Origin of the sequence: Corynebacterium sp. Marseille-P3884 (assembly GCF_017942225.1) — a bacterium.
Lineage (GTDB): Bacteria > Actinomycetota > Actinomycetes > Mycobacteriales > Mycobacteriaceae > Corynebacterium.
In genome coordinates this window covers 1-115,343 of sequence record NZ_JAGKSD010000008.1, presented here as the reverse complement: position 1 = coordinate 115,343, position 115,343 = coordinate 1, and the positions used below count along the sequence as shown (strand labels likewise).

Below are 115,343 nucleotides of genomic sequence, written 5' to 3'. Positions count from 1 at the left end.
GGCCAGCACCCGAATTTCGCGGATCTCTTCGTCGCGGTGGGGCGTTTGGGACGTTCGCTGGGCGTGCACTTGCTGTTGGCATCGCAGCGATTGGAGGAAGGCAAGCTGCGCGGGCTCGATTCGCATTTGTCGTACCGGATCGGTTTGCGCACATTTTCCGCGGCGGAATCGCGCCAGGTGCTCGGGGTTTCAGATGCCTACGAGCTGCCCGCGGACCCGGGCGCGGGCTATATTAAGACAGCATCGACGGAGCTCACACGCTTCAAAGCGTCCTATGTCTCCGGCCCGCTCATGCGTCCGGCTGAGCCGACGAGCCCAGGGGCAGCACCGCAGGTCAGGTTGTTTGCGGGATGGGACGAGGTTGATGAGCCAGCGGTCGCGGCGGCTCTTCCTGATCCGACGACGACACTGCTCGCCGAGGTCGTGAGCGCCGCGCAGAAGACAGCGGCAGCGCGCGGACAGAGCGCGCATACCGTGTGGCTTCCGCCGTTGCCGCCGCGCGTGGGACTTCCGGAAGTGTGCGAGGACAGCGGGGAGCTCAAAGCGAGCATTGGGCTTATCGACGACCCGTATCACCAGCGCCAACACCCCCTCACCATCGATCTCGGTGTCTCCGGTGGGCATGTGGCGCTGGCGGGCGGGCCGCAGACCGGCAAGTCGATGGCGGTGCGGACGATCATTGCCTCCTTGGCGGCGACGCACACCACAGAACAACTGGGCTTTTATGTCATCGACGCCGGTGGCGGGGATTCGGACGTGCTTGAATCCCTGCCCCACGTCGCCGGTGTGGCCGGGCGCGGCGACGAGGAGAAGGTGAAAAGGGTGGTGGATGAGGTGCTGGGGATCGTCGATAAGCGACGTGCGTTTCCCGCGCGGACCGTACTGGTCGTCGATGGTTGGCACTCGCTCATCGCCGCCGATTCGAAGCTGGAGGATCTGAAAGATGCGCTGGCCACGATCGCCGCGGAAGGCCCAGCTGCGGGCGTGCACCTTGTGGTGACCACGCAGCGGTGGAATGCGGTGCGGCCGAATGTGCGCGACCTCATCGGCACTCGTCTGGAGCTCAAACTCACTGAGCCGATGGATTCGCTGCTGGACCGGAAATTGCAGGAGAAGCTGCCTGCCGCGCCGGGCCGCGGCATTACCGCTGCGGGAAAGAGCATGCTCATCGCGGCGACCGCGAAGGAAGACATCGCGCACATCGCCGCGCAGGCGGCGGACCAGACCCCGGTGCCGAAGCTGAAGGTCCTGCCGGCGCGCATTGCCATCGACGAGCTCGCGCAGTCCGTGCCGGCAAAGCGCCGCGGGCGGATTCTGCTCGGTATCGGCGGGCGCGGCGTGGGACCTGTCACCCTCGACCGCCCGCACCCGCTCGCCGTCGGTGCTTCCGGCGCCGGGAAGACCACGCTGGTGGCAACGGGGATCGGGCAGCTTGCGACGATGCCGCGTGAGCGTGCCCGCATGGTGGTGATCGATCCGCGTCGCACCCATCTGCGGCACGCGGATCACCCGATGGTCGCGGCCTACGGTGGGTCGACCGATGCTGCGAAGGCCGCGCTCGCGGATACCGCGACGACCCTGACTGGGCGCCTGCCTGGCCCCGATATCACTGCCGAACAGCTCGCCGCGCGCAACTGGTGGACGGGTCCGGATATTTACGTGGTCGTCGACGATCTCGAACTCGTTGGTGAAGAGAATCTCCGCCCATTGCTGCCGCTCATCCCGCATGCGCACGACATTGGCCTGCACATCATCGCCGCCCGCAAATTCGGCGGCACGGGCCGTGCCCTGCTCGCACCGTTCCTTAGCGCCCTCAAGGACCAACTGCTCGACGTCGTGCTCTTCTCCGGCACCAAAGACGAAGGCGCGCTCTTCGGCGTCCGCCCGTTGCCGTTGCGCCCCGGCCGCGGCATTTTCGTCCGCGATAACGAGCAGATCGGCCCGATCCACATCGCAGAAAACACGCTTAGCGACGTCCCATCCGCACCCCAATCCGAGGAGACCCCATGACCACCGCCCACGTCACCGGCGGCCGCTCATCCGCTGCCGCCGACACGTCACCAGAACCGGGCGCTAACGCCCTTCTCACCGTCACCGTCGATGATGAATGCACTGTCTTTTCCGGCCTGGCCAATGTGCACCGCTACGACAAGCCGTCCGCCGGCGAGATCGTCAGTTATGTCCGCAGTGTGCTCGGCGAACACCCGAAGTGGACACCCGTGCATCTCGTCGCGACTGATGCGACACTCAAGCAGCTCATCTGTGCATTCGGCGATTACGAAGTCGAGCTGACCTGCGAGTCGCTGGACGATGCCGATGACACCGACACCCACCCTTCGACTGACGAGTGGGAGGAAATCCGGGAGATCCCCATCCGGCGTCCAGCGCTGGAACCGCGTCGGCAGGAACGCTTCGGCCGATCAGGCTATGCGCTTGTCGGCGCGGTCGGTCTGGTCGCCGCGGTCTGCGCTGTAGCGATCTGGTTCGTCGCCGGACGGGGGAGCGACGAGGAAAGAGATGAGAAAAGACACAGTGATGCAGGCATCGCAGTCTCCGGTGATTCAGCAGGTGTGGCGTTGCCGACGGACAGCGTGGGCGATGATCCCGGTGAGGCGCCCGCGCCTGATCCGGATCGTGCTGAACCGAAAGTAGAAAAGGTCGTCCTCGAACAAGACGGTTTGACCGTGGAATTGCCCGTCGGCTTTCGCCTCGAGCCCGACGGCGACATGTGGCGCGCGACCGGACCTGACCCGGATTTCCGCCTGCAGCTCGCGGTGGACCCGCTCTATGGTGTCCCGCCCGAAGACATCATGCGGCAGGTGAAAAAAGACATCGAGGAGGATCCGGAACTGCGCCACACCGAAAGCGATGAGGTCAGCGTCCGCTACGAGCATGCGCTTCCGGACGGATCCCACGCATTGTGGTCCACCTGGACCGACCGTGACGTGCAGATTTCCATCGGCTGCCACACACGTACTGCGCCCACCACTGTCCAATTAGCCACGTGCACCATGGCCAACGAATCCGCCCGCTTCACCCCGCCCGGCTGAGGCGCGAAAAAAGTTCCGGTTCTCAGGGAACCGAAACAGGGTGAAGAACAGTCCAATAAGGGTGGAAAGGTCACAAACGGCCCCAGCGCCGCAGACCACGTCCACAATCCATTGCACACAACAATATCGGGGGAGGAAATATGAGCACCGCTCAGTTCCGTACAGAAGCCGACGTCATGCGCAACGCGGCGAACAACGTAGACGACACCAACGACTCGGTCAATGCCGAGCTCAACCGCCTGCAGGATGTCGCGCAGTCCACGCGCGATTACTGGTCCGGCAGCGCGCAGGCCAGCTTCGACGATTTGATGGTCCGCTTTGATGACGCGGAGCGCCGTCTTGGCGAAGCGCTCGGCGACATCGCGTCGAATATCCGCGACAACGCCAGCAACTTCGAAGACGTCGACGCAACGAATTCCGATGCCTTCGCAAACATCGCACCAGCCGGCGGCCTTGCGCTGTAGCGCGCGAAACAACGCCACAGGCAGAAACAACGCCACAGGTATCGGACCACACACCGCAACACGCACACACCACGACATAGATCTGAATCAGGGAGAACACACAGTGACAGTGATCAAGTACGGCTTCGGTTCACTCGCCGACGCCGCATCCGACATCGAGACCTCGTCCCGCAATATCGGCAGCCAGCTGGAGGACCTCAAAGACCAGCTCAAGCCGATGGTTTCCTCTTGGGAAGGCGAAGCGGCTGACCGCTACCAGGAGCACCAGAACAAGTGGGACACCGCGGCGCAGGACCTCAACGACATCCTTTCGGCCATCGGTCGCGCCGTCGAGGACGGCAATAACCGCATGCAGTCCGTCAACACAGCAGCCGCTAACAGCTGGGGGTAAAACGACGAACGAACACAAACACAAACCCAAACGCTGAACCGCTCATCTACTAAGCGGGCCATTTTTTGATCTGACCCAGCATCCCTTAGGGGCAGACGCGGCGAACGGCCCGCCCCACTGAAGAGCGTTTCTATTCCAGTGCGTGCGCACCACCATGGGCAGGTGGGGCGCACGCATTTGTCGTGCTGTCCCCACAGCACGCACCAGCGCAGAAGCGAAAGCTGCGTTTTGGAGTCTGAGTAGGGCGTGCTCTAAGGTTTAAGCCCTGTGTGTTTTACCCACCGTGGATGAACCATGCCCGCCGTACTAGCGGTGTGCAATCAGGTGTTCGTCCCCGGGCCGCCCCACCGGGTCTCCACCGGCCGCCGGAACAGGGGAGGGAAAGGTTGAGCGCACCATGGCCGGCAGCCTCTAGATAAAGACTTCAAGGAGTCATACATGTCTACCTACCACCCGAAGAGCGGTGACATTACCCGCAAGTGGTACGTCGTCGACGCTACCGACGTGGTGCTGGGCAAGCTTGCTTCCACCGTCGCAGACCTGCTGCGCGGTAAGCACAAGCCGCAGTACGCGCCGAACGCTGACACCGGCGACCACGTCATTGTCATCAATGCCGATAAGGTCCACATTTCGTCCAACAAGCGCGAGCGCGAGATGCGCTACCGCCACTCCGGTTACCCGGGTGGTCTGAAGTCCATCACCCTGGGCCGCGCTCTCGACGAGCGTCCGGACCGCGTGATCGAAGAGGCTGTGAAGGGCATGATGCCGCACAACCGCCTCTCCCGTCAGTCCATTAAGAAGCTTCACGTTTACACCGGCTCCGAGCACCCGCACGAGTCGCAGAAGCCCGAGAACTTCGAGTTTAAGCAGGTGGCGCAGTAATGACCGAGCCGAACAACATCACCGAAGAGACCACTAACGCCGCTGACCAGACTGAGGGCGTCGAGGCTACCCAGACCGACATCGATGCGGCTACCGCTGCCACCGAGGAGTTCAACTACACCATCGGTGACGCAGTCGCTGGCGAGGACGACTCCCAGGACGAGGTCGTCGAGGCTCCCGTTTATCACGAGGGTCCGATCCAGACCGTCGGTCGTCGTAAGCGCGCCATCGCACGCGTGACCGTCGTCGAGGGCGAGGGCAAGATCACCGTCAACGGCCGCGACCTCGAGGACTACTTCCCGAACAAGTTGCACCAGCAGGACATCCTGTCCCCGCTGACGCTGCTTGAGCGCGAGAACCAGTTCGACATCAAGGCGAACATCGGTGGCGGCGGCCCGACCGGCCAGGCTGGCGCACTGCGTCTGGCTATCGCCCGCGCGCTGAACATCTACAACCCGGCTGAGCGCCCGACCCTTAAGAAGGCCGGTTACCTCACCCGTGACGCTCGTGCCGTGGAGCGCAAGAAGGCTGGTCTGCACAAGGCCCGTCGCGCACCGCAGTACTCCAAGCGTTAATCGCTGCTGTACGCAGGCTTTACGCCGCTGCTCCCGCATGTCGGGGCGGCGGTGTTCTGCTTTTTCAGGGGGGCGAAAGAAAAGCAGCTTATCGACGCCCCGACCCACGCAGTCGGCTCGTGAGAACGGGATGAAAACCCTCACCGAGCGAAACACAGCGTGTACGGCATAATTATCTTTTATGACTCGACTGTTTGGTACTGACGGTGTTCGTGGGCTCGCTAACGAAGCGCTGACGGCGCCGCTCGCCCTGAAATTGGGGCAGGCGGCGGCGACGGTGCTGACGCAGAATAAGCGTTCGGAGCAGCGGCGGCCCACCGCGATCATTGGGCGTGACCCGCGTGTGTCCGGCGAGATGCTCGCCGCGGCAATGGCAGCCGGAATGGCATCGAAGGGGGTGGACGTGCTGCGTGTGGGCGTGATTCCGACGCCGGGTCTGGCGTATCTCACCGACGATTACGGTGCTGAGATCGGGGTGATGATTTCCGCGTCGCACAACCCGATGCCGGATAACGGCATCAAGTTCTTCTCCGCGGGCGGCAAGAAGCTTGCCGACGACGTGGAAGACGAGATCGAGCGCGCCATGGACGAGTTGGACGCGGGCGGCCCGACCGGTACCGGTATCGGACGCATTATCGAGGAGTCCCCGGATGCTCATGACCGCTACCTGGAGCACCTCGCGGAGTCCGTGACGACCTCGCTGGCAGGCATCAAGGTCGTGGTGGATTGCGCGAACGGTGCGGCGTCGAAGATCGCTCCGGAAGCGTACGCCGCGGCGGGCGCTGAGGTCGTGGCGATCTTCAATGATCCGAATGCGTACAACATCAACGACAACTCCGGCTCCACCCACATCGACCAGGTCCAGAAGGCTGTCCTGGAGCACGGCGCGGATCTGGGCTTGGCTCATGACGGTGACGCCGACCGGTGCCTGGCCGTTGATGCAGAGGGCAATGTGGTCGACGGTGACCAGATCATGGCCGTGCTGGCGCTGGGGATGAAGGAGAAGTCGTCGTTACGCGAAAATACGCTGGTGGCGACTGTGATGAGCAACCTTGGCCTGAAGATCGCCATGCAGCGAGAAGGCATCGCCATGCGTGAGACGAAGGTCGGTGACCGCTACGTGCTTGAGGAGCTCAACGCGGGTGATTTCTCGCTCGGCGGCGAACAGTCTGGTCACATCGTGGTGCCCGCGCGTGCGACGACGGGCGACGGAACCCTGTCCGGCCTGCTCATCATGGAGCGTATGGCGGAGACGGGCAAGACCCTGCAGGAGCTTGCGAGCGTGATGACGGTGCTGCCGCAGGTGCTCATCAACGTTCCTGTTTCCGATAAGTCCCGCATTCTGGAAAGCCAGGATGTCAAGGACGCTATCGCTGAAGCAGAAGAGGAGCTGGGCACGGGCGGCCGTGTGCTGCTGCGCCCGTCCGGCACGGAGGATCTGTTCCGCGTCATGGTGGAAGCCTCCGAGGAGGAGCACGCCCGCAAGGTCGCGGGGCGTCTGGCCGCGGTGGTCGCAGCGGTGTAAACAAATTTTCGGTTCGAGGGAACCGAATTGGCCTAGCGGCAGTCTAAGTCTGTGGAAGATGAAGGCTGCCGCTTTTTGCGGCTTCAACCACGCTGGGGGAGTGATGAGTGTGGCCGAGCAGTTGCACCTGGAACCGGACGAGCTCCGGGAAGTATTGGTAACGAGGATAAACAGTTATAACGAGGCGATTGACCGTCTAGAGCGAGCGAAACCGTCGGTGGACAGCGGAGTGTTCGGGGAGGGGTTCTCGGAACGAGGGGACAGGATTTCCTCGGCGGTGGACCGTGTCTATGACCGGACGGTGGACCGCCTGCGCGCACGCGTCAACCAGTTTGAGGAGATGCTGCGGCTGGCCGCGGATGTGGACGGGGTTGACCGCGAGAATGCTGCGAGGTTCAACCAGGATGTCTAATGCGAAGCTCAAAGAAGGGCTGGGGGAGATCGCACGCACCGTAGCCGTACTACCGGGAGTCCCGCCGACGGATGTGGAGTTTGTGGGGCAGAAGGTCTCGTCCATTTCCGCGAAGATCGACAAGACGAATGGGATGGACATCGCGTCCGTTCCGCCGCAGGTGGAATCGTTGAACCCGAAGCCGGCGTGCGCCGCTTCCGCGCCGGGGAGCCCCGTGGGCATCGTCGGTGTTCTCGCTGCCGTGCCCATGCTGACGGAGTTGGCCTCCGGGGCGGAGGAGTGGCTGTGCAGCGTCGGCGTGGCCAGCCATGAGAGTGACCTTGATGGGGAGCAGGGCACGCATTCTGATGTACTGGATGATCTCCACCAGCAGTCGTGCGACTGCGCCGATTCCGTCAAGGACATCGATGAGTCAGCCGATTGCGGCATACAGGCGACGATTGATGTGATCCTCGATCTGCTTGCCGCCCTGAAGGATTGCCCATTGGTGGCGCTTGGTTCCACCGTCCTCGCCCCGATTCTGGAGGGCTTGGTGTGCATTGAGGGCACCGTCGATGATCGCAATGATTCGATTGATCAGTGCTACGACGGGCTGGAGCAGCTTTGCGACGGCGCTGGTGCAACCACCCCGCCCGCCACCAAGCAGTACACGCCTTCTGGCGAATGCCCGCCTGCGCCCGCGCCTGTGCCTGTGCCGGAGGCCTGTCCACCGACACCGCCTGCACACCCCGCCCAGCAACACGTTCCCGCACCCCCGGTTACCGAGTGCCCGCCGGAACAGGCACCACGGCCAGCTGAACTACCTGAACCTGTGCCTGACGCGCCAGCTCTTTCGCAGGTGACCGTTCCTGCGGCCGCGGGGCTCGATGCTGGCGTGAATATCAACGTCAATGTTGACGTCGATGTCACCTTGGGCGCGGACGGTGCTGTCCAGCAGACGCCGGTAGCGCAGACGGTCCCAGCCCAGTGCCCGAGCTCGCTCGTTCCCGCCCCACCGGCAGTCCCGCCTATCGGCCCCGCCGGCGAGTGCGTGGTCCAGCACGTCATCGCCGGACTCGAAGCTTTCGGCCAATCAGCTGCAGAGTGCCTGGCGCAGATCGAGTGCCCAGCTGAGCCAGTCGTCGATTGCCCGGAGCCAGAGCCGGAACCAGAACCGGAACCGGACTGCCCGGAGGAGAAGCCGGAGCCGGAACCAGAACCAGAGTCGGACTGCCCGGAGGAGAAGCCAGAGCCAGTACAAGAGCAACCCGAGTGCCCGGAGGGGACAATTCCGCCGCCGCCTGAGTTGGCTGAGGTGAAAGAACCGCCGCCACCGCCGAAGAAGGCATTGATGGAAGCGGCTGCAGTCAGCGGCGCGGAGGCGGTGCCGGAGCAGCAGGAGATGCAGATGGAGGAGCCGGCGGATGCGCCGGCGGAGAAGGCGCAGCCTGAACAGGCAGGCGAGAGTCACCGGGCACGTAAGACAGGGGGATGGTAATGGATTTTCAGCAGTTCGCGGAACAGTTCAAAGACCGTACGGCGCGGCGCATGCTTGAATTCGAGCGGGTGCTCAAAGAAAGCCAGCGGCAAATGGAGCAATCGGCACGCCAGCAGGCGCTGGCCAGGGAGATGAACGTGCAAAAACCGCCCGTGCAGACACCGCGCGGAACTTACCGCGGGGCCAGGCACGGGCGGGTGCAGGGAGTGCTCCGGAAAGAAGGGCCGACGGAGCAGCGGCGCGCCTAAGGGCAGCGCAGGCGGACGCTAGAAGGTGCTCTTCAGTTAGAAGATGCTCTTCACATCGCCGCGGGCGAAATCCGCGCGGTCCGCGAGCTCTTTGCCGAAGACGGACTCGACACCCTTGCCGGCAGCATCCATCTCCGAATAAGCGGAGTAGGTCTTGTCGCCGTCCAGCTGGTGCAGCAAAAAGCCGGTGACCAGGCCGCGGACGGCCTCCTGGACGCTGGCTTTGGAACGGCCCTGGCCGAGCAGGAACTTCTTGAAGCCGTCTTCGCTGAAGGACTTCTGGTTGCCGTCCTCGACAGTGCGGTAGGCGACCGGGCCGGACCAGTTGAAGGCCAGCTTGGCCGGGTTGCCCGGGTCGAAGATCGCGTCCGCGTCCTCATCCGGGCCGATGATCAGGCCGGGCAGGAACAGGGAACGGGCGGCGTTATTCGCCGACGGGGCGACCGAGGCCGGGTAGATCGGGGCGACGGCCTTGACCTTCTCGTTGTTCATGGACGCGAGGACTGCGCAACCGCCGCCCATGCCGTGGCCGATCACGCCGAGCTTGCCCGGGCTGACGGTGGTGTTGCCGTTGCCCAGCTTCACGCCACCGAGGATCTGCAGCGCCGTCTCCAAGTCGGCGGCGAAACCGGCGTGGTTCGGCTTGAAGCCGCACTCCGTGTCGGGAGCAGCCACGGCAATGCCCCAGCTAGCCAGGTGGCGCAGGGTCTTCTCATAATCTTTGGCGCTCTTCATCCAATCGTGGCCGAAAGCGACGCCGGGGACTGCCTTCCCGTCGGCGGGGACGTACACCTTGCCAGGCAGGCCGGTGTAGCCAAGGTCGCCTTCCATGACCCGGTGAGGGCCACGCTTGGATAATTCGCTGAGCTTCTTCAACTTCGCAGACACGAAGAACAGGATACTGCATCGACGTGCGCGGGTGCGGCAGATCAGCACGTTGCGGGCAGCGAAGCGCTGTTAGTGCGGAGCGTCTTTGCCGCATGCATTATCCTTGTCCGCATGTGTGGAATCGTGGGATACGTAGGTAACCAGCAGGGCTTGCCGATCGCACTGGAGGCGCTTCGCCGGATGGAGTACCGCGGGTACGACTCGGCAGGCATCGCAGTAGCGGGCGGGGGAGAGCTCAACATCGCTAAACGTGCAGGCAAGCTGCAGAACTTGGAAGACAAGATCGCTGAGCTCGGCGAGGGTTCGCTGAGCGGCACGACGGCGATCGGCCACACGCGCTGGGCCACCCACGGCCGTCCGACGGATGAGAATGCGCACCCGCACCTGTCGTTCGATGGCCGTGCGGCGATCGTCCACAACGGCATCATCGAGAATTTCGCGCCGCTGCGTGCTGAGCTCGAGCGCGAGGGCATCGAGCTGGTCTCCGACACGGACTCCGAGGTCGCAGCGCACCTCGTCGCGCGCGCCTACAACGGTGTGGATGACGGCTCCACCAAGGGCGATTTCGAAGCATCGGCGCTCAAGGTCCTGAACCGCCTCGAGGGTGCGTTCACCTTGCTGTTCACCCATGCTGACCACCCGGAGAAGATCATCGCCGCGCGTCGATCCACCCCGCTGATGGTGGGCGTCGGCGAGGGCGAGATGTTCCTCGGTTCCGATGTCGCTGCGTTCATCGAGTACACGAAGGACGCGGTCGAGTTGGAGTCCGACTCGGTCGTGGTGATCACCGCCGACGAGTACAAGGTCCTTAATTTCGACGGCACCCCGGGCGCCGGCAAGCCGTTCACCATTGACTGGGATCTCGAGGCAGCTGAGAAGGGCGGCTACGACTCCTTCATGATGAAGGAGATCTACGAGCAGCCGGCCGCTGTGCGCGACACGCTCGCCGGCCACTGGGACGGCCAGCGCATCGTGCTGGACGAGAACTCGATTTCCGAAGCAGAGCTGAAGGCTTTCGACCAGGTTTTCGTGGTCGCCTGCGGATCCGCGTACCACTCCGGCCTGGCGGCGAAGTACGCGATCGAGCACTGGGTGCGTATCCCGGTGCAGATTGAGGTGGCGTCCGAGTTCCGCTACCGCGACCCGGTGCTGGATGAGCGCACGCTGGTGCTGGCGATCTCCCAGTCGGGCGAGACTGCTGACACCCTCGAGGCAGTCCGCCACGCCAAGACGCAGGGCGCGAAGGTGCTCGCGGTGTGCAACACCAACGGCTCCCAGATTCCGCGTGAATCGGATGCGGTGCTCTACACCCACGCTGGCCCGGAGATCGGCGTGGCTTCCACGAAGGCATTTTTGGCGCAGGTGGCGGCGAACTACATCGTCGGCCTGGCGCTCGCGCAGGCAAAGGGCACGAAGTACCCGGATGAGATCGAAGAGATCTGGGAGGAGCTGGAGGCTATCCCGGAGAAGGTCGAGCAGGCGCTGGCCAACCACGATGAGTGCGGAAATATCGCGGAGACCCTCGGCGCAGTGAAGACAATGCTCTTCCTGGGTCGTGGCGTAGGCTTCCCGATCGCGCTCGAGGGTGCGCTGAAGCTCAAGGAGCTGGCGTACATTCACGCTGAAGGTTTCGCCGCCGGCGAGCTCAAGCACGGCCCGATCGCACTGATCGAGGACGACCTGCCGGTCGTCGTGATCGTGCCGAGCCCGCGTGGCGTGTCCCAGCTGCACTCCAAGATCGTCTCCAATATCCAGGAGATCCGCGCCCGCGGCGCAAAGACGATCGTCATCGCGGAAGAAGGCGACACCGCTGTGGAGCCGTACGCGAACTGGCTGCTGCGCATCCCGCAGTCGCCGACGATCATGCAGCCGCTTCTGGCTACTGTCCCGCTGCAGTTTTTGGCCGCGTTCATCGCGGAGCAGTGCGGCAACGAGGACATCGACAAGCCGCGCAATCTGGCCAAGTCGGTCACCGTCGAATAAACCAGCCCCCACAGCACAACTCCGCACAACCAGAACAGGTAGCCACGTCCCGGAATGCTGCACGCCGTCCAGTTCGCGTTCGTCGATTCGATCAACTTGCTGTTGATCGGCGTGATCGTCGCTGTCGGCGTGATGGTGCCCCGAGGCAGCCGCAGGTACGCGAAGACCACGGCGTTGCTGATTGCGGGCGACTGGTGCGGCGTGGCCGCGCTGGCCTTCCTCATGCTCGTCGTCTTCGACGGGCTAGGGGATGTGGTCCAGCGCTTCGTCGAAGGTCCGATTTTCGGCATTCTGCTCATCGCCACCGGCATTCTCACTGGCCTGCTCGCGCTTCGCGGCGGGGATAATTCAGGCTTGGTCAACCGCATTTTGGAGCCGCTGAAGACACCGTCGGCGAAGACTGTCGTGGTCGGTTTCGTGCTCGGCCTGATTCAGTCGGCGACATCGGTGCCGTTCTACGGTGGACTGGCTGTGCTGTCGGCGGCCGGGGTGGATGTGGCGGTGCGCTATGCGTTCCTCGTGCTCTACGCCACGATCGCGCTCAGCTTGCCCACGCTGTGCGCGCTCGCTGTCGGGTGGGTGCGCCGCGCGCCGCAGAGCCCGGCAGGCCGCGTATTCGCCGCCGCGCGCGAGAACTCGGAGAAGGTCTCGCTCGGTGCCACGTGGGCGGTCGCGCTGCTGCTCGTCGTGTTGGGCACCATCCACATGGTCTAGCCCGCGCAGTGGCACAATATTTCCCATGAGTTCTTCTGTCGTGCGCATTGATCTGGGCGCGATCGCGCACAACACGCGCCTCATCAAAGAGCAGCTGGGCAACGCGCGCTTGATGTGCGTGGTCAAGGCTGATGCCTACAACCACGGTGCGCAGCACGTCGTTCCCACCATGGATCAGGCGGGTGCAGACGCATTCGGGGTGGCTACATTCGATGAAGCGCGGCGCGTGCGCGAGCTCACCGACAAGCCCGTCCTCGCGTGGTTGTGGGAGCCGGGGGAGGAGATCCCTGAGGGGGTCGAGATCGCCGTCCCGGGCATGGAGCACCTCGCGTGGCTTATTGAGCATCCCGTCGATACATCGGTGCACATCATGGTGGACACGGGCATGAACCGATCGGGGCTCGACGAGGAAGACTGGGAGCGCGCGTTCGCGCAGGCGCGTAAAGCGGGGCTCAATATCGTGGGCGTGATGTCGCATCTCGCGTGCGCGGACGAGCCGGACCATCCGTACAACGTGAAGCAGCACGCTGCGTTCGACCGCGCGATCGCTGCAGCCCGCAACGCGGGGTTCGCTGCCACGCGCAACCACCTCGCTAATTCGCCGGGCACGCTCACCAGCGCAGCATCCGCATACGAGCAGGTCCGCGCGGGTGTCGCGTTGTACGGCCTCAACCCCGTCGCGGAAAAGAGCGCAACGCTTATCGACGCCGCCTTGCTCACCCCCGCCATGACCTGGTCCGCCCGCCTGACTGCTGTGAAGCGGATCAAGCAGGGGGAAGGCGCCAGCTACGGGCTGACATGGACTGCTCCGGCTGACGGCTGGACCGCCGTCGTCCCAGTGGGCTACGCAGACGGGCTGCACCGCTCGTGGCAGGATGCGGTCGAGGTGACCGTCGACGGTGTGCGCTACCCGCAGGTGGGCCGCGTGTGCATGGACCAGTTCATCATCTGGCTCGGGGATAACGAGCACAATGTGGCCGTCGGTGACGAGGCCGTCATCTTCGGCGCTGGCGGAATGAGTGCTGCTGAACTGGCGGACCGCGCCGGGACGATTCACTATGAAGTGGTGTGCGCACCGCATGGCAGGGTGCGCAGGGAATATGTGGACGCAGAAGACGTCGAGAAGCGAAAGGGCGAGGGGCAATGAAACCGCCGTTCACGGAAAAAGGGACCGTCGAATGCGACACAGCCGAGGACACGAAAGCGTTCGGTGAACGCCTCGGCGCGGCGCTGGAAGCCGGTGACGTTGTGATCTTGGACGGCCCGTTGGGGGCGGGAAAGACCACGCTCACCCAGGGAATCGCCCGGGGCATGGGGGTCAAAGGCCGGGTGACCAGCCCGACATTCATCATTGCGCGGGAGCATAAAGCGTCGATAAGCGGGCGCCCTGCGCTTGTCCATGTGGACGCGTACCGGCTGCTCGACAGCGTTGGCGGCACGGGCGCGGTGGACCCGCTGGGCGAGCTCGATGCCCTCGACCTGGACACGGAACTGACCGATTCTGTCGTCGTGGCGGAATGGGGCGGCGGGCTCGTCGAGCAGATCGCGTCGCGCTACCTGCTGGTGGAGCTCGACCGCGAGACGCGCGCGAGCGAGGACCCCGAATCGCAGGGTCGCATCATCTCGTGGACACCTTCCGAGTAGGGTTGTGGCCATGCTTAAGCTCACAGGTGCCCAAAAAGGCTGGTTCGCAATCGTCATCGCACTGTGGATCATGGCGCTCGCCGCAATGATCTTCGTTCTGCCGAAGCTGAGCACGGGTTCGGCGACTTCGGCCGCTGCTGCCCCGGACGGGTCTGCCACCGGTTCCCTCGCCGAGACGCTGCAGGCCATGGAGCCTACGAACAGCAACGAAGTCGTCGCAGAGATGATCGATCTGCGCCGCGTGTACGGCGAAGAGATCGCCGCATTCGTCCCGGTGTGCTCCGATGAGCCGCAGGAGCTTATCGACGCCAAGCTCGAGGCCGCCGGCGAGCACGCCGACAAGGTCACCTTTGAAAACGGCGAGAACTACATGATGGTGACGGAGGACCCGCAGGCGGGCGTCTCCATCGTCGATGCTGTTCCGTCCGACGTGCTGGATCTGTGCAACGGGAGCTACTTCGACCAGTTCTTCAGCACTGACCAGGGCTACCCGGTGCACTGGGACCAAGAGAACAACATCTGGCGCTTCGGCTTCCGCGCTGAATAGAAGGGCTTGACGTGTCAGGAATGCTCGTCTTAGCTATCGACACTGCCACTACCGACCTCGTGGCCGGTTTGGTGGAGGTGCGCGACGGGCAGCAGCCGCAATCAGCCACGGCGTTGGCCGAGCGGGTGGTGGCGACGCGCTCGCACAATGAGCTGCTCGTTCCCACCGTGGTGGAGCTGCTCGCCGAGGCTGGCCGTGAATTTTCCGATCTCGACGCCGTCATCGTCGGCTGCGGCCCCGGCCCCTTCACCGGCTTGCGTGTCGGCATGGCCACCGCCTCCGCATTCGGCCAGGCCCTCGGCATTCCCGTCCACGGCGTGTGCACCCACGACGCGGTGGCCCAGCTGATTCACGCTGATCGGGCAGGGGCATCCTGCCTTGTCGTCACCGATGCACGCCGCCGCGAAGTGTATTGGGCGCACTACCGCGACGGTGCACGCATTGCCGGGCCGGATGTCGTGGCACCTGCGGAGCTTCGCATCGACGATGCAGTCGCAGTCGACGTGTTGAGCGTGCCGGAAAACCTCCGCGAACAGGTCCTTACCGCCGATATTCACGCCGATGACATCACCTACGTCGCGCCACGCCCGACAGGCCTAGTCGCCGTGGCCGATCTGTCAGGTGAGCCTGAGCCGCTCGTTCCCCTCTACTTGCGTCGACCTGATGCGAAAGAACCGGCGCCGACACCGAAATCCCCGGCGATTCCCGACGTTGCGGGCCTTAACGGTTCACCGGCGGGCACCGGTGCGGACAGCACGAAGGGGGAGTAGATGGAACTGCGCGAGCTGACCGTTGCCGATGCAGCTGCGACCGCAGCGATCGAAGCAGACGTCTTCGCGGGCGAAACCCCCTGGTCGCGCGATGTATTTGCCGTGCAATTCGCCCACCCGTACACCTTCTATGTCGGCGCGTTCGAGGACGGCGGCGGTGCTGGTGACGGCGGCGGCGAGAAAGGCGAACTGGTCGGCTATGCCGGGCTCGCCAAGCTCGGTCCGCCGGAAGACCCGGAATTCGAGGTGCACACGATCGCCGTGGCGCGAGAACACCAGGGCCGCGGCATCGGCCGGGTGCTCATGGACCAGCTCGTCAACGCCGCGGACATGCACGACGGCCAGATGTTCCTCGAAGTGCGCACCGACAACACCGCCGCGCTCGCGTTGTACGAAAGCTACGGTTTCACTCAGATCGGCGTGCGCAAAGGCTATTACCAGCCCACCGGCGCGGACGCGTACACGATGATGCGGCCCAGCATTAGTGAGCGCGGCGGGAACGAAAACACCGGCGGCAGCAACGGGCCGATTGAAAGGAGCACATCATGATCGTCTTAGGGATCGAATCCTCCTGCGACGAGACGGGCGTGGGCATCATCGAGCTGTCGCCCGACGGCGCCATGGAGATCCGTGCCGACATCGTCGCTTCCTCCATGGAACAGCACGCGCGCTTCGGTGGTGTCGTCCCGGAGATCGCCTCCCGCGCCCACCTCGAGGCTATGCCGCAGGTGATGGAGAAGGCGCTGGCGGAAGCGGGTGTCGATAAGCCTGATGCTGTCGCGGCAACTGTCGGTCCGGGCCTGGCGGGCGCGTTGCTCGTCGGCGCGTCGGCCGCGAAAGCGTACGCCGCGGCGTGGGGCGTGCCGTTCTACGGCGTCAACCACTTAGGAGGCCATGTCGCCGTGGCCAACCTCGACGGGGGAGAGGAACTTCCGCACTCGATCGCGTTGCTCGTCTCCGGTGGCCACACGCAGATCCTCGAGGTCGATGCCGTGGGGCGCCCGATGAAGGAATTGGGCAGCACGCTTGACGACGCTGCCGGCGAGGCCTACGACAAAGTCTCCCGCCTCTTGGGGCTCGGCTACCCCGGTGGCCCGGTGATTGACCGGCTGGCGAAGCAGGGCGACCCGAATGCCATCCGCTTTCCCCGCGGCTTGTCCCGGGCAGAAGACATGCGCGGCGAGCACCGCTACGACTTCTCCTTCTCCGGACTGAAGACCGCGGTGGCCCGCTACGTCGAAGCGGCAGAACGCAACGGCGAGGTGATCAGCGTCGAAGACGTCTGTGCGTCCTTCCAGGAAGCAGTCGTGGACGTCCTCACCACTAAGGCGGTCATGGCCTGCGAGGACACCGGCGCACAAACGCTGCTGCTCGGAGGTGGGGTGGCCGCGAACTCGCGTCTACGCGAACTCGCGGAGCAGCGCTGCGCTGATAAAGGCATTGAGTTGCGCGTCCCGCGCTTCGCTCTGTGCACCGACAACGGAGTCATGATCGCCGCGCTGGCCGCCCAATTGATTCACGAGGGTGCGCAACCATCAGGCCTGGACACCGCCACGGACACCTCGCTGGAGGTGGAGACCCCGCTCGCGGGGGCAGGGGCCAGCTTCGGTGCCGAGCTAACCGGTCAATAACCACGTACGCTTAGGGTCGTTGCCTTTACCGACCACGCACCAAAGGATGAGAGTATGGCGAACAACAGCGACAACGAGAAATTCGGGCTGCTCGTCAATCCCGACCTGACCTTCCACCGCATCGTCTTTGACATCGAAAGCGCGAATCAGTTTCTTGGGCCGGTCGTCCAGGAGAGCGTGAAGGTGGCTTTCGAACAGGACGGTCCGACCTACGACGCGTACTTCTCGCCCGAGGCGAAGGAGAAAAGCGCGGACCCGAATCCGGTCGCATCGATGGCGCGAAACACCGCGGCCACCGATAACCCCGCGTTCCTGCAGGACCCGTCCACTGCCATCTCCGGCCCGGTGATCTTCACCGGCCGCGAGGGCAAGAGCATCGACGATGAAGTCGTCGAGGGTATCAAGAACACCATCCGCGCTGTGCGCACCTACCGCCAGGACAACGAAGAGGAATACCAGCTCTGGCGCAATGCGGTGCTGAACCTGGGCACCCCGCAGGTTTAAAACAGTGCTGTTCATGCAGCAATAACAGCGACGATCACACAAGGCTGGGCGTTAATGCCCGGCCTTGTTGTCGTCTAGCACTCACGTAGGTAGAGTGCTAATCAGGTTTTGGGCACAGTTTGTTCACCCGCGACGACGGCTGCGCATCGCGAAACCTCGGCAAAGAAGAACAACTTTCAAGAAAGGTTTTCACCGTGGCAAACGTCAACATCAAGCCCCTCGAGGACAAGATCCTCGTCCAGATCGTCGAGGCTGAAACCACCACCGCCTCCGGCCTGGTCATCCCGGACTCCGCACAGGAGAAGCCGCAGGAAGCGACCGTCATCGCTGTCGGCCCGGGCCGCTGGGACGATGAGGGCGAGCACCGCATTCCGGTCGACGTCAAGGAAGGCGACACCGTCATCTTCTCCAAGTACGGCGGCACGGAGCTCAAGTACGGCGACCAGGAGTACCTGCTTCTGTCCGCTCGTGACCTGCTGGCCGTCGTCGAGAAATAAAGAAGGGGGAACTGACTCCCAATGGCAAAACTGATTGCATTTGATCAGGAGGCCCGCGAGGGCATCCAGCGCGGTGTCGGCGTGCTCGCCGATTCCGTGCGCGTCACGCTCGGCCCGCGCGGCCGCAACGTGGTGCTGGACAAGGCCTTCGGCGGCCCGACCGTCACCAACGACGGTGTGACCATCGCCCGCGACATCGATCTTGAGGACCCCTTCGAGAACCTCGGTGCGCAGCTGGTCAAGTCCGTCGCGGTCAAGACCAACGACATCGCAGGCGACGGCACCACCACCGCGACGCTGCTCGCGCAGGCGCTTATCGACGAAGGACTGCGCAACGTCGCAGCCGGTGCCAACCCCATCGAGCTGAACAAGGGCATTTCCGCCGCAGCCGAGAAGACCGTTGAGGAGCTCAAAGCTCGCGCCACCGACGTCTCCTCCTCCGAGGAGATCGCCAATGTGGCAACGGTGTCCTCCCGCGACGAGGTCGTCGGCGAGATGGTCTCCGGCGCTATGGACAAGGTGGGCAAGGACGGTGTCCTCACCGTCGAGGAATCCCAGTCCATCGACTCCTACGTGGATGTCACCGAAGGTATCTCCTTTGAGAAGGGCTTCCTGTCGCCCTACTTCATGACTGACCCGGAGGCCGGCCAGGCAGTGCTCGAAGAGCCGCTGATCCTGCTGGTGCGCAACAAGATCTCCTCCCTGCCGGAATTCCTTCCGCTGCTGGAGAAGGCAGTGGGCACCTCCCGTCCGCTGCTGATCATCGCCGAGGATATCGAGGGCGAGCCGCTGCAGACCCTCGTGGTCAACACCATCCGTGGTGCCCTGAAGGTCGCCGCCGTGAAGTCCCCGTACTTCGGCGAGCGCCGCAAGGCCTTCATGGACGACCTCGCAGTGGTGACCAACGCAACGGTCATCGACCCGGAGGTCGGCGTCAACCTCAAGGACGCCGAGCTCGACGTGCTGGGCTCCGCCCGCCGCGTCACGGTGACCAAGGACGACACCGTCATCGTCGACGGCGCCGGCACCGCTGAGGCAGTGGAGAACCGCCGCCAGCAGATCCGCCGCGAGATCGAGAACACCGACTCCACGTGGGACAAGGAGAAGGCCGAGGAGCGTCTGGCCAAGCTCTCCGGCGGTGTGGCCGTGATCCGCGTCGGTGCACCGACCGAGACCGAGGTCAACGAGCGCAAGCTGCGCGTCGAGGACGCCATCAACGCTGCCCGCGCGGCGGCGCAGGAAGGCATCATCGCCGGCGGCGGCTCCGCCCTCGTCCAGATCTCGAAGCAGCTCGAGTCCTACGCCGAGGAATTCGACGGCGAGCAGAAGGTCGGCGTGCTGGCAGTTGCCCGCGCCCTGACCAAGCCCGCCTTCTGGATCGCGGAGAATGCAGGTCTCGACGGCTCCGTCGTCGTCTCCAAGACCGCCGAGCTTCCGAACGGTGAAGGCTTTAACGCCGCCACCCTCGAGTACGGCAACCTCATCGAGCAGGGGATCATTGACCCGGTCAAGGTGACCCACTCCGCAGTGGTCAACGCCGCATCCGTGGCGCGCATGGTGCTCACGACGGAGGCGTCCGTCGTCGATAAGCCCGCTGAAGAAGAGGAAGAGCACGGCCACAGCCACTAACTCTTCAGCTTCACCACGCAAGAGGCGCCCCGCTCCACACCCCCTGGACTCAATCCGGGGGAGTGTGGAGCGGGGCGTTCTCGTTGTGTCTTAGACTGCGGCGACCTTGGTCTTGGCGCGGCGCTTCGTGGTGCCGCGCAGAGCGGCCTGACGCTCGGACTCGCTCATTCCGCCCCAGATGCCGTACGGCTCAGCTACGGCGAGGGCGTGTTCGCGGCACTGCTCCAGGACGGGGCAGCTGTAGCAGATCGCCTTGGCGCGGTTCTCGCGGTTCGTGCGGGCGCGGCCGCGCTCGCCGTCCGGGTGGTAGAAGACATCGGAGGCCTCGCCGCGGCAAGCTCCTTGGAGCTGCCAATCCCAGAAGTCGGCGTTCGGTCCGGGCAGCTGGTGCGGCATGGACATCGTGGGCATTGAGTGAAAATCTCCTCAGGCTAATGAACTACGAACAACCGCTTCCCGCGCGCCAGCGCAGCTGGGTGGGCCGCATGAAATGCCGGTGCGCCGTGAAGCAACGAGATAGGAGTGTGCAGGGTGTTGGTAAACAGCTGGTTTCTGACAGGTGTCGCACAGTTTGAACTAAGGGTTTTGGCGGGGTCGGCATCGCCGTGAACAGTGGGAACCGGCGGAGGTTAAAGGTCGGTGAATTGTTGGTGTCTGCCAGCGCGCCGTCCCACGGGGGTTCATGCGCCACAAAAATCACAGAAGTCTAGACATTCGGGGGTGGGGAAGGGTTCGCGGCGTTGAGTTCCTTCGGTGATCTGGACGGCGGCCGTGGTTTGCGGCGTGCATTTATGCCGTTCACGGTCAAAGACGTACGATGAACACGCCCAAAAACAGGCGGTCTGGCGTAATCTGCATTAGATTCACCCCGGAAGAACGCGCGCTGTCCGCGTTCGCGACTGCATGGACCGCCAAGGAAACCGAGACCAGACCCCGCGAAGGAGAGACGTGGCCGCACACGATGCCGATGACCGCCTCGCCTCACTGGTCCCCTTGGCGCAGGAAGGCGACCAGCGCGCACTGAAAGAGATCATCAAGATCGTGCACCCGACGGTGCTGCGCTACGCGCGCGCCCGCATTAGCGGCGGGCGCACCCCCACGGCTGAAGACGTCGCGCAGGAGATCTGCCTCGCGGTGGCCACCTCGGTGAACAAATACCAGGACAAGGGAAAGCCGTTCATGGCCTTTGTCTACGGCATCGCGTTCAACAAGGTCACTGACGCCCACCGTTCGCTGTCCCGCGACAAATCCAGCCCCACGGACGAGGTCCCTGACCAGGAATTTCGCGGGGGTACCCCCGAAGATGTAGCCATGGTGGAAGTGGGTAGTAACAGAGTGCGGGCATTGCTCGATCTGCTTAGTGAGAAGGCTAGAGAGATCGTCATTCTGCGCATCTTCGTCGGACTATCCGCAGAGGAAACAGCAGAGATCACCGGCAGCACCGCGGGAGCGGTGCGCGTCGCTCAGCACCGTGCACTCGCCACGATGCGAAAAGCCGTCGAAGAAGAACGAGAACTGAACGAAGAACCGTCGCCGGGCCGGTACACGCAGCTGAGCTGACCTGGGGCGGGATGGGAAGAAGCAAGGAGGGTAGCCATGGAACCGAGATTCACCGGCCGTCGCGGACAGCACCGCGCGGAGGACGCCGATTACACGGCGAACATGGATGAATTGCTGGCCAGCGACGCATTTCTGACGGACCTGTCGCGTGGCGTCGATCCGGCCGGCGGTTCCGATGAATTGGCCGCCCTGCTGCTGGATCTGCGCGACGAGGTTGAGGCGCCGATGCCGCCGGCCCCGGAGCTGCCTGGCGAGGCAGTGACGGAGGAGAACCCGGCAGTGGCTTCCCTTGACGCGCGCCGTGCCGAGCGCGGGAAGCGCGGAAAGAAGGCGGGTGTCCGCACTAGCCCGTGGCTCGCGGGCTTGGTCGGTGCGGCCGCCGCGACCGTCATGGTGGCCGGCACCGGGGCCGCGCTCTACCACGCCACCCCGGACTCGGCCCTGTGGGGCCCGTCCGAGGCCGTCTTCGGCGACCGCACCAACTCGGTGGAATTTGCCAGCGCCCTCGACGAGATCGACAGCAAGACCGAATCCGGCGACATCGCCGGTGCCCGGGTGCTCATCGACCAGTTGCGCGAGTCGTTGAACCAGGACCGTTCCGAGCGCGCGGAACAGGACAAGAACGGTGCCGAAGCACCCGTTGTCAACCACAAGGACACGGTCACGGTCACCAACGCCCCGAAGCCGGAGGAGAAGCAGAAGCCGGCCGAGCCGGAGCAGCCCGCGACCATCACGGTCACCCCGGAGCCCGTCACTCAGACTGTCACGGTCACCGAAACGGCGCCGTCGCAGGGCGGGCGGGACACGGAACCGTCGTCAAGCGCGCGCCCCACGTCGACAACCTCGACGATTCCCACGACGACCAAGCAGCTCGGCGCCCCGCAGCAACCGGAAGCCCGCTCCTCCCAGTAGTTTCGGCTAGCGCGCGTCGAGCCCGTCGAGGTAGCCCAATGCGTAATCCCACGGCACGTACGCGCGCGGATTCGGCTCCGCGCTAGGCTCGTGCACGGGCGGCAATTCTCCCTGCAAGCTGGCGATCATGTTCGTGATCATGATGTCCCAGTCGTAATAATGGACTTCCTCGCAGTCCTCGCACAGGAAGTGGATGCCCAAGATCCCGAGGGGCTCGAGCACGAGCTTGAACTCGCGCGTCTGCGCAAGATCGCGCAGGACAGCCTGGCGTTCCTCCGGGCTGAGCGGCTCCACGACTTCATCGTCCTCGATGAAGGATGCGGGATCGTTGGGATCGTCTGCGAACGGGTCGCGCGGCATCATGGAGTCAAAATTCACGTCTCCAACCTTATGGCCCGGCGGCGGCGAAGTTCAATTTTCGTGCGGTTTTATTTGCCCGTTTATCTGCCCGCCCCTGACCCGGCGCCTGATTTGCGCGACGCACTATGCTGACAGGGGTAGAAGGCAGCGGCGTGCGCCAATGCGCCGCAGGCACGTCCCGCGAAGCGGAGAAAGGGAGCGAGTGACCATGTCCAACGAGCGAGTTTTGACCGGTGGAGACGATCCGAACAAGGTCGCTTTCCGTGGCCTGACCTTCGACGACGTCCTGCTCTTGCCGGCCGAGTCGCACATCGTGCCCAGCGAGGTGGACACCTCCACGAACTTCAGCCGCAACATCAAGCTCGGCATCCCGGTCGCCTCGGCCGCGATGGACACCGTCACTGAGTCCCGCATGGCCATCGCGATGGCGCGTCAGGGCGGCATCGGCGTGCTGCACCGCAACCTCTCCGCGCAGGACCAGGCCGAGCAGGTCGACGTGGTCAAGCGCTCGGAGTCGGGCATGGTCACCGATCCCGTCACAGCAACGCCGGACATGACGCTTAACGACGTCGACGCGCTCTGCGCCCGCTTCCGCATTTCCGGCCTGCCCGTTGTGGACGGAAACGGCGTGCTCACCGGCATCATCACCAACCGCGACATGCGCTTCGAGCGGGACTTCAACCGCCCCGTCTCCGAGGTCATGACCCCGATGCCGCTGGTTGTGGCAGGCGACGGCGTGTCCAAGGAGGAAGCGCTCAACCTCCTGTCCTCCAACAAGGTGGAAAAGCTCCCCATCGTCGACGACGCCGGCAAGCTCACCGGCCTGATCACCGTCAAGGACTTCGTGAAGACGGAGCAGTTCCCGAACGCCTCCAAGGACGCCGAGGGCCGCCTGCTCGTCGCCGCCGGTATCGGCACCGGCGAGGACTCCTACGACCGTGCCGGCCTCCTCGTCGAGGCTGGAGTCGATGCCCTGATCGTCGACTCCGCTCACGCCCACAACAACCGCGTGCTCGAGATGGTCAACCGAGTCCAGCGCGACTTCGGCGACCGCATCGACGTCATCGGCGGCAACCTGGCCACCCGCGAGGCAGCACAGGCCATGGTCGACGCCGGCGCCGACGGCATCAAGGTCGGCATCGGCCCAGGCTCCATCTGCACCACCCGCGTCGTCGCCGGTGTCGGCGCCCCGCAGATCACCGCGATCCTCGAAGCCTCCGTTCCCGCCCACAAGGCCGGCATCCCCGTCATCGCCGACGGTGGCATGCAGCACTCCGGCGACGTCGCCAAGGCTCTCGCCGCTGGCGCGTCCTCCGTCATGCTCGGCTCCATGCTCGCCGGTACCGCCGAGGCTCCCGGCGACATCGTTGTTGTCGGTGGCAAGCAGTACAAGCGCTACCGCGGCATGGGCTCCATGGGCGCGATGCAGGGCCGCGGCCTGACAGGGGAGAAGCGCTCCTTCTCCAAGGACCGCTACTTCCAGGCCGACGTCACCAGCGAAGACAAGCTCGTGCCGGAGGGCATCGAAGGCCGCGTGCCGTACCGCGGCGAGATCGACTCCATCACCCACCAGATTGTCGGCGGACTCCGCGCGGCAATGGGCTACACCGGCTCCGGTTCGGTCGAGGAACTGCAGACGAAGCAGTTCGTCCAGATCACCACTGCCGGTCTGCGCGAGTCCCACCCGCACGACATCACCCAGACCGTCGAGGCGCCGAACTACCGCGCTTAGATAGCGCTTTCGCTCACGTTTCCCACGTAGACAAAGAAGGAAGACACCATGCGTGATTACGTCGAGATCGGCATCGGCCGCGAGGCCCGCCGCGCGTACTACCTGCGGGATATCAGCATCGTGCCTGCCCGCCGCACACGTTCTTCGAAGGACGTGGACCTGAGTTGGAATATCGACGCCTACACGTTCGACATTCCCTTCGCTTCCCACCCGACGGACGCTCTGGCGAGCCCCGAGTTCGTCATCGAAATGGGCAAGCAGGGCGGCCTCGGCGTGATCAACGCTGAAGGTCTCTGGGGCCGCCACGCCGACCTCGACGGCGCGATCGCGAAGGTGATCAAGGCGACGCTCGAAGCCGATCATGTCGATCCGAAGTCGACTGCCGCTGAAGACAGCGCGGTGAAGACACTCCAGGAGCTTCATGCAGCCCCGCTCGACCACGACCTGCTTTCCGAGCGCATCGCCCAGGTCCGCGACTCCGGTGTCACCGTCGCGGTCCGTGTGAGCCCGCAGCACGCCCACGAGCTCGCGCCCGTCGTGGTCAAAGCCGGCGCTGAGATCCTGTTCATCCAGGGCGAGATCATCTCCGCCGAGCACGTCCAGGAGGGCGGCGAACCGCTCAACCTCAAGGAGTTCATCGGCTCCCTCGACGTTCCCGTGATCGCTGGCGGTGTGGCTGACTACACGACCGCGCTGCACCTGATGCGCTCCGGTGCTGCCGGCATCATCGTGGGCCAGGGCGCGACGACTTCGGACGCCGCGCTCGGCATCGGCACCCATATGGCGACCCAGATCGCCGATGCCGCTGCCGCCCGCCGCGAGTACCTCGACGAGACCGAGGGCCGGTACGTGCACATCATCGCCGACGGCGGCATCGTGACCAGTGGCGATATTGCCCGTGCAGTCGCCTGTGGCGCTGATGCCGTCATGCTCGGCACGCCTCTCGCCGCTGCGTCCGAGGCGGCCGCAGGCGGCTACTACTGGCAATCGCAGGCAGCGCACCCGCGCTTCCCGCGCGGTGTCATCGCTCGTGTCGACGGCGGTTTCAGCTTCGGCTGGGGCCTCGACGACCCGGGTGCTACCGAGGACGTCCTGAAGCAGCTCCGCACCGGTAGCCCGAGCCTGGAAACGATTCTCCACGGCCCGAGCACCAGCACGTGGGGCGGCCACAACCTCGCCGGCGGCCTGCGTCGCGTGATGGCCAAGTGTGGCTACACCGACATCAAGAGCTTCCAAAAGGTGGACATCACTCTCACCAGCTAGCTGCGCACTTTCGCGGCCGACAACGCCCGGTGGATCTTCAATGATCCCCGGGCGTTTTTCATGTCTACGGGGTGAGGCGGATGTCACGGACAAGTCATCTTGACTCTCCTGCAAGTCCGACTAAAGTATGGCCAGAATAAAAAGTACGTCTAGGCGTAACCTACGGAAAAGCCTTGGCGGAATACATTTACAGGAAAGGAAAACTCAATGATTCGGTCGGAAAAGCAGGAGTCACGATCAGCACTGTTCGTGGCAGCAGCCGCGATGATGGCGATGATTCTCGCGGCGGCGCTCACAGCGTGCGCGCCGGAGGAGGATCGTGCAGACGGCGGAAAGCCGAAAGTGCTGACCACTTTCACTGTGATCCAGGACATCGCCCAGAATGTCGCGGGGGAACACTTGACTGTGGATTCTTTGACGAAGCCGGGGGCGGAGATCCACGGCTACGAGCCCACGCCGGCTGATATCCGCCGCGCGTCGGATGCCGACCTCATTCTGGATAACGGCCTGAACCTGGAGAACTGGTTCGCGCAATTCGTCGAGGACGTCGACGCGCCCCACGTCACCGTCAGCGACGGCGTGGACCCGATCGACATCACCGAGGACGAGGGCGCGGGCAAACCGAACCCGCACGCGTGGATGAGCCCGGTCGAGGTGGAGAAGTACGTGGACAATATGGTCACCGCCTTCAGCGAACTCGATCCGGACCATGCTGAGGACTTCAAGCAGAACGGCGAGCAGTACAAAAAGGAGCTGCAAGAGGTCCAGGACGGCATGGTCACTGAGTTGGCGAACCTGCCTGAGCAGCATCGCGCACTGGTGACGTGCGAGGGCGCATTCTCCTACATGGCACGCGACGCTGGTCTGGAGGAACGGTTCATTTGGGCCGTGAACTCCGAGAATGAGGCAACTCCGCAGCAGATCACCCGTGCCATCGAATTCGTCAAGGAGAACGACGTGCCGGCCGTATTCTGCGAGTCCACGGTCTCGGACGCACCAATGCAGCAGGTAGTTGACGCAACCGATGCCACCTTCGGCGGCACTCTGTACGTCGACTCCCTTTCGGAAAAAGACGGTCCGGTTCCGACCTACCTCGACTTGATCAAGCACGACGCCGACGTAATCACGCAGGCGTTGACGGGTAAGAAGTAGGTGCCACGGTGCAACAGGAAACGTCATCAGCTGCGGCGGCCGTTTCGTCGAATGCGACTCCCGCGATATCCGTGCACGATGTCACCGTTCACTATGGGAGCGTGCTCGCGCTCGACGGTGCATCCCTCGAGATTGCGCCGGGACGCGTGTGCGGACTCGTCGGAATGAATGGATCCGGGAAATCTACGCTATTCAAAACGATCATGGGGCAGACCCGGCCGGATTCCGGGACCGTCGCCGTCAACGGAGATGACCCCGCGGTTGCCCGCCGCACCGGTGTGCTCGGGTACGTGCCTCAGCGCGAGGCAGTGGACTGGGATTTCCCGGTCAGCGTGCGGGAGGTGGTCATGATGGGTCGCTACGGACAACTCGGTTTCACGCGCCGGCCTCGCCGGGCTGATATCGAAGCCGTCGACCATGCACTCGAGCGCGTGGAGCTCACGGACTATGCCTCACGTCAGATCGGTCAGCTTTCCGGCGGCCAGCGGAAACGCGCCTTTGTTGCCCGGTGCATTGCCCAGGGGGCGAGGATCATGTTGCTGGACGAGCCTTTCGCGGGCGTCGATAAGCGCAGCGAAGCGACGATGACCCGGCTGTTCCGTGAGCTTGCAGACGGCGGTGCCACCGTCTTCGTGTCCACGCACGACCTCCCTGCGTTGCCTGAGCTGGCTGATGAAGCGATGCTGCTCAACCGGCATGTGCTCATGCACGGCTCGCCCAAGGATGTCCTGCAACCCGATAATCTCGCCGCTGCCTTTGGGCTGGATGTGATGAAACGATGATCTCTTTTCTTGTCGACCCGTTCGCCTACGACTTCATGGTCCGCGCGTTCGCCACGAGCCTGATTTCCTCCATCGTGTGCGCGGTGCTGTCGTGCTGGCTGGTCCTCGTCGGCTGGTCGCTGATGGGCGATGCCGTGTCCCACGCGGTGTTCCCCGGCGTGGTGCTGGCGTATATCGCCGGCGTTCCCTTCGCTGTCGGGGCAGTGGTCTTCGGCTTCCTCGCCGTGGGATTGATCGGCGTCGTGCGTGATACGAGCCGGGTCAAAGAAGACGCTGCGATCGGAATCGTCTTCACGACGCTCTTCGCGTTCGGGCTCGTGCTCATCTCCGTCACGCCCTCGCACACCGACCTCAATCACATTATCTTCGGTAACCTGCTCGGCGTCTCCAAAGCTGATCTCGTGCAGATCCTCGTTTTGGGCGTGGCCACGCTGGCCGTGCTCGTGCTCAAGCGCCGCGATTTCACGCTTTTCGCTTTCGATCCCGTGCATGCTCACGCGATTGGTCTGTGGCCGAAGCTGATTGGGGCAGTGTTGCTCGCCCTGCTCGCGCTCACCTGCGTGGTGGGGCTGCAAGCCGTCGGGGTGATCCTCGTGGTGGCGATGCTGATCATTCCGGGTGCGACCGCGCACCTTTTGACCGACAGTTTCGGCCGCATGCTGCTGATCGCTCCTGCGGTGGCCACCGTATGCTCCGTCGCGGGGCTGTACGCGAGCTACTACCTCGACGCTTCGCCTGGCGGACTCGTGGTCATGGCGCAGGGGATCGCATTTTTGCTGGTGTACCTGTTCAGCCCGAGCCAGGGGATCGTCACAGCGCGTGCGCGCCGGGGCGGAACGGCGCGGTTAATTGGAGACGAACAGCGCGTCGGTAGCGGTGCGGCCGAGCGGAACTGAGTTCTTTGCCCCGTCCACCGTCACATCGAGCGACTCGGAAAACGGCGCGCCTTCTGTGACCGTGAGAACGGCACCGACAACGATGCCGTTCTCCTCGAAATACTTCAGCAGGGTCGGGTCCGAATCGGAGATCCGCTCGACAGTGACCGTCGTCCCCGCTGCACCGGCGCCCGCCCCAGCATCCGTGAGGCGGCGCGCGTCCAAAGCGGGCACCGTACCGTCGGCGGTCGGGATCGGATCCCCGTGCGGGTCGCGGGTGGGGTGGCCGAGCAGCTTGTCCAGCCTGTCCACCAGGTAGTCAGAGACTGCGTGCTCCAAGTGCTCCGCTTCGTCGTGCACTTCGTCCCACGTGTACCCGAGAGTCTCCACCAAGAACGTTTCGATGAGCCGGTGGCGCCGGATCATGTCTACTGCGTACCCGCGGCCCTTCTCGGTCAATTCCACCGAGCCGTACGGGGCGTGCACGATCAACTCCTGTGCGGCGAGCTTGCGCACAGCATCCGAGACCGACGACATCCGCAGCCCCGTCTGCTTCGAAATCAGGGTCGCCGTCACGGGTTCTGCCGACCATTCCGTGAGACTCCAGATGACCTTCAAATAGTTCTGGGTCGAGGTGGATAATTCGCTCACCGACATGCGTTCAACTCTACTTACCTTCCGGGAGCACGCTTATCGACGCCGCCGTGAGCCCGCAATCCGCCCTGCACAGTTGCGATTATTCAGTCTATTCAGGCCATGAGTTAGACTCTGAAACCGTGACTACCTCCGCGAACGCACCAGAGCAGACCCCGCCCGCAAACGCCCACCCGCGCCCCGTCCTCGTTGTGGACTTCGGCGCGCAATATGCGCAGCTCATCGCACGTCGAGTGCGTGAGGCACGCATCTATTCGGAGGTCGTGCCGCACACGATCACGGCCGCAGAACTCAAGGCTAAAGACCCGGTGGCACTCGTGCTCTCGGGTGGCCCGTCGTCCGTGTACGAGGACGGCGCACCCCAGCTCGATCCGGAGATTTTCGAGCTCGGCCTGCCCACTTTCGGTATCTGCTACGGCTTCCAGGTGATGACGCAGGCGCTGGGCGGCACCGTCGCCAAGACCGGCTCCCGTGAGTACGGCCGCACCGCCATGGATGTCCGCGGCGGCGTCCTCCACGATGGTCTGGATGCCAACCACCCGGTGTGGATGAGCCACGGCGATTCCGTGACCGAGGCTCCGGAGGGCTTCGACGTCACCGCCACCTCTGAGGGCGCCCCCGTCGCCGCTTTCGAGAACACCGACAAGTGCATGGCCGGTGTCCAGTACCACCCGGAGGTCATGCACTCTCCGCACGGCCAGGAGGTGCTCACGCGCTTCCTCACGGAGATCGCGGGCCTCGAGCAGACCTGGACCGCGTCCAATATCGCGGACCAGCTTATCGACGCTGTCTCTCAGCAGATCGGCCCCGATGGCCGCGCCATTTGCGCCCTGTCCGGCGGCGTCGATTCTGCCGTTGCCGCCGCACTGGTGCAGCGCGCCATCGGCGACCGCCTCACCTGTGTTTTCGTCGACCACGGCCTCCTGCGCAAGGGTGAGCGCGAGCAGGTCGAGACCGACTTCGTCGCCGCCACCGGCGCCAAGCTCGTCACCGTCGATGAGCGCGAGGCCTTCCTGGACAAGCTGGCCGGAGTCACTGAGCCGGAGGCGAAGCGCAAGGCCATCGGTGCGGAATTCATCCGCTCCTTTGAGCGCGCCGTTGCCGGTGTCCTCACCGAATCCGGCGACGATGCCCCCGTCGACTTCCTCGTGCAGGGCACCCTCTACCCGGACGTCGTCGAATCCGGCGGCGGTGCCGGCACCGCGAATATCAAGAGCCACCACAATGTCGGCGGCCTGCCCGACGATGTCGAATTCGAACTCGTGGAGCCCCTCCGTCTCCTGTTCAAGGACGAGGTCCGCGCCGTCGGCCGTGAACTCGGTCTGCCCGAGGAAATCGTCAACCGCCAGCCCTTCCCGGGCCCCGGCCTGGGCATCCGCATCATCGGTGAAGTCAACGAGGAGCGCCTGGAAACCCTCCGCGCCGCCGACGCCATCGCCCGTGAGGAGCTGACCAAGGCCGGCCTCGACGACCAGATCTGGCAGTGTCCCGTCGTCCTGCTTGCCGACGTCCGCTCCGTCGGCGTCCAAGGCGACGGCCGCACCTACGGCCACCCGATCGTGCTGCGCCCCGTCGCCTCCGAAGACGCCATGACCGCCGACTGGGTCCGCATCCCTTACGAGGTCCTGGAAACCATCTCCACCCGCATCACCAACGAGGTCGAAGACGTCAACCGCGTCGTCCTAGACATCACGTCCAAGCCGCCGGCCACCATCGAGTGGGAGTAGCGCCCCGGGCCCGGCTGGGCTCACGCATTCCGCCGGTCTGGGCAGCTCCGCTAGCCAGACTGGCCAATTCGGCCTATATTCAGCGCATTGTCACTGTGCGTTCTCCACGACTCGGATATCGCCGATTTTCTGGTTCAGATTCAGCGTGAGAACTTGGCCATCGCCGTCCACTCGTTCGTGGGGGCAGTCGGTCTCGCCGATGCTTGTGTGGCATCTGACATCGACTGGGCTTCCTTCTGTCGGAAGGAGGACTTCAATCGACCCGACCATGCCATTCACATCGAGTGTCGCTGGCTCATCCAACGGCCAAAGCCCCGTGAGGTCTACCGTGATGCTGCCGAACGCATTCTTCACAGGATGGATTGGGATTGATTCTGGGTCCGTGATGAACACTTCCTTCGGCCCGACCCACCCCGCTTCCCGAGCGCGGAACGTGATGGAGGTGCCCATCCCAAGGACAGTGATGATGGCCAAAGCAGTCACCATGTTCTTCCACATTCGCTCTGGATTCTCCGGCGGCTGTTCCCCGGTAGTGACTAGCGGTCGGCGGCGGTTCCGGTTCGGGGCTTGGTAAACCCCAGCCTGGTAAGCACCCTGAGGTGTGTACGGCGAATGCTGCGGGTGCCCAGCCCCAACTCCCGTGGGGTGGCCGGGTCCAGCTGGAGTGTATGGATTGTGCGGTAGTTCAGGCTCAGCCGCCGGGTGATAGCCGTGAGCATCGTGGCTGCCGGGCGCACCGTAAAACCCTTGCGCACCGTGGCCATTTTGAACACCGGGGTGGGAGCCTGCCGCCGGAGGCGGGGGCACGAGTAGCCCGGGTGGCGGTTCGGGATAACGCTCGTGCAAGCGCTTCCAGCCGAAGTAGAAGATCAGTGCGGCCAGGGGGACTGTCAACCCGTAGGCTTCACCGAACTTGAAAATGGTGCTCGAAGAGAAGCAGGCCAGAAGGAGGATCATCGCCCACCCTAAGATGCGATCCTGCTCGTCTTCCGGAGTCAGCGGGTGTTTAGGTTTGACGATTACATCGATGGGGGCGGAGTGCCTACCTTTTTTGGGCATGAGCAGGATGCACAGGGCGTACAGCAAGAGGCCGATGCAACCGATGAAGAACAGGACGAGGAATGCGATTCTGATAAATGACGCATTCACCTGGTAACGCACTGCGATGCCTTGGCAGACACCAGCGAGTTGGCCGTCTTCATTGCGACCGGGAATGCGAGGTGGGCGTGTATCCCACATGTCCTTAAGGGAAGTGCCTGCGGTGCTCATGCGTTAGGTGTGCATTCTGTGCTGGTGCCCGTCTTGCCCCTGGCGCTACCAAAGCGCCGGAGCCTGGAAACCCAGGTTTAGGCATACGGGTTGTTCTGCGGAGAGTACGGGTTGGCGTTGCCGCCCGGCTGGCCGTCATTGGTCTGCGGTTGCTGCTGCGTCTCGGGCTGTGGTTGAGCCTGCGGCTGCGTCTCCGGCTGTGGCTGAGCCTGCTGCTGCGTCTCGGGCTGCTGCTGCACCTCGGGCTGTGGCTGAGCCTGAGCCTGCGCGTGGCCGCCACCTGCCGGCGGCTGCGGCTTCGGGTTGCCGGCGGAGGGCTGGGGTTGCTGTGGTCCTGGGGTGGTCGGTGGGATGCCGAGTCCCTGGGGCGGTACGGGGGTGCGGTTGTGGAGGAGCCACCACGCAACGAGTCCAAGAATGGGGCCGACGAGCGGGAGGACAATGAAGCCGTACCGGAAGCCCATGATGATGGAGGGGAAGGCGGACATGAGGAAGATGAGGAGTGCGATGAGCAGGATCCAGCCGGTGCTCTGCTCCTTCTTCTCTGTTTCGGTCAGGTTGTTCTTGTCGCCGAGGACTGCGCTCAAGGGGGAGGAAGCGGTGTTGATGCGCGGCATGGTCAGCCAGCACAGGATGTAGAGGAGGATGCCACCGCCGCCGCTGAGTACTGCCAGCACGGCGAATGCGATGCGGACGATCATGGGATCGATTTGGTAACGCGCGCCGATTCCTTCGCAGACGCCTGCAAGCATGGCCTTGCCGCCGTTTTCTTTGGGGATGCGCGGAGGTCGAGTTTCCCACATGTTCTGAGGACTGCTTGTGGAGTTGGTCATATATCCAAGTATGCAGTTTCCTGGGTCACTTCGCTGGCACCGTTGACCGTTTTGTAATGCGGGCCTGGTTGTTGGTCGCGCTCAGTCCGCGTAGGCGAGGCGTCGCGAGCCGTCGACGTGCGGGTAGAGCACCCATGCCGCGCCCGCGACGAGCAGGAATGTGAGCGCGACGCCCCACGCGGGCCACTGTGCGAGCGGGGCCAGCATCAGCGCGAGCCACCAGAGCATCAAAGGCACGAGCATGCTTATCGACGGCACCGTGCTCACCTTTTTCCTCGCAGCGAAAGCCCGCATCTCCGCCCGGTAGGGGTGGAGAAGGGTGACCGCCACGGCAAGTATTGCGCAGCCGATGGCAATCAGGACTTTCGGGCCGATGGCCAGCTGCGAGACCATGACGGCGATCGACCCGGCGACACCTGCGGTGCCTGTCGTCTGCACGAGTGCTGGCGTGGGAATCGGGGTGATGCGGCTGCGGACATCGTGGGCGTACATAGGGGTGGACGCTACCACACTGCTGCTGGTAGAAAATGTGTTCGAAAGATTCAATTGACCTTGGTTCACTCGGGGAGCATAATCAACGTCCGTGAGTGGAACAAGTGTTCGTAAGGTGGCCCAGGAAGCGGGTGAGGCGCCGGTGTCGGCGGCCCCCGCTGGCCTTGCGCGCGCCGAACAGATCGCTGAGCTCCGCTCCAAGATGGCGCAGATCGGCGGGGATGTTCCTGGCGGCGGCACCTTAGCCGGATTCGGGGAAGGGGTCGTGGCCGGAGAGGATGTGCTGGCGCTTGGCGAGCAATTCCGCTTTGTTCTTCCTGGTGGAGGTTTGCCACGCCACGCAGTCACACATATGAGCGATACCCCGGCGCTGGTCGCTGAAATGCTGCTGAATGTGGTCGAGGCGGGCGGCCACGCTGGTGTGGTGGGGTGGCCGGAGCTGTCGTATGCCGGGATCGGCAGGAAGCACCTGGACAGAATCATCGCGGTCCCGGATCCGGGCGCGGACCCGCTGGGGATCGCGGCAGTGCTCACGGAGGGGCTGGACCTGGTCGTGTACCGCTCACCGGTTCAGCTCGCCTTGTCGCCGGTGCGGTGTCGCCCGCTGCTGGGCAAACTTCGTAAGGGCCGTGCTGCGCTGATGATGGTCGGTGCGACTGTTCCGTCGCCGGCGCTGACTATCACGGGGGACATCCAGTCTTTCCGCGGTATCGGGCGCGGCACTGGCCGGATCACTGGCGTGGATATCCGGGTGCGCGCGCAATCGAAGAGCGTCCATCCGGCCTCGGCCACTGTCACCGTGGGTCAAGCGGCTGCGGAAACAGTCGCTGAGACAGCAGCCGAGACAGCCAGCCACCCCGTGCTGAAGGTGGTGCGGTAAGTGCGCGTCGCGGCGGTGTGGTTCCCGGATTGGCCGGTGCAGGCCGCGCGGCTGGAAGCGGATGATGGGTTGGAAGAACCACTGGCCATTGGTGCGCAGTACCGCATCAAGGTGGTCTCTCACCACGCTCGCGCGCTGGGCGTGCGCCGCGGAATGAAGGTGCGTCATGCGCAGTCGGTGTGCCCGGAGCTGACGGTCATCGATGACAACCCGGACCGCGATGGGCGCATGTTCACCGCGTTGGCTGCAGGCTTTGATGATGTCGCAGCTTCGGTGGAGGTGCTGCGCCCAGGTCTCGTGGTGGTCGACATCGCGGCTGCGGGCGCATTCCACGGCAGCGAGGAAAAGGCGGTGGAGATGCTGCTTGACGCAGCTGCGCGCCGCGGCATCGACGCTTTTGCCGGAGTGGCCGATGAGATCGCCACGGCAGTTGTGGCCGCACGATCGTCCGCGGTAGTGCCACCGGGCGGGTCGAGTGAATTCCTGGCCCGGCAACCTTTGAAAGTACTGGTGGCGGAGGCCAGCCTGGGTGCGGATGTGGAGACGGTCAAGGCGCTGGGGCAGCTGGGTGTGACCACGCTGGGGGAGCTCGCCCAGTTGCCTTCGACGGCGGTGTCCACCCGCTTCGGCCGCGCGGGCATGGCCTGCCACCGTATTGCCCGTGCTGCGCCGGATCGGCGGGTCGCACCGGAACTCCCGGTGGCGGACCTGAGCGTGGCCATCACACCGGAGGACCCGATTGACCGGGTGGACGCGGCGGCTTTCGCTGCCCGCGCGCTGGCGGCGAGCCTGCACGAACGCTTGGCGGAAGCGGGGCAGAACTGTCTGCGCTTGAAGGTCAAAGCAGAGCTGGCTGACGGCACTGTGGTCGAGCGCATCTGGCGTACTCGTGAGGCGCTTACGGAGGAGGGCACCGCCGACCGCGTGCGCTGGCAGTTGGGCGGGTGGTTGACCAGCGGGGGAGCGGGCACGATCACTGCGCTTGTCCTGGAACCGCTGGAGCTCGCCCAGCCTGATTCAGCAGGCCAGCTCTGGGGCAGAGGCGCGGGTGGCTCTGGTGCTGGTGAGGCGCGCCGCGTGGCGGAACGGGTGCAGTCGGCGCTGGGGATTGATGCGGTGCTTCAACCCCGGTTCGTCGGCGGGCGCGGTGTGGCGGAGCGCATCGCGTTGGTCCCGTTTGGGGAGCGCGCCCCGGAGACGGCGGATGGTCAAGACCCGGCGGAGGCATCGTGGCCGGGAGCTATCCCGCCACCGCTGCCAGCACGAATTGGCGGCGGTGTGGATCACCCGGCGGCGAAGATCACCATGATCGATGATTCCGCGCGTCCTGTCGGCGTCACGGCCGAAGCGTTGCTCAGCACGACGCCGTACGCGTTGAGCTGGGGCGGCAGCCACTACCTGATCACGGGGTGGGCAGGGCCGTGGCCGGTGGACGAAGGCTGGTGGGGTGAGCACCCGCAGAAGGTTGCGCGGCTGCAGGTCGTCGGCGAGCGCGAAGACGGTGGAGCGCCGTTGGCGTGGTTGCTGCTGTGGTCGAAGCAGAACTGGAGGGTGGAAGCGATGTACAGCTAAAGGACCAGAGGCGCTGCGTCGGCGTTATGCCCGCCCCGGTCAATCCCGCGCGATGTCGATGACGAGGCGGGTGGGGTTGTAGAGCGTCTGCACGGAATACGGCGTGGCCTTCTTCAGGCCAATGACGATCTGGCTGCGGCCAGCAGAGGTGCCTGCGTTGAGGACCTCGACGACGGAGCCGGCACCGTCGGCGTGGTTGGCCTCGACATCGCCGCGGCCGATGTCCTGCGGGTAGACGGTGCCGTCGATGTTGACGTTGAGGAATGCGCGGCCCTCCACCTGGAGTGGGGCACCTACGGTCTGTTGGACGGGAGAGGAGACGTAGTCCACGAACCAGCCGGGTTCGCCGTCGCCGTCGAGGTTGATGATGACGCGGTCGTATTTGTCCTGGCGACTGACTTCCATGCCGGTCACGGCGAGTCGGCTCGGTGCGCTGGGGCGGGTGGTTTTCGGCGCGGAATTTGCCTCCGCCAGGTGGCCGTCCTTGGTCGCGACCAGCGCGTCGGAGTTCTGATCGCCGCGAGGGCGTTCGCCGCGACGTTCCTCGCGTTTATTCACGGCGCCGGCTTCGTTGAGGGTTTTGCCTGCCTGCGGTTCCCCTTCATTGTCGGGAAGGATGCCGGCGGTGTCGGCTGTCTCGGCGCCGGGGGCACTCCCGCCGGTGTGAGATGCTGCCCCGCACCCGGAAAGGGTTGCCAAAGCGAGCGCTGCGGCGGTCACGGCCGCGCTTGCGCGCACGAAGCCCGGGGCGCCGAGATTCCGGCGACTCGGGGAGGCATTGAAATTGAACACGGGAACAGGGTATCGAGCACTGACCTAAACGCGAAATTTATTCATGTTCGACGGGGAATTGAGACGCAATAGTGACCGATTCGTTGTGGGGAGGAGCAGGGAGCGTCGATAAGCTACTTTGAGGCTGTTTTGAAAGATAGGCTACCCTTAGAAGCATGTCTGTGGACCGCCGAACATTGTGCTCTGATGTGGAAGTTGAGCCCCTGCCCGGCACTGCGAAGCAAGCGGGCGTGTACGTGCTCTTCGAGTATCCGGGCCCGTGGAGCCACGACATTTTGGACGGTGGCACTTTCGGCGCGGAGTTGACCGCAAGGCTCAAGGCAAAGATGAAGGAAGCGGGCGCGTCGCTGCAGCTCATCCGCCATCCCACGCGCGAGGGGCGCGCGATCGACGACCATCATCTCTACATCGTGTTCTCCGATATCGGGGTCACGGAAGTCCTGCACGTCGACGGCCCGGAGGCGATCCTTGACCTCGATTTATCGGGGCCTGGCAAAAACGGCGGGCAGACGCGCATCGCGCCGCTGCTGCTCGTGTGCACCCACGCGAAGCGCGACCGCTGTTGCGCCGTGAAGGGCCGCCCGCTGGTCAGCGAGCTGGAGCGTCGCTATCCGTTCAAGAAAACGGGCGATGTCGTGTGGGAGACCTCCCACGTCAAGGGGCATCGTTTCGCGCCCGCGCTGCTGCTCATGCCGTGGGGCTACAGCTTCGGCCGCATGAATCTCGAGGCGACGGAGGCGATGCTCGCCGCGGCGATGCGCGCGCAGTATTTCGTGCCCGGTAACCGCGGCCGCGGCACACTCACCCCGCCCGAGCAGGCCGCGGAAATCGCCGTCGCCGCGCACCTCCAGCGCGAAGGGGGCGAGGTCGCCTACGGCCAGCTGTCGGTCGATCACTCGGAGGTCGGCGACAATACAGCGTCCATTTCGCTTATCGACGCCTCCTCCGCCCGCACATTCACCGTCTCCCTGCGTAAAGAAGAAGCCGCAGGAGTGGTGTCCTCCTGCGGCGATGAACCGAAGACTGGTTCGTACTGGGCTGTCAGCTCTGTCAGCTCTGTCAGCGGCGCATGACCTTGCGTGACAGGTAGTTGCCCAGAAGCTGCGCCAGCTGAACGATGACCACGATGGTGATCACGGCCACCCAGGTGACCTGCGGCTGGTAGGCGCGGTAGCCGTAGACGATCGCGAAGTCACCGAGACCGCCGCCGCCGATGTAGCCCGCCATGGCGGACATATCGATCACGGCGATGAAAATGAAGGTGAAGCCCAGGATCAGCGGGCCGAGTGCCTCCGGGATGATCACGGTGCGGATGATGCGCCACGGGCCGGCGCCCATCGCGCGGGCCGCCTCGATCACGCCCGGGTCGATGGCCACCAGGTTCTGCTCCACGATGCGGGCCACGGTGAAGGTGGCGGTCACGCACATCACGAAGGTGGCGGCCTCGCGGCCGATCGTGGTGTCCACCACCGCCAAGGTGACGGCGTAGAGCATGGCGATCATGATGATGAACGGGATCGGCCTGAAGAAGTTCACCAGGATGTTGAGCACCCAGTAGACGACCTTGTTCTGCAGCACTCCGCCCTGTCTGGTGGTGTACAGGAACAGGCCGATGATCAGGCCGAAGAAGCCACTCACGATCATGGTGATGACCACCATGAACAGGGTGTCGCTGATGGCATTGAGATAGGTGGGGCCGAGGCGGTCCCAATCGACCTCGCCGGCGGCGAGAATGAGTTGGTTCGTGGCAGTCATTAGTGAGCCTCCCCAGTTGTCACGGCGGTGAATCCTGTCGTGGATCCTGTAGCAGGAGTGGTGCCAGCTGTGATCTCGTTGATCGTGGTGGTCTGGCTCAGAGTGGAGTAGAACTCCTCGATGGCCTCGTGGTCGCCGGTCAGGCGGACGGTCATCTTGCCGAAGGAGTGGTCCTGCAGCGTGGTCACGGAACCGTGGACCACATCAAGGCTCACGCCGCGCTCCTGCAGCTTCGCGGCTGCGGAGAAGAAACCGGACTCGGCGGTCAGGTCGACCGTGAACAGGCGGCCTTCCTTGCCCATGAGCTCGTGTTCTTCAGCGGCCGACGGGGTATTGCGCAGGCTGGTGGACACAAAGCGGTGCGCCACCTGGGTCTGCGGGTTGGAGAAGACCTCGTACACCGAGCCGTGCTCAACGATCTTGCCGTCCTCCATCACAGCCACCTTGTCGGCGATGGCGCGGATGACATCCATCTCGTGGGTGATCACCACGATGGTGATGCCGGTGCGCTCGTTGACTTCCTTGAGCAGAGCCAGGACTTCCTGGGTGGTCTCGGGGTCGAGGGCGGAGGTGGCTTCGTCGGCAAGCAAAAGCGAGGGACTCGTGGCGAGCGCGCGGGCAATGCCGACGCGCTGCTTCTGGCCGCCGGAGAGTTGCTCCGGGTAGTTCGTGCCGCGCTCGGAAAGGCCGACGAAGTCGAGCAGTTCCGCGACCCGGGCCTTGCGGTCAGCGGCGCTCATGTTCGTCATCTTCAGCGGGTATTCAATATTGCCCGCTGCGTTCAACGACGAGAACAGGTTGAACTGCTGGAAGATCATGCCGATATTTCGGCGTACCTCGCGCAGCTGCTTGGCCGGCATACCGACGATATTGGTTCCGTCCAGCAAGACCTGTCCCGAGGTGGGGGTGTCCAGCCCGTTGATCATGCGCACGAGCGTGGACTTGCCGGCACCCGAGTACCCGATCACGCCCAAGATCTCGCCCGGTTCGACGGTGAGATTGACGTTGTCCAGCGCGTGGACGCTGGGGCCCTTCCTCCGGGGGCGGAACACTTTGTTCACGTCCCGGAATTCGATCCTGGTGCCGACTGTTTCGGCCATTACTTCGCTTCCTCCACGAGGCGGTCGAGGATGGCGTTCAGGTCCTCCTTGGACTTCTGGACCTGGACGGCGGTGCCGTTGGAATCCTCGTTGAGGGCATCGGTGACCTCAGGGGTCTGCCAGATCTCGACGAGCTTCTCGTAGGTCGGGTTGTCGATGTCCTCGGCGCGAACAGCGAAGATGTTGATGTACGGCTCAGCCAGCTCGGAGTTCGGGTCGTCGGAAGCGACAGCGGTGGACGCGTCGATGCCGGCGCGGGAGAGCCAGTTGTTGTTGATGATCGCCGGGTCGCCCTGGTTGTAGGCCGTCGGGGTCTGGGAGGCGTCGACCGGGGTGACCTCGACCTTGGAGCCGTCCTTGTCGATGTCGGCCGGGGTCGGGTTCAGCTTGTCGGCACCGTCCTTGACCTTGAGCAGGCCAGCCTGGACGAGAACGTTGATGGCGCGACCCTGGTTCGACGGGTCGTTCGGGATGGCGATCTTCTCGCCCTCGATGCCGTCGAGGGAGTCGTGGTCCTTCCAGAACAGGCCGAGGGTGTTGATCTCGGCGGAGCCGACGATGCGCAGGTCCTCACCGGAGGATGCCTCGTACTGGGCCAGGTAGAGAATGTGCTGGAACTTGTTGACGTCGATCTGGCCCTCGGCCAGCGCCGGGTTCACCGGGGTGTACTCGGTGAAGGGGACGAGCTCGAGATCGATGCCCTCTTCCTTCGCCTTGTCCACGAACACAGACCATGCCTTCTGGTCGGAGTCGGTGGTGCCGATGCGGATGACCTGTTCATCGCCGCCCTCTGCGGAATCAGAGGAGCATGCAACTAGGCCGGTAGCAGCCAGGATGGAGGCTGCTGCGGTTGCGATTACACGGTTCAGGCGCATGTCGCTTCCTGCTTTCTTGATCGTCGTGAAAAGAATGTGAGAAGAATGTAACACCGTGTGTACCGCTTAGTCTAGTTTGGGTTCACGCCGGGCAATCTCAGATTGGAACACAGTTTCGATCAGCGCTATCCTGATGGCGTGGATTTTCGTGGCGGAGAAGGCTTGACCTGGTCGCGGCTGGAGCGCGTGCTCTCCGGCCGGCCCGGGCCTACACCCGTGCCCGTCGACCACACCCGCGAACCGGCCCGCGAGCGCATCCCGCGCGGACAGCCGACCGTGCCGTTTGCCGAACTTCATGCCGTGTCCACGTACAGCTTTCTGTCGGATACCGGTGGGGCGAGCGAACCTGAAGAGTTGGTCGCCCGCGCCCGTGAGCTCGGCCTTTCCGCACTTGGTGTGCTGGACAGGGATGGTTTCTACGGTGCGGTCAAATTCGCCGAAGCAGCGGCGGAAGCCGATATCCCTACGGTTTTCGGCGCGGAGCTTTCGCTTCTCGACGCCCCGCCTTTGCCCCTCATCGCCCGCGGCCCCGAGGGGTACCGCCGCCTGTCTCGTCTGATGGCCCGCGCGCACATGGCAGGAGGGGAGAAGGGTGTGCTGTACTACCCGCCCTTGCACGATATCGCCGCTGAATTGGATGGCACCTGCATTGCCCTGGCTGGGTGGCGCTGGGCTGACCGTATCGATGATCTGATCGAATGCTTTGGAATAGACCGAGCGGTCAGGGAGTTCGAGATCTCCATGCTTCCGGAAGACGCTGACCGCCACGCCGCACTGCATGCTCACCCCGAGATCCCCACCATTATCACTGCTGCTCCAGGTGCGGCGACTAGGGAGCGGGCGAGGTTGGCGGGGGCGAAGAGGGCATTGGGGCGTCGTCAAGCGATTGCGTCTTCGTACCGCGACGTGCACCCGATGGGCGCGAACTGGCTGCGCTCTGGCGAGCAACTGCTGGCGATGGCCCCCGACTGCGCCGACGCCCTCGCATTCACCGTTGAGCTCGCCGAGCAGTGCGCGTTCACCCTCGACCTTGTCGTACCGCAGCTGCCGCGTTTTCCCACGCCCGATGGTCACGACGAGATGAGCTGGCTGCGGAAACTCGTGGAGGAACGCGGTCGCGAACGGTACGCCGCGCGCCCTGACGACGTGCGCGAACGCGCCCGCGCCCAGATCGAACACGAGCTCCGCGTCATCGAGCAACTCGGTTTTCCCGGCTATTTCCTGATCGTCGATGACCTCGTCTCGTTTTGCCGCGACGCGAATATTTTGTGCCAAGGTCGTGGATCAGCTGCGAACTCCGCGGTGTGCTTCGCGCTGGGCATCACGAATGTCGATCCGATTTCCGCTGGTCTCCTCTTCGAGCGCTTCCTGTCGCCGGACCGCGACGGGCCGCCCGATATCGACATCGATATTGAATCCGGCCGCCGCGAAGAAGTCATCCAGTACACCTACGCAACCTACGGCCGTGAGAATGCCGCGCAGGTGGCCAACGTGATCACCTACCGCACGAAAGGCGCAGTGCGCGACGCCGCCCGCGCGCTCGGCTACCCGGCGGGCGCTGCCGACGCGTGGTCCAAAGGCATCGCCTCGCCTCCCGCCCGCGTTGAGACCTTGGCCGCGCAACTGAAAGGACAACCCCGCCACCTGGGAATCCACTCCGGCGGCATGGTGATCTGCGACCGGCCCATCGCCGATGTCGTGCCGGTGGAATGGGCCCGCATGGAGGGACGGTCCGTCGTGCAGTGGGACAAAGACGACTGCGCTGCCGCTGGCCTGGTCAAATTCGACCTGCTGGGGCTCGGCATGCTCGAAGCGCTGCACCACATGATCGACCTCGTGCGTGAGACCACCGGGCGCGAGGTGCGCCTGTGGGAGCTCGATCTTGCTGATCCGAGTGTGTACGAGATGCTCTGCCGCGCCGATGCCGTCGGTGTCTTCCAGGTCGAGTCCCGCGCGCAGCTGAACACCCTGCCGCGTCTCAAACCACGGCGGTTCTTCGACCTGGTCGTGGAAGTCGCCCTGATCAGGCCCGGCCCGATCCAGGGTGGGTCCGTCCATCCCTACCTGCGCCGACGCGACGGTCTCGAGCCTGTCGACTACGATCACCCCGTCCTCGAGCGATCCCTCGGCAAAACCCTCGGCATCCCCCTGTTCCAGGAACAACTCATGCAGATCGCCGTCGACGCCGCCGGCTTCACCGGCGCTGAGGCTGATTCTTTGCGCCGCGCCATGGGCTCCAAGCGCTCGCCCGCCAAAATGGCTGCGCTGCGCCAGCGGTTCTTCGACGGGTGTTGGTCCACTCACCGGATTGATGACGCCACGGCCGACCGCCTGTGGCAGAAGATCGTCGCGTTCGCCGCCTACGGTTTCCCCGAATCCCACTCCCAGTCTTTTGCCTCGCTGGTGTATTTCTCCGCCTGGTTCAAGCGCTATTACCCGGCCGAGTTCTGCGTCGGTCTTCTGCGCGCCCAGCCGATGGGCTTCTACTCCCCGCAGTCCCTGATTCAGGACGCCCGCCGCCACGGCGTCACCGTCCTGCCTGTCGACGTCAATGCTTCTGGTGTTGAGGCCCGTTGCGTCGATTCCGGCACCATCCGCGTCGGGTTGAACCTGATCAAGGGGTTGGGGGCGAAAGCCGCTGAACGGATTGAGACTGCCCAGGCTTCCAGCGCTTTCACCGGTATTCCGGACCTGTCCCGGCGTGCGGATCTGTCTGTCGAGCACGTCGAAGCGCTGGCTCGTGCGGGGGCTTTAGATTGTTTTGGTGTCGACCGTCGCCAGGCCCTCTGGCAGGCCGGCGTCGCCGCGACCGAACGCGACGGCATGCTGCCCGGCCTCTCAGCTATCGACGCCCCCGCCCTCCCCGGCATGAACTCCTTCGAACTCATGGCCGCCGACATCGCCGCCACCGGCGTCACCCCCGGCCTCATGCCGATGGACATGCTGCGTGATGCTTTGACCAGATGCAACGTTCTAACCGCCGCAGACCTGAAACGCATTCCCGACGGCACCCGTATCCGCGTCGCCGGCGTGGTCACTCACCGCCAAGCCCCGCGCACCGCCGCCGGTGTGACCTTCCTCGGGATGGAAGACGAGACCGGCCTGACCAACATCATCATTCCCAAAGGCCTGTGGAACCGGCAGAAGATCCTTGCCCGTACCGCCAAAGCCCTCATCGTCCGCGGCATCGTCGAGAACGCCTCCGGCGCCGTCAGCGTGCTTGCCGACAAACTCGAGCCGTTGGAAATGGGGGAGTGGCTCAGCCGCGGGTCCCGCGATTTCCGGTAGCGCGTGCTCGGGGCAGGTCATAGAAGGAGGCGAGTCTGGTTGGCCCTTGCAGGCGGGTGGATCTACTTTGCATTCCCAAAGTGTTTCATTTCTTATAAGCCCATGTCAGGGGATTTTCACTATGCAGGGCAGAGGGCCCAAATGTAAAGCAGATCCACCGTGGTTCTCGCACTGGCGGCTCCCACTTCGTTTGCTGCGCCCGCCGCGCCGGTGCTGCCTGGAGCGTTCGCGGTGGTCGGTCTCTACCGACCGGTGAATCTGTTTACATGCCCCATGTGCGACATGTTTTATAAGGAAAGGTCAGCGCGATTCCGGCATTTAGCAAGATCGTGCTGATGTAAACAGATTCACCCGTTGGTGCGTTCCAGATGTTTTCTTCAGCCTCAGGCAGAGGCAAGCTTTTGGCTCACGAGGGCATTGAGCGAGATCCCCTCATTTTCAGCTTCGTCAACGAGCTTCCGGTGGAGCGACGGTGAAATGCGGACATTGAACCGCCCGGAGAACTCACGCATCCCAAGCGGTTGTGGGACTGGATCGCCGCTTTCTAAAAGGTCCGCCAAAACCTCCTCGACGAGGGAAAGGATGCCTTTTTCGGCGGCGTCTCGGGAATCTTCCAGCCAGGAGAGCGACGGGAACTCCCGGACCGTTGCAACGAACTGCTCGTCCTCCTGGGACCAGCCAACCTGATAGGTGTATTTGTCAGCGTTCATGTGAATTCTCAAGATCTCTTCGATACTTGACCCCATGTCTGAGTGGTACCAAATATAGTACCGCACCCCTCACCGCACTAGGTTCGATTCCACCCAACTGACCGGCTTGGATAATCTATGCAGCGATGACTAGCAACAATATTCCGAAGGCAGCATCGCCCAACGACGTTCCGGCAGCCCCCAAGCCGCCCGCCGCGACTCAGGCACCGGGCGCTTCTGCCCCGAACGCACCCGCGGTCCCTGCGCCGCCGGCTGCTACTAAAACCACGGCGGCCCCAGCCGCGCCGGGTGCCGCGGCACCGAAGCCACCGGCCGCTCCCACCACGGATTCGCCCAAGAAGGCCCCGGCTGCACCAGGAAACTCGGTGCCGACACCTCCGGCTGTTCCCGCTGCACCGGCAGCTCCTGGCGGGGCTGCTCCTAAACCGCCCGCTGCACCAGCAGCTCCTGGCGGGGCTGCTCCTAAACCGCCCGCTGCACCGGCAGTTCCGGGCGGGGCCGCTCCTAAACCTCCCACAGCACCTGCCGCGCCGGGAAGTGCGAAACCTGCGTCCACCGCCGCACCGGCGGCTGCGAGTAAGCCAGAAACGAGCAAACCCGCGTCTCGGGCAAAGCCCGCGGCAGCAAAAACTCCGACTGGATCCAAGCCGACCAATGCGAAGCCGACGGGGGCGAAACCGACCGGTTGGCGTCGATTAGTTGTGTTCGGCATGCTGGGCGCAGTGGCGCTGTTGGCGCTGGCTGTCGCGGCGTCGAGGGCGTTTTTGGGAAGCGGTGCGGGGCAGGACTTCGTGGCGCGCTTCCCGGGTGAGAACCCGCTGCCGGAGAACGCGCCGGTGGGGCTGCCGGCGTGGGTCGGCTGGTCGCACTTTTTCAATATGTTCTTTATGGCGTTGATCGTGAAGACGGGCTGGCAGGTGCGCACGCAGCGCAAACCGGACGCGTACTGGCGGCCGAAGCGCGGCGGGAAGAAGATCAGCTTGACGTTGTGGATCCACTTGGCGCTGGATGTTCTGTGGATCGTCAACGGTGTGATCTTTGTGGTGCTTCTCGCAGCGACAGGCCAGTGGATGCGCGTGGTGCCGACGAGCTGGGAGGTGTTCCCGAATGCGCTGTCGGCGGGTCTGCAGTACCTGAGTCTGGATTGGCCGACGGAGAACGCGTGGGTGAATTACAACGCGTTGCAGCAGCTGGCGTACTTCGTGACGGTGTTCATCGCGGCGCCGCTGGCGATCGCGTCGGGTGTGCGCATGAGTTACTGGTGGAAGAACGAGTGGCAGACGGCGAATAAGATCTTCCCGGCGGCTGTGGCGCGCAAGATCCACTTCCCGGTGATGATCTACTTCCTGCTGTTCCTCGTCATTCACGTGGTGTTGGTGCTGGCCACGGGTGTGTTGCGCAACCTGAACAACATGTATGCCGCGCGCGGGGATGTCAACCCCGATGTGTATGCCAATAACTGGCTCGGCTTCATCATTTTCGCGGTCTCGCTCGCGGTCATCGCGGGCGCGTGGGTGGCCACGAAGCCGGCGGTGCTCGCGCCCGTGGCCCGCAAGTTCGGCGAGGTCACCGCGCGGTAGGGTAGCGCTCATGGAGAGGTCTCCGGAGTCTGCAGCAACTCAATCACACACCCGCGCCAAGCACGCGCTTGACGACGACCCCGTGCCCGCCCTTCCCACTTCCGCTTCCGCGATGAACCCGGTGTCGAGCAAGCTCATCGCGGCGCGCTACATCGCCCAGATCATGTGGGCGCTCGTCATCGCGGGTGGGTTCCTCGCGGCGCAGTTCTTTATCGGCGGCCGCTGGTGGATCGGCGCGGCGGTCACGGGCGTGTGGTTCGTGTTCCAGGCGATCATGATTCCGCTGCGCGTGCGCAATCTCGGTTGGCTCGAAACGGACGATGAGCTGCTGATTTCCAAGGGCAAGATGTTCCAGACGTTCACGGTCGTGCCGTACGGCCGCATCCAGTTCGTGGACGTCACCACCGGGCCATTCACGCGCCCGCTCGGCCTCAAAGGCGTCACGCTCCACACCGCGTCGGCCTCGACCGACGCGAAAATCCCCGGCCTCGAAGCGGCAGACGCCGACGCATTGCGCGAGCGCCTCGCCGTCAACGCGCGCGAGCGGATGAGCGGCCTGTGACGTCCCCCAACGCATTCGCTTATCGACGCGTCCACCGCCTCACCCCCTTCCTCCGCGCCTGGGCCTTCGCCGCCGCGCTGGCCACCCTTCTGGTGTTCAACTTCACCACCACACTGCTCAAAGGTATCGAGCGCGGTGCGGGGGAGTCGTGGTCTGCGGGAGAGATCGCGCAGGTCGCAGGTGTGGTCGTGGCCGTCATCGTGCTGGCGTTCGCCCTGTCTCAGCTGTGGTGGTCCCGCATTGGATTCCGTCTCGGCGAGGACGAGGTGGAGATGCGCAGCGGGCTGATCAGCACCAAAGTCCGCGCCACCCGCTACAACCGGATTCAAGCCGTCGACGTCATCGAGCCGTTCGCGCCCCGCCTGTTCGGACTCGCCGCCGTGCGGGTCGAAGCAGCCGGCGGATCCGATTCCGCCATCGAGATCGGTTATGTTCCCCGCGCTGAAGCAGATGAGCTCCGCCGCGAGCTCCTCCACCGCATCGCCGCTGAAGGTCCGGACGCGGAGATGACGCCGGCCGAGGCAGAAAAAGCTGCGGCCGAGCCCGACGGCGCTACCAGCGAGACCGGTCCCACCACGCTTGCCGCGCCCGCGCTCATCCCGCCCATCCCGGTCGCCCGCTCGCTCGCCGGTGCGGCGCTGCGACTGTCCACAGTGTTCACCGTGGCCATGTCGTTGCTGCCGGTGCTCACCGAGGTCACCTTCGCGGTGGTCTTCCCCGTCCTGGTCGGCTTCATCCCACAGATCTGGAACCAGATCGACCAGTCCTGGCGCTACACGGCAACGCTGGACGGGGAGGTAATGAACCTGTCGTACGGGCTGGCCAACCGGCGCAGGCAGGCGGTGCCGCTCGACCGGATCCACGCGGTCAGGTTGTACCAGCCGATGTTGTGGCGGCCGTTCGGGTGGTGGGCTGTGTCGGTGAATATCGCCGGGTACGGCAGCGAGACGAACAAGAAATCGGGCACGTCGCGCCTGCTGCCGATCGGCTCGCGTGAGCAGGCGGTGGACCTCATCACCGCACTCAGCCCTCTTACTCCCGAGCACGTCACCGCGCCTACGTGGGATATCCGCTCACCGAAGCGCGCACGCGTGCCATCGCCTATCGACGCCTCCCGCCAAGCCCTCTCCCTCCGCCCCGCCCCGGATGCGAGCGTGTGGGCCACCACCAGTCACGGTCTGCTCGGTCGCCAGTTCGAATTCATTGACGTTTCCCACATCCAGGAGATCACCTACCAGCAGGGGCCGGTGCAGCGTATGATGAATCTGGCTCACGTCCGCTTCGACCTCGTGCCCGGACCGGTGAAAATGACTGCGCGCGACCTGGACACGGCAGATGCGTGGGCGGTGGTCGCGGAACTAAGCGCCCGCGAGCTCCCGGCTTTCGCGGAGCAAGAAAACCAATTTTCCACTGGCTCAACCTTCAATGCCTGAAAAAATCGACATCCGAGGTTCGCGGAAAATTCCGTCAAATACGTTCTACCTGCATCTATGCGCGAAGTCGCATATCCTGGGTGTTGATTTTCTCAGGAGTGCCCGCGAAAAGTGCGCGCTAGCTCCCGTGAGCTCCCGCCGCTCGGCGATAACTAGGAAAGCCGAGCCGTTCAGCAGTCACACTCCGCCGGGGAACCCGAGCTGCCGCCAAGCCTCGTAGGTGGCCACAGCGGCGGAATTGGACAGGTTCATCGACCGTCGACCGGGCAGCATCGGAATGCGCAACTGATCGGTCACGCGCTCGTGGTGGGAGTGCTCACGGGGCAGACCAGTCGGCTCGGTCCCGAACAGGAGAGCGGTGCCCGGCTGGAAATCCACATCGGTGTAGTGACGGGTGGCGGAGGTGGTGAAGGAGTAGATGGGGCCGTCGATAAGCGATGCGAAGCAAGCGTCGATGTTCTCGTGGACCTCGACGTGCGCGAGGTCGTGGTAGTCGAGCCCGGAGCGGCGCAGGTGCTTGTCGTCGAGCGAAAAGCCCAAGGGGCGCACGAGGTGCAGCGTGGCGCCGGTGCCCGCGCACATGCGGATCGCGTTGCCGGTATTCGGCGGGATGACGGGGTTATCGAAGATGACGTGGAGGTCGCTCACGGCGCAAGTCTAGAATGGTGCGCGTGACTGCGATCAAATTGGACGGAAAACTCTACCGCGAGGAGATTTTCGCGGACCTCGCCGAGCGCGTCGCTCGCCTGAAGGAGCAGGGCATCACGCCGGGTCTGGCCACGGTGCTCGTCGGCGAGGATCCCGCCAGCCAGAACTACGTGCGCATGAAGCACAAGGATTGTGAGCAGCTGGGCATCGCGTCGATCATGAAGGAGCTCCCCGAAGACACGACGCAAGAAGAGCTCGATTCGCTTATCGACGAACTCAATAACGACCCCGCCGTCACCGGCTACATCGTGCAGCTGCCCCTGCCGAAGCACTTGGACGAGAACCGTGTGCTGGGGCTCATCGACCCGGACAAGGACGCGGACGGCCTTCACCCGGTCAACCTCGGCCGTCTCGTGCTCAACGAGCCCGCGCCGCTGCCATGCACCCCGAATGGTTCGCTTGCCCTGCTCGAGCGCTTCGGCGTGGATCTCAACGGCGCGATCGTGTGCGTCATCGGCCGCGGCGTGACCGTCGGCCGCCCGATCGGCCTCATGCTGACCAAGCGCGACATCAACGCCACCGCGGTGCTGTGCCACACCGGCACGAAGGATCTCGCCGCTGAGACCCGCCGCGCCGACGTGATCATCGCGGCCGCCGGCAAGCCCCACATGATCACCGCCGACATGATCAAGGAAGGCGCTGCTGTGCTCGACGTCGGCGTTTCGCGTGTCGACGGCAAGACCACCGGCGACGTCCACCCCGACGTCTGGGAGAAGGCCGGCTGGGTCTCCCCGAACCCGGGCGGTGTCGGCCCCATGACCCGAACCTTCCTGGTGCGCAATATCGTCGAGAGGGCCGAGCGGCTTGCAGCAGCCGAGTAACGGTGACCCGCTGAAGCGCGCTGAGTTTCCGGCAGTTGATCCGCAGCCGGCAGTTTCGCGCGCCTCGTCAGGCTCGACCGCGGCGAACAGCCCGGTGCCGCCGAGCTTGGACAACCCGCACGACATCGGCAACGCACCGTCCACGTTGCCGGTGCGCGTCCAGCAAGTGCTCGTGGGGCTGTTCGTCGTCGGTTTTCTGATCGCCACCCTGTTCGCCGTGACGGAGCACTGGCGCCGCGCCACTTTCACACTCGGCGCCGCGATGCTGTGGCTCACCGTCTGCCGTCTCACCTGCGACTCGCAGGTCATGGGCCTGCTGGCGGTGCGCTCCCGCCGCTTCGACGCGATGTTCACTGGCGCCATTGGTGCCGCACTCGTGTGGCTCGCCGTGACCGTGGACGCGCTGGGGGGTTAGCGTGACTTCGCGTAGAACGCGGGAAGCCTATTCATTTGTGGCGGGCACGTACATCGAGCTCTTAGGGAGCATCGATTCGGTTGAAGAGGCGGATAAATCCTTCATATCGGAAGGATTTGAAGGAGTCGCGGATGTTCTCGATGTAGGCTGCGGGCCAGGTCATCTGACGGCGTACCTCAACGGATTAGGGCATCAAGCTGCTGGGATGGATCTGGTTCCCGAGTTCGTGAATCATGCACGCAGTACGTATCCGGGCATCGACTTTTCGGTAACTGACATCGCGAGTCTCAGCGGAGAGATCAAACGAGTAGGCGGGGTGCTTGCTTGGTATTCGTTGATCCACATGTCGCCGGGTGAAATGTCCAAGGCGTTACAAAGAATCTCTGAGATCCTCGTTCCGGAAGGAGTACTCATTTATGGTGGCTTTCTTGCGCCTTCCCGCACGCTTTTCGATCACCGAGTCACCGCGGCGACGGCTTACTCGGAGGACGAAATTAAACGTCTAATTGAAAACGCCGGCTTTCGGATACGTAGATCGGAAACTCGTCCCGAGACCGCAACGAAGCGGGCGCATATCGCTGTCGCCGCTGAGCGTACCTAGAGGTGGGTGGATGCATTCGGACAGAATCTTTGCCCATCTAAGCATGGGAACCAGGTGGTAACCTATTCCCATGGAAGCGACGATTGACTCTGGTGGGCGGATTCTGCTGCCCAAAGCCCTGCGCGATTCCCTCGGTCTCACGCCTGGCTCGACCGTGGATGTTTCAGCGTATGGAGGCGGAATCACCATCATCCCCGGTGGTCGGACAGCCGAGGTTGTCGAAACAGAAGACGGTCGCCTGGTCGGGCGTGGCTCAACCCCAATCACTGACGAGGACATCTTGGCGCTCATTGATGCAGGACGTATGTAATGGGCGTAATCGCGCTCGACACAAGTGCGGCAGTTCCTTTGCTCTTGCAAAATCACAGCAGTCATGAACGATTACAGCGTTGGTCGAGGGGGAAGAATCTCGCTCTCTGCGCGCACTCTCTCGCAGAGACATATTCGGTGCTGACCAGATTGCCTGGCGATAGCCGGTTCACGGAAGTCGACGCGGTAAGAGTGATAGACGGGACATTTGAGAGCGTTCTCTCCTTACCGGAAGCCGCTTCACGGGAGGTGCACCGCCGTTTAGCTAGTGCCGGAATCAAGGGCGGTGCAGTTTACGACGGTCTCATCGCGCTTACTGTGCTGGAGAACGAAGCGTCATTAGCCAGCTTGGACAAGCGTGCGTACACGAATTACTTCGCTCTCGGAGTGACGCTTGAACTCATTCCGTAGCAGCTCAATCTCGTAGGTTCCGCGCTGCCAGTCCAGGTCGCGGACGGTGAAGGTGATCTGTGCGGTCTGGATGCCGATCTGCGATGCGGACCGCGGTCGTCAGTCTCTTTCAGTGGGGATACGCTGACAGTCATGGAACCAGTTCTTGTTCTCGCTGATATCCACCTCGGGCGCAAGCAAAAAGACGACAAAAAGATCGGTCCCGGCATTGAATGGGCGTTAAGCGCCCTCGGCAGTGGCGCCGAAGCGGGCGCGCGCCACGTGGTGATGCTCGGTGATGTCATCGACCGGAAGCGGTTCACCGACCACACGTACACCGAGGTCACGCAGTTCTTCGAGCGGGGCCTCGAGCTCTTCGAGTCAGTCGTGTTCATCGCAGGAAACCACGACGTGCACCACGACCTCACCGACGTGATCCCGCCGGGTGTGGTGGTTGCAGGTATTGAGCCGCAGACGATTCGGGCGGGGCAGTGGGCTCTGCACACAGCAGCAGTCGAGATCGACCGCGACCCGCGCACTATCGTTCCTGATTTCCCGGCTCCCGTTGAGGGCACGCCGAATCTCGGTCTGCTGCACAGTTCCGTCACCGGTGAGTACTCGAATCACGCCTGCATGCCGTGCACCGTGGATGAACTCACTGCGTGCAACTATGACGCATGGTTGCTGGGCCACGTCCACGAACGCGTTGTGCTGTCGGGCGACCCCTTCATCGGCTGGGTCGGCATGGGCAAAGCGCTCATCGCTTCGCTTGACGACGGCACCGTGGCCGTCCGCGACATCTAATCCCCGGCCGTTAAATCTCGTAGTTGCCGCGCTGCTTGGCCAGGTCCGTCGCAGACGGGGTCTGGTCGGCCAGCGTGACGAAGTTGCGCAGGATGTGGCCCATCTGGCGGGTCTCCACCAGGAAGGCGTCGTGGCCGACGGGCGAGACGATCTTGTTCATGGCCAGCAGGTTCCCGATATTGCGGGACAGGTGCTCCTGCTGGTGGAACGGGTAGAGAATGTCGGTGTCCACACCGACGACCATGGTGGGCACGCTGATCTGCGCGAGCGCGCGGTTGAGTCCGCCGCGGCCGCGGCCGATGTCGTGGCGGGATAGGGATTCGGTGATGGCGACGTACGAGCCGGCATCGAAACGCTCGACCAGTTGTTTTCCTTGGTGGTCGAGGTAGCTCTGCACGGCGAAGCGCTGGTTTTCGTCGCGGTAGGCGCCTAAGGGGTTTTCGCCGGGCTGGGCCATGGTGCCGAAGCGTTCGTCGATTTCTAGCTCGCCGCGGTAGGTCAGGTGGGCGATGCGGCGGGCGGCGGCAAGGCCTGCGTCGGGGGAACGGCCGGTGCCGTGGTAGTCCCCGCCCTGCCAGTCCGGGTCGCGCACGATTGAGGTGATCTGCGCTGTCTGAATGCCGATCTGCCACGCCGATGCCCGCGCGGACATGGCGATCACGCAGGAATAATTCGGCCAGTCCGGGTACATGAGCGTCCACTCCAGCGCGCGTGCCCCGCCCATGGAGCCACCGACGATGGCGTGCATGCTGTTGATCCCGAGACTCTCAAGGAACTGCGCTTCAGCCCGCACTTGGTCGCGGATGGAGATGGCGGGGAAGCGTGACCCCCACGCCCCGCCGTCGGGGTGCTCGCTCGACGGGCCGGTCGAGCCGGCGCAGCCACCGAGGACATTCGTGCACATGACACAGAAACGGTCAGTGTCCAGCGGCGCTCCGGGGCCGATGAGATCCTCCCACCACCCGGCGGCGTTTGAGTCGCCGGTCAGGGCGTGCTCGACCAGGATGAGGTTATTGCGGCCGTGGGGGTTGCCGGTGAAGGCGCCCCAACGTCGATAAGCGATGTGCACGTCGCGGATCGTGGCGCCGGCTTCTGTGTGAACGTCGCCGATCTGTTGTGTGGCGAGCTCGCCTTCGGGCGGGAGGTTGATCATGCGATGGCCTCGAAGCCGCGGTCGAGGTCGGCCAAGATGTCGTCGATGTCTTCGATGCCGACGGACAGGCGGATCGTCGCCTGCGTGATGCCCGCGCGCTTGAGACCGGCCTCGTTGGACTGCGAGTGCGTCGTGGTCGCGGGGTGGACGACGAGCGAGCGGACATCGCCGATATTGGCCAGGTTGGAGTGCAGCTTCAGCGCGTCGATGAATTTCCACGCCGTGGCCTTGTCGTTCGCGTCGCCCGCGAGATCGAAGGACAGCACGGAGCCGGTGTACTTCAGGCCGAGCTTCTCCTTCGTCGCGTAGTGCGGCGAATCTGGCAGGCCCGCAAAATTCACGTGCGCGACCTCGTCCTTGCCCGCCAGGTATTCCGCGACCTTCAGCGCATTCGCATTATGCTTATCGACGCGCAGGCCCAGCGTATCCATCCCCTGCAGCGCCACCCAGGCATTGAACGGCGAGATGGCCGCGCCTGTGTCACGCAAGATACCCGCGCGCGCCTTCACTGCGAATGCCGGCGCACCCACATCCGCGTAGACGAGACCGTGGTAGGCGGGGTCGGGGTTGACGAAGTAGGGGAACACCGGTTCGCCGTCGCGGGTGATGGTCCAGTCGAAGGAGCCGCCGTCGATAAGCGCGCCGCCGAGTGCTGCGCCGTTGCCGGTGTAGAACTTCGTGGTGGACACAACGACGATGTCCGCGCCGTGCTCGAGCGGCCGGACGATCGCTGCGGTGGCCATGGTGTTGTCCACGATCAGCGGCACCTGGTTGGCATGCGCGACCTCTGCCACTGCCGGGATGTCCAGCACATCCGCGATCGGATTGCCGAAGGTCTCGGCATAAAACGCCTTCGTGTTCGGCTTGACTGCCGCCTGCCAGCTAGCGGGGTCGTCCGGGTTGTCGACGAAGCTGACCTCGATGCCGAGGCGGGGCAGCGTCACCTCGAAGAGCGTCTCCGTGCCGCCGTAGAGGCGCGGCGAGGTGACGATGTGGTCGCCCGCACTCGCCAGGTTCGTGATCGCCGCAGTCTCCGCCGCCATGCCGGATGCGAACGCCACCGCCGCGACACCGCCCTCGAGCGACGCCAGCCGATTCTCCAGCGCCTCCTGCGTCGGGTTGGTGATGCGCGTGTAAATCGGGCCCGGATCCGCGAGCGCGAAGCGGTCCTGCGCGTGCTGGGTGTCGTCGAACACGTACGACGTGGTCATGTAGATCGGCTGGTTTCTGGCACCAGCCCCGTTGTCGACGCTCTGGCCCGCGTGGATCGCGCGGGTGTCGAAGGACCAGTCGCTTGCTGCGCTGTTGTCGTACCGGGTCTTCTGCTCGTTCGCCATGGCACCAAGTTAGGAGGGGGTCTGGGTGTCTGCAAGCACTTTTCGGTGCCGGTGGTCTGCGGTCCTATCAAAAAGTGGACCAAGCTGTCTATTTGCTGATGCGGGCTGGGCGGGCTCCGTGAATCTAAATCGGCGGCGGAACCGGTTTGGGGGCTGCGCAGTCTAAGTGGGCATGGGGATCGATAGAGAAAACCAGGACGAACTGAAGAAATGGGAAATGAGGAAGGGGGAGTTGCGGGAAGGGATCGTCGATAGGCGTGTGGCCGATGAAGATTTTCAGGGCGACGTTGAGGAGCTCGCGGCGCTCATCCACTACCCGCGTGAACTGTGGGAGGAACTCAAATATCACGAACAGCAGTGGCTGCGCGTCGAAGCCGCCGCCATGGTGAGCGCCACCGCCATTCTGACGGGACGGTCCGCCGCACGGAAACTCGGAATATGGGTCATAGCCAGCACCGAGGAGAAGGTCGAAGTGAGTCTTCCGTCCCGTGGCGTATCACGCAGCCGGATGGCCTCCGGAAACTACGAATTTCGGCATTCACAGATCCAGCCGAGTGACGTGGTGATGTACGAGGGGCATCCAGTCACCAGCCCCATCCGCACCTTCATCGATATCGCCCGCTACCATGGCTTCCTCGAAGGGCTCATCGCCGCCGACTACCTGCTACGCCGCGGAATCGAACGCACCGAGATCCTGCGCGGAATCCAGCGAATGGGGCGCGCCAAGGGGATTAGGACTGCCCGCCGGTGCCTTGAGCACGCCATCCCGGACTCTGATTCGCCCTACGAATCACTCGCTCGGGGGCTGATCATCGAAGCTGGTATTGGGCCTGTACAAGCCCAGTACAAAATCGGTGGATACTACGTTGACCTACTCATCGACAGCTGGCTTGTGATCGAAATCGACGGAGAGAAGAAATACTCCGGGCCCGACGCCGAGAAAGTCCGCCAAGACGAATTCAACCGGCAAAAACTCATTGCAAACCGTGGCTATGTGTTTCTCCGCTATGCGCCCTGGTTTGTGCGCAAGTACCCCGACCGGTTCCTCGCCGAGGTTCGCCAGGCACTGGCGGCCAGCGGGCTCATTGGTGAACGGTTGGTGCAGTAGGAGGGGATTGAAGGTTGTGGCGGTGGGTGTGGGCGTCGAGGTGAACTCTAGTTGTTAGCCCCAGTTGTTAGCCCCCGCCAGATGTTAACCCCAAAACTTAGTTACCCCAGGTGGGCATTGTCGGCTGATTTTCGGCGACCAGGGGAAACTAAGTTCTAGGGTTAACATCTAGGATTTGGGGTTAACATCTGGAACTCGGCTGGAGTTCGCAGCTCAGAGGTCAGCACACCGCGGCGACGGCGGCCCAGCGGCGGGGGATGTCGCGGGGGTCGGGGCGGAAGCGGCCGTCGAAATCGTGGGAGCCGGTGGCGGCGGCGTCGGCAAGCTTCTCGAGGATGTCGGCTCGGTGGCCGCTGGCGTGAGAGCGCAGCCACGTGGCATCGGCCATGACCCGTTCGCGGTTCGTACCGGTCACCGCGCGTCGGCCCTGACGTGCCACGGCATCTCGCCACCGTCGCAGCACCGTTTCCGGTTCGATTTGTGAGAAGGGGACAGCGACCGGTTCCGCGTCCTTGGGGACGCCGAGCCAGTGGTTGTTGGGGCGGTCGAGGCCGGGGAACACCCAGGTGTCTTCGTGAGCGACACCGATGAGGATCCATGGGGCGCTGCCCGGTTCCTGGGCGTGGCGCTGGCGCAGGCGAAGTTGCACCTGCACGTTGTCCGCACTGGCCAGAGTCCTCAAGGCGGGGCTGCCGATGCGTTCAGCGGTGGGGCTGGCCTGACAGCGCAGTGGACCCTCGTCGGTGTCGAACACGAATACCGGATGGAGTCCGTCGTCCTCGATTCCCCGCAGGACAGCGTCGCCGAACCACCAGTCCTGCGCCGGAACGGCGTCTGTGTCCGGGGTGCGTGCGCTGACGCGGAGTTTCTTGCCACGGCCTAACCTGCCGTCGGCGGAGGCCGTGGCGTTGGTGAGCAGGAGGCCGGTACGGGCGACGTCACGGTGCGGGAGCCCCAACTGGCCCAGCTCAGTGTCGCCGTTGTAGGACTGAGCGATCTGCGCACTGTCGCCGGGGAGAACGGAGGACAGTTCCCAGACGCGGCCGTCGCGTTCGTCCACCAGATAGGTGATGACCCCGCTATAACCGGACGCGGTGAGAAGCGGCTCAGACGCCCACCCGCGCAGCCGAAGACTCCCCACCGGCTCGTAGGCGCGGCGCACAGTGCCGATGGCATCGATGCTCAATGTTCCGGTGTCGTGCCCGTGGCGGAGCTGGTGAGTCGCTAATGCGATTTCCACCAGCGTCGAGATTGCGTCCTGGGTGACGTGGCTTTCGCCGTACCCGAGGCGTCCGGTGCCGAGGTAGCCGTGGAGCCTGGCGAAGTGGGCAGCCAACAGTGGCAGTTTCTGCACCCGCGCTGCTGCCACGACGCGCAGCACTTTCGCGCGGTCACCGGCGGTGAGTCCGCCGAGCCCGCGGTCGAGCAAGCCGGTGAGGCAGGATTCGGCGAGTTCGAGGGTGTCCAGTTGCTCGCGGGTAAGTGCCAGTGGGGCGTCAGCGGGGGCGGAAGAGTCGGCGGAATCGGTGGAATCAGTGGAGTCTGCAGCGGGATCGTCAGCGGAGTCCGGCTGCGCCTCAGCCGACGGGCAGCTCACCAGCACCTGCGCCAGGTGGAGGCAGCGGGGGCTGAGTAGACAGTCGCACTCCGCGGCTTGTGGAGGGTCAAGCGTGACGGTGGCGGTGCCGACGGTCACGGTGGTGTCGGCGCCAGCGCCAGCGGCGATAGTCCAGGAGTCAGGGTCTGCTTTGTCCAGGCGCTTTTGCAGGCGGCCGGGGAGTGCTTCGATGGTGGCGGCGACGAAGGTCGGGTCCATGCCGGGAAGATCGTTGTGGGTCATCGTTGCACCTGCTCTGCCACCCATCGTGCCAACTCCGTCGGGGAGACGGCGGAGACAGCCATGCCTGCGCTAGCGGCGTGCGCGGCGATCTTAGCGTTGTAGCGCGCTGCCCCGGAATCGTCCAATGCGGCGCAGCCGAGCATCCGGACGCCGGAGTTGTGCAAGGACTCGATACGGGACAGCATGAAGGATGCGGAGTAGGCGTCCTCGAAGTCGCTGATCAGAACAAGCATTGTGCGCGAGGGGACCGTGACGCGCTCCCCCGCCACGGCGAGGGCGCCGCCGATGTCGGTGCCGCCGCCGACCTTGATCTCCAGCAGTAGTGAGAGCGGGTCGTCGACGTGGTCGGTCAGGTCAACGACCTCGGTGGAAAAGGCCAGGAACGTCACCGATAGTGCGTCCACGCCGGCGAGAATGGCGGAGGTCATCGCGGCGAAGACGGTGGAGGGTTCCATGGACCCGGAGACGTCGACAAGCACGATGATGTGCCATTCTGAGCGCCGAGCCAGCGGTTGGCGGAAAATCGGTGTGGCCACGACGAGCTGCGGGGTGCCGTCGGAGCCGGAGACGGCGTGGCGTAGGTTCCTGCGGATGGTCGCCGCGGCATCCAAGCGCTGTGAGGGGCGCGTGGTGGGGCGCCACCCCTGTAAACCGTTGAGAGCGGGGCGGAGCTGGTTGGCTAGCGCCTGGGATAGCTCGGCGACCATGCGGCGCAGAATCGGTCGCAGCTTCGCCAGAGCCGATTCGGGCATGCCGCCGGCGAGAGACAGGATGTCGTTGAGGAGCTCGACGGATGCGCGGGGCTGAGTGTTATCAAGGAGGTCGATGGCGAGCGGGTTGCGGGCAGTGATCGCTGAAGCGGCGATGTCTTCCCGCACGTGCTCGCCGAACAGGGCGTCGAGGTCGTCGGCCCATTCGCGCGCGGTGGGGTAGGGAGGCTCGGATCCACCACGGCCGCCCAGATAGCTGACAGAGGATCCTTCGCCGTCACCGCTGCCGTACAGCTGGTCCAGGCTGCGCGCTAGTCTCCGCTGCTCGGGTCCCGTCAGTTCGTGGTGGCGGCGCCCCAGCACCAGCGACCAGCGCTGTTTGGGAGACACGGCGACGGAGGTGAGGCCAAGGCGTTGGAGGCGTTCCCAGGCTGCGTGGTCTTCGGTAGCCCAGCGGGCGAGTTCCTCGGCAGGCACATCGGTCGGCCGTGCGCGGTCGGCGCCGATAGCTTCAAGTAAGCGTTCGCGTTCGGCGGCAGACATCGGGTCGAAGCCGCCGCGCAATGCGGGGAGGCGGGCGACGAACATCGCTTCGTCAATGTCTTCGACACCGGAGCGGAGATCGTCGAGGAGTGAGGGCTCGTCAGTGAGCAATTCGGGGCTTGCGGTGATCAGGCCGGTCAACCAGCGGGTCAGATCTCGGCGGCCCTGCACGCTGGAGGCAGCGCGGATGCGGGAAGCGATGCCGGTCAGGCCAGCTGTATCGTGGCCGATCCGGTGCAGCAAACCAGTAGCTGCCCCCTGCATCAGTGGGGAGGCAGCGGAGACGAATTCGGTGAGCGAGTGCGCTAGGCGCAGCCCGATATCCGCGTGTCGCAAGGCGACGAGGCGGCCCAACGCGGCGGCATCGGCTGGGTCGTCGCTGCCCGCGAGACCGTCGACCTGCGCAACAGCGGCATCAGCGAGAATCTCCAGGGCAGAAGCGATCTGGGCGTCACGGTCAATCAGTAGCATTCCTGCGACGGTGCCTTCGCCGATAGCGGCGATGACCTCGATTGCCTCAGCCAAAGCGTCGATACCGGCGCGAGGGGGCAGCTCCGCCGCCACGGCGTTAAGCCACCAGTCGAATTCGTCGGCTAGTCCAGCGGCGGCGGCGTCAGTCAGGCCGGTCACCAGGACGTCGGGGTCGGGATCGGAGTCGGAGTCGGGGCGGCGGGTGCGCAGAACGCCTTTGGCGGCCTGCACCACGGTCACACCGAATCGGCTGGCGTGGGGGAGGCTGGCGCTGGTGGAGACGTCGTAAAGCACTGTCCATCTCGTGCTCACCGCTTGGGCGCCGCCGACGCCGATGACATCGTTGGATATGCCGTAGGCAATGCGTGCGACTCGGCAGCGCTGCAGGAAGATTTCGCGCCGGGTGTCCAATGTGTCTTCGGGAGAGGAGTCTTTCAGGCGCAGCGGATTCAGGGTCAGCTCGCGCGACCGTTCGCCAGCGCCCGGCAAGCGCAGGGCAGCGAGATCTGAAGCAAAAGCGAGAGCCAGACCCGATTGGGGTGTGTCTGGGGCGAGGGCGCCGTTGTGATTACCCACCAGGATCTTCTCGGCTGCGCGGGCCACGGCGCGGCCACGCCCGAGCACGTCGCCCTGCGCGAAGACGGAGGTGCAGGCCTCCTGGAATTCGCGGCGGCCCGGCACCGGCAACCCGCGCAGCGCAGCGAGGTCGAGCGTCATGCGGTTCGCCTCACGGATCTCAGCTGGCCCGCACGGATGGCCCTCCGAGCGGAGATGGGCAGCGAGCTGGGTGAGCAGAGAGGTCACGGCGCCCTCGAATGCGGCGGGGTCGTCGCCGTGGGTCAACACCGCTTGCTGCCAGCGCGGGTCGCGGATGCCGGACGGGTAACCGGAGCGGGAATCGAGCAGCTTCTGCGAGTAGGGGACGAGGCTGGCCGTAGGCTCGCCGTCAGAGTCCAGGGAGCCAAGCAGCTCGCGGTCGGACTCCGCCTCAGCGTCGATTAGCTCAGAGGTCAGCGCCGGGCTGTGCCACGCGCCCGTCACCGCGGTCACAGCGGGGCCGTGCTCAGCGCGGGCACGGCGGATACCTTCGCGCATCGACGCCTCACGCGCGGCCGTGCGCTCATCCAGCATCCGCCCCTGCCGGTACGCCCAGCCGAAAGCCAGAGCACTGCGGCGCACAGCTTCGGGTGATGCGCCAGCGGAGGGGACTTCGACGAGGCGGTCCCAGGCGTCGTCGGGGTGTTCGGCGCGAACGTGGGCGTCGATAAGCGTGCCCACGTTGAACTCGCCGTCAGATGCCTCCGACGATTCGGGGCGCGCGGCGGGGGAGAGGTCGGCGCAGATCACAGGGACGTCGCGCGTGCGCGCCCACCGCAGGGCGACGAGCTCCGGGCTGAAATCGGCCAACGGCCAGAAACCGATCGTGCCGTCGTCATCGGCGACCGCGAAAGCGAGCGGCGCTGTCGCCTCGGGATGGGCGATCCACTCGCACCACGGCTGCGCCTGAGCCGGCAATTCCAGCACCACCGCGTCCGGGTGCGCCTCATCCAGCAGCCGCGGCAGCACGCGTGCGAGCGACGGCGAGTGGTGCCGTACGCCAACCAAGTAGATGGAATCGCGCGCTAGCTTATCGACGGCTCCCGCAACGTTTTCCCCCATCATGCCAGCTCGTCGCGCTGATCCCACAGGGTGCGCCACGGTGTAGCGCCGTCTTTTGCTCGGCGCTGGACGACTCCATCCCAGTAGCCGCGGAGCCGGTCCGCGTCCGCTTCGTCGTCTTTGCGGACGACACCGAGCAGGTGCCCAGCCACATCACGTAGGCCGTCGCTGCGGGCAGGGAAATAGGCGCTGGCCAGGGCGATCGACGTGCTCACGGACACGGCTTCGGCGGTGGAGAGGACCGTCGTGGGTTTCTCCACCGGCCAGCCTTCCCGGCTCACACCGGTGCGGAGGTCGCGGAAGGCGGTGACGAGGACTTCGACAACGACTTCGTCGACAGGCGCGTCGATCTGAGCGGCGTCCAAGGCCCGCCGGGTCTGCTTGGAAACGAGGGCGATTTCCGCATCCACGTCGGCGATGGGGTGGACCGTCTCGAAGCTGAAGCGGCGTTTCAGGGCCGCACTCATTTCGGACACTCCGCGGTCGCGCAGGTTCGCCGTGCCGATGAGCCCGAAGCCCTCGGTGGCCGCCACCGACATGTCGCCGAGTTCGGGCACGGCAATGCGGCGCTCCGACAGCAAAGAAACCAACGAATCCTGCACCTCGGGCAGACAGCGCGTGATCTCCTCGATGCGGGCGATCGCGCCGTTTTCCATTGCACGCATCACCGGGCTGGGCACCAGCGCCTCAGGAGTGGGGCCGTTTCCGAGCAGCATCGCGTAATTCCAGCCGTAGCGCAGCTGGTCTTCTGTCGTCCCAGCGGTGCCCTGCACCACCAGCCCGGAGGTTCCGCAGATCGCAGCTGACAGCAGCTCGGAGAGCATCGACTTGGCTGTGCCGGGCTCGCCGACCAGCATCAACCCGCGAGAACCCGCTAGCGTGATCACGCAGCGCTCCACCAGCGCTGGATCGCCGACGTATTTCGGCGCGATGGTCAGCTTGGACCGCCCCGCCTTGAGATCGGTGCCACCCATAATGAAAGCGACCACGGCGCGCGGTGTCAGCTTCCAACCTGGTGGGCGTGCGCCGGTATCCCAGCGCTCGAGGAACTCGAGTTCATCCGCGAAGCGTTCTTCTGCTAGTACGACTTGGTGCGTCATCGGCGTCTCCTCCTCGTGGTCTCCAGTTCTGCGAATTGTGGTGCGTCATCCCCCTGTGAGCGTTCCCAGCAGGCGGCGAACCATTCCGGCGGCGGCAAGGGCGCGACAGCGATGCCCAGCTGCGGCTCGAATTCGCCGTTGTAGCCACTCTGCTCGATGCCGAATGCGGGTAGCTTCCACACCTCGACCGGGAGCTGTCCTTCAGACTTGTGCACTTTTTCTACCCATCCACCGGGCAGGAAGTAGCTGCGGCCTGAGCGGGGGCGCTTGCCTTCGACGACTTTACCGGCGGCAACGAGTTCGGAACCGGCGCGGACGATATCGGCTTTCTTCCAGGCGTTCCAGCGGCGGATATTCTTGTCCGTCGGGTCGGGCCAGGCCAGCAGCTGCAGGTAGTAGCGGGCCGCGTCTTCGCTGACTCCGAGAGTGTCTGCCGCTGTCGCCACGAGATCGGGAGCGGAGACGAGCGGGTCGCGCGGCTCTCCCTCACCCGTCTGCCTCAGCCATTCTGCGTAGGCGGTGAGGGAACCGCGTGCGCGGAAGTCCGTTGCCGCCACGCGCATCCTGCTGCTGGCGCCGTTGTGAAGGTCCTTTGCCCATTCGCGCGCCAGGTCCAAGTCGCTGCACGGTTCATCGACATTCGAGAGATCCACCAGGACCGAATCCCAGTCGTAATGCTGCTCGACTGTGAACCTGCCTGCCTGCAGGTCTTTCCGGTCCGTGTCGCCCTCGGTGCGCTTCGGTGCACCGATCGCGCTGCGAAATGCGTCGTCGTTCTTGCCGGCGCCAGCGACAGCGATCTCGATCGCCTCGATGCCCCGCGGGGAGTTGTGCAGCCGCTCGGCATGATCGGCCAGCGCTGGGCGCAGCGGATCGGCCATGTCCAGCTCAGTGGCAAGCCAGATCAGAGCACCGACCTCTTCGGCCCAGCCGTCGGCGTTGTCGGTGTCGATGTGCTGGCCGGCGGCAACGCTTTGCAGCACGTTCTGTTTCAGCATCTTCGGGATGCGCTCGGCGATGTGCGCCGGCAGTTCGGGCAGGTAGTCCGGCCCGTTCTCGGACCAGTACCGGGCCATGGCGTTGGTATCCGGGCCGCTGGTCAGCAACTCCTCCGCATCGTCGGGCAGGCCAGCTGCCAGGACCGCCGCGAAGTGGTCGCCGGAGGACATCAACCGTTCTCGAGCCGTTCTAAGCTCGTCGACTTTCAGTCCCATGGCCGTGCGCAGATCCTTCGGCACGAAATTGGCGTCGAAGGAGAAGAAGTTCGGGAAACCGGCGGCGATCAGGTGGGCGTCGGCAAGCGGAGCGTTAGCTGCAGCGGCGAAAGCCTCGCCCGCAGAGGCTGAGTACGGCTGTGGACCGTCCTGCTCAATGCGGGCGAGCAGTGCGTCGAAGACCGGCTCAAGATCGGTGCGCGACGGCGCGATGGCAGTTCGGCTTATCAGTTTCAAGGGTGCACCGTCCACAGTCATCGGTTCCTCGCCCGCCACGCGCACAATCAGGATGCCGCGGGGACCGCTGCGCACAAGCCGTACCGCCTGAGGCGGAAGCTGCTCTTCGCTTCCCGGCGTGAACGGCGCAGAATCGTACGTTTCAAACACGAGGTTGTCAGCCGTGAGCGCTCCGGCGTCCCGCAGCACCGTCCACAGCTCCTTCAGCGCCTGGACTTCGTCTGCCGTGCGGCCGGGGGCTGCCGCGAAAACAAGCAGGGCATCGCCGTGACCGAGCAGTTTCATCCAGTCGTTTGAGCCTCTGGTGCTGTTGTGGGTGTACCCCTTCTCAGGGACATAGCGGTCGTGCGTTCCCAATATTGCCGCGCCTTGCCAGATGTCCATCGCGTCGAATTCATAGAGGGGAAACCGCGTGAGGGGACGGAGCACGTCATGGTGTTCGGCGAACGTCGGTGCCCCGGTCAGGTCCTCCGCCCGTGCACCGGCGTCCTCTTGCGGCCAGGTCGTGGCCGCCTCATGCGCAACGGACGCAATCGCGTAGCGCAGCACCGGGTCGTCAACATCGAGCACGTTGCCGACACATTCGCACATTCGCTTATCGACGCCGCCGTCACTCCCGCGCGCCTGTTCCACCAGCGGGCGAACCTCGTCGGCAGTGATCTGACGCAGTTTCCCGCTTATCTCGGGCTCGCGCACACGGAAGTGGTGCCACAACATTTGCGAGTGGAGGTGCGTGCCGCGCACAGCCACCGGGGTCATGTCGTCCGGATCGACAACGACAGGATCTATGCGTTCATTAGTGAGAACCCACCGTTCGCCGTCGGGGCGGCGAAGTGCGCCGATGACTGCGCGCGCGTGCTTGCCGGTGACGGTGAATTCGGTTCCGTCCGCATCGACCAGCAGGCAGTAGTCGGGGTCGTCGGGACGGGTGAACACAGCATGACGGTGGAACCCGTCAGCAGTGGAGAAGTGCGAGTCCTCGGTCGTCTCCTCCACCGGCCGGTGCTGAGAACGCCACGGGTCGAGCACCAAATCCGGGTGGCGGCGGCACTGCTCGGCGAACCAGTCAGGCAAGCTCTCGCGGCCAGTGGCACCGGTGGCTGGATCGATTTCTACCACAGGGGAGACGTCGTCAAGCGCGGAGCGTTCGACGAGCCATATCCGGTCGCCGTCGACAAAGAAATGCTCGCTGCCGCTCGCCAACGTGGAATGGCCGGGGCGCATCACCGTGTCGGCACCGAAGATGCGCGCGCCGGGCACCGGGACCGAGGCGGAGAGCCCGTCGTCCGAAAACTGTTTCCATGCGCTGGACATGCCCTTGGGAGTATCGTCCCACCACAGCCGTGGATTCGAGTTGGTGTAAGTGGCGAGGCCGAATTGGCCGTCGATTTCCACGGCGCTGAAGAGTTTCTCGCCGGTCCAGTTCGGAATCTCGGTAGTGGTGCGGCCGCGCAGGTAGGTAGCGCGGGTATGTTCTCTCACAACGACGCCGGGCCAACAATCTTCGGCGTCTAGCCAGAAAGTGAGCTGCGTTGGCTCCCCGTACTTCCAGTTGAGCTGCTCCAATTCAGGCCAGCCGAGCTCATCGGGCAGGCCGCGGCGCAAGGATTCAGCCAGGGGCACAGCCGGATCGCGGTGAATCGCACGCACCCGGTCGAGGAGCGCCTGAATTTCCCGGTCGCCGACGAGCTCGAAGCCGCGGACGAATGTCGTGGCTTGCGTGAGATGGTCGACGGTCGGCACACCCGCTTCAAGCTTGTCGACGACCTCCGTGAGCAGCTCCACCACCAACTTCCTGACGTGCGGGTCGGCGGTGAACACCTCCACGACCTCGGGATGGCGCATCGCATTCTTGATCCCCAGAATGACAGCTCCTCGCAGCGATTCGTCCGCCATAAGGTGGGGAAGTGGTGCGCGCTCAGGAAGGCGCGCCCACCTCGTGAGGTCGACGTCCGGTTGAAATGGTGAGCGGGAGAATGTGAAGGTCAGTCCGTTCGCGAGAACCTGCTCGACGGCTGCCGCCGGCAGGTAATGGAGCCGGTCTTTAGGCACGGTGACGGTGCTGAGACCGGCATGGGGGAGGATATCTGCGAGAACCGGTGTCAACTGGGTCGACGGCGTATACGGCCATTTCGTCCACTGGGACTCGAACAGGAGGAGGCCGGGAACGAAGTCCGGGTGCGTGCCGTCTTTGACCGCGTCGAGCGCGCCCGTGGTTTCCAGCAGGTGCAGCCACGGGTCGGTGTCCACGTTCCGCGGGAACAGCGTGAGCAAGCGGTCGATGAGCGAGGAATCGTCCTCGGCGACGCGGCAGATAGCCTTCTCGTAGTTCTTCCAGAAATGCGCGCCGGCCTTCTGCATCGACGGGACGCTCAACAGATCGCGAACGACCCCGTCTTCTTCCTTAGCAGTGTCCAAGCCGGCGGCCTTCGCTAGCTTTGCCAGCTCTTTCTTCATTCCGGCGTGCGGGCTCAACCCACCCCGCACTCGTTCCAGGCACAGGGTGCGGTATGCGCGGTACGCCTCTTCCGGTTCAAGCTGTTCCGCCAGCCGTTTCGCCTCGTTGCCGAGTTCCTTGGTGCTCAGCGCCCCGGCGTAAGCGAATTCCAGGACGGCTTCGGCATGGCGGGGTTCGTCGATAGCCAGTGAATATCGGCGTTCCGCGTCGCGCGCCTGCGTGAACATTTGCGCGGCGAGCTTGCCGTTATCCGCGGCGATGAAGATGCGTCCGGCTTCCTCGAAGAAGGTGGGAAGAAAGTGCGGCGCGCTGTTGTCGAGTTTGTCAGCCAACTCGTCGACTGCCTCTTTGAACTTCTTGGGCTTGCTGGCGGCGTATTTGCCCGCGCGCTCCAAGTCGGCGACGAGGTTGAGCGCGTGATGCGCGTTCTCGGGGTCGTTGAGAATCGGCCAAGCGGGAAAGCCGATCGCCCGACGCCGCGTGTGGCCCACGTTCACGCGGCCGGCCGGCTCGAGACCGATGACACCGAGTGCCAATTCTTCGGCTTCGGCCAGTGGCTCGGGAATGAGCTGCACAATCGAGCGACCGGCAAGCACCGGGTGCGTGTAAGCGGCTGCTACCAGCGGCACAGAATTATCCGTCACGGTACTAGTCATGCCTCCGAGGTCGAGGCGGATGCTGTCATCCAACGTCATCGTCCATTTCTACGGTCAATCTCGAGTTCGGCGAACTGCGGCGCATCGTCGCTCCGCGAGCGCTCCCAGCAGACGGCGAACCACTCCGTGGGCGGCAAAGGTGCCACAGTGACGTCGAGCATCGGTTCGCACTTGCTGCGGGCACCCATCTTGACCATGCCGAACGGATCCATCTTCCACAGCTCGATCGGCAGGTAGGGTGGGTGTCCTTCCACCCAGCCGCCCGGCAAGAAGTACTTGCGCCCGGCACGCGAGCGCTTCGCTTCGACGACGGCACCCGTATCGAGCAGCTCGGCGCCTGCACTGGTGATGTCCGCCTTCTTCCACTCGTTCCAGCGGCGCACATTTGCGTCAGTGGGGTCGGGCAGGGCGAGAAGCTGCAGGTAATAGCGGGCGGCATTCTCGCTCACCTCCAAGGTGGAGGCCACCTCGCCGACGAGAGCGGGAACAACGGTGAGCGGGTCGTGCGGTTCACCGTCGCCAGGCTCGCGCAGCCACTCGGCGTAGGCGGCTAACCCGCCGGTCAACAGAAGTTTCAGAGCCGCAACCGGCTGCACGGACCCGCCACACATGGATCCCCAGTAGACGGCCTGTTCAATGTCGGGGTCGTCCGGGTCGGTGACATCGCTCAAATCGGCGATGATCTGCGAGGAGCCAGCCCACGCCTCTTGCCTGAGAGTGAAGTGCCCGGACTGGTAGAGCGGATCGTCGGGGTCACTCACCTTGCGGGTGGGCAGATTGAGCCGGCGGCAGGCATCCCAGTAAGCGCTGAGGGTGCCGAGTGCGATGTCGTCCAACCTGGCGGGGGACTCGATCAGCTTTTCGGCGTAGCCTGCCAGGGCGCGCCGCCGAGGGTCTGAAAGGTCCAGCTCGTTCGCCATCCAGAGCAGCGAGGCGATTTCCTCGGGCCAGTCGTAGTCCTCGTGCTCGCCGGCGATGACGTTGAGGATGACGCGCTCGGTGAGGTACTTCGGTTTGCGGTCGGCGAGTTGGGGCGGCAGTTGCGGGGAAACTGCGGGTCCGTGCTCGGACCAGTACTCCGCCATGGCTGCGGCATCCAGTCCGTTGTCGAGTATGGAGCTGGCATCGTCGGGAATGCCGGCTGCGAGCACACGCAGGAAATGTCTGCGCGACTGTCGCATTCGGGTTCTCGCTGCTTCGGCTTCAGCCACCTTGAGCCCCATTGCTGTGCGCACTTCTTTGGGCATGAAATTGGACTCTTGCTTATGGAAGTTCGGGAACCCGGACATGACCAAGTGCGCGTCAGTCAGCGACGCACCGCTTGCGGCCGCGAAGGCTTCGCCGGGCTCGGGGGACCACGGCTGTGGGCCGTTGTCCCGGACCCGCTCGATGAGTGCGTCGAAAACCGGCTCGAGGTCCGTGCGCGACGGCGGGATCTCCCTTGTGGAGTGAACTTCCAGCGTGTGGCCGTCGATGGTGATGGGGCCGCCGCCGTCGGCACGCACGAGCAGGCGATCACGCCTGTAATACAGGCCCGCCAGCAACGACCGCCGGGGAAGTCGTTTCTGATCCTCGGTGCTGCTGGGAACCTCCAGCTCCTCGACGGTCAAGTGGTCAGCCTCGAGGACATTCGCGTCGCGCAGCAGAATCCACAGCTCCTTGAGGGCACCGATCTCCTCAACCGTGCGGCCCGGTACGGCAGCGAGTGCGAGGAGTGCGTCGGCGCAGCCGAGCAGCTCGACCCAGTTGTTCTCGTCTCTGAGGAACAATGTTGTCGGCAGCTTCGGCAGTTCTTTGTCGTGCAAGCCCAGCTTCGCTGCCCCGTGCCAGATGCTGACAGCGTCAATGTCCATCCATCCGTAGCGCATGGCCGACTGCAACACGTCTTTGTGCTCTTCCAGGCTGAGTCTGCTCGTCACAGCCTTTGCCGAGGACGACGTCTCCCAATCCGGCCACGACTGGGCCAGGGACGAGGTGTGCAGTGCGATCGCGTAGCTCACCACGTATTCATCGGTGTCCAGTAGCTGTGCGACGGTTTCAGCCATCTCGTCGTCGACATCCAGCTCACCGATGCTCTCGACCACTGGGCGAAGATCATCCGCAGTGATTTCGCGCAATCTCGCGCTCAATTCTGGGTCGCGGTACCGGGTGTGGTGCCACCACATGGCGTTGGAGAACTCGAGGCCGTAGTAGCGGGTCGGCATGCCGTCTGCCGGGTCGATCATCCACGTGTCTGGAGCCACCTTCGTCAGAATGCGGGGTGAGCCACCGGGAAGGCGGATCACCCCGAAAACTGCCCGGGCGTGGCTGCCCGTGACCGTGAACTCGGTGCCGTCCGCGTCGACGATGAGCGCGAAAGCTGGGTCGTCCTCCCGGTGGAACACCGCGTGCCGGTGGTATCCGTCCGCCGTGGAGAAAAGCGAATGAGCAGTCTCGTCACAGACTGGGCGCAATTGGGAGTTGTGCGGCTGGAAGACAAGGTCGGGGTGGCGGCGGCACTGCTCAGCGAACCAATCCGGCATTGACTCGCGGCCGAGCTCGCCGGTGCCAGGGTCGATCTCGACGATCTCCTCTTCGTCCTTTAGCATCCAGACCCTGTCGCCCTCGACGAAGAACTGCGCGCTTCTTTGGCTCCATGTGGGCTGGCCGGGCCGGATGATGGCTTTCTCCCCGATGAGACGTCCGCCGGGGACAGGCACTGAAGCGCTGAGAGCGTTGGTTCCCGAAACCCGGGAAAAGCCCCTCTCGTCCTCCATCGGTTCGCGTGAACTGGACCAGCTGATCTGATCTTTGTATGCGGTCCTGTCACGGGTCACTATGGCGATCTGGCCGTCTGCTTCGACGACTCCGTGCACCGGTTGACCAGTCCAGTTCTGGATCTCGGTTCTGGAGTTGCCCACGACTAGCGCGATGTCATTCATGCTGTTCACCAGGACTCCTGGCCAGCAGTCTGTCTCCACCGTCCAGTTGTGCGGGTCATTTTTGTAGATGTCCGAGTAGGCGTTTTCGAATTCCGACCAGCCCAATTCCTCGAGCACACCGCGGCGCAGTGTCTCCGCCAGAACCTCCTCTAGGTTGCCGTGATATTTCCGGACGCGGTCGAGCAGGGACTGGATCTCGGTGTCGTCGACGAATTCGAAATTGCGGACGTAATCGGTGACCGTGGTTAAACGGTCTGCCGTCGGTGGTGTGGATTCCAGCGATTCAACCTGTTCCGTGAGGAGCTCGACCACCAGCGGACGGAGGTGCGGATCCGCGGCGATGATTGCGATCTCGTCGGGGTGCTCGAAGGCGCGTTCGATGCCGAGGAACATGCACTTCCGCAGCTGTTCGCTGGCTGCGAGATGCGCCAAAGGGAGGCGTTCCGCGTTCTTTGCCCACGTGGGGAGGTCGATCCACGCGTTGGGGTAGAGGTACGTGAAATCGAGCTCCACGTCGTGTCTGAGCAGCTGCTCCCACGCATCCGCCGGGATGTCGAACAGCGAACCCCACTCGATGGTGACAGCCGTGCAGCCTGCGTCCGGAAGAATCTCTCCGAGCAGCGGGGCGAGAGTGTCCTTCTCCTCCCGGTGCCACCTGCTCCGGTCCGCGTGATCCATGATGCGCTGGACGAACTCGGGGTGTCCGCCTTGCTTCACGAGGTCGACGGACCCGCTCACGCGGAGCACATCGATCCAATTGTTGGGACTGATCTCCCGCGGCATCAGTGTCAGCAGGTGGGTGCGCAGCGCTTCATCTTTCGCGGCGGCTTTACGGATCGCGGTCTTGTACTTCTTCCAGAAATTGCCGTCAGCGCGCTGGATGGAGGGCGCCCGCAGCAGAACTGCGGCCAGGGCAGCTTCCTCGTCGGCGGGTTTCAAACCCGCCGCTTTGGCCAGCTTCGCCAGGTCTTTCTTCATCCCGGAATAGGGAGTCAGCCCGCCGCGGACTCGCTCCAGGCAGAGTGCACGGAACCGCTCGTATGCCTCAGCAGGTTCCATCCGCTCAGCCAGGTGCGTGGACTCCGCAGTGAATTCCTTCGCGGAGACCGCCCCAGCAAAGGCGAACTCCATCATGACGTCGCGGTGGCGCTCTTCGTCGATAAGCAATGCGTGCCGACGCTCAACCTCGCGCGCCTTCGTGAACATCTGCGATGCGTACGACGTGTTTCCAGCTTCCAAGAAGATGCGGCCGGCCTCTTCCAAGAATGTCGGCAGAAAGTGCGGGACGGCTGCGTCGAGATCGTCTGCGAGCTTGTTGACCTCTGTCTTCACCGCCGCCGGCTTGGACCGTGCCCGGGTGGAAAGACGTTTTAAGTCGGCAACGAGGTCGAGCGCGACCTGGGCGTTATCGGGGTCGTTGAGGATCGGCCACTCGGGGAAACCGACCGCGCGACGGCGCACATGACCGACATGAGTCTGTTCTTCCAGCTCAAGTCCGGTTACTCCGAGGGCGGCTTTCTCTGCAGCCAAGAGCGGCTCGGGAGTGAGCCTGACGACGGGGTGGCCAGGCAAAAGTGCATGTGCGTACGTGGCTGCGGCGAGGGGAAAGGAGCGCTCTCCAGCTTCTCGTGTGATACCACCCTGCTCGAGGCGGGTGCTGTCATCTAACGTCATCGGTGATTCTTTCGGTCAGTTTCGATTTCGGCGAATTGTGGTGCGTCGTCTCCTCGTGAGCGTTGCCAGCAGGTGGCGAACCACTTTGTGGGTGGTAAAGGCGCGACAGTCGCGCCGAGCATTGGCTCGTATTTACTGCGCGTGGCTATTTTGACCATGCCGAAGGATTCTTTTTTCCATGTTTCGATCGGCAGGTGGGGCGGGTATCCTTCCAACCAACCGCCAGGCAGGAAGTACTTCCGCTTGGCGCGGGACCGCTTCGCTTCGACGACGACGCCTGCATTGACCAATTCGGTGCCAGCTTTGGTGATATCTGCTTTTTTCCACTCATTCCAGCGGCGCACATTCGCGTCTGTGGGGTCTGGCCAGGCGAGAAGCTGCAAATAGTAGCGGGCGGCATTCTCACTCACGTTCAAGGTGGATGCCACCTCTCCGACGAGTTCGGGCACGACGGCCAGCGGATCGTGCGGGTCGCCTTCGCCTGGTTCGCGCAGCCACTGAGCGTAAGCGTCCAACCCACCGTGCAGCATGATTTTCAGGGCCGCGAGCTCCTGCACAGACCCGCTGCACATAGCGCCCCAATAGATGGCCTGTTCCAAATCGGGGTCATCGGCGTCGGTGACATTGCTCAAGTCCGCGATGATCTGGGAGGAGCCGGCCCAAGCTTCCTGTCTGAGAGCGAAACGCTCAGACTGGTAGAGCGGATCATCAGGGTCCTTCACGTTGCGGACGGGCAGACCGAGACTGCGGCAAACTTCCCAATAGTTGCTGATGGGGCCGAGCGCGATGTTGTCCAAACTGGAGGGGGACTGGATCAGTTTCTCGGCGTAATCGGCCAGGGTTTGCCGGTGTGGGTCTGAAAGATCAAACTCGTTGGCCAGCCAAAGCAACGAGGCGACTTCCTCGGACCACCAACCATCGTCGTCGTGCTCGCCGGCAAAAACCTTGAGGGTGATGTTTTCGTCGAGGTACTTCGGTTTCCGGTTGGCGAGCTCCTCTGGCAATTGTGGGGGTGCGGCGGGGCCGTGCTCGGACCAGTACGCTGCCATGGCGTGGGTATCTAGTCCTTTGTCCACGACAGATTCAGCATCGTCTGGAATGCCTGCGGCGAGCACACGCAAGAAATGCCCATTGGCGTGGCTTATCCTGCGTTTCGCTTCTTTTGCCTCGGCAACCTTGAGCCCCATTGCTGTGCGAAGCTCTTTGGGCATGAAATTGGACCCCCACTTATGGAAGTTCGGGAATCCAGCCATGATCAAATGCGCGTCGGTCAGCAGTGCGCCGCTTGCGGCGGCGAATGCTTTACCGGGTTCGGGCGACCATGGTTGCGGGCCGGTGGTGCGGAGCCGCTCGATGAGTGCGTCGAAGACAGGCTCGAGGTCCGTACGCGACGGCGCGATCTCCCGCTTAGAGTAGACTTCCACGGGGCTGCCGTCGAAAGTGTTGGGGCCGCCACCGTCGGCCCGCACGAGTGGACGTCTCCAGTGGTATTCCAGGCCAGCAAGCAGCGACTGCTGAGGAAATTGTTGTGGCTGCAGATTGTGGGGAACCTTCACGTTCTCGACGATCAAGTGATCGGCCTTAAGGGCATTGGTGTCGCGCAGCAGGACCCACAGTTCTTTAAGTGCTTGGGCTTGTTCTGCCGTGCGGCCCGGAATGACAGCGAGCGCGAGAAGTGCGTCGGCGCAGCCGAGCAGCTCGATCCAGTTGTTCGGACCGTTGTGCCACTGCGATGATGGTTGAGGTAGTTCTTTGTCGTGTAAGCCTAGCTTCGCTGTGCCGTACCAGATGGGGAGGCCGTCGATGTCATCCCATTCGTACTGCATGGTCGACAGCAAAATGTCCTCGTGATCTTTCAGGCTGAGCGTAGTCGACAATGCTTCTTCGGGGCCCGAGGTCTCCCATCCGGGCCAGGACTGGGCCAGGGATATGGCATACCGCGCGATCGCACGGTTTACCGCGTATTCGTCGATGTCTAGCAGTCGCCCGACGGTATCGGCCACCTCATCGTCGACGTGCGGTTCAGTGAAGTGTTTGATGACGTGGCTTAGGTCATCAGCGGTGATCTTGCGCAACCTCGCGCTCAGTTCTGGGTCGCGGTACCGGGTGTGGTGCCACCACATTTTGGAGTCGAATTCGAGACCGTAGAACTGGGTGCGCATGCCATCGGACGGGTCGATTGTCCATGTGCCCTGTGCCGATGACACAATAATGCGTGGCTGTCCGTCGGGAAGGCGGATCACCCCGAAGGCGGAGCGGGCGAGCTTGCCGGTGACGGTGAACTCGGTGCCGTCCGCATCGACAATGAGAGCGAAATTCGGGTCGTCTTCGCGGTGAAAAACCGCGTGCCGGTGGTATCCGTCTGCCGTGGAGAATGGTGAGTGCGCGGTCTCGTCGCAGACGGGACGCAATTGGGAGCTGAGCGGATCGAAAACAAGGTCGGGGTGGCGGCGGCATTGCTCTTCGAACCAATCCGGCAGTGACTCCCGGCCGAGTACACCGGTGTCGGGATCGATCTCGACGATCTCTTCAGCGTTTGTGACCATCCAGGCCCGGTCGCCTTCGACGAAGAGCTGCGCGGTGTGGTAGGCCCATGTGGGCTGTCCGGGACGGACGACGGTATTTTCTCCGAAGAGGCGTCCGCCGGGGACAGGCACTGAAGCGTATAAAGAGGTGTGGCTCGCAACCGAGTGCGGGTCGTCTTCCATCGGATCGCGTGAACCAGACCAGCTGATCCTGCGAGCGGACCTGCTCCGCGTCACAATGGCTATTTGGCCGTCTGCCTCGACGACGCGCTGGATCATTTCACCGGTCCAGTTCTGGATCTCGGTGCGGGAGTTGCCGACAACCAGCTCGATTTCCGACATGTTGTGCACCAACACGCCCGGCCAGCAATCTATCACCGTCGTCCAGTTACGAGGGTCGTTTTCGAGTTTGTCGGAGTAGGCGACTTCGAATTCCGGCCAGCCTATCTCGTCGAGCAGGCCACGGCGTAGGGTCTCTGCTAATACTTCGGCCAAGTTGCCATGGTATGTCCGCACGCGGTCGAGTAAGGCTTGGATCTCGGTGTCGTCGACGAACTCGAAGTTGCGAACGACATCGGTCACTGTAATCAAACGGTCTGCCGTTGGCGGTGCTGATTCCAGAGACTCCACCTGCGTGGTGAGAAACTCCACGACCAGGGGGTGGAGGTGCGGATCGGTGGCGATGACCGCGATCTCGTCGGGGTGTTCAAAGGCGTGTTCGATGCCCTTGAACATGTACTTCCGCAGCTGGTCACTGACGGCTAAGTGAGGAAGCGGAGCTCGGTTCTCGCGGCTCGCCCAGGACTTCAGATCGATGTAGGTTTCAGGAAACGCGATCTTGAAATCAATGGCCACGTCGCGGTCGAGTAGCTGCTCCCATGCTTCTGCGGGGACGTCGTCAAACGAACCCCACCTCAAGCTGATCGCTGTGCAGCCGGCGTGCGGAAGGATCTCTTCGAACAGTGGAACGACCTTGTCTGCTGACCGCGACCATGCGGAGGTGGCTTTCTTCATGATGCGCTCGACGAAGTCGGGGTGCTCACCTTGTTTCACCAGATCGATGGCTCCGCTTGCGCGGAGAATATCGATCCAGTCGTCGGCGGTAAGTTCCCAGGGAGACAATCCCAGCAGGTAGGCCTGTAGCGTTTCGTCCTGTTTGGCTGCTTTCGGGATCGCGGCTTTGTAGTCTTTCCAGAATTTATCGTTCGCGCGCTCGATGGAGGGTTCCCGCAGGAGTTCTGCGGCCATTGACGCTTCTTCGTCGGCGGGTTTTAGCCCCGCTGCTTTTGCCAATTTCGCCAGGTCCTTTTTCATCCCGGAATAGGGAGTAAGTCCGCTGCGGACACGCTCCAAGCACAGGGAGCGGAATCGATCGTAGGCGTCTGCTGGTTCCAAACGTTCGGTTAGGCTCGTTGCCTCCGCGGTGAGTTCTTTCGTTGAAATCGCCCCTGCATAGGCGAACTCCATCATGACTTCGCGGTGGCGCTCCTCGTCGATTGGCAGTGCGTGGCGGCGTTCAACTTCGCGCGCCTTGGTGAACATCTGTGATGCGTACGACGTGTTGCCTATCTCCAGGAAGATGCGGCCGGCCTCTTCTAAGAATGTGGGCACGAAGTGAGGGGCGCTGGCATCGAGGGTGTCCGCGAGTGCGTCGAGCTCTTTCTTGGCTGCTCCCGGTTTGGATGCGGCGCGGGTGGAAAGACGTTTTAAGTCGGCAACGAGGTCGAGTGCGACGTGGGCGTTGTCGGGGTCGTGGAGGATCGGCCATTCGGGAAAACCGACCGCGCGACGGCGTACGTGACCGACAGGTGTGTGCCCTTCCAACTCAAGTCCGGTCACCGCGAGGGTGGCTTTGTCTGCTTCCACGAGTGGCTCGGGAGTGAGCCTGACAACGGGGCGACCGGCCAACACGGGGTGGGTGTAGGTGGCTGCGGCAAGAGGGAAGGAGTTGTCTGCCGCTTCTAGCGTGATACCTCCCTGTTCGAGGCGGGTGCGAATGTCATGCATCGTCGCTCCCTTCGACGGTTCGGCCGGCGTGAATGTGCGTGGCCATGCGGACGCCCTCGCTGTAGGCGACAGGTCCAACTTCCCGCACCGAGACGGTACGTCCGTCAATCAGCCAAAACAGTTCGCCAGTGTGCGCCTCGTACTCGGGATGCTCATCAGAGTCGATCCAGTAGCTCGCTTCCACGAGGTGGCCGTCTTCGTAGATGCGGGCTTTAGCGGACCCACCTTTGACAATGAACCCGCCGGACTGAGCGCGGTTCACTGCAAAGCGCGCTTTCTCGAAGGTAGCACCCGCCCATGCGTCCAGGCTGGTTAACGACTCCTTCGGCAGGGGATCGGGTCGCTCGTACACTGCGCGCTGGAGTTGATCGAAGCGCTGTTCCACACCAAGATCAGCGGCGAACTCACGCAGGTCTTCCAAGTCATCCAGAAGCACCGGGTGCGGGATGAGAATCTCTTCGGCCACGATCGTGCGCGTTTCGCCGTCCAAGTCGACGACGCCGAGCTCGACCTTGCCGTCGTCTGACTTCGTCACATCCCTCAGGAATCCAGCAACAGATGCGTCGTCTGCGGCCTGGATGATGAGATCTCGCAGCCAGGACTGCCACGTCTCGTCTCGCCAGACTTCGGCGAGGACTACCGAGGGGACGGGGAGGGAGCGCAGCAGCCACGTTTCCACCTGGGTGCCACATTCCTCATCGTGGGTCTTCAGCCACGTAAGCAGGCTGTCAAGCTGTAAGTATTCCTCGGTCTTCTTTACCTTCGCGGGAACGGACTTCAGCTTTTTGCCCTTGGCGTTGCGGGCTCGGATTGCTCCGTCGTCAATGGTCAGGGCGTATCCGCCGGTCACGTCGATCCATGTGGGTTCTGCTGCTTCTGCGGTGGCGCTCATGCCCGCGAATGTACTTCAGATCACACCCGAATGTGTCACGATGAGGTGAATCGACAGCCAATTAGGTAAGGGCTGTCAGCTGAACGACAAAAACCTATTCCTGGATACTTTTCGTCAAAGGTCGCGGTTTCAACGGTGAACGCGCTGACCCAGGAATAGGAATGTAGAAAAACACTGCTTATCAACGCCACACGCACCCGGCCGCCCTCCCGTTCTGGGAGGTGGCCAACGTCAGCGTCGGGAGCTGTTAGCTCTCCAGTGCGTCGACGATGCGATTGAAGGTCTCGGACGGGCGCATGACCTTGGTGGTCTTGGCGTCGTCGAACCAGTAGTAGCCGCCGAGGTCGGCGGGGCCGCCCTGGACGTCGAGAAGCTCTTGCAGGATGGTCTCCTCGTTGTCGCGAAGCTCAGCGGCGATCTTCTCGAAGCCGGATGCCAGCTCAGCGTCGTCGGTCTGCTTTGCCAGCTCATCGGCCCAGTAGCGGGCGATGAAGTAGTGGGAGCCGCGGTCGTCGATCTCGCCTGCCTTGCGGGACGGGGAACGGCCCTCGTCGAGGAAGGTCTCGATGGCGCGGTCCAGGGTGTCGCCAAGCACACCGGCGCGGGCGTTGTCGTTCTTGTCCTGCTCGTGGCGGAAGGACTCGGTCAGGGCGAGGTACTCGCCAAGCGAATCCCAGCGCAGGTGGTTTTCCTCCTCGACCTGCTGGACGTGCTTCGGTGCAGAGCCGCCTGCGCCCGTCTCGAACAGACCGCCGCCGGCCATGAGCGGGACGACGGAGAGCATCTTGGCGGAGGTGCCCAGCTCGAGAATGGGGAAGAGGTCGGTGTTGTAGTCGCGCAGCACGTTGCCGGTCACCGAGATGGTGTCCTCGCCGCGGCGGATGCGGTCGACGGTGATCTTGGTGGCTTCCTCCGGGGAAGCGAACGAGATGTCGAGGCCGTCGGTGTCCAGGCCGGCGAGCTGCTTCTCGGCGATCTGCTGGATATTGGTGTCGTGGGCGCGCTGCGGGTCGAGCCAGAAGATGGTCTTCATGCCGGACTTGCGGGCGCGGTCGACGGCCAGCTTGACCCAGTCCGCGATGGCGGGGCCACCGGTGTGGCAGGAGCGCCAGATATCGCCCTTTTCAACGGTGTGCTCCATCAACACGGTGCCGTCGCCGGCGACGACCTGCATGGTGCCGTCGAAAGGCATCTTGAAGGTCTTGTCGTGGGAACCGTACTCCTCGGCCTTCTGCGCCATGAGGCCGACGTTGGGGGAGGTGCCCATGGTGGTCGGGTCGTAGGCGCCGTTAGCGCGGCAGTCGTCGATAACAGCCTGGTAGACGCCAGCGTAGGAGGAGTCCGGGATGACGGCCAGGGTGTCTTCTTCCTGGTCGTCGGCATTCCACATGTGGCCGGAGGTACGGATCATGGCCGGCATGGAGGCGTCGACGATGACATCGGACGGCACGTGCAGGTTGGTGATGCCCTTGGCGGAGTTGACCTGCGCCAGTGCCGGGCCGTCAGCCATGGCCTTGTCGAAGGCGGCGCGGATCTCCTCGCCGTTTTCCAATTCGGACAGGCCGCTGTAGATGGCGCCGAGGCCGCTCTCGCCGTCGAGACCAGCTTCGAGAAGCTCAGAGCCGTACTGGTCGTAGACGTCCTTGAAGAAGGCGCGGACGACGTGGCCGAAGAGGATGGGGTCGGAGACCTTCATCATGGTGGCCTTGAGATGGACGGAGAAGAGGACGTTCTCGTCTTTTGCGCGCTGAACAGCGCGCAAAAGGAAGGCGTCGAGGGCCTTGACGGACATGTAGGTCGCGTCGACGACGTCGCCAGCGGCGACCTTCACATCGTCGCGGAAGACGCGCTCCTTGTCGTCGCCGACGAGCTTCATAGTCAGGGTGTCATCGGCGTCGATGATGACGGACTTCTCGTTGTGGCGGAAGTCCCCCTCGGACATGGTGGCCACGTTGGTCTTGGAATCAGCGGACCATGCGCCCATCGAGTGCGGGTGCTTGCGGGCGAAGTTCTTCACCGAGCGCGGTGCGCGACGGTCGGAGTTTCCCTGGCGGAGGACCGGGTTGACGGCGGAGCCCTTCACAGCATCGTAACGCGCGCGGATGTCTTCCTGCGTCTCGTTCGTCGGGTTGGCCGGGTAGTCGGGGATGTCGAAGCCGGCGTTCTGCAGTTCCTTGATGGCCTTGCGCAGCTGCACCAGAGATGCGGAGATATTGGGCAGCTTGACGATATTGGCGTCGCGGGTGCCTGCCAGTTCGCCGAGCTTCTCCAGGTAGTCGGGTACTTTCTGGTCTTCGGCCAGGTAGTCAGGGAACTGGGCGAGGATGCGGCCCGCGAGGGAAATGTCGTAGGTCTCTACGTCCACGCCTGCGTTGGAGGCGAAGGCTTCGACGATCGGTTTGAGGGAGTAGGTAGCTAGAAGCGGAGCTTCGTCCGTTTTGGTCCAGATGATTTTGGCCATGGGTCACCTCAAATAATCAGAATGTTCTATTTCTCAATGTGTCAGCCCACCAGCGTACCCATATAGCTTTCGGTCCGCCGTCTAGGCTCCGGGTACCGCACGGTAAGGTGGGCCCGCATGAGCCTCACTATCGCATCCGTCAACGTCAATGGCATCCGCGCGGCCACGAAGGTGCGCAACGAGAACAATCCGGGCATGCTCGCCTGGCTTGAGGAGACTTCGGCTGACGTGGTGCTCATGCAGGAGGTCCGCGCGACGCAGGACCAAGCAGAAAAGGCACTTGCACCCGCGATCGAGCAGGGTTGGCACGTCTATTTCGCGCCCGCCGCAGCGAAAGGTCGCGCGGGCGTGGGCATTGCGTCGCGCACGCCGCTTGACGACGTCCGCGTCGGCATACCCGAATTTGAGGATTCCGGTCGCTTCATCGCGGGCACGCTTGACGACGGCACCGTGGTCTCCTCCCTCTACCTCCCCTCCGGAAGCACCGGTACGGAGAAGCAGGACGAGAAGTGGCGTTTCCTGGACCAGTTCGAGCCGCTGCTGACCCAGTGGGCTGAGGAAAACAAGGACATGGTGATCGGCGGCGACTGGAATATCTGCCACCGCCGCGAGGACCTGAAGAACTGGAAGGGCAACCAGAAGTCCTCCGGTTTCTTGCCCGGCGAGCGCGCGTTCATGGACTCTGTCTTCGGCTGCTTCCCGGACGATGAGGCGCAGGATACCGACGCCAAGGACGAGGCCGGTTTCTTCGGTGCCGTCGAGTACGTCAGTGATCTCCGTCGCGCTGCCTGCGACGAGCCTCGCTGGTTCGATGTCGCCCGCCGTCTCCAGCCCGATGACGCGCCGTATACCTGGTGGACCTACCGCGGCCAGGCATTCAACAACAACGCGGGCTGGCGCATCGACTACCAGGCTGTCACCGCGAATATGCTCGAGCGCGCTCAGCGCACCTGGGTAGAAAAGGCTGCGACCGTCGAAGAGCGCTGGTCCGACCACTCGCCGCTGCTAGTCGAGTACCGCTAGGTGCTACCGGTTCGCCGCAGCCCCGGATGGAACGGTCACCGTCACGCCGTTACAGTAGTCGGGAACTGCAGGGAAACCGCCCGATCGACCAGGAGGATTCGTGGGCACAATCGTGGAAGCTCTGTCCGAGGACGGACTGCGCGCATTCATTGCTGCGGGAGACGCGGTCGACTGGAATGCGACGCCGGAGGAGAACGGCGCCATGTTCGAGCGTGACTTCTCGTGGACCAAGGCCACCCGACGTCGATGGGGCACACCGTTCGGACTACCGGTGTTCGTCGGCACCGGCTCGGTGTTGTTGTCGATCACCGCCAAGCACACGCGGTGGAGTGACAACACCACGTGGGACGACGCCGAGGTCGCTGCTCGACGCGCTGAGCTCATCGACATCATCGACCGCATCACCGGCGTCGAATCCCGCACCCAACGCGACCGTGATGGCCGGGTGCATCCCCGGTGGGTGCTGCCCAAGGGCACGTCATTGTGGTTGCGGGAAGACGATCTCGACTATGTCGGTCCGCTGAACACCCAGGCCGACAGTCGCCTCATCGGCAGCTGAGCCAGGGCTTCTGAGCCGTGAGTGGCATGAGCAGTTCGCGCGGTCGCTAGACTGTTGCCCATGACTGCTGCTGACAACGCTTCCGCATCCGAATCCCAGAACCAGACCGGCGCAGGAACCAAGCGCGTCCTATCGGGCATCCAGCCGACGGCGGACTCGTACCACCTGGGCAATTACCTGGGGGCGCTGAAGCAGTGGATTGACCTGCAGGACGACTATGAGGCGTTCTACTTCATCCCGGACCTGCACGCGATCACGGTGGAGCAGAACCCGGAGGAGCTGCGTGAGCGCACGCTCAAGGGCGTGGCGCAGCTGATCGCGCTGGGCATCGACCCGGATAAGTCGACGTTGTTCGTGCAGTCGCATGTGCCGGAGCACGCGGAGTTGACCTGGGTGCTGCAGTGCCTGACGGGCTTCGGTGAGGCGAGCCGCATGACGCAGTTCAAGGACAAGTCGCAAAAGCAGGGCCAGGACCGCACGTCGGTCGGCCTGTTCACCTACCCGGTGCTGATGGCGGCGGATATTCTGCTGTACTCGCCGCAGCTCGTGCCGGTGGGCGAGGATCAGCGCCAGCACCTGGAGCTCACCCGCACTCTGGCGGAGCGTTTCAATGGCCGCTACGGGAAGACGTTCGTGGTGCCGGAGGGCTTCATTCCGGAAGGCTCGGCGAAGATCTACGACCTGCAGGAGCCGACGTCGAAGATGAGCAAGTCGGGGGCGAATCCGAAGGGCATCATCAACCTGCTGGATGAGCCGAAGACGTCGGCGAAGCGCATCAAGTCCGCGGTGACGGACAATGACGGCGTCATCGCGTTCGACCGCGAGGGCAAGCCGGGCGTGTCCAACCTGCTCGCGATCCAGTCCGCGCTGACGGGGAACAGCATCGACTCGATCGTCGCGGGGTACGAAGGGCAGGGGTACGGTGCGCTCAAGGGCGACACGGCCGAAGCATTGGAGGCGTTCACCACGCCGCTGCGGGCACGCTACGACGAGTTGATGAGCGACCGCGCCCAGCTCGAGGACATTCTCGCCCGCGGTGCCGCCCGCGCCCGCGAGATCGCGCAGCCGCTGCTCGCGGACGTCTACGAGAAGACGGGCTTCCTCGTTCCCCGTCGCTAAAAGCACGCTTATCGACGACGGGGTGTGAACCCCACCCTCCCCACACCGGCCCGACACCTCCCGCCACGCCATTACGGCGCAGGTGTCGGGCCGGTGCTTTACCATGTATGAGCGAAACTTAGGAAAGGACTGAATTACCCATGGCAACGGCTACGTCGCCCCGCGAGGGCTTCACGGATGAGCAGGGGATTGAGCGCGCGCACCCGACGCAGCAAGACGGCGGCGCGGTGGAGAAAGTGAAGGAGAAAGCTCCGCCAGTCGCGCACGCGATGCGCATGAACGAGCGCTTCGGCGCGCAGGGCGGCAATCAATTCGCCGCCGGCATCACGTATTTCTCGGTGTTGTCGATCTTCCCGTTGGCCATGCTGCTGTTCGCCGGCATCGGTTTCGTCCTTGCGGCGCGCCCGGACCTGATGGCGCAGCTGCAGGAGCAGATCTCTAATTCGGTCGAGGGGGAGACCGGTGAGATGGTCAATGAGGTCGTTCAGACGGCGATTGACCAGCGTGGCACCGTCGCCGGTATCGGTTTGCTGACCACGCTGTGGTCGGGCTTGAGCTGGATGAACCACCTGCGCACGGGTATTTCCGCCATGTGGTCGCTGGATGCGAATGAGGGCGGCGGAAACTTCGTCACAAAGAAGCTCGCGGACCTGGTCGCGCTCATCGGCCTGCTCGTGCTGTTTGTGCTGGCCTTCGCCGTCACGGCGGTGGGCTCGTCCAGCCTGACCACCACGGCGATGGAGCACTTCGGCATCGGCGACTTCCCGGGTGCGCGCTTAGTGGTGTGGGTGGCGGGCCTGGTCGCCGGTATCTTCGCCAACTTCTTAGTCTTCTGGTGGATGATCGTGTTCATGCCTCGCACCAAGGTGCCGCTCAAGTCGGGCTTCAAGGGAGCGCTTTTGGGTGCCGTGATTTTCGAGCTGATCAAGCAGTTCTCCACCGTCATCATCGGCTCTGCCACCGGCAACCCGGCGGGCGCGCTGTTCGGCCCGATCATCTCCCTGATGGTCGTGCTCTACCTGGTCTGGCGCGTGGTCCTCTACGTCTCCGCGTGGACGGCGACGACGAAGGAATCCCTCGCGCAGGAAGCGCCGGCGGTTCCGGAGCCGGCGGTGATCAATGTCCGCGCCGGGATCAACGAGCCGGACAACACCGGCCGGAATATCGGCATCGGTGCAGCACTGGGCGCTATCGGCGTTGCCGCCGTTTCTTTGCTGACGCGAGACTGAGCCAGGTAGCTAGCCCGGCCAGGGCCAGCACACCACTGAAGACGGCGATTCCTTCCCACGGGACGGGGTCGCCGTTTTTGGCGTTTTCGGAGGATTTTCCGTCCGAGTCGGGTGCGTCGGAGATGGGGGTGCCGGTGTTGGAGGGGTTGGCGGTGTCGTCGATAAGCGATGCGACGGCGTCGTCGGAGCTGAACTTGTACGCCTCGTGAATGAGATCCTGTGTCTGCTCCCACGCGCGACCCTTGTCGATGGTGGTGTCCAGCACGATCGCCATGAGCCGCCGGCCGTCGCGGTCGAGCGCGCCGACGAAGGTGTGCTTCGCGTCGTCCGTGTAGCCCGTCTTGCCGCCGATTCCGTCGGGATCGTTGAGGTAGAGCTTGTTGTCGTTGTACACGTCGAAGCCCGGCAGCTCCTCCCCGTCCGCGGCGGTGTAACCGGGGAAGGGATAGATCTCGGTGGAGATGATCTCGCTGAACTTCGGGTTCTTGTACGCCTCGGAGTACGCCACGCCCATGTCCCACGCGGAGGTGGACATACCGGGGCCATCGAGTCCGGAATAGCTCGCTGCGCGGGTGTCCTTCATACCCAGCTCGGCGGCCTTCTCGTTGACCTTGCGTAGCGTCTCCTCGTCGCCGCCCAGCTCCTGTGCGAGTGCGTGCGCAGCATCGTTGCCGGAGACCATGAGTAGGCCGTGCAGGAGGTCGTCGATGGAATACTTGCCGTTCGGGCCCAACCCCACCGCGGAACCCTCCTGGCCGGCGGATTCCTCGCTGACCGTGACCTCCTTGTCCAACGGGAGTTCGTCGATGGCGATGAGAGCGAGCAGCACCTTGATGATCGACGCCGGGCGGTAGCGCCCGTGCGGGTCCTTCATCGCGATCACATCGCCCGTGTCAGGGTCTGCGACCAGCCACGACGTGGCCAAGACCTTCTCGCTGACCTTGAAACCGTCAGGCGCGATGACACCGCACGGGCCGTCGTACTCCACCGGCAACGGCGTCGGGGTGGGGGAACCGGGCGCGACGCGCTCCGACGTGCTCACCGGCTCCGGCGGCAGCGTCGCGTTCGGGCAATTGTCCGTGTTCGGGGCTTCCTCGCGCGGATCCGGGTAGTGCGGCGCATCCTCATCCGTGGCCTCGGCCTGGGCATCTGCCCCTGCCTCGTTTTCAGGGTCCGCCGGGGTGTCAGCTCCGGGCTCTTCGGGTGCCGCGGTGCTGGTTTCTGCTTCCTGCGCCACGGCAGCAGGCTCAATAAGTGGGACGACCGGTGCGATAGCGGCGGGGACGATGGCTGCAGCTAACGCGATAGACAGCTTCTTCTTCATCGAGCGGTAAGTCTAGGACCATGATCGGGGTAGGGGACTTATGACCCGCTGAATTCTCCGGCACGTATCCGCGCCGAGCAAGCGTAGCCTCACCTCAAAAATGCCCTCTCACCTGCGGTAAGTTAGTGCTAACTTGCTTGCGGCGCTGGTTGGTGTCCGCGTAGAACTAACAATATGAGTGAAAAGGAAAGTATTTCTGCCGCAGCGACCGCCGATACCCTGCTGCCTGCAGGTACTGATATTGGCTACCTCGAGCAGGAGGATGTGCCCGAAGTCGAGGTGGAGACACACGGCATGGGGGAGAAGCTGAACCGTCTCCGCGCCGCCGTGCTGGGTGCGAACGACGGCATCGTGTCCACCGCCGCCGTCGTAGTCGGTGTTGCCGGTGCGACGGACAGCACCCGCGAGATTTTCACCGCCGGTCTGGCGGCGCTCGTCGGTGGCGCGATCTCCATGGCGCTAGGTGAGTATGTCTCCGTCTCCTCCCAACGCGACGCAGAGAAGGCCGCCGTCGACTCCGAGAAGAAGCTGCAGGCAGAAGACCCTGAGGCGGAATTCCGCCACCTGGTTCAGGCGTACAAGAACGACGGACTCTCCCCGGAGACCGCCCTTGCCGTGGCCCGTGAGCGCACCGAATCCGATCCGCTCGCCGCCCACTTGGAGGTCCACTACGGCCTCGACCAAGACGACCTAGTCAGTCCGTGGTCCGCTGCGATCGCCTCGTTCCTGTCGTTCTTCGTCGGCGCGCTGCTGCCGCTCGGTGCGATCATGCTCGGCGGCGGCGCCACCACCCGCGTGGCCGTCTGCGTTATTGCCACCCTGATCGCTCTGGCAGTCACCGGCGCGATCTCCGCCAAACTCGGCGGTGCGAAGCCGGGTCGAGCCGTCTTCCGACTGGTCATTGGCGGCGGGTTGGCGCTCGCTGCGACCTTCGCCGTCGGCTCGCTGTTCGGCACCGCGGTCGGGTAGTTCCGGGGGTCGCAGTGGTGAGGGGTGGCCGGGGTTGGTGGCTCTAGTTGTTAACCCCAGATGTTAACCCCCGCTCTAGTTGTTAACCCCAAAACTTAGTTATCCCAGGTGGGCGTGTGAGGCCCGTTTTCAGCGACCTGGGGAAACTAAGTTTTGGGGTTAACATCTAGGTTTTGGTCCGGCAGCCCTGCAGGTTTTGGCCCGGCAGCCCTAGAACTTCGAGAAGCGCTTCACTAGCAGGTCTTCGAGTTCGCGCCAGCCTTCGGCTTTGTCGGTGAAGGGGGCGGAGGGGACGTAGCCGGCGGCTTCGGTGGAGCCCATCATGTAGGCGAGGTAGTCCTGCATGCGGGGGTTTGCGAGCAGGTAGGAGTTGAGCGAGTCGTCGTCGGCCCAGTCGGCGGCGTCGGCCATGAGCTCGTAGGCCTTGGACATCTGCTGGGTGTCGACGGAATCGACGCCCTTCTCGATGTCGGAGGCGATGCCGTTCAGCGAGTAGGAGTTGTCCGGGTGGACGGTGACCTCGAGTTCGCCGGCGTTGGCGAGGTTCTGCAGATCGGACCAGGTGCTCACGCGGGCAAGCTCGTGGTCGTCGTTGTCCACGATCCAGCGCAGCAGGTGCTTGGTCGTGGGGAAGGTGAAGATTTCCCCGAATTTGCCCAGGAAGACAGGGGAGTCGCCGATGTAGGTGCGCAGGGTGTACACGCCCTTGCCCTGGACAGTCATCTTGACGGGGTCGATGCCAGCATCGGCCCAGGCGGACGAATCGTAGGGGTCGGCGGCGGCGCGGGCTTTTTCGGCGTCCTTCTCGGCCTGGGCGCGCTGCTCTTCGCGGGCGGCGGTGGCTGCGGCGATGGATTCGCCGGCGTCGGATACGCGGGTGGCGTCGAGCTCATCATCGGCGACGACGCGGACAGCGTCATCAAGGGAGGAGACGACATTTTCCCAGTTGGTCAGGACGGTGCGGCCAACGCCAGACCATTCACCGAGGCCGGTCGGGCCGGCGTAGTGCTCGTGGCCACGGTGGACATTGCCCAAAATGGAGTGGGACGCGAAGAAGATGGAGGCGTCCTGCGCGTTGGTCACTTCGGCGAGCGACCGGGCGAGCTGGAAGGTGCGGGAGACAGCGGAGACATTCTCGTGGCTCGGGCGGCCGGCCAGGTAGGACGGCAGGCCGATGATGTCGTAGGTGTTCTTGTCGCGGGGCACGACGCGATCGTCGCCGCCGGCCTGGAAGGCGGACCACTTGGGGTGGTCAACGAGGTCGTGGTCATTGTGGTCCTCGAGGTAGACGAGGAGTGCCTCGGGGCTGTTGAAGACGAGGACATCGTCGGCGTCACCGAGGAAGGCTTGCCATTCGGATCCGCCTTGGCGCCACGTGGGGGCCCAGAGCGTGTAGAAATCGCCCTCCGTCAATGAGATCTTCACCGGGAGAATCGCGCGCGTATTCATGGGCATTCACATTACTAAACCCATGTCCAATTATTCGAGCTAGGCCGTCGGTCGCCAGAACCCTTTGAACGGCATGCCGATATTGGTCGTGCGCACCGGGTTCATCTGCACCGGGTCGCCGGCTTCGACCATCATTCCGTCGCCGGCGTACATGGCCACGTGGCCGGACCAGACGATGAGGTCGCCGGGTTGCAGATCGTCGTGGCTGATTTGTTGCCCGATGGCCTGGTTTTCGGCGGTGCGCGGGATTTCGACGCCGGCTTGGCGGTAAGCCCAGGAGGTCAGCCCGGAGCAGTCGAAACCGCCGGGCGCGTTGCCGCCCCACACGTACGGCGTGCCCAGCATGGATTTCGCGGCGGCGACGGCGGCGCGGCCAGCTTCACTGTCCCCGGCGGGGACGGGACTATCAGGGACGTCGGCGGGGGCGGGGGTCTCCCGTGCGGCGGGCTGCGTCGAGCTGCCACGGAGTTCTGCTTCGGCGGCCTGCGCCGTGGCGGACGGAACGAGCGGGTCGCGGGATAGCGCGTCAGCAACCAGGTTGTCCAGGCGTGTGATGAGCGGGTCTAGGTCGTCTTTCAACTCATCGAGCCGCTTATCGACGTCCGCCAGCGCCCCTCCCGCCAAGACCGTGAGCTCAAGGACGGCACCGAATCCGGCCGGGCCAGACAGCAGGCCGGGGAGGAGCGGTGCAGCGTCAATGAGGAACTGCTTGCCGGTCTCGATGATGTCGGCAGCCGCGCTTTCGATATGAGGAGCGGCGTCGCCTATAGCGGCCTCAATCTCATCGCGGTCAGCCGAGAGATTGGCTACCGCACCGAGCAGGCGGCTGGGATCCGCGCCGACTAGGTCGGCGAGCGCATTGGCGGAAGCGAACTCGGGCGTGGTGCCGATGGTGATCTCCGGCAGGGGCTCAGGCGCAGATTCCAAGATGGCGCACAGCACAGGCTCGACCAGAGTGAAGCCGGCGGCAGCTACCAGTGGCATGAGCCCCAGGCCGGACGACATGGGGTCGAGCACAGGTGCGGGTTGGGACAGAGTCGGTGGTGTCAGAGTCGCGGTCATGGGTGGATGGCCTTGAAGGAGTGGGCAGATGCGCCGTCGATAAGCGATGCCTTGTTGCTGAATACCGCCATGTTGTCGGCGACGCGGTGCGCTTCATCGGTGAGCAGCACAGCTTGATCGTTGGCGGCGGCGACGGCGTTGGTGATGGCGGTGGCGAGGCCGGCGAGCGGGCCCGCGGTAGGCAGTGGCGGCAAAGATGTGGGCGCGAGTGCGTCAGCGTCTTCGCGCAAAGAGGCGAGGTCGGTTTCAGTGGCGGCGGTATCCAAATTCAAAATGTGCATGCCTTATTGGACTGCCCGAAGCGCCCGAAGGTTCCATCAGCGTGAAAAATTCCGCGATAGCATGGGTGTCTATGGAGATTACGATCATCGATCACCCGCTGGCCCAAGCACGTCTGACCCGCCTGCGCGACGAGCGCACGAATAATTCCGGTTTCCGTGCCGCCCTGTCGGACTTGGGAGCGATGCTGGTGTACGAAGCATCGCGTGACCTCGAGGTGGAGACCTACGAGTGCACGACTCCGGTGGCGACCGCGGAAGGTTCGCGGCTGAAGAATCCGCCGATCATCGTGCCGGTGATCCGTGCCGGCCTGGGGCTGGTGGACCCGGCGCTGTCGATGATCTCGGACGCGCAGGTCGGCTTCATCGGTCTGGCGCGCGACGAGGAGACGCATGAGCCGGTGCCGTACCTGGAGGCGCTGCCGGACGATCTGTCGGGACAGCCGGTGTACCTGGTGGACCCGATGCTGGCCACGGGCGGTTCGCTCGTCCACGCGATCGAGCTGCTCACCGCACGCGGGGCGGACGACATCACGGTGATCTGCGTCGTGTCCGCGCAGCCGGGCGTGGACCGTCTCGCGGAGATGAACGTGCCGCTCCGTTTGATCACGGCGGCGGTGGACCCGGCGTTGAACGAGGACGCGTACATCGTCCCGGGCCTGGGCGATGCGGGCGACCGACTCTACGGACCTCGTAATATTCACCTCTAAAATATTTGTGTGGCGCGCCTCACATATTTCAATTAGCCTCCGCCTTAACCGAAAACTTAAAAAATTCTAAGGGGGGCTTAGGAGTGGATGAGGTTTTGCCGACGCGCAACTGGATGAGCTTCGGTTACAGTCTGTCGGCGCGTCTGCGAATGCTGCGGGACATGAGGGGGATCAGCCAGATGCGTTTGGCTGAAATGTCGGGGTTGTCGCGCAGCTTGGTGTCGAATCTGGAGCGGAATAGCTCCGGGGCGACGCGGTCGTCGGATCCGACGATGAGCACTATCTACCGCCTGGCGTACGCCCTGCGCGTTCCGCCCGCGGTGCTGCTGCCGGCCGTAGGGGAAGAGGTCGGCGAGCTGTGCTGGGAAGCGCTCGAGCGGGTGATGGAGAAGGCGAAGGACCTGCAGGACGAGGAAGTCGAGCAGAAGAAAAGGGCCCACTGGCGGCAATTGAGCACCACCGTCGCCTGGCCTGCTGGCCCTGACGATACGAAGCCTTTCGCGTCACTGGGTTAGGCAGAGTCCGAAAAGATTCTCGGCCATTTTTCTGCCCCAACTATCTGTACAGCTTGGTCTAGTTGTACACTTCCACGCAGGACGAAACTAGATGCGCGCGGACGCTAGCGTGGCCGGCGCGCAGACATCGTTGAGGCGAAGGGAGTGTGCAGCGTGTCAATAGCGGCCCAAATCGACGCATGGCTGGTGGAGCACCGCGACCAGGTCGTGGAGTGGCGTCGCCATCTGCATTCCCATCCGGAGCTGTCCCACGCCGAGATCGAGACGACACAGTTCATCGCCGGCGTGCTCGCAGACCACGGGCTTGAGCCGCAGCTCTTTCCGGAGACGGGCCTGTACGTCGACATCGGGCCGGAGGGCGACGAGCGTCTCGGCTTCCGCGCGGACATCGACGCATTGCGCGTCGAGGAGGTCTCGGGCCTGTCGTTCGCGTCGCTGACCCCGGGAATGTCGCATTCCTGCGGGCACGATGTCCACACCACGATCTGCCTGGCATTGGCGTGCGCCTTGTCGGAGATCGACCTGCCGTTCGGTATCCGCATCATTTTCCAGCCCGCGGAAGAAGTGATGGACGGCGGCGCGCGCGATGTCATCGAGTGGGGTGGCCTGAAGGGCGTGTCCAGCATCTACGCCGTCCACGTCGAGCCGAAATTGCGTGTCGGCCAGGTCGGCGTGCGCACGGGCGCGATCACGTCCGCCGCGGATGTTTTGCGTATCGACGTCACCGGCCCCGGCGGCCACACCTCCCGCCCCCATTTGACGGCCGATGTGGTCTACGCCCTTGGCAGCCTGGTCACGCAGTTGCCGGGCTTGCTGTCGCGCCGGGTGGATCCGCGCACCGGCACCGTGCTGGTCTTCGGCCAGCTCGAGGCGGGCTTCGCTGCGAATGCCGTGCCGAAAACGGGTCGCGTCTCCGGCACGATCCGCACCCAAGATATCGGGACGTGGCGCACGTTGGAACCGCTCATGCGCGAGCTTATCGACGCCGTCGTGGCCCCCACCGGCTGCAAATACGAATTGTCCTATACCCGGGGAGTTCCGCCGGTGATGAACGACGATGTGGCTACCGCAGCACTTGCCGGGGCCGCGCAGAATGTCGACCCGCACGCGGTGGTGCAGGCTCCGCAGTCCAGTGGCGGCGAAGATTTCTCCTGGTACCTCGAGCATGTGCCCGGCTCCATGGCGCGCTTGGGTTGCTGGCAGGGGACTGGCCCGAAATACGATCTGCACCGTGGCGACATCATCGTCGACGAACGGTGCATCGACGTCGGCGTGCGCCTGTTCGGCTCGCTGGTCGAACGCTATGAAGGTGGCCTCGTCGAACCAGCTGCACTGTAGGCGTTCTGCCCAGTTCAGCGTCTCTCTTCGCGCTCACCGACAGCCCGGTCGGCGACACGTGCTGCTGACGGCTACAGTGGACTCCCGGAAACTGTGCAGACGCGAAGCGCAAAGGAGACATGCGTGTCCAAGAAGATCGTGATCATCGGCGGCGGCCCGGGCGGCTACGAGGCAGCACTCGTCGGCAGTTCTTACGGCGCGGACATCACGTTGGTCGAGGATCTCGGTGTCGGTGGCTCCGGCATTCTGCGCGATGTCGTCCCATCGAAGGGCTTCATCGCGGGCACGAATATCAAGACCGACCTCCGCCGCGCCGACGCCATGGGCCTCAAGCACGGCCTCAGCGAGGTGAACCTGTCGGTTCCGGCGCTGAACAACCGCGTGGTCGCTCTCGCCTCCGAGCAGTCGCGCGATATCCGCAACCAGGTCGAGCGCGCCGGCGTTCGTCTGATCAACGGCCGCGGCCGCTTCGCGTCCAAGCAGGAAGGTCACACCACCCACCGCGTCGAGGTGGAACTCAAAGACGGCACCGTGGAGACCATCGACTGCGACATGGTGCTCATCTCCACCGGCGCATCCCCGCGCGTGCTGCCGAAGGCGAAGCCGGACGGCCGCCGCATCCTGAACTGGCAGCAGATGTACGACCTGATCGAGATGCCGGAGCACCTCGTCGTGGTCGGCTCGGGCGTGACCGGTGCGGAGTTCGTCTCCGCCTACGCCGAGCTCGGCGTGAAGGTGACCATGGTGGGCTCCTCGGACCGCATTCTCCCGCACGATGATGCGGATGCGGCCGACGTGCTGGAGCAGGTCCTGTCCAACCGCGACGTGACCCTGGTCAAGGACGCCCGCGTGGACAGCGTGGAGAACACCGGCGATGGCGTGATCGTGCGCACCAGCGACGGCCGCGAGATCACCGGCTCCCACTGCTTGATGTCCATCGGTTCGATCCCGAACACGAAGGATCTGCAGCTCGAATCCCAGGGTGTGGACGTCACTCCGTCCGGCCACATTCACGTGGACCGCGTTTCCCGCACCAATGTCGCCGGCATCTACGCCGCAGGTGACTGCTCCGACCTCATGCCACTGGCCTCGGTCGCTGCGATGCAGGGCCGTATCGCGATGTACCACGCGCTCGGTGAGGGTGTCGAACCGCTGCGCATCCGCACCGTCGGCAATGCTGTGTTCACGCGTCCGGAGATCGCGGCCGTCGGCATCACGGAGCAGCAGATCCACAACGGCGAGTACTCCGCCGACATCATCAAGCTGGACCTGGCTACTAACCCGCGCGCGAAGATGCGTTCGTTGAAGACCGGTTTTGTGAAGATCTTCGCCCGCAAGGGGTCCGGTCAGGTGCTCGGCGGCGTGATCGTCGCGCCGACCGCGTCCGAGCTGATCCTGTCTCTCACGATCGCTGTGACCAACCACCTCACGGTCGAGCAGCTGGCCAATTCCATGGCGGTCTACCCGTCCCTGTCGGGTTCCATTACCGAGGCCGCCCGCCGTCTCGTGCACAAGACGGACCTGAACTAAGAGCTTAAAGTGCCAGGTCAGGGCGAAATATAAGTTATATAAGGCCGCGGCGGCTAATCGGGAAAATATAGAGAATATAAGCTATATAAAAGCTAAAAGCCGAGACCCGAGCAGGAGGATCGCCGTGGGCAATTTATCGCGCAACCCGTTCATTCCCACATTCGGCGTCTCGCCGAGCGTGTTCGCTGGCCGCAATGCGGTCGTGGAAGCATTCGGCCGCGGGCTGTCCGGCGGCGTCGGCGACCCGCGGCGCGCGCTGTTGCTGTCGGGTCCGCGCGGCATCGGCAAGACCGTCACGCTGAATGAGTTGGAAGACGAAGCGAAGCGCCGTGGCTGGGTGGTGCTCCGAGCGCAGCCGCACGACCTGGTCCAGCCGCTGGTGGATACCGCGATTCCGCACGCGCTGTCGATCCTGAGCCAACGCCCCGAGGGGCGCCGCCGAATCACGGGCGTCAATATTGCGGGGCTTGGGGGAGTGCGCAGCGAGATCGACGACGGGTACAGCCCTGCGCCCTCGCTGATCACGGGCTTGAATTCGCTTGCCGACGAAGCCGGCCCCGACTCCGGCATCCTCATTACCGTCGATGAGGTCCAAAGCGCGCCGTCGAATCAGATGTGGGAGCTCACCGCCGCGGTGCAGGACCTGATGCGGGATAACCGCAATATCGCCTTCGCTGCCGCGGGGCTTCCCGAGGGTATCGCATCGCTGTTGCAGCACCCGGGCACGACGTTCTTGCGCCGGGCTCAGCACTCCAATCTGGGGCCGATGTCGCCGGAGCAGACGGCAGAGGTGCTCGCCCAAACCGCAGAAGCAGGTGGGGCGGAGTTCGATCAAGCGGCCTTGCGTGCGTCGGTGGCGATGAGCCGTGGCTACCCGTTTTTGATCCAGCTCATCGGATTCCACCTCTTTGAGCGGGCTGGCCGGGGCGGAAGGATCACGGCCAGTGATGTGGATGCGGTGCGCGAGGATGTGCTGGATACTCTCGGCCAGCTGGTGCACGCGCCGGCATTGAGCACGGTTCCGCCAAAGCAGGAGGAATTTCTTGTGGCAATGGCGCAGGCCCAGCAAGAATTGGCTGCGGTGCCGACGGCGGAGATTGCGCGCGTGCTCGGTGCCACCCCGCAGTCGCTCACTATGGCTCGGCAAGCGTTGCTCAAGCGGGAGCTGGTCTACAGCCCGAAGCACGGCTACCTGAATTTCACGATCCCGCACATGGGGCACCACCTACTGAACCGTGGCCCCCGCGACAGCGGCTGGGACTAGGGCAAAGCCAAGCCTTCCCGGGCGGGGTGAGGGTTCGCTGGGGAGGCGTGCGAGGCAGAAAGTGGGGAAAGACGGCCCGCGCTCTGCATTGTTTCGGCATACTAATTAGTGGCGCGGGACACAAAGGTATCCCGCAGTGACATGAATTGCCCGCGGCGATATTCCCAGGAGGTTTGCTGTCCATGATCGAGCACGAGGTGCGCACGCGCAGGTCGGCGGAGGAGTTCCCGTACGAAGAACACCTCGCCTACAAGGTCGCGCAGGTGGCCGCGGACCCGGTGGAGGTTCCGGAAGAGGCCAAAGAGATGATCATCAACCGGATCATCGACAATGCCGCCGTCGCGGTGGCCTCGGTGGTGCGCCGGCCGGTGACGTCGGCACGGGTGATGGCGCAGGCGCATCCCGTCGATAAGCATGGCGCTTCTGTTTTCGGTGTGGACGGGCGCTTTTCTGCTGAGTGGGCGGCGCTCGCGAACGGCACGGCCGTGCGTGAGCTGGACTATCACGACACATTCTTGGCCGCGGAGTACTCGCACCCGGGCGATAATATTCCGCCGCTGCTGGCGGTCGCGCAGCATAAGGAGCTGGACGGCAAGACGCTGATCCGTGGCATCGCCACCGGGTACGAGATCCAGGTGAACCTGGTCAAGGGCATCTCTCTGCACGAGTTCAAGATTGACCATGTGGCGCATCTGGGGCCGAGTGTGGCGGCGGGCATTGGCACCATGCTGAATCTGGATGTGGACACGATCTACCAGTCGGTCGGTCAAGCGCTGCACACCACGACGGCTACGCGCCAGTCACGCAAGGGGTTGATCTCTTCGTGGAAGGCGTACGCCCCGGCCTTCGCCGGAAAAATGGCCATCGAGGCGGTGGACCGCTGTATGCGTGGTGAAGGTGCGCCCGCCCCGATCTGGGAGGGCGAAGACGGCGTCATCGCGTGGATGCTGCACAGCCCGGACCGTACCTACACGGTGCCACTGCCTGCGCCGGGGGAGGAAAAGCGTGCGATCTTAGATACCTACACCAAGGAGCACTCCGCTGAATACCAGTCGCAGGCGCCGATCGACCTGGCTCGGCGCATGAAGCAGACTATCGCCGATGCCGGGCGGAAGACGACGGAGATCGAGTCCATCGTCCTGCACACCTCGCATCACACGCACTATGTCATCGGCACCGGGGCGAATGACCCGCAGAAGATGGATCCGACGGCCTCGCGCGAGACGCTCGACCACTCGATCATGTACATCTTCGCCGTCGCCCTCGAGGACGGCACCTGGCACTACCGCGACTCCTACTCGCCGGAGCGTGCGGGCCGCCCGGAGACGGTGGAATTGTGGCACAAGATCTCTACCACGGAGGATCCGGAGTGGACGCGCCGCTACCACTCGACAGACCCGAATGAGAAGGCCTTCGGCGCCAAAGCAGTGATCACGTTTAGCGATGGGGAAGTGATCGAGGACGAGCTGGCTGTGGCGGACGCGCACCCGCTGGGTGCACGGCCGTTCGCGCGGGCGGACTATATCGCGAAATTCCGCACGCTTGCCGACGGGCTGGTCAACGCCGACGAGCAGGACCGCTTCATCGCTGCGGCGGAGAACCTGGAAAACCTCACTGATCTGAACGAGTTGAATGTCCGCCTGACCGACGAGGCACTTGCCACCGCGCCGGCGACACCGGAGGGTATTTTCTAAACACCCACGCTGGGCCTGGATAAAACCAGGCCCACTTTTTCACCAAAATAAAAGTTTTGTAGAGGAGAGAAACTATGTCGGAGCAAACAGAAATCCGCAAGGGCCTCAACGGTGTCATCGCCGATTACACCGAAGTGTCCAAGGTCAACCCGGAGACGAATTCGCTGTTGTACCGCGGCTACCCGGTGCACGAGCTGGCCAATAACGTCAGCTTCGAGGAAGTGGCCATGCTGCTGTGGAATGGGGAACTGCCGAACGAGGAGGAGCTGCAGGAGTTCTACGACGTGGCGCGAAGCCGCCGCGGACTCGACGAGGAGCTCATCGGCGTGATTGAGGCGATGCCGAAAGACTGCCACCCAATGGATGTCCTGCGCACAGCAGTGTCTTTTCTGGGCACGCGCGACCCGGAGAAATTCACCCCAGATTCCGACCACATCCGCGATATTGCGCTGACGCTGTTGACCAAGCTGCCCACCATCGTCGCCCTGGATATCCGCCGCCGGCGCGGGGAAGGCTATATCGAGCCGGACACGAGCAAGGGGTACGCGGAGAATTTCCTTTGGATGGTCTTCGGTGATGGGGAAGGGTCGCCGGCGACGATCCCTTCGGATATCGAGGCTTTTGAGAAGTCGATGATCCTTTATGCCGAGCACTCTTTCAATGCCTCGACATTCACCGCCCGCGTGATCACCTCGACGCAGTCCGACACGTGGTCGGCGGTCACCGGTGCGATCGGCGCACTGAAAGGGCCGCTGCACGGCGGCGCCAACGAATTCGTCATGCACAACATGGTCGCCATCGGCGACCCGGCGAAGACCGAAGAGTGGACCCTGAACAAGCTGAAGAATAAAGAGCTGGTCATGGGGTTCGGCCACCGCGTGTACAAGAAGGGCGATTCGCGCGTGCCCACGATGGAAGAAGCCTTCAAGAAGCTCGCTTCCGAGCACCCGGAAAAAGACGGTGCGAAGTGGGTGGAGATGTACGACATCATGGCGAAGACGATGTACGAGAACACCTCGATCAACATCATGCCCAACCTAGATTTCCCGGCGGGCCCGGCGTATTACATTCTCGGTTTCGATATCGAGTTCTTCACCCCGCTGTTCGTCATGGCGAGGATCACCGGCTGGACCGCGCACATCATCGAGCAGTTCGAGAACAACACCATTATCCGTCCTCTGGCCGCTTACAACGGGCCGGCCGAGCGCCACGTGCCGGGGGCATAAAGGAAGCTGGATCCACTTAGCTGGATCCCCATAGCTGATTCACCGCAGGGCAGGGCAGTGGGAGAGTAGTCGAGGTCACAGGGCCTGTGGGGTGCGCAGCCTTTAAGATCGATGGGTGTACTGCACCTATTTGATTCAGGGGAGAAATCCATGACTGGTCCTGACCACACGGCCGGAACCGAAGCGGCGCACCTGCCCACATTCAACAAGATTCTCGTCGCTAACCGCGGCGAGATCGCGGTGCGCGCTTTCCGCGCGGCCTTCGAGACGGGCGCCAAGACCGTCGCGGTGTACCCGCGCGAGGACCGCCACTCCTTCCACCGTCCGTTTGCGGATGAGGCAGTTCAGATCGGCGACGAGGGCCAGCCAGTCCGCGCCTACCTGTCCATCGATGAGATCATCCGCGCTGCGGAAAAGACCGGGGCGGACGCGGTCTACCCGGGCTACGGCTTCCTCTCCGAGCGCGCCGACCTGGCGCGGGCTTGCACAGAGCGCGGCATCACCTTCATCGGCCCGACCGCCGAGACACTGGATTTGACCGGCGACAAGGCCGCCGCAGTGCGCGCCGCCGAAGAGGCGGGCCTGCCGGTGCTCAAGGACTCCGAGGCCACCACCGACATCGACGAACTGGTCACCTGGGCGGACGATTTCGAGTTCCCTGTCTTCGTCAAAGCTGTGTCGGGCGGCGGCGGAAGGGGCATGCGCTTCGTCGATAAGCCAGAAAACCTGGCCACGCTGGCTGCGGAAGCATCCCGCGAAGCTGAAGCCGCGTTCGGCGATGCGAATGTGTACCTCGAGCGCGCCGTGATCAACCCGCAGCACATCGAGGTGCAGATCCTGGGTGATGCCTCCGGCGACGTCATTCACCTCTTTGAGCGCGACTGCTCCGTGCAGCGCCGCCACCAGAAGGTCGTGGAGATCGCTCCCGCGCAGCACATCACCGACGAGCAGCGCGAGCGGATCTGCCAGGATGCGGTGAATTTCTGCCGCCACATCAACTACCAGGGCGCCGGCACCGTCGAGTTCTTGGTGGACGAGCACGGCAATCACGTGTTCATCGAGATGAACCCGCGCGTGCAGGTCGAGCACACGGTGACCGAGGAGGTCACCGGCGTGGACATCGTGAAGTCGCAGATGCACATTGCTGCGGGCGCGTCCCTGGAGGAGCTGGGCCTGCGCCAGGACGAGATCACGCTGACGGGCGCCGCGCTGCAGTGCCGCATCACCACGGAGGACCCGAATAACGGCTTCCGCCCGGATTCCGGCGTGATCACCGGCTACCGTTCCCCGGGCGGCGCCGGCGTGCGCCTGGACGGCAGCATCTCCGTCGGCGGCGAGATCACCCCGAACTTCGACTCCCTGCTGGTCAAGATGACCTGCCGCGGCAAGGATTTCGAGACCGCTGTGGCGCGCGCCCGCCGTGCGCTCAACGAGTTCTCCGTCAACGGCGTGTCCACCAATATCGGCTTTTTGCGCGCGCTTTTGAGCGAGCCGGACTTCATCAACAAGCGCATCGCCACCAGCTTCATCGAGGACCACCCGCACCTGCTCGAGGCCCCGGCCGCCCCGGACGAGGCTGGCCGCATCCTCGAGTACCTGGCGTGGACGACGGTGAATAAGCCGAACGGCCCGCGCCCGACGAATATCCGTCCGAGCGAGAAGCTGCCGGAGCTCGACTATGAGTCCACCCCGCGCGGCGCGCGCGATGAGCTGCGCGAGCTCGGCCCGCAGAAGTGGGCGGAGAAGCTGCGCGGCCAGACCGCGCTGGGTGTTACCGACACGTCCTTCCGCGATGCGCACCAGTCTCTGTTGGCTACCCGCGTGCGCACGAACACGCTGGTTGCCGCGGCCAAGCACGTCGGCCACCTCACCCCGGAGCTCACCTCCGTCGAGGCGTGGGGCGGCGCGACCTACGACGTGGCCATGCGCTTCCTCCACGAATCGCCGTGGACGCGACTGGAGGAGCTGCGCGACGCGATGCCGAACATGAATATCCAGATGCTGCTGCGCGGCCGCAACACCGTCGGCTACACGCCGTACCCGGATTCCGTGACCAAAGCATTCGTGAAGGAAGCAGCATCCACCGGCGTGGACATCTTCCGCATCTTCGACGCGCTTAACGACGTTTCCCAGATGCGCCCCGCCATCGACGCTGTCCTGGACACCCAGACCACCGTGGCCGAGGTCGCCATGGCGTACTCGGGCAACCTGATGGACCCGAATGAGGACCTGTATACCCTCGATTACTACCTGCGCCTGGCAGAAGAGATCGTCGAAACCGGTGCGCACGTTCTGGCCATCAAGGACATGGCCGGCCTGATGCGCCCGGCAGCCGCTGCGAAGCTGGTCAGTGCTCTCCGTGAACGCTTCGACCTTCCGGTGCACGTGCACACGCACGACACCGCCGGCGGCCAGCTGGCCACCTACCTCGCCGCCGCCAATGCCGGTGCCGACGTGGTGGATGTGGCGTCCGCACCGCTGGCTGGCACCACCTCGCAGCCGTCCATGTCTGCTCTGGTCGCCGCCTTCGCCAACACCGAGCGCGATACCGGCCTGTCGTTGGAGGCCGTGAGCAACCTCGAGCCGTACTGGGAGGGCGTGCGCCAGCTCTACGCCCCGTTCGAGTCCGGCATCCCGGGCCCGACCGGCCGCGTCTACCGCCACGAGATCCCGGGCGGCCAGCTGTCCAACCTGCGCACCCAGGCAGTGGCGCTCGGCTTGGGTGACCGCTTCGAGCTCATTGAGGATTACTACGCCGCGGTGAACGAGATGCTGGGACGCCCGACCAAGGTGACTCCGTCCTCCAAGGTCGTTGGCGACCTGGCGCTGCACCTCGTCGGCGCAGGCGTGGACCCGGAAGAGTTCGCGAAGGACCCGCAGAAATTCGATATTCCGGATTCCGTCATCGGCTTCCTCCGCGGCGAGCTGGGCACCCCTCCGGGCGGTTGGCCGGAGCTGCGCGACCGCGCTCTCGGTGGCCGCAAGGAGACTCCGCAGCTCACTGAGGTGCCGGAGGATCTGGCGCAGGACCTCGAGTCCGATAACCACCGCGTCCGCCGCGCGGCACTGGATAAGCTGCTTTTCCCGAAGCAGTACGCCGAGTTCCTGGAGCACCGCCGCACCTATGGCTTCACCGACCAGCTCGGCGACAAGACATTCTTCTACGGCCTCCAAGAGGGCGAGGAGACCATGATCTGGTTCGGTGACCTAGAAAAGCAGCAGACCCCGCTGGTGGTCCGCCTCGACGCCGTGGGCGAGCCGGACGAAAAGGGCATGCGCCGCGTGATCATCAACGTCAACGGCCAGATCCGCCCGGTCATGGTGCGCGACGAGAACGCCGAGTCCTCCGTCGCCGAGGTGGAGAAGGCTGACGCGTCCAACCCGAACCACGTCGCCGCACCGTTCGCCGGTGTGGTCACCGTGACCGTGAAGGAAGGCGATACCGTCTCCGCCGGCGACCAAGTCGCGTCCATCGAGGCAATGAAGATGGAAGCCTCCATCTCCGCTCCGAAGGACGGCGTGGTCGAGCACATCGCCTTCACCCAGGCCACCAAGGTCGAAGGCGGCGACCTCGTCGCCGTGATCCGCTAAGGGCCATGGCAGCGTAGCGCACAGAAAAAGCCGCTAGGCGCCGTCCCAACTACTGGGGCGGAACCTAGCGGCTTTGTGCTGTGTAGGGGGGGAATGTCGGCGAGAAGGGGTCGAATACCCCAAATAGTTCCCTGGTCGGGAACTATTTTCGGGAAGAGGCCCATAACATCAGGTCAAATCATCGATGGAAACTTCCCTGTCAAGGTTCATACGCTCACAGAAGTCTTCGTCGTGGCTGACGAGAAGAAGCGCACCTGCATAACTCTCAAGAGCGGAGACAAGCCAGTTCACGGTTGAGATATCGATGTTGTTGGTGGGCTCGTCGAGAAGCAAAAGCTGCGGAGCAGGCGACGAAAGAAGAACACGGGCAAACTCAACGCGGAAACGCTCACCACCCGAAAGCGTTCCGATAGGCGCGTGCACAGTCTCATTCTGAAACAACAATTGCGCGAGTTGGTCCCGAATATACTGCGGATCAGCAGACGCGTTGGCCTCCGAGACCAACTCCAAAACTGACCGGTTGCGGTCAAGAACAATGCGCTGCCGGAGGTACCCCACATTCCCAATCACGTACCCCGCGCCTCCGTCTGCAACAGAATTGAGCAGGGTCGTCTTTCCGCTGCCGTTCGGTCCAGTGATCCGGACACGCTCGGGGCCTACAACAGTGAGTTCTGGGATTTCCACAACGCGGGTTCCGTTCGGAAGCGCCGTACCGGGAAGCTCAATGTACACTTGTTGATCGTCGCGGACCTTGTCTTGCGCGTGACGATACTCAGCGAGAGACGACTCCACAGACTCGGCATGAGCCGCACCACGCCGAGCAGCAGTCTTCTCAGACCGATCCTTGTCCAGCCCCATCGCCATGCCAGGTTTACGATTGTTAGCAGCGAACTTCCTTCCGCGACGAGCGTCCCGAGCAATGCGTGTTTGCATCGCCTCACGCTCTCGAACCTGCCTACTGTGAATCGTCTTCTTTTCCCGCACCTCCCGCATCGCTGCATCCTGTTCATTGGCCAGAGCTTCACGGTAGGCGGAGTAGTTACCGGGGAAAAGTCGTAGCTTCCCGTCGTGAAGTTCTGCAATCTCGTCCACGGAATCCAACAAGTCGCGATCGTGGCTCACCACAATCGCAGGAACAGTCGATTTGGAAAGAGAGCGGATCAGCTGGGCTTTCGCTTCCACATCGAGGTTGTTCGTGGGCTCGTCCATGACAATGAAATCGGGGTTGTCAGCCATGAGCGCAGCTAGTGCAACACGAACAGCCTCTCCACCGGACAGGGTAAATAGCGGCCTATCCAGGTTGAGCTCGAGGCCATGAGCTGACAACACAGCCCGAGTCTCTTCGGCAGCATCCCACCGGTCACCGATGAGCTCGAACAACTCGGGATTGAACTGGCCACCTTCGATGGCGTTGATTGCCTCGATGATTCCGGTGATCCCAAAGACGTCTGAAACCGTAGTGTCCGGTTGCAGTCCAAGATCCTGAGGCAGGTAAGCGATTTTCGACGGGCGTTCGACCGAACCAGTGCTCGGTTGTAGCTCGCCGAGGATGACCCTGATCAGACTCGTTTTTCCGGAACCGTTATCGCCGATCAGGCCGGTCAGGTGACTTGAAAATATGGCATTTAAGTCCGAGAAGCAGAGGGTTCCGTTAGGCCACTCGAGGGAGACGTTATTCAGGGAAATAGGCATGCTCATTCAACTTTCTGTTTCGTGTTAGGCGGAAACACGGAATTTGAGCACGGCCTATTCCTTCCTACGGGGACAGTTCCTCGTCGAGACTATGACAGTGTCCGTCGGGGGTCAAGGGGTTTGCGCTGCTGAAAGTCGGGATAGGTGATGGTTGAAGGTGGATCGCGGTTGACAGATTGCAGCGGAATCTGTCAGCGACCGGCATCGTGCCTGGTTAGAAATCGACCCTGACAAATTTTGTGAAATATGTCAGGAGTGGGACTCAACGCCCGTAGCGGGCGGGCCTGCAAAATAGTTCACGGGTGAGCCTTGAAGCCGGGAACTATTTCGCCTCTCCGGGGAGCCGACTTGGGGGGAAGGGGAAGAGGAGCGAACTCTACTTGAGCAGCTCTTCCATCTCCTTCATCTCCGCTGTCTGGACGTCGACCATCTCCTGCGCCATGTCGCGCAGCGGGGCGTAGCCGCCGTTGTCGATTTGGTCCTGCGTCATGGGGATGACGTGCTCGTGGTGGTAGTGCATCATCTCCAGGAAGGTGGTGCGCAACTCGTCTCCCTCCAGCGAGGCGAATTCTTCGAGCTCCTCCGGCTGGAACATGCCGTTCGCGATGTGTGTGGAGTGCATCTCCATGTCGTCTTGGATGCCCCACTCGTCGGCCCAGGCGCGCATCTGCTCGTTCTCGCGCTCCTGGCCGTCCTTGATGCGCTGAGCCAAATCGCGGACCTCGTCGTCGTCGACATCGGATTCAAGCAGCACATCGGACATGTCGATGGCCTGCTGGTGGTGGGGGACCATCATGCCGAGGAAGTGGACGTCCACCTCGTTGTGCGTCCCTTCCGCCTCGTCCCCGCCGCCACTGAAGGCCCCGCGAATCGTCGGGCTGAGTGCGGTGATGAGCAACACGAGCGCGGCGATGACGGCGAGGGCGATGATCCACGGCTTGCGGTTCGGTCGCGTCAGCTCCTCGGATTCAGTGGCACGGACATCAAGTCCATTATTGAGTTCTCTGTCTGCCATTGGCATTCCCTTTCAGTGTTTAGGGTAAGCCTAGCTGTCAGTCCCAGGTCAACGCCACAAAAGTGGGGCAGGCCACTTATCCCTTCACGCCGCCGGCGGTCAGACCGGAGACGATGCGGCGCTGGAAAGCCAGCACCATGAGGATCAGCGGGATGGTGACCAGGGAGCCGGCGGCCATGATCGCCGCATACGGGTATTCGAAAGCGTTCGGACCGGAGAAGCGGGCGATCGCCACGGTGACCGGCTCGGTGGCGTTGGTGGACAGCTGGCGGGCGAGCATGAACTCATTCCACGTGGCGATGAACGCGATGATCGCCGTGGTGAAGATGCCGGGCACCGCCAGGGGCAGCAGCACGAGGCGGAAGGCCTGGCCGCGGGTGGCGCCGTCGACACGCGCTGCTTCCTCGAGCTCCCACGGCAACTGGCGGAAGAACGAGATGAGCGTGTACACCGTCAGTGGCAGCGCGAACGAGATATTCGGGATGATCATGGCGCGGTAGGTGCCGATCCACCCGATGTCTCCGAAGAGCTGGAACAGCGGAGTGACCAGCGCGATGCCCGGGAACATCGACGCGGCGAGAATGATGCCGGTGACGATGCCCTTGCCGCGGAAGTTCAGGCGCGCCAGCGCGTAGCCGGTGAACACACCGACGACAACGGCGAGCGCGGTGGTGATCAATGAGATGATCAGCGAGTTCATGATCGCGCCGAGGAAGTCGTTGCCCTTGTCGGTCGCGAGCGCGTCGCGGAAATTCTCAAGCGTGACGTGCGTCGGCCACGGAGTGGTGTCGAAGGTGTGCTTCTTGTCGCGCAGGGCGGTGATCAGCATCCAGTAGAACGGGGCGAGACCCCACACGAGAATGAAGGCCACGCCGATCTTGTGGCCGATATTGCCGAAATTCTTCTTCATCGCGTTGCCTCCGTGCTCGTCGCCGCAGCCGCAGCCGAATCAACACCGGCTGCCGCAGAATCATCGTCAGTGGAGTTCACACCCCGCTGCTTTTTCGCTTCCCGTTTTGCTTGCCGTTTCGCTTCGCGTTTCTCCCGCCGAGCGCGGGTCTGATCGCCGCCGACATCAGCACCGCCGAAGCGCACCATGAGGAAAGCGACAGTGAAGATGAGAAGGAAGATCAACGTGGACAGCGCGGAGGCGGAGTTGAAGTTGTTCTGACGCATGTCCTCGACCACCAGCTGGGAGATCGTGGCGGTAGGGGAGTTCGAGGACCCGGAGATCATGATCACGGGCAGGTCGTACATGCGCAGCGCGTCGAGGGTGCGGAAGAGGATCGCGACCATCAGCGTCGGGCGCACCAGCGGCAGCGTGATGCGGGTGAAGGTCTGCCACGCCGACGCGCCGTCGACACGCGCGGCTTCGTAGACATCCTTCGGGATCATCTGCAGGCCAGCGAGGATGAGCAGTGCCACGAACGGCGTCGTCTTCCACACATCCGCGATGATCACCGCGATACGCGCCGCCCACGGGTCCGTCGTCCACGCGATGGACTGGCCGAGCAGCGAGTTCACGATCCCGTTGGGCGCGAACATGAACTGCCAGAGCTTCGCTGTCACCGCAGTCGGAATCGCCCACGGGATGAGCACGGCCGCGCGGATCAGCGCGCGCACGCGCGACGGGTGGTTCATGATCAGCGCCATGATCATGCCCAGCACAGCCTCCAGCGCCACGGTCACCACAGTGAAGAACAGCGTGATGCCCAGCGCCGGCCAGAAGTCCGTGGCCAGCACGCCGGGTGGGCATTCACCGACGGTCCCCGACGGGCTCATGCACCGGTTCTGAATCCAGTACAGGTAGTTGTCCAGCCCCGCGAAGCCGCCGTCGACGAAGACGCCGGTGGACGGGTCGAGATGGCGGTTGGCTTGGAACGACAGCCAGATGGCGCGCAGGATCGGGTAGCCGATGACCACGGCCAGGACGATCAGCGCCGGGGTGACCAGGCCCCACGCTTTGCCCGCATCGCTGCGGGAGCGCGTGTTCTTTTCAGCGGGTTCCGCGTTTTCCGCAGCTCCGCGCCGCTTGACGACGGTACTCATGAACTCTCCTTAACAACCAGCGCGCGCAAAGATGCGCGCTTCGCGCATGGTGCAGGCCCTGAAATGAACTTCAGCCTGCAGCTTCGGTCCGTTAAAGCTGGACCGAATCTGCAGACTGATTTTAAACTGTTGCGCCCGCCGTTTTACTGGGCGGCTTGCTTGATCGCGGCGGACATATCCTTGGTGGCGTCGTCGACGCTCTTATCGGCGGTCAGTGCCGCATAGGCGTTGTCCTGGATAGCCTTGGAGATCGCCGGGTAGAACGGGGAAACCGGACGCGGCTTCGCGTTCTCGAGGGATTCCTTGAGCGCCGGCAGGTACGGCTGCTCCTTGATCAGCTCCTCGTTGTCGTAGATGGACGCGAGCACCGGCGGGAAGGATGCCTTGGCGAAGGAGAGCTGGTTCTCCTCGCTGATGATGAACTCGATGAAGTCCTTGGCGGTCGCCTTGTGCTTGGAGTTCACGTTGATGCCGTTGTTGTAGCCGCCGAGCGTGGACACGCCGACTCCGGACTCACCGACGAGCGGCTGGACTTCGAAGTTCAGGCCCTTCTCCTGCGCGTTGGCGAACATGTACGGCCAGTTGATGGCGAGGGCGGTCTGGCCCTCGGTGAAGGCCAGGTTGGTCTCCTCCTCGGTGGCGGCGGTGGAGCCCTTGGCGATGGTGCCGTCCTTGTACGCGTCGACCAGTGCCTGCAGGCCAGCCTTGGCCTCGTCGGACTCGACGGTCGGCTCACCGTTGTCGTCGATCACGGTTCCGCCCCAGCCGTTGATGAAGCCGAGAGCGTTCACGGTGAGGCCCTCGTACTGCTTCAGCTGGGTGGTCAGGCAGTCGCCCTCGACGGCCTCGCAGGCGGACTTGATGTCGGCGAAGGTGTCCGGCTTGGAGTCGACCTTGTCCACGTTGCGGAAGAGCAGCTGGCCGTTGGTGTTCTGTGGCAGCGCGTAGAGGGTGTCGTTGTAGGTCGCGGATTCGACGGTGGACTGCAGGAGCTTGGAGGTATCCACCTCGAAGTCGCCCTCGAGCGGCTCGAGCCACTGGTTTGCCGCGAAGTCAGCGGTCCACACGACATCGAGCGCCATCACGTCGTAGTCGGAGTTGCCTGCCTGAAGCGACTGCACGAGGGTGTCGCGCTGATCGTCGGCCTCACCGGCGAGCTCCTTCAGAGTCACCTGCTCGTCCGGGTGCTCCGCATTCCACGCATCGATGATCGGGGTCAGCTTGTCCGTGTCATTGCGGCCCATGGCGAAGGTGATGGGGCCGCGCTCGCCGGCGCCTTCCGAGCCGCCGTTGGAGCCGGAGGAATCGCTGGAGCATGCTGCGAGAGTAGTAGCGGACAGTGCGATTGCGCACAGCGCTGCGCCAGTCCGACGACGGGTTGCGTGAAGTTTCATGCGTAGACCTTTCAGATAGGAGGTTTCCCCAATCTTAAATAACGCGTGCCTTGAAACCGGGATTCAGTGAACTTTCAGTGAACAATCCTGCAGAAATGCATCACCCGTCACCCCCGACCCGGGGGGTTTCGCTCCGGATAAGGCCCGTTTGGTCGCAGCCGTCACACGCAGAACGTGTATTTCTCCCCGTCGCGCACCCCGCGGTTAGGGGGAAGGGCCAGCTGCGTGCAACGCGTGCAATACGAAAACCGCCGCGGCCCGAAAGCGGGCGCACGGCGAAATATCGGTGATGGTGAGAACTTAGACCAAGTCGCGGTACATCACGTTCGGGTTCTCCTTGGTGGGGATGAAGCCGAACTTGTCGTACACGTAGCGTGCACGCTTGTTTTCAGGCATGACCTCGAGCGCAATGTGCTTTGCGCCCTGGTCGATGGCGAGCTCGCACACGGAGTGCAGCAGCACGGCACTGAGGCCGTAGCCGTGGGAGCGCTCCTCCACAGCGAGGATCAGCTCCGGCACCTCCGGGCCGAGGTTGGCCGCGCTGGTCTTGTCGCCATTTTCCCAGTAGCGCAGCCAGATGCCGCCGGCCGGGGTCTGGTCCTGGTCGTGGGCGATCCAGCCTCCGTCATCCTCGGGCGACCAATCGTCGACAAAGGCCTTGACCTTCTCCTGGCCGCTGCTGAGTCGCTTGGACTCGTCCCCGAACACATCTGCCAAGTAGTACAGACGACGGATGTAGGTGCGGTCCGATTCGGTGGCGGGCTTGAGTCTGAATTCCATAAACACCAATTGTAACGAAACGCACGACTAATAGACGCCACTTATGGGACTCTAATTATCTGTAATGACATCGAAAACTGCCCCTTCGTCTCCGGTTTCCGCGACAGCGACAGCGGCAGAGACGAAGGGGCAGTGGCAGTGGTGATGAGGGCGGGCTAATTAGTCCTCTTCGAAGTACAGCTGCTTGTTGACGAATTCGTCCATGCCCAGCGGTCCGAGCTCGCGACCGAAGCCGGAGCGCTTCACGCCACCGAACGGAATCTCTTCGCCCTCTCCTGCGGGGGTATTCACGTTCGCCATGCCGGAGTTGATCTGGCGGGCGATTGCGCGTGCGCGCTCCGTGTCCTGGGAGAAGACGGCGCCGCCGAGGCCGTACTGGGTGTCGTTGGCCAGCTCGAGAGCTTCCTCGTCGGAGGAAACCTTGAAGACGAGGGCGATCGGGCCGAAGAGCTCCTCGCTGTACACCGAGTTGTCCTTGCCCAAGTCGGTGATCACGGCCGGGGCATAGTAGGCGTTGTCACCGAGGCCGCCACCGGCGCGAAGCGTTGCACCTTCCTTGACAGCGCGGGAGACCTGCTTGTCGAGACGCTCGGCAGCGTCGCGGGAAGACAGCGGGGAGTAGATGCCGTTCTCGCCCGCTTCCTCAGGCGTGCCGGGCTTCGCTTGCTCGGCGAGCTTGACCAGCTCGTCGACGAACTCGTCGTAGATGTCATCCATGACGATCATGCGCTTATTGCCGTTGCAGACCTGGCCCATGTTGTAGATGCGGGTCTCCCATGCCAGCTCAGCGGCGGCCTTCACGTCGTCGGTGTCCAGCAGCACGTAGGGGTCGTTGCCGCCGAGCTCCAAGACTGCCTTCTTCAGGTTCTTGCCTGCCGTCGCGCCGACAGCGGCGCCGGCGCGCTCGGAACCGGTCAGAGAGACGCCCTGAACGCGAGGATCCTCGATCATCGTGGTGATCTGATCGTGGGAGGCGTACACGTTCTGGTACACGCCCGCGGGGACACCAGCATCCTCGACGATCTTCTGGATCGCGGCGGAGGACTCCGGACAAATCTCAGCGTGCTTGAGAATGATGGAGTTTCCGTTCATCAGGTTCGGCGCGGCGAAACGTGCGACCTGGTAGTAGGGGAAGTTCCACGGCATGATGCCCACCAGGGCACCGAGGGGGAGGTGACGGATCACAGCAGTGCCGCCGTTGAAGCTCTCGATCTTCCGGTCAGCGGCGAACTCTTCGCCGTTATTCGCGTAGTAGCGGAAGATATTGGCGGACAGCTCCACCTCGTCAATGGCGTGGGGGCGCGACTTGCCCATTTCGCGGCCGATGATCTCCACGAGCTCGTCCTGGCGCTCGTCGAAAAGCTCGGCGATGCGCAGCACGTACTTCTTACGCTCAGCAATGTCGAGGGCGGACCATTCTTTAAAGCCCTTTTCCGAGGCGGCGAGAACCTCCTGGATCTCATCGTCGGTAGCGGTGGGGAAGGTCGTGATGACCTCGCCGGTGGCCGGGTTTTCTACCCGGTAGGACATATCTTTCTCAGCCATGTTTCTCCTTAATTCGTAGAGCTTTCGTTGTCTGTGTTCGTTTTCTGTGTTCTTTTGTGCGGCCCAGTGTAGGGAGGCGCCCTGTGAATCAGATGTGCCTTGTGCGCTGCCTAGATGGTCAACATCTCGCCTTGATCATCGTCTTCAGCCGTGGTCCGCGGCAGGGTCTCGTTGCGGAAGAACGCCGGGTGCCGCAGGCGTGTGAACAGCATGAGCACGGCGCCAAGCAGGAGGATGCCCATACCGAGCACGAACACGGTTCCCACGCCAAAGATCGAGGAGCCGGAGCCGTAGGACGGATCGATCGAGTCGAATGCGGTGACGAAGAACATCGCCAGAAGCATCGTGCCGCCGATCAACGGCAGCAAGAAGCGGAAGATGAAGCCGCGCACCGAATCCGTGATCTCCTTGCGGAAGAACCACACACAGGCAAACGCGGTGATGCCGTAGTAAAAGCAGATCATCAGACCCAAGGCAGTGATCGTGTCCCACAGTGCATTTTCCGACGCGATTCGGGTCACGGTGTAGAACCCGCCCGCCGCGATAGCGGAGGCAGCAGTAGCCACTGCCGGGGTGTGAAATTTCGGGCTAATCTGCGCGAAAATCGGCGGCAGCGCCTTGTAGAAGCCCATCGCCAGCAGGGTGCGGGCAGGACCGACCATCGTCGACTGCAGGGAGGCGAATGAACTCGCCAGCACCGAAATCGACATCAGAATCGCCCACGGTCCCATGACCGGGCTCGCCAGTGCGGCGAAGATCGATTCTTGGTTCTCCGGGTTGCCGGCGCCCAAGCCGGTGTCGCCGGTGCCTGCCCACGCCACGACCGCGACAGCGGTGAGGACATAGACGGTGATGACCACGAGCACGGTGAGCGTGGCCGCGCGGCCCGGAGTTTTCTCCGGATCCTTCGTCTCCTCGTTCATGGTCAGGGTGACGTCCCAGCCCCAGAACATGAAGATCGACAGGGAGATGCCAGCTGCGACTGTCGAGAAGTCACCGATGGTCAGCGGATTGAACCAATCCGCCTCAACCGGGTGAAAATCGAAGCCTTTGCCGTGGTACGCGTTCCAGAGCGCCATTCCGCCGAAGAGCACGAGGGTGAACAGCTGCAAGGCGACCAGGAAGTACTGGAGTTTCTCCGTGGACTCGAGCCCGCGGTACGAGATGTATGCGGCGACTGCGAGCAGCGCGATCGTCGTCGGGATATTCACCCACAGGTTGCGAGTGAGATCCGCGATCGCGTCATTGCCGGTGAGCTGGGCGAGCAGAATATAGAAGAAGTCCACGGCCACAGCTGCGAGATTCGACAGCACCAGGATCGTCGCGGTGATCAGTCCCCATCCGCCCATCCAGCCGACCCAGGGGCCGAATGCTTTCGTCGCCCACGTGAACGAGGTGCCCGAGTCGGGGACTCGGTTATTCAGCTCGCGGTAGGCGAACGCGACGAGCAGCATGGGGAAGAAACCCAGCAGCAGGATGGCGGGGACGTGGTCGCCGACTTCAGAGATCGTCGGGCCGAGACCGGATGTCAGCGTGTACGAGGGAGCGATACAGCTCACGCCGATCACGACGGCGCCGATGAGGCCGACGCGTCCTGCGATGAGGCCCTTTTCGCTTTGCGACGGCTGGTGTGCCAGGTTCTCTGCCTTCTTACGCATGCTCATCACCCGCCTTATCGGACTCGTCCTTCTTTTCCAGTGCGGGAGTGATCACGAGCGGAATCGGCAGGGTGCGAAGCACCTTCGCAGCGCGCGGGCCCATGAACACTCGGCCTGCAGTGGCCAGGCGCGACGACCCGGCGAGCAGGATTTCGTCGTCGTTCCACTCCAGTTCGGTGGCTGCCTCAGCGACCGTCTTTCCGGTGACGATTTCGGTGGAGGCAGACCCGGCGTCGACAAGCTGCTTTGCTTGTTCCGCGAGGTAGCGGTTCGCGTTCGCCTCGACGTTTTCCAGCACCTTGTGGCTGACTTCCTGGTTGAGCGCGCCTGCGTCTTCCTGGGTGAGGAAGGAGATGAGGCGGAGCTCGCTGCCGGACTTCTTCGCTGTCTGGATCGCTGTGTCGATCAGCTCGTGCGATCCGGAGAGCGTGCCGAACATGCAGGAGATGCGGCTGATGCGCTCCGGAGCCTCGTAGCGCGGCGGTGCCAGTGCGACGGGGATCGACGACGAATGCAGCAGCGTGTTCGCCGACGACCCGATGCTGAACCGACGGAGCAGTCCGCCACCGCGGGTCCCCAGAATGATCAGGTCGCAGTCCAGCTCCTTCGCAGTGCGGTGGAGCGAGCGCGCAGCGTCGCTTCCCGACACGACCCGGCCGGTGGCGTTGATCTCGTCGGGAACTTTCGCGAGCGCGTCTTCCAGCCATGTGCTCAGCTTGCGGCTGATCACCGTCTCATGCGCCCGTGTGTGTGGGTACGTGCCGGAATGTGCCTCGGAGTGGGGGACGACCATCGCGATTTCGAGGTCGGCATTCCAACTCCGCGCCAGGCCGATGCCGAGGTTCAAGGCATCGCTGCCGGACGGAGTGGCGAGGTATCCGACCAGGATCTTCGCCGGTCCCTGGTCAGTGGGTTGTGGTGACGGCTGTGTCATATCACCTATTCCTATCCGTTATCGAGGATGGCGTTCGCAGCGCGCTCGCCCTGGCGGATAGCGCCATCGACGTGCTGGTAACCCTCGTCGGCGATATCGGAGCATGCGAAGTGGATCGGTCCGACCGGCTGGTTCTGCAGGTGGCCCCAGCGGGACAGGCCGCCCAGGTCGTAGCTGGTGGCGTAGGCACCACGGGTCCACTCCTCAGCAGCCATGTCGGAGAGGTAGAACGCGATCGGCTCCATGGTCTCCGGCCCCAGGTACTCGGCCATGGCGGACAAAATGCGCTGCTTGCGCTCTTCCTCCGGCAAGTGCCACATCTCCTCGGCGTAGACATCGGAGACGAAGCCCACGAGCGTGCCGTAGGTGTCCTCCTCGCCAGCGGTGCCACCAGCGATGTTCTGGCCGCGGTTGGTGTTGTCGTAGACCTCCTGGACCAGACGGCCGCCGCCGAAGCCGGTGCCGGACAGACCCTTGTCGCGCCAGAACGGCGTCTCGTAGATGGCGTGCACCTTGATGACCAGGCCCATGGAGATGTGCTGGTGAGCGATATGCAGGTCGCGCGGCATCGGCGGGACGTAGGAAATGCGGTTGTACAGGTTCGGCGGAACAGCGATGACGACGTTCTTGGCGCGGACGGTCACCTGCTCGGAGACGACGGTGACCTCACCCGGCTCGCCGTTGTTCGGGATGCCGTTGCGCACGTCCGGCTTGACGTTGTTCAGGCTGTCTTCGGTGGACGGGTCAGGCTGGGCCCACTGGATCTCACGGACCGGGGTGCCCAAGAAGACATCGTCGCCGAGCTCTGCGGCCAGGGTCTCGGAGACGGACATCATGCCGCCTTCGACACGGCGGTCGAGGATGAAGTCCTCATCCACGAGATTGGAGAAGGAGCCGGCGGAGGCGGCCATCAGCACGGCCTGCAGGGCGGAGAACGTGAAGGACGGCTTGGTCAGCATGCCGGAAGCGACGTAGATGGAGATGTTGTCGATCGCCTCTTCGTCGTCGGACTGCTGCTCGAGCCAGTGACGGAAGGAGATGGAGTCGAGCTCCGCGGCCTTCGGGTGTGCCCACGGCTCCTTGGCGCCGATCTCGGCTGCCAAATCGTCGAGAATCTTGATCAGTTTGTCCATCTCGGCCTGAGTGCTGTCAGCAGCCGGAAAGACCGGGCCCTCGTACTCGTGGCGCTCACCGTTGGGGGAGAGGTAGATGGACTTGCCTTCGCGGTAACGCTGGAAGGTGGACAGGCCCAGCTCGTCGACAAGCTCGATGAGGCGGGTCTGGTCGGGGGAGATCCACTGACCGCCGAGCTCGACGAAGTGGTCCACGCCGTTGTCGTCGCGCACGCGGCCGTTCCAGGTGCGGCCGCCGACGCGCTCGCGGGCTTCGAGGACTGCGACGGACTTTCCGGCCTTCTTCAGGGTGCGGGCGGCCATGAGGCCGGCGGGGCCAGCGCCGACGACGACAACATCGCGTTCGATCTCGGTCTTGGGTGCGCTAGAAGTCATGCTTTTACTCCTGTACATGAGGTACGTGAGGTCGGCAGCGCCGACCGTCGCGGGTAATGAACGCCATTCATTAAATGGTGTGATCCAGGGTACAGTCGATTGCGAGATGAAGGAAGTGTCACATGGCTAATGAGCGCGGTCGTCCCACAGAATCCCTGGTCAGCCGGCAGAAAATCGGCGACGCGGCCCTCGACATCGCCTCCGAAAAGGGTTACACCGCACTCACGATGGCCGCGCTCGCTCGCCGCATTGGAGTTGCGCCGAGCGCGCTCTACAACCACATTTCGGGCAAGGACGAACTCTTCTACTTGCTGCAAGACGCCGTCATGCAGCTTGTCGACGTCGCACCTTTAGAGCAGGCCCTCGAAGCCGGGGCGGGATACCGCCGCGCCCTGGAGCTGTGGGCGATGTCCTACCGCGACGTCTTCGCCAGCCACACTCCGTTGATTCCGCTGATCGCTGCACAGCCCATCGGGGACTCGCCGCGCACGCAGGAGATGTACGAGGTGGTCGCACGCGCGATGGAGGCCGCCGGCTGCCCGCCGGAGCAGGTCATGGGCCGGATCATCGCGATGGAATCGTTCATTTACGGCTCCGCCTGGGATGTCAATGCTCCGGCGGATCTGTTCGATCCCGCCGCGATCGCTGACGAGCACTCCGCGCTCGGCCGCGCCGCCGAAGCGATGCGTGCCAGCGCAGCCGGCGGCACTCCGACAGTAAAAAAGGGTCAGCGCGACGCTAACCCTTATGCCGACCAGCCCTTCCGGGACGGCCTTGAAAGCTTGCTGGACGGAATGCTAGGCCCATCCAGCTCAGCCTGAATCTTTAGATGTTGTTGCGCACAGCCTCCGCCATGACGCGCAGGCCGTCGCGCAGCAGCTCCTCCGGGATCACCAGGGACGGCAGAAGGCGGACGACGTTGCCGTCGAGGCCGCAGGTGAGGATGAGCACGCCGGCGGCCTTGCACTCGGCGGCGACCTTGGCGGTCAGCTCGGGATTCGGCTTGCCGTCCTTGGTCACCAGCTCGACGGCGATCATGGCGCCGCGGCCGCGGATCTCGGCGATCTCGTCGAGCTCGGTCAGCGGGTCGAGCTCCTCGTGGATCACGTTCGCGATCTCCTTGGCGCGGAGAGCGAGGTTGTGTTCCTTCATTTCCTCGATGGCGGCGATGGCAGCGGCGCAGGCCACTGGGTTGCCGCCGTAGGTGCCGCCCAGGCCGCCGGCCATCGGCGCGTCCATGATCTCGGCGCGGCCAGTCACAGCGGACAGCGGCATGCCGCCGGCGATGCCCTTCGCGGTGGTGATGAGATCCGGCTCGATGCCCTCGAAGCTGGAGGAGAACCACTCGCCGGAACGGCAGAAGCCGGCCTGGATCTCGTCGGCGATGAACACGACGTTATTCTCGCGGCACCAGTCGACGACGGCCGGGAGGAAGCCCTCAGCCGGCTCGATGAAGCCGCCCTCGCCCTGGATCGGCTCGATGACCACGCACGCGAGGTTCTCGGCGCCGACATTCTGCTCGAGGAAGCGGATCGTGCGCTCGGCGGCCTCGTCGCCCTTCAGGCCGTCGCGGAGCGGGTAGGACATCGGTGCGCGGTGCACTTCGCTGGCGAACGGGCCGAAGGAGGACTTGTACGGCTTGTTCTTCGCGGTCATGGCCATGGTGAGGTTGGTGCGGCCGTGGTAGGCGTAATCGAAGACTGCCACGCCGGTCTTGTGGGTGTAGGAACGCGCGATCTTCACGGCGTTCTCCACAGCCTCGGCGCCGGAGTTGAGCAGGACTGTGCGCTTCTCGAAGTCGCCCGGGGTCAGCTCGTTGAGCAGCTCCGCGACCTGGAGGTAGCTCTCGTAGGGGCTGACCATGAAGCAAGTGTGGGTGAAGTGGCCGGCGGCTTCGGAGACAGCGTCGACAACGCTCTTGTTGGACGCGCCGACAGAGGTCACGGCGATGCCGGATGCGAAATCGACGAAGGAGTTGCCGTCAGCGTCAACAAGCACGCCGCCGTCGGCGTCGACAACGTAGCCGGGCAGGCCCGGGCTCATTGCTGCTGCGACGGCCTTACCGCGGCGCTCGTTCAGCGCGGCGCTCTTCGGGCCAGGCAGTTCGGTGTTAATGCTGCGAACCTGGGGGAGACGGTACTCGAGATCCTGCATGGTGCGGGTTCCTTTCCAATTCGGCGTGCTGTCCCGGACGGGGCCAGCGGTTTCATGGCTGTAGTATCCGTCCCGCTCCCACCCTGAGGGCAACCGACGCCATGTCCATCTTTTCGCGCCAACTTATACACTGTGTCCATGGGATCGTCCGCGCGCTCGACGGAAAAGAATGAAACTGCAGGCAGCCCCGACGTGCTCGCCGCGGCTGAGCTACTCGACCTCGGGTGGTTGTACGGAATCCGTTCGCTCGATCTCTCCCCCGTGGGGGAGAAACAGCGCGGCAAATTCGAGTCGGTGCAGGCGAGCGAGATCGTGGAGACAGCCGAGTTCGTCCGCCCGCGCTCGATCGTGCTCACCCTGGGCCTGCGTATCAGTCCGGTCGACGAGCCGGGCCATGACCGCGACATCGCCGCATACGTGCAGCTTCTAAGCGACGCGGGCGTCGCCGCACTCGGCTTCGGGACCGGTCTGCACCACGAATCCATCCCCGCCGCGCTGGTGCGGGCGTGCGCTCAGGCGGAGCTGCCCCTATTCGAGGTGCCCCGCAAGACCCCCTTCGCGCTGATCTCCAAGGAAGTGGGCGACGAGCACGCCCGGCGGCAGGCGGTGGCGGCCAACGAGATCCTCGAGGCGGCCGAAGGCCTGAACCGCGCGGCGTGGAACGGCGGCGTCGATGCGCTGGTCAGCCGGACCCGCAGCGCCGTGGGCGCCGATGTCCTGATCGGCGACAG

At 63.8% G+C, this 115,343-nt stretch carries 97 protein-coding genes (1 of these 97 running past the window's edge); 58 read left to right on the top strand and 39 right to left on the bottom strand.

Features of this window, described 5'->3' with window-relative positions:
* From eccCa to J5Y21_RS06700, 10 genes are all read left to right on the top strand, one after another.
* Positions 1 to 2,010, top strand: the 3' portion of a protein-coding gene (eccCa, locus tag J5Y21_RS06745; protein ID WP_210573885.1) for a type VII secretion protein EccCa. The gene continues 1,638 nt to the left of window position 1, outside the view; 2,010 of the gene's 3,648 nt are visible here — the last part of the coding sequence; its start codon lies off the left edge, out of view; the stop codon is at positions 2,008 to 2,010.
* Positions 2,007 to 3,050, top strand: coding sequence for a type VII secretion-associated protein (locus J5Y21_RS06740; RefSeq protein WP_210573883.1), 1,044 nt, complete (start codon positions 2,007 to 2,009; stop codon positions 3,048 to 3,050). The genes eccCa and J5Y21_RS06740 overlap by 4 nt, the downstream gene beginning before the upstream one ends.
* A gap of 140 nt (positions 3,051 to 3,190) precedes the next feature.
* Complete coding sequence (locus J5Y21_RS06735; protein WP_087117190.1) at positions 3,191 to 3,514, top strand: WXG100 family type VII secretion target; 324 nt, start codon at positions 3,191 to 3,193, stop codon at positions 3,512 to 3,514.
* Positions 3,515 to 3,617: 103 nt separating this feature from the next.
* Complete coding sequence (locus J5Y21_RS06730) at positions 3,618 to 3,905, top strand: WXG100 family type VII secretion target (RefSeq protein ID WP_210573881.1); 288 nt, start codon at positions 3,618 to 3,620, stop codon at positions 3,903 to 3,905.
* A 438-nt stretch (positions 3,906 to 4,343) separates the two neighbouring features.
* Positions 4,344 to 4,787 (top strand): 50S ribosomal protein L13, encoded by a 444-nt coding sequence (rplM, locus tag J5Y21_RS06725; RefSeq protein WP_210573880.1) that lies wholly within the window; start codon positions 4,344 to 4,346, stop codon positions 4,785 to 4,787.
* On the top strand, positions 4,787 to 5,362 hold the full coding sequence (rpsI, locus tag J5Y21_RS06720; protein ID WP_246875023.1) for a 30S ribosomal protein S9: 576 nt from the start codon (positions 4,787 to 4,789) through the stop codon (positions 5,360 to 5,362). The genes rplM and rpsI overlap by 1 nt, the downstream gene beginning before the upstream one ends.
* A gap of 181 nt (positions 5,363 to 5,543) precedes the next feature.
* Positions 5,544 to 6,887: a phosphoglucosamine mutase gene (gene glmM / locus J5Y21_RS06715; RefSeq protein WP_210573879.1), complete on the top strand. Its 1,344-nt coding sequence runs from the start codon at positions 5,544 to 5,546 to the stop codon at positions 6,885 to 6,887.
* A gap of 58 nt (positions 6,888 to 6,945) precedes the next feature.
* Positions 6,946 to 7,299, top strand: a complete 354-nt coding sequence (locus tag J5Y21_RS06710; protein ID WP_210573878.1) for a hypothetical protein — start codon at positions 6,946 to 6,948, stop codon at positions 7,297 to 7,299.
* Positions 7,292 to 8,776 carry a hypothetical protein gene (locus tag J5Y21_RS06705; protein WP_210573877.1) on the top strand — a complete coding sequence of 495 codons (1,485 nt, stop codon included), beginning with the start codon at positions 7,292 to 7,294 and terminating at the stop codon, positions 8,774 to 8,776. The genes J5Y21_RS06710 and J5Y21_RS06705 overlap by 8 nt, the downstream gene beginning before the upstream one ends.
* Entirely contained in the window at positions 8,776 to 9,024 is a 249-nt protein-coding gene (locus J5Y21_RS06700; protein WP_210573876.1) for a hypothetical protein, read from the top strand. The genes J5Y21_RS06705 and J5Y21_RS06700 overlap by 1 nt, the downstream gene beginning before the upstream one ends.
* A 36-nt stretch (positions 9,025 to 9,060) precedes the next feature.
* Here J5Y21_RS06700 and J5Y21_RS06695 read toward each other — a convergent pair whose 3' ends face one another.
* Complete coding sequence (locus tag J5Y21_RS06695; RefSeq protein ID WP_210573875.1) at positions 9,061 to 9,912, bottom strand: dienelactone hydrolase family protein; 852 nt, start codon at positions 9,910 to 9,912, stop codon at positions 9,061 to 9,063.
* A gap of 111 nt (positions 9,913 to 10,023) precedes the next feature.
* Here J5Y21_RS06695 and glmS point away from each other — a divergent pair, with 111 nt between their 5' ends.
* From glmS to groL, 11 genes are all read left to right on the top strand, one after another.
* On the top strand, positions 10,024 to 11,895 hold the full coding sequence (gene glmS, locus J5Y21_RS06690; RefSeq protein ID WP_210573872.1) for a glutamine--fructose-6-phosphate transaminase (isomerizing): 1,872 nt from the start codon (positions 10,024 to 10,026) through the stop codon (positions 11,893 to 11,895).
* A gap of 54 nt (positions 11,896 to 11,949) precedes the next feature.
* Positions 11,950 to 12,609, top strand: a complete 660-nt coding sequence (locus J5Y21_RS06685) for a hypothetical protein (RefSeq protein WP_210573870.1) — start codon at positions 11,950 to 11,952, stop codon at positions 12,607 to 12,609.
* A 25-nt stretch (positions 12,610 to 12,634) separates the two neighbouring features.
* Positions 12,635 to 13,756, top strand: coding sequence for an alanine racemase (alr, locus tag J5Y21_RS06680; RefSeq protein ID WP_210573868.1), 1,122 nt, complete (start codon positions 12,635 to 12,637; stop codon positions 13,754 to 13,756).
* A complete protein-coding gene (gene tsaE / locus J5Y21_RS06675; RefSeq protein ID WP_210573866.1) occupies positions 13,753 to 14,253 on the top strand; it encodes a tRNA (adenosine(37)-N6)-threonylcarbamoyltransferase complex ATPase subunit type 1 TsaE in 501 nt (166 codons plus the stop codon). The genes alr and tsaE overlap by 4 nt, the downstream gene beginning before the upstream one ends.
* A 10-nt stretch (positions 14,254 to 14,263) precedes the next feature.
* Positions 14,264 to 14,800, top strand: a complete 537-nt coding sequence (locus J5Y21_RS06670) for a hypothetical protein (protein ID WP_210573865.1) — start codon at positions 14,264 to 14,266, stop codon at positions 14,798 to 14,800.
* Positions 14,801 to 14,820: 20 nt separating this feature from the next.
* Positions 14,821 to 15,570, top strand: coding sequence for a tRNA (adenosine(37)-N6)-threonylcarbamoyltransferase complex dimerization subunit type 1 TsaB (gene tsaB / locus J5Y21_RS06665; RefSeq protein ID WP_210573928.1), 750 nt, complete (start codon positions 14,821 to 14,823; stop codon positions 15,568 to 15,570).
* Positions 15,571 to 16,119: a ribosomal protein S18-alanine N-acetyltransferase gene (gene rimI, locus J5Y21_RS06660; protein WP_210573862.1), complete on the top strand. Its 549-nt coding sequence runs from the start codon at positions 15,571 to 15,573 to the stop codon at positions 16,117 to 16,119.
* On the top strand, positions 16,116 to 17,201 hold the full coding sequence (gene tsaD / locus J5Y21_RS06655) for a tRNA (adenosine(37)-N6)-threonylcarbamoyltransferase complex transferase subunit TsaD (protein WP_210573860.1): 1,086 nt from the start codon (positions 16,116 to 16,118) through the stop codon (positions 17,199 to 17,201). The genes rimI and tsaD overlap by 4 nt, the downstream gene beginning before the upstream one ends.
* 54 nt (positions 17,202 to 17,255) lie before the next feature.
* A complete protein-coding gene (locus J5Y21_RS06650; RefSeq protein ID WP_210573859.1) occupies positions 17,256 to 17,705 on the top strand; it encodes a hypothetical protein in 450 nt (149 codons plus the stop codon).
* A gap of 194 nt (positions 17,706 to 17,899) precedes the next feature.
* Positions 17,900 to 18,202: a co-chaperone GroES gene (gene groES / locus J5Y21_RS06645; protein ID WP_076599172.1), complete on the top strand. Its 303-nt coding sequence runs from the start codon at positions 17,900 to 17,902 to the stop codon at positions 18,200 to 18,202.
* A 21-nt stretch (positions 18,203 to 18,223) separates the two neighbouring features.
* Positions 18,224 to 19,831 (top strand): chaperonin GroEL, encoded by a 1,608-nt coding sequence (groL, locus tag J5Y21_RS06640; RefSeq protein ID WP_210573858.1) that lies wholly within the window; start codon positions 18,224 to 18,226, stop codon positions 19,829 to 19,831.
* Between the two features lie 90 nt (positions 19,832 to 19,921).
* Here groL and J5Y21_RS06635 read toward each other — a convergent pair whose 3' ends face one another.
* Positions 19,922 to 20,233, bottom strand: a complete 312-nt coding sequence (locus J5Y21_RS06635) for a WhiB family transcriptional regulator (RefSeq protein WP_210573927.1) — start codon at positions 20,231 to 20,233, stop codon at positions 19,922 to 19,924.
* A 546-nt stretch (positions 20,234 to 20,779) separates the two neighbouring features.
* Here J5Y21_RS06635 and J5Y21_RS06630 point away from each other — a divergent pair.
* Positions 20,780 to 21,391: a sigma-70 family RNA polymerase sigma factor gene (locus J5Y21_RS06630; protein WP_349236960.1), complete on the top strand. Its 612-nt coding sequence runs from the start codon at positions 20,780 to 20,782 to the stop codon at positions 21,389 to 21,391.
* 36 nt (positions 21,392 to 21,427) lie between these two features.
* Positions 21,428 to 22,303, top strand: coding sequence for a hypothetical protein (locus J5Y21_RS06625; protein WP_210573856.1), 876 nt, complete (start codon positions 21,428 to 21,430; stop codon positions 22,301 to 22,303).
* Positions 22,304 to 22,309: 6 nt separating this feature from the next.
* Here J5Y21_RS06625 and J5Y21_RS06620 read toward each other — a convergent pair whose 3' ends face one another.
* Positions 22,310 to 22,681, bottom strand: coding sequence for a DUF5319 domain-containing protein (locus J5Y21_RS06620; RefSeq protein WP_349236959.1), 372 nt, complete (start codon positions 22,679 to 22,681; stop codon positions 22,310 to 22,312).
* Positions 22,682 to 22,871: 190 nt separating this feature from the next.
* Here J5Y21_RS06620 and guaB point away from each other — a divergent pair, with 190 nt between their 5' ends.
* The 5 genes from guaB to J5Y21_RS06595 all read left to right on the top strand — a co-directional run bounded on the left by guaB (position 22,872) and on the right by J5Y21_RS06595 (position 28,488).
* Positions 22,872 to 24,395 (top strand): IMP dehydrogenase, encoded by a 1,524-nt coding sequence (guaB, locus tag J5Y21_RS06615; RefSeq protein WP_210573854.1) that lies wholly within the window; start codon positions 22,872 to 22,874, stop codon positions 24,393 to 24,395.
* Positions 24,396 to 24,443: 48 nt separating this feature from the next.
* Positions 24,444 to 25,658, top strand: a complete 1,215-nt coding sequence (locus J5Y21_RS06610; RefSeq protein ID WP_210573852.1) for a GuaB3 family IMP dehydrogenase-related protein — start codon at positions 24,444 to 24,446, stop codon at positions 25,656 to 25,658.
* Between the two features lie 273 nt (positions 25,659 to 25,931).
* Positions 25,932 to 26,810, top strand: coding sequence for a metal ABC transporter substrate-binding protein (locus tag J5Y21_RS06605; protein ID WP_232745304.1), 879 nt, complete (start codon positions 25,932 to 25,934; stop codon positions 26,808 to 26,810).
* 8 nt (positions 26,811 to 26,818) lie between these two features.
* On the top strand, positions 26,819 to 27,592 hold the full coding sequence (locus tag J5Y21_RS06600; RefSeq protein ID WP_210573850.1) for a metal ABC transporter ATP-binding protein: 774 nt from the start codon (positions 26,819 to 26,821) through the stop codon (positions 27,590 to 27,592).
* Positions 27,589 to 28,488, top strand: a complete 900-nt coding sequence (locus J5Y21_RS06595; RefSeq protein WP_210573848.1) for a metal ABC transporter permease — start codon at positions 27,589 to 27,591, stop codon at positions 28,486 to 28,488. The genes J5Y21_RS06600 and J5Y21_RS06595 overlap by 4 nt, the downstream gene beginning before the upstream one ends.
* Here J5Y21_RS06595 and J5Y21_RS06590 read toward each other — a convergent pair.
* Positions 28,438 to 29,124 (bottom strand): metal-dependent transcriptional regulator, encoded by a 687-nt coding sequence (locus J5Y21_RS06590; RefSeq protein ID WP_210573847.1) that lies wholly within the window; start codon positions 29,122 to 29,124, stop codon positions 28,438 to 28,440. The two genes, J5Y21_RS06595 and J5Y21_RS06590, sit on opposite strands and share 51 nt — an antisense overlap.
* A 119-nt stretch (positions 29,125 to 29,243) precedes the next feature.
* Between J5Y21_RS06590 and guaA the strand changes: the two genes are divergently transcribed.
* Positions 29,244 to 30,848, top strand: coding sequence for a glutamine-hydrolyzing GMP synthase (gene guaA / locus J5Y21_RS06585; RefSeq protein ID WP_210573846.1), 1,605 nt, complete (start codon positions 29,244 to 29,246; stop codon positions 30,846 to 30,848).
* 90 nt (positions 30,849 to 30,938) lie between these two features.
* Here guaA and J5Y21_RS06580 read toward each other — a convergent pair whose 3' ends face one another.
* The 3 genes from J5Y21_RS06580 to J5Y21_RS06570 all read right to left on the bottom strand — a co-directional run bounded on the left by J5Y21_RS06580 (position 30,939) and on the right by J5Y21_RS06570 (position 33,442).
* The gene (locus J5Y21_RS06580; protein WP_210573845.1) at positions 30,939 to 32,117 is read right to left on the bottom strand and encodes a PspC domain-containing protein; all 1,179 of its coding nucleotides are present in this window, start codon (positions 32,115 to 32,117) and stop codon (positions 30,939 to 30,941) included.
* Between the two features lie 77 nt (positions 32,118 to 32,194).
* A complete protein-coding gene (locus tag J5Y21_RS06575) occupies positions 32,195 to 32,920 on the bottom strand; it encodes a PspC domain-containing protein (RefSeq protein WP_210573844.1) in 726 nt (241 codons plus the stop codon).
* Positions 32,921 to 33,031: 111 nt separating this feature from the next.
* Entirely contained in the window at positions 33,032 to 33,442 is a 411-nt protein-coding gene (locus tag J5Y21_RS06570; protein WP_210573843.1) for a hypothetical protein, read from the bottom strand.
* A gap of 91 nt (positions 33,443 to 33,533) precedes the next feature.
* On the opposite strand from J5Y21_RS06570, the gene J5Y21_RS06565 reads away from it, so the two are divergent.
* Positions 33,534 to 34,322: a hypothetical protein gene (locus J5Y21_RS06565; RefSeq protein WP_210573842.1), complete on the top strand. Its 789-nt coding sequence runs from the start codon at positions 33,534 to 33,536 to the stop codon at positions 34,320 to 34,322.
* Positions 34,323 to 35,894, top strand: a complete 1,572-nt coding sequence (locus J5Y21_RS06560) for a DNA polymerase Y family protein (RefSeq protein ID WP_210573840.1) — start codon at positions 34,323 to 34,325, stop codon at positions 35,892 to 35,894.
* Positions 35,895 to 35,933: 39 nt separating this feature from the next.
* Here the strand turns inward: J5Y21_RS06560 and J5Y21_RS06555 are convergent, their stop codons facing one another.
* Positions 35,934 to 36,686, bottom strand: a complete 753-nt coding sequence (locus J5Y21_RS06555) for a hypothetical protein (protein ID WP_210573838.1) — start codon at positions 36,684 to 36,686, stop codon at positions 35,934 to 35,936.
* A gap of 155 nt (positions 36,687 to 36,841) precedes the next feature.
* Between J5Y21_RS06555 and J5Y21_RS06550 the strand changes: the two genes are divergently transcribed.
* Positions 36,842 to 37,759, top strand: coding sequence for a sucrase ferredoxin (locus J5Y21_RS06550; RefSeq protein WP_210573836.1), 918 nt, complete (start codon positions 36,842 to 36,844; stop codon positions 37,757 to 37,759).
* Here the strand turns inward: J5Y21_RS06550 and J5Y21_RS06545 are convergent.
* From J5Y21_RS06545 to J5Y21_RS06535, 3 genes are read right to left on the bottom strand one after another with little or no spacing between them, the layout of a single operon-like run.
* Complete coding sequence (locus J5Y21_RS06545) at positions 37,746 to 38,441, bottom strand: methionine ABC transporter permease (RefSeq protein ID WP_210573834.1); 696 nt, start codon at positions 38,439 to 38,441, stop codon at positions 37,746 to 37,748. The genes J5Y21_RS06550 and J5Y21_RS06545 overlap by 14 nt on opposite strands.
* Positions 38,441 to 39,541 (bottom strand): methionine ABC transporter ATP-binding protein, encoded by a 1,101-nt coding sequence (locus tag J5Y21_RS06540; protein ID WP_210573832.1) that lies wholly within the window; start codon positions 39,539 to 39,541, stop codon positions 38,441 to 38,443. The genes J5Y21_RS06545 and J5Y21_RS06540 overlap by 1 nt, the downstream gene beginning before the upstream one ends.
* Positions 39,541 to 40,416: a MetQ/NlpA family ABC transporter substrate-binding protein gene (locus J5Y21_RS06535; protein ID WP_210573830.1), complete on the bottom strand. Its 876-nt coding sequence runs from the start codon at positions 40,414 to 40,416 to the stop codon at positions 39,541 to 39,543. The genes J5Y21_RS06540 and J5Y21_RS06535 overlap by 1 nt, the downstream gene beginning before the upstream one ends.
* Positions 40,417 to 40,554: 138 nt before the next feature.
* Between J5Y21_RS06535 and J5Y21_RS06530 the strand changes: the two genes are divergently transcribed.
* On the top strand, positions 40,555 to 43,704 hold the full coding sequence (locus tag J5Y21_RS06530) for an error-prone DNA polymerase (protein ID WP_210573828.1): 3,150 nt from the start codon (positions 40,555 to 40,557) through the stop codon (positions 43,702 to 43,704).
* 383 nt (positions 43,705 to 44,087) lie between these two features.
* Here the strand turns inward: J5Y21_RS06530 and J5Y21_RS06525 are convergent, their stop codons facing one another.
* Complete coding sequence (locus J5Y21_RS06525; protein ID WP_210573922.1) at positions 44,088 to 44,414, bottom strand: type II toxin-antitoxin system HicB family antitoxin; 327 nt, start codon at positions 44,412 to 44,414, stop codon at positions 44,088 to 44,090.
* Positions 44,415 to 44,613: 199 nt separating this feature from the next.
* On the bottom strand, positions 44,614 to 45,126 hold the full coding sequence (locus tag J5Y21_RS11685; protein ID WP_246875022.1) for a hypothetical protein: 513 nt from the start codon (positions 45,124 to 45,126) through the stop codon (positions 44,614 to 44,616).
* Here J5Y21_RS11685 and J5Y21_RS11680 point away from each other — a divergent pair.
* From J5Y21_RS11680 to J5Y21_RS06510, 3 genes are all read left to right on the top strand, one after another.
* A complete protein-coding gene (locus J5Y21_RS11680) occupies positions 45,125 to 45,994 on the top strand; it encodes a cytochrome b/b6 domain-containing protein (RefSeq protein WP_246875021.1) in 870 nt (289 codons plus the stop codon). The genes J5Y21_RS11685 and J5Y21_RS11680 overlap by 2 nt on opposite strands.
* A gap of 112 nt (positions 45,995 to 46,106) precedes the next feature.
* Entirely contained in the window at positions 46,107 to 46,556 is a 450-nt protein-coding gene (locus J5Y21_RS06515) for a PH domain-containing protein (protein WP_210573919.1), read from the top strand.
* Positions 46,553 to 47,989 (top strand): PH domain-containing protein, encoded by a 1,437-nt coding sequence (locus J5Y21_RS06510; protein WP_210573826.1) that lies wholly within the window; start codon positions 46,553 to 46,555, stop codon positions 47,987 to 47,989. The genes J5Y21_RS06515 and J5Y21_RS06510 overlap by 4 nt, the downstream gene beginning before the upstream one ends.
* A 177-nt stretch (positions 47,990 to 48,166) precedes the next feature.
* On the opposite strand, the gene J5Y21_RS06505 is transcribed toward J5Y21_RS06510, so the two are convergent.
* Complete coding sequence (locus J5Y21_RS06505) at positions 48,167 to 48,637, bottom strand: tRNA (cytidine(34)-2'-O)-methyltransferase (protein ID WP_210573825.1); 471 nt, start codon at positions 48,635 to 48,637, stop codon at positions 48,167 to 48,169.
* Positions 48,638 to 48,660: 23 nt separating this feature from the next.
* On the opposite strand from J5Y21_RS06505, the gene J5Y21_RS06500 reads away from it, so the two are divergent.
* The 6 genes from J5Y21_RS06500 (at position 48,661) to J5Y21_RS06475 (ending at position 52,037) form a co-directional block, all read left to right on the top strand.
* Complete coding sequence (locus tag J5Y21_RS06500; RefSeq protein ID WP_210573824.1) at positions 48,661 to 49,518, top strand: bifunctional methylenetetrahydrofolate dehydrogenase/methenyltetrahydrofolate cyclohydrolase; 858 nt, start codon at positions 48,661 to 48,663, stop codon at positions 49,516 to 49,518.
* A 94-nt stretch (positions 49,519 to 49,612) separates the two neighbouring features.
* The gene (locus tag J5Y21_RS06495) at positions 49,613 to 49,933 is read left to right on the top strand and encodes a DUF3017 domain-containing protein (protein ID WP_210573917.1); all 321 of its coding nucleotides are present in this window, start codon (positions 49,613 to 49,615) and stop codon (positions 49,931 to 49,933) included.
* Between the two features lies 1 nt (position 49,934).
* Positions 49,935 to 50,534, top strand: coding sequence for a class I SAM-dependent methyltransferase (locus tag J5Y21_RS06490; RefSeq protein ID WP_210573823.1), 600 nt, complete (start codon positions 49,935 to 49,937; stop codon positions 50,532 to 50,534).
* Between the two features lie 70 nt (positions 50,535 to 50,604).
* Positions 50,605 to 50,844, top strand: a complete 240-nt coding sequence (locus tag J5Y21_RS06485; protein WP_210573820.1) for an AbrB/MazE/SpoVT family DNA-binding domain-containing protein — start codon at positions 50,605 to 50,607, stop codon at positions 50,842 to 50,844.
* Entirely contained in the window at positions 50,844 to 51,254 is a 411-nt protein-coding gene (locus tag J5Y21_RS06480; RefSeq protein WP_210573818.1) for a PIN domain-containing protein, read from the top strand. The genes J5Y21_RS06485 and J5Y21_RS06480 overlap by 1 nt, the downstream gene beginning before the upstream one ends.
* 132 nt (positions 51,255 to 51,386) lie before the next feature.
* The gene (locus J5Y21_RS06475; protein ID WP_210573816.1) at positions 51,387 to 52,037 is read left to right on the top strand and encodes a metallophosphoesterase; all 651 of its coding nucleotides are present in this window, start codon (positions 51,387 to 51,389) and stop codon (positions 52,035 to 52,037) included.
* A gap of 10 nt (positions 52,038 to 52,047) precedes the next feature.
* Here the strand turns inward: J5Y21_RS06475 and J5Y21_RS06470 are convergent, their stop codons facing one another.
* Positions 52,048 to 53,190 (bottom strand): homoserine O-acetyltransferase, encoded by a 1,143-nt coding sequence (locus tag J5Y21_RS06470; RefSeq protein WP_210573815.1) that lies wholly within the window; start codon positions 53,188 to 53,190, stop codon positions 52,048 to 52,050.
* Positions 53,187 to 54,527 carry an O-acetylhomoserine/O-acetylserine sulfhydrylase gene (locus tag J5Y21_RS06465; protein ID WP_210573814.1) on the bottom strand — a complete coding sequence of 447 codons (1,341 nt, stop codon included), beginning with the start codon at positions 54,525 to 54,527 and terminating at the stop codon, positions 53,187 to 53,189. Before J5Y21_RS06465 ends, J5Y21_RS06470 begins: the two co-directional genes overlap by 4 nt.
* 172 nt (positions 54,528 to 54,699) lie before the next feature.
* Between J5Y21_RS06465 and J5Y21_RS06460 the strand changes: the two genes are divergently transcribed.
* Positions 54,700 to 55,635: a DUF559 domain-containing protein gene (locus J5Y21_RS06460; protein ID WP_210573813.1), complete on the top strand. Its 936-nt coding sequence runs from the start codon at positions 54,700 to 54,702 to the stop codon at positions 55,633 to 55,635.
* Positions 55,636 to 55,855: 220 nt separating this feature from the next.
* Here J5Y21_RS06460 and J5Y21_RS06455 read toward each other — a convergent pair whose 3' ends face one another.
* The 8 genes from J5Y21_RS06455 to J5Y21_RS06420 all read right to left on the bottom strand — a co-directional run bounded on the left by J5Y21_RS06455 (position 55,856) and on the right by J5Y21_RS06420 (position 79,003).
* Positions 55,856 to 57,475, bottom strand: a complete 1,620-nt coding sequence (locus tag J5Y21_RS06455; RefSeq protein ID WP_210573812.1) for a hypothetical protein — start codon at positions 57,473 to 57,475, stop codon at positions 55,856 to 55,858.
* Complete coding sequence (locus J5Y21_RS06450) at positions 57,472 to 60,861, bottom strand: DUF5682 family protein (RefSeq protein ID WP_210573810.1); 3,390 nt, start codon at positions 60,859 to 60,861, stop codon at positions 57,472 to 57,474. The genes J5Y21_RS06455 and J5Y21_RS06450 overlap by 4 nt, the downstream gene beginning before the upstream one ends.
* Positions 60,858 to 61,958 (bottom strand): AAA family ATPase, encoded by a 1,101-nt coding sequence (locus tag J5Y21_RS06445; protein ID WP_210573809.1) that lies wholly within the window; start codon positions 61,956 to 61,958, stop codon positions 60,858 to 60,860. Before J5Y21_RS06445 ends, J5Y21_RS06450 begins: the two co-directional genes overlap by 4 nt.
* Positions 61,955 to 66,562: a hypothetical protein gene (locus J5Y21_RS06440; protein ID WP_210573808.1), complete on the bottom strand. Its 4,608-nt coding sequence runs from the start codon at positions 66,560 to 66,562 to the stop codon at positions 61,955 to 61,957. The genes J5Y21_RS06445 and J5Y21_RS06440 overlap by 4 nt, the downstream gene beginning before the upstream one ends.
* A complete protein-coding gene (locus J5Y21_RS06435) occupies positions 66,559 to 71,118 on the bottom strand; it encodes a hypothetical protein (protein ID WP_210573807.1) in 4,560 nt (1,519 codons plus the stop codon). The genes J5Y21_RS06440 and J5Y21_RS06435 overlap by 4 nt, the downstream gene beginning before the upstream one ends.
* A complete protein-coding gene (locus J5Y21_RS06430) occupies positions 71,115 to 75,650 on the bottom strand; it encodes a hypothetical protein (RefSeq protein WP_210573806.1) in 4,536 nt (1,511 codons plus the stop codon). Before J5Y21_RS06430 ends, J5Y21_RS06435 begins: the two co-directional genes overlap by 4 nt.
* Entirely contained in the window at positions 75,643 to 76,542 is a 900-nt protein-coding gene (locus J5Y21_RS06425) for a DUF4132 domain-containing protein (RefSeq protein ID WP_210573805.1), read from the bottom strand. Before J5Y21_RS06425 ends, J5Y21_RS06430 begins: the two co-directional genes overlap by 8 nt.
* A gap of 247 nt (positions 76,543 to 76,789) precedes the next feature.
* On the bottom strand, positions 76,790 to 79,003 hold the full coding sequence (locus J5Y21_RS06420) for an NADP-dependent isocitrate dehydrogenase (RefSeq protein WP_210573802.1): 2,214 nt from the start codon (positions 79,001 to 79,003) through the stop codon (positions 76,790 to 76,792).
* A gap of 117 nt (positions 79,004 to 79,120) precedes the next feature.
* Here J5Y21_RS06420 and J5Y21_RS06415 point away from each other — a divergent pair, with 117 nt between their 5' ends.
* From J5Y21_RS06415 to J5Y21_RS06400, 4 genes are all read left to right on the top strand, one after another.
* Positions 79,121 to 80,026 carry an exodeoxyribonuclease III gene (locus J5Y21_RS06415; RefSeq protein ID WP_210573800.1) on the top strand — a complete coding sequence of 302 codons (906 nt, stop codon included), beginning with the start codon at positions 79,121 to 79,123 and terminating at the stop codon, positions 80,024 to 80,026.
* A gap of 100 nt (positions 80,027 to 80,126) precedes the next feature.
* Entirely contained in the window at positions 80,127 to 80,585 is a 459-nt protein-coding gene (locus J5Y21_RS06410) for a hypothetical protein (RefSeq protein WP_210573798.1), read from the top strand.
* A gap of 60 nt (positions 80,586 to 80,645) precedes the next feature.
* Positions 80,646 to 81,704, top strand: a complete 1,059-nt coding sequence (trpS, locus tag J5Y21_RS06405) for a tryptophan--tRNA ligase (protein WP_210573796.1) — start codon at positions 80,646 to 80,648, stop codon at positions 81,702 to 81,704.
* Positions 81,705 to 81,844: 140 nt separating this feature from the next.
* Positions 81,845 to 82,933 (top strand): YhjD/YihY/BrkB family envelope integrity protein, encoded by a 1,089-nt coding sequence (locus J5Y21_RS06400; protein WP_210573794.1) that lies wholly within the window; start codon positions 81,845 to 81,847, stop codon positions 82,931 to 82,933.
* On the opposite strand, the gene J5Y21_RS06395 is transcribed toward J5Y21_RS06400, so the two are convergent.
* Positions 82,893 to 84,257, bottom strand: a complete 1,365-nt coding sequence (locus tag J5Y21_RS06395; RefSeq protein WP_210573792.1) for a D-alanyl-D-alanine carboxypeptidase family protein — start codon at positions 84,255 to 84,257, stop codon at positions 82,893 to 82,895. The two genes, J5Y21_RS06400 and J5Y21_RS06395, sit on opposite strands and share 41 nt — an antisense overlap.
* Before the next feature lie 174 nt (positions 84,258 to 84,431).
* Between J5Y21_RS06395 and J5Y21_RS06390 the strand changes: the two genes are divergently transcribed.
* Positions 84,432 to 85,226 carry a VIT family protein gene (locus J5Y21_RS06390; protein ID WP_210573790.1) on the top strand — a complete coding sequence of 265 codons (795 nt, stop codon included), beginning with the start codon at positions 84,432 to 84,434 and terminating at the stop codon, positions 85,224 to 85,226.
* A gap of 210 nt (positions 85,227 to 85,436) precedes the next feature.
* On the opposite strand, the gene J5Y21_RS06385 is transcribed toward J5Y21_RS06390, so the two are convergent.
* Genes J5Y21_RS06385 through J5Y21_RS06375 form a run of 3 tightly spaced genes read right to left on the bottom strand, consistent with a single transcriptional unit; the run spans position 85,437 to position 88,018 of the window.
* Positions 85,437 to 86,675, bottom strand: a complete 1,239-nt coding sequence (locus J5Y21_RS06385; protein ID WP_210573788.1) for a hypothetical protein — start codon at positions 86,673 to 86,675, stop codon at positions 85,437 to 85,439.
* Positions 86,676 to 86,714: 39 nt separating this feature from the next.
* Entirely contained in the window at positions 86,715 to 87,737 is a 1,023-nt protein-coding gene (locus J5Y21_RS06380; RefSeq protein ID WP_246875019.1) for a C40 family peptidase, read from the bottom strand.
* Positions 87,734 to 88,018, bottom strand: a complete 285-nt coding sequence (locus tag J5Y21_RS06375; protein ID WP_210573786.1) for a hypothetical protein — start codon at positions 88,016 to 88,018, stop codon at positions 87,734 to 87,736. The genes J5Y21_RS06380 and J5Y21_RS06375 overlap by 4 nt, the downstream gene beginning before the upstream one ends.
* Positions 88,019 to 88,089: 71 nt before the next feature.
* Here J5Y21_RS06375 and upp point away from each other — a divergent pair, with 71 nt between their 5' ends.
* From upp to J5Y21_RS06335, 8 genes are all read left to right on the top strand, one after another.
* Positions 88,090 to 88,725, top strand: a complete 636-nt coding sequence (upp, locus tag J5Y21_RS06370; protein ID WP_210573784.1) for a uracil phosphoribosyltransferase — start codon at positions 88,090 to 88,092, stop codon at positions 88,723 to 88,725.
* 113 nt (positions 88,726 to 88,838) lie between these two features.
* A complete protein-coding gene (locus J5Y21_RS06365; protein ID WP_210573913.1) occupies positions 88,839 to 89,240 on the top strand; it encodes a helix-turn-helix transcriptional regulator in 402 nt (133 codons plus the stop codon).
* A 153-nt stretch (positions 89,241 to 89,393) separates the two neighbouring features.
* Complete coding sequence (locus J5Y21_RS06360) at positions 89,394 to 90,578, top strand: amidohydrolase (protein WP_210573783.1); 1,185 nt, start codon at positions 89,394 to 89,396, stop codon at positions 90,576 to 90,578.
* A gap of 123 nt (positions 90,579 to 90,701) precedes the next feature.
* Positions 90,702 to 92,108, top strand: a complete 1,407-nt coding sequence (locus J5Y21_RS06355; RefSeq protein ID WP_210573782.1) for an NAD(P)H-quinone dehydrogenase — start codon at positions 90,702 to 90,704, stop codon at positions 92,106 to 92,108.
* A gap of 124 nt (positions 92,109 to 92,232) precedes the next feature.
* Positions 92,233 to 93,372 carry an ATP-binding protein gene (locus J5Y21_RS06350; protein ID WP_210573781.1) on the top strand — a complete coding sequence of 380 codons (1,140 nt, stop codon included), beginning with the start codon at positions 92,233 to 92,235 and terminating at the stop codon, positions 93,370 to 93,372.
* 182 nt (positions 93,373 to 93,554) lie between these two features.
* Positions 93,555 to 95,066 carry a 2-methylcitrate dehydratase PrpD gene (gene prpD / locus J5Y21_RS06345; RefSeq protein WP_210573780.1) on the top strand — a complete coding sequence of 504 codons (1,512 nt, stop codon included), beginning with the start codon at positions 93,555 to 93,557 and terminating at the stop codon, positions 95,064 to 95,066.
* Between the two features lie 74 nt (positions 95,067 to 95,140).
* Positions 95,141 to 96,292: a bifunctional 2-methylcitrate synthase/citrate synthase gene (locus J5Y21_RS06340; RefSeq protein WP_210573777.1), complete on the top strand. Its 1,152-nt coding sequence runs from the start codon at positions 95,141 to 95,143 to the stop codon at positions 96,290 to 96,292.
* A 150-nt stretch (positions 96,293 to 96,442) separates the two neighbouring features.
* Positions 96,443 to 99,883, top strand: a complete 3,441-nt coding sequence (locus J5Y21_RS06335; RefSeq protein ID WP_210573775.1) for a pyruvate carboxylase — start codon at positions 96,443 to 96,445, stop codon at positions 99,881 to 99,883.
* 168 nt (positions 99,884 to 100,051) lie between these two features.
* Here J5Y21_RS06335 and J5Y21_RS06330 read toward each other — a convergent pair whose 3' ends face one another.
* From J5Y21_RS06330 to J5Y21_RS06285, 10 genes are all read right to left on the bottom strand, one after another.
* The gene (locus J5Y21_RS06330) at positions 100,052 to 101,575 is read right to left on the bottom strand and encodes an ABC-F family ATP-binding cassette domain-containing protein (RefSeq protein ID WP_210573772.1); all 1,524 of its coding nucleotides are present in this window, start codon (positions 101,573 to 101,575) and stop codon (positions 100,052 to 100,054) included.
* 376 nt (positions 101,576 to 101,951) lie between these two features.
* Positions 101,952 to 102,590: a DUF305 domain-containing protein gene (locus J5Y21_RS06325; RefSeq protein ID WP_210573770.1), complete on the bottom strand. Its 639-nt coding sequence runs from the start codon at positions 102,588 to 102,590 to the stop codon at positions 101,952 to 101,954.
* 76 nt (positions 102,591 to 102,666) lie between these two features.
* On the bottom strand, positions 102,667 to 103,500 hold the full coding sequence (locus J5Y21_RS06320) for a carbohydrate ABC transporter permease (RefSeq protein WP_210573768.1): 834 nt from the start codon (positions 103,498 to 103,500) through the stop codon (positions 102,667 to 102,669).
* A complete protein-coding gene (locus J5Y21_RS06315) occupies positions 103,497 to 104,639 on the bottom strand; it encodes a sugar ABC transporter permease (protein ID WP_210573765.1) in 1,143 nt (380 codons plus the stop codon). The genes J5Y21_RS06320 and J5Y21_RS06315 overlap by 4 nt, the downstream gene beginning before the upstream one ends.
* A gap of 143 nt (positions 104,640 to 104,782) precedes the next feature.
* Complete coding sequence (locus J5Y21_RS06310) at positions 104,783 to 106,033, bottom strand: ABC transporter substrate-binding protein (protein ID WP_210573762.1); 1,251 nt, start codon at positions 106,031 to 106,033, stop codon at positions 104,783 to 104,785.
* Positions 106,034 to 106,333: 300 nt separating this feature from the next.
* Complete coding sequence (locus J5Y21_RS06305) at positions 106,334 to 106,813, bottom strand: GNAT family N-acetyltransferase (RefSeq protein WP_210573760.1); 480 nt, start codon at positions 106,811 to 106,813, stop codon at positions 106,334 to 106,336.
* A 159-nt stretch (positions 106,814 to 106,972) separates the two neighbouring features.
* Entirely contained in the window at positions 106,973 to 108,358 is a 1,386-nt protein-coding gene (locus J5Y21_RS06300) for an NAD-dependent succinate-semialdehyde dehydrogenase (RefSeq protein ID WP_246875018.1), read from the bottom strand.
* A 110-nt stretch (positions 108,359 to 108,468) separates the two neighbouring features.
* Entirely contained in the window at positions 108,469 to 110,022 is a 1,554-nt protein-coding gene (locus tag J5Y21_RS06295) for an APC family permease (RefSeq protein WP_210573758.1), read from the bottom strand.
* Positions 110,009 to 110,950 (bottom strand): universal stress protein, encoded by a 942-nt coding sequence (locus J5Y21_RS06290; RefSeq protein WP_210573756.1) that lies wholly within the window; start codon positions 110,948 to 110,950, stop codon positions 110,009 to 110,011. The genes J5Y21_RS06295 and J5Y21_RS06290 overlap by 14 nt, the downstream gene beginning before the upstream one ends.
* 11 nt (positions 110,951 to 110,961) lie before the next feature.
* Positions 110,962 to 112,458 carry an NAD(P)/FAD-dependent oxidoreductase gene (locus tag J5Y21_RS06285; protein WP_210573754.1) on the bottom strand — a complete coding sequence of 499 codons (1,497 nt, stop codon included), beginning with the start codon at positions 112,456 to 112,458 and terminating at the stop codon, positions 110,962 to 110,964.
* 122 nt (positions 112,459 to 112,580) lie between these two features.
* Here J5Y21_RS06285 and J5Y21_RS06280 point away from each other — a divergent pair, with 122 nt between their 5' ends.
* A complete protein-coding gene (locus tag J5Y21_RS06280; protein WP_246875017.1) occupies positions 112,581 to 113,279 on the top strand; it encodes a TetR/AcrR family transcriptional regulator in 699 nt (232 codons plus the stop codon).
* A gap of 4 nt (positions 113,280 to 113,283) precedes the next feature.
* Here J5Y21_RS06280 and gabT read toward each other — a convergent pair whose 3' ends face one another.
* On the bottom strand, positions 113,284 to 114,612 hold the full coding sequence (gabT, locus tag J5Y21_RS06275) for a 4-aminobutyrate--2-oxoglutarate transaminase (protein ID WP_210573753.1): 1,329 nt from the start codon (positions 114,610 to 114,612) through the stop codon (positions 113,284 to 113,286).
* A 138-nt stretch (positions 114,613 to 114,750) separates the two neighbouring features.
* Here gabT and J5Y21_RS06270 point away from each other — a divergent pair.
* On the top strand, positions 114,751 to 115,343 hold a 593-nt coding region (locus J5Y21_RS06270; protein WP_210573752.1), incomplete at its 3' end, for a PucR family transcriptional regulator ligand-binding domain-containing protein.

Excerpts from the sequence above, each read along its gene's own strand:
- J5Y21_RS06740 (WP_210573883.1), top strand. The coding sequence starts at position 2,007 with ATGACCACCGCCCACGTCACCGGCGGCCGCTCATCCGCTGCCGCCGAC.
- J5Y21_RS06735 (WP_087117190.1), top strand. The coding sequence starts at position 3,191 with ATGAGCACCGCTCAGTTCCGTACAGAAGCCGACGTCATGCGCAACGCG.
- rplM (WP_210573880.1), top strand. The coding sequence starts at position 4,344 with ATGTCTACCTACCACCCGAAGAGCGGTGACATTACCCGCAAGTGGTAC.
- rpsI (WP_246875023.1), top strand. The coding sequence starts at position 4,787 with ATGACCGAGCCGAACAACATCACCGAAGAGACCACTAACGCCGCTGAC.
- glmM (WP_210573879.1), top strand. The coding sequence starts at position 5,544 with ATGACTCGACTGTTTGGTACTGACGGTGTTCGTGGGCTCGCTAACGAA.
- J5Y21_RS06710 (WP_210573878.1), top strand. The coding sequence starts at position 6,946 with ATGAAGGCTGCCGCTTTTTGCGGCTTCAACCACGCTGGGGGAGTGATG.
- J5Y21_RS06705 (WP_210573877.1), top strand. The coding sequence starts at position 7,292 with ATGTCTAATGCGAAGCTCAAAGAAGGGCTGGGGGAGATCGCACGCACC.
- J5Y21_RS06700 (WP_210573876.1), top strand. The coding sequence starts at position 8,776 with ATGGATTTTCAGCAGTTCGCGGAACAGTTCAAAGACCGTACGGCGCGG.
- glmS (WP_210573872.1), top strand. The coding sequence starts at position 10,024 with ATGTGTGGAATCGTGGGATACGTAGGTAACCAGCAGGGCTTGCCGATC.
- J5Y21_RS06685 (WP_210573870.1), top strand. The coding sequence starts at position 11,950 with ATGCTGCACGCCGTCCAGTTCGCGTTCGTCGATTCGATCAACTTGCTG.
- alr (WP_210573868.1), top strand. The coding sequence starts at position 12,635 with ATGAGTTCTTCTGTCGTGCGCATTGATCTGGGCGCGATCGCGCACAAC.
- tsaE (WP_210573866.1), top strand. The coding sequence starts at position 13,753 with ATGAAACCGCCGTTCACGGAAAAAGGGACCGTCGAATGCGACACAGCC.
- J5Y21_RS06670 (WP_210573865.1), top strand. The coding sequence starts at position 14,264 with ATGCTTAAGCTCACAGGTGCCCAAAAAGGCTGGTTCGCAATCGTCATC.
- tsaB (WP_210573928.1), top strand. The coding sequence starts at position 14,821 with ATGCTCGTCTTAGCTATCGACACTGCCACTACCGACCTCGTGGCCGGT.
- rimI (WP_210573862.1), top strand. The coding sequence starts at position 15,571 with ATGGAACTGCGCGAGCTGACCGTTGCCGATGCAGCTGCGACCGCAGCG.
- tsaD (WP_210573860.1), top strand. The coding sequence starts at position 16,116 with ATGATCGTCTTAGGGATCGAATCCTCCTGCGACGAGACGGGCGTGGGC.
- J5Y21_RS06650 (WP_210573859.1), top strand. The coding sequence starts at position 17,256 with ATGGCGAACAACAGCGACAACGAGAAATTCGGGCTGCTCGTCAATCCC.
- groL (WP_210573858.1), top strand. The coding sequence starts at position 18,224 with ATGGCAAAACTGATTGCATTTGATCAGGAGGCCCGCGAGGGCATCCAG.
- J5Y21_RS06635 (WP_210573927.1), bottom strand. The coding sequence starts at position 20,233 with ATGTCCATGCCGCACCAGCTGCCCGGACCGAACGCCGACTTCTGGGAT.
- J5Y21_RS06625 (WP_210573856.1), top strand. The coding sequence starts at position 21,428 with ATGGAACCGAGATTCACCGGCCGTCGCGGACAGCACCGCGCGGAGGAC.
- guaB (WP_210573854.1), top strand. The coding sequence starts at position 22,872 with ATGTCCAACGAGCGAGTTTTGACCGGTGGAGACGATCCGAACAAGGTC.
- J5Y21_RS06610 (WP_210573852.1), top strand. The coding sequence starts at position 24,444 with ATGCGTGATTACGTCGAGATCGGCATCGGCCGCGAGGCCCGCCGCGCG.
- J5Y21_RS06605 (WP_232745304.1), top strand. The coding sequence starts at position 25,932 with ATGATTCTCGCGGCGGCGCTCACAGCGTGCGCGCCGGAGGAGGATCGT.
- J5Y21_RS06595 (WP_210573848.1), top strand. The coding sequence starts at position 27,589 with ATGATCTCTTTTCTTGTCGACCCGTTCGCCTACGACTTCATGGTCCGC.
- J5Y21_RS06590 (WP_210573847.1), bottom strand. The coding sequence starts at position 29,124 with ATGTCGGTGAGCGAATTATCCACCTCGACCCAGAACTATTTGAAGGTC.
- J5Y21_RS06580 (WP_210573845.1), bottom strand. The coding sequence starts at position 32,117 with ATGAGCACCGCAGGCACTTCCCTTAAGGACATGTGGGATACACGCCCA.
- J5Y21_RS06575 (WP_210573844.1), bottom strand. The coding sequence starts at position 32,920 with ATGTGGGAAACTCGACCTCCGCGCATCCCCAAAGAAAACGGCGGCAAG.
- J5Y21_RS06570 (WP_210573843.1), bottom strand. The coding sequence starts at position 33,442 with ATGTACGCCCACGATGTCCGCAGCCGCATCACCCCGATTCCCACGCCA.
- J5Y21_RS06550 (WP_210573836.1), top strand. The coding sequence starts at position 36,842 with ATGTCTGTGGACCGCCGAACATTGTGCTCTGATGTGGAAGTTGAGCCC.
- J5Y21_RS06545 (WP_210573834.1), bottom strand. The coding sequence starts at position 38,441 with ATGACTGCCACGAACCAACTCATTCTCGCCGCCGGCGAGGTCGATTGG.
- J5Y21_RS06540 (WP_210573832.1), bottom strand. The coding sequence starts at position 39,541 with ATGGCCGAAACAGTCGGCACCAGGATCGAATTCCGGGACGTGAACAAA.
- J5Y21_RS06535 (WP_210573830.1), bottom strand. The coding sequence starts at position 40,416 with ATGCGCCTGAACCGTGTAATCGCAACCGCAGCAGCCTCCATCCTGGCT.
- J5Y21_RS06525 (WP_210573922.1), bottom strand. The coding sequence starts at position 44,414 with ATGAACGCTGACAAATACACCTATCAGGTTGGCTGGTCCCAGGAGGAC.
- J5Y21_RS11680 (WP_246875021.1), top strand. The coding sequence starts at position 45,125 with ATGCTGGGCGCAGTGGCGCTGTTGGCGCTGGCTGTCGCGGCGTCGAGG.
- J5Y21_RS11685 (WP_246875022.1), bottom strand. The coding sequence starts at position 45,126 with ATGCCGAACACAACTAATCGACGCCAACCGGTCGGTTTCGCCCCCGTC.
- J5Y21_RS06515 (WP_210573919.1), top strand. The coding sequence starts at position 46,107 with ATGAACCCGGTGTCGAGCAAGCTCATCGCGGCGCGCTACATCGCCCAG.
- J5Y21_RS06485 (WP_210573820.1), top strand. The coding sequence starts at position 50,605 with ATGGAAGCGACGATTGACTCTGGTGGGCGGATTCTGCTGCCCAAAGCC.
- J5Y21_RS06480 (WP_210573818.1), top strand. The coding sequence starts at position 50,844 with ATGGGCGTAATCGCGCTCGACACAAGTGCGGCAGTTCCTTTGCTCTTG.
- J5Y21_RS06475 (WP_210573816.1), top strand. The coding sequence starts at position 51,387 with ATGGAACCAGTTCTTGTTCTCGCTGATATCCACCTCGGGCGCAAGCAA.
- J5Y21_RS06470 (WP_210573815.1), bottom strand. The coding sequence starts at position 53,190 with ATGATCAACCTCCCGCCCGAAGGCGAGCTCGCCACACAACAGATCGGC.
- J5Y21_RS06465 (WP_210573814.1), bottom strand. The coding sequence starts at position 54,527 with ATGGCGAACGAGCAGAAGACCCGGTACGACAACAGCGCAGCAAGCGAC.
- J5Y21_RS06460 (WP_210573813.1), top strand. The coding sequence starts at position 54,700 with ATGGGGATCGATAGAGAAAACCAGGACGAACTGAAGAAATGGGAAATG.
- J5Y21_RS06455 (WP_210573812.1), bottom strand. The coding sequence starts at position 57,475 with ATGACCCACAACGATCTTCCCGGCATGGACCCGACCTTCGTCGCCGCC.
- J5Y21_RS06450 (WP_210573810.1), bottom strand. The coding sequence starts at position 60,861 with ATGATGGGGGAAAACGTTGCGGGAGCCGTCGATAAGCTAGCGCGCGAT.
- J5Y21_RS06445 (WP_210573809.1), bottom strand. The coding sequence starts at position 61,958 with ATGACGCACCAAGTCGTACTAGCAGAAGAACGCTTCGCGGATGAACTC.
- J5Y21_RS06440 (WP_210573808.1), bottom strand. The coding sequence starts at position 66,562 with ATGACGTTGGATGACAGCATCCGCCTCGACCTCGGAGGCATGACTAGT.
- J5Y21_RS06435 (WP_210573807.1), bottom strand. The coding sequence starts at position 71,118 with ATGACGTTAGATGACAGCACCCGCCTCGAGCAGGGTGGTATCACACGA.
- J5Y21_RS06430 (WP_210573806.1), bottom strand. The coding sequence starts at position 75,650 with ATGCATGACATTCGCACCCGCCTCGAACAGGGAGGTATCACGCTAGAA.
- J5Y21_RS06425 (WP_210573805.1), bottom strand. The coding sequence starts at position 76,542 with ATGAGCGCCACCGCAGAAGCAGCAGAACCCACATGGATCGACGTGACC.
- J5Y21_RS06420 (WP_210573802.1), bottom strand. The coding sequence starts at position 79,003 with ATGGCCAAAATCATCTGGACCAAAACGGACGAAGCTCCGCTTCTAGCT.
- J5Y21_RS06415 (WP_210573800.1), top strand. The coding sequence starts at position 79,121 with ATGAGCCTCACTATCGCATCCGTCAACGTCAATGGCATCCGCGCGGCC.
- trpS (WP_210573796.1), top strand. The coding sequence starts at position 80,646 with ATGACTGCTGCTGACAACGCTTCCGCATCCGAATCCCAGAACCAGACC.
- J5Y21_RS06400 (WP_210573794.1), top strand. The coding sequence starts at position 81,845 with ATGGCAACGGCTACGTCGCCCCGCGAGGGCTTCACGGATGAGCAGGGG.
- J5Y21_RS06395 (WP_210573792.1), bottom strand. The coding sequence starts at position 84,257 with ATGAAGAAGAAGCTGTCTATCGCGTTAGCTGCAGCCATCGTCCCCGCC.
- J5Y21_RS06390 (WP_210573790.1), top strand. The coding sequence starts at position 84,432 with ATGAGTGAAAAGGAAAGTATTTCTGCCGCAGCGACCGCCGATACCCTG.
- J5Y21_RS06385 (WP_210573788.1), bottom strand. The coding sequence starts at position 86,675 with ATGAATACGCGCGCGATTCTCCCGGTGAAGATCTCATTGACGGAGGGC.
- J5Y21_RS06380 (WP_246875019.1), bottom strand. The coding sequence starts at position 87,737 with ATGACCGCGACTCTGACACCACCGACTCTGTCCCAACCCGCACCTGTG.
- J5Y21_RS06375 (WP_210573786.1), bottom strand. The coding sequence starts at position 88,018 with ATGCACATTTTGAATTTGGATACCGCCGCCACTGAAACCGACCTCGCC.
- upp (WP_210573784.1), top strand. The coding sequence starts at position 88,090 with ATGGAGATTACGATCATCGATCACCCGCTGGCCCAAGCACGTCTGACC.
- J5Y21_RS06365 (WP_210573913.1), top strand. The coding sequence starts at position 88,839 with ATGAGCTTCGGTTACAGTCTGTCGGCGCGTCTGCGAATGCTGCGGGAC.
- prpD (WP_210573780.1), top strand. The coding sequence starts at position 93,555 with ATGATCGAGCACGAGGTGCGCACGCGCAGGTCGGCGGAGGAGTTCCCG.
- J5Y21_RS06340 (WP_210573777.1), top strand. The coding sequence starts at position 95,141 with ATGTCGGAGCAAACAGAAATCCGCAAGGGCCTCAACGGTGTCATCGCC.
- J5Y21_RS06335 (WP_210573775.1), top strand. The coding sequence starts at position 96,443 with ATGACTGGTCCTGACCACACGGCCGGAACCGAAGCGGCGCACCTGCCC.
- J5Y21_RS06330 (WP_210573772.1), bottom strand. The coding sequence starts at position 101,575 with ATGCCTATTTCCCTGAATAACGTCTCCCTCGAGTGGCCTAACGGAACC.
- J5Y21_RS06325 (WP_210573770.1), bottom strand. The coding sequence starts at position 102,590 with ATGGCAGACAGAGAACTCAATAATGGACTTGATGTCCGTGCCACTGAA.
- J5Y21_RS06320 (WP_210573768.1), bottom strand. The coding sequence starts at position 103,500 with ATGAAGAAGAATTTCGGCAATATCGGCCACAAGATCGGCGTGGCCTTC.
- J5Y21_RS06315 (WP_210573765.1), bottom strand. The coding sequence starts at position 104,639 with ATGAGTACCGTCGTCAAGCGGCGCGGAGCTGCGGAAAACGCGGAACCC.
- J5Y21_RS06310 (WP_210573762.1), bottom strand. The coding sequence starts at position 106,033 with ATGAAACTTCACGCAACCCGTCGTCGGACTGGCGCAGCGCTGTGCGCA.
- J5Y21_RS06305 (WP_210573760.1), bottom strand. The coding sequence starts at position 106,813 with ATGGAATTCAGACTCAAGCCCGCCACCGAATCGGACCGCACCTACATC.
- J5Y21_RS06300 (WP_246875018.1), bottom strand. The coding sequence starts at position 108,358 with ATGGCTGAGAAAGATATGTCCTACCGGGTAGAAAACCCGGCCACCGGC.
- J5Y21_RS06295 (WP_210573758.1), bottom strand. The coding sequence starts at position 110,022 with ATGAGCATGCGTAAGAAGGCAGAGAACCTGGCACACCAGCCGTCGCAA.
- J5Y21_RS06290 (WP_210573756.1), bottom strand. The coding sequence starts at position 110,950 with ATGACACAGCCGTCACCACAACCCACTGACCAGGGACCGGCGAAGATC.
- J5Y21_RS06285 (WP_210573754.1), bottom strand. The coding sequence starts at position 112,458 with ATGACTTCTAGCGCACCCAAGACCGAGATCGAACGCGATGTTGTCGTC.
- J5Y21_RS06280 (WP_246875017.1), top strand. The coding sequence starts at position 112,581 with ATGGCTAATGAGCGCGGTCGTCCCACAGAATCCCTGGTCAGCCGGCAG.
- gabT (WP_210573753.1), bottom strand. The coding sequence starts at position 114,612 with ATGCAGGATCTCGAGTACCGTCTCCCCCAGGTTCGCAGCATTAACACC.